General features: G+C 31.8%; 100 protein-coding genes and 1 tRNA gene (1 of these 101 cut by a window edge). 45 read left to right on the top strand and 56 right to left on the bottom strand.

Annotated features, from left to right (window positions below):
- Positions 1–50: 50 nt before the first annotated feature.
- Positions 51–812, bottom strand: coding sequence for a glutamate racemase (locus tag C6990_RS01865; protein WP_182128033.1), 762 nt, complete (start codon positions 810–812; stop codon positions 51–53).
- A gap of 107 nt (positions 813–919) precedes the next feature.
- Between C6990_RS01865 and C6990_RS01860 the strand changes: the two genes are divergently transcribed.
- Positions 920–1,570 carry a Snf7 family protein gene (locus C6990_RS01860; protein WP_182128032.1) on the top strand — a complete coding sequence of 217 codons (651 nt, stop codon included), beginning with the start codon at positions 920–922 and terminating at the stop codon, positions 1,568–1,570.
- A 35-nt stretch (positions 1,571–1,605) separates the two neighbouring features.
- On the opposite strand, the gene C6990_RS01855 is transcribed toward C6990_RS01860, so the two are convergent.
- From C6990_RS01855 to C6990_RS01845, 3 genes are all read right to left on the bottom strand, one after another.
- Positions 1,606–2,481, bottom strand: a complete 876-nt coding sequence (locus C6990_RS01855) for a hypothetical protein (RefSeq protein ID WP_182128031.1) — start codon at positions 2,479–2,481, stop codon at positions 1,606–1,608.
- Positions 2,472–3,641 (bottom strand): glycosyltransferase, encoded by a 1,170-nt coding sequence (locus tag C6990_RS01850; RefSeq protein ID WP_255465093.1) that lies wholly within the window; start codon positions 3,639–3,641, stop codon positions 2,472–2,474. Before C6990_RS01850 ends, C6990_RS01855 begins: the two co-directional genes overlap by 10 nt.
- An 88-nt stretch (positions 3,642–3,729) precedes the next feature.
- Positions 3,730–4,539, bottom strand: a complete 810-nt coding sequence (locus tag C6990_RS01845) for a hypothetical protein (protein ID WP_255465092.1) — start codon at positions 4,537–4,539, stop codon at positions 3,730–3,732.
- 72 nt (positions 4,540–4,611) lie between these two features.
- On the opposite strand from C6990_RS01845, the gene C6990_RS01840 reads away from it, so the two are divergent.
- Together C6990_RS01840 and C6990_RS01835 are read left to right on the top strand one after the other, a co-directional pair.
- Positions 4,612–4,791, top strand: coding sequence for a hypothetical protein (locus C6990_RS01840; protein WP_182128030.1), 180 nt, complete (start codon positions 4,612–4,614; stop codon positions 4,789–4,791).
- A gap of 85 nt (positions 4,792–4,876) precedes the next feature.
- Positions 4,877–5,542, top strand: coding sequence for a hypothetical protein (locus C6990_RS01835; protein WP_182128029.1), 666 nt, complete (start codon positions 4,877–4,879; stop codon positions 5,540–5,542).
- 17 nt (positions 5,543–5,559) lie between these two features.
- On the opposite strand, the gene cobM is transcribed toward C6990_RS01835, so the two are convergent.
- From cobM to C6990_RS01815, 4 genes are read right to left on the bottom strand one after another with little or no spacing between them, the layout of a single operon-like run.
- Positions 5,560–6,318 (bottom strand): precorrin-4 C(11)-methyltransferase, encoded by a 759-nt coding sequence (cobM, locus tag C6990_RS01830; protein WP_182128028.1) that lies wholly within the window; start codon positions 6,316–6,318, stop codon positions 5,560–5,562.
- Positions 6,311–7,033 (bottom strand): precorrin-2 C(20)-methyltransferase, encoded by a 723-nt coding sequence (gene cobI / locus C6990_RS01825; protein WP_182128027.1) that lies wholly within the window; start codon positions 7,031–7,033, stop codon positions 6,311–6,313. The genes cobM and cobI overlap by 8 nt, the downstream gene beginning before the upstream one ends.
- Positions 7,034–7,069: 36 nt before the next feature.
- Entirely contained in the window at positions 7,070–7,660 is a 591-nt protein-coding gene (cbiT, locus tag C6990_RS01820) for a precorrin-6Y C5,15-methyltransferase (decarboxylating) subunit CbiT (RefSeq protein ID WP_182128026.1), read from the bottom strand.
- 18 nt (positions 7,661–7,678) lie between these two features.
- Positions 7,679–8,158, bottom strand: coding sequence for a hypothetical protein (locus C6990_RS01815; RefSeq protein ID WP_182128025.1), 480 nt, complete (start codon positions 8,156–8,158; stop codon positions 7,679–7,681).
- Between the two features lie 104 nt (positions 8,159–8,262).
- Here C6990_RS01815 and rqcH point away from each other — a divergent pair, with 104 nt between their 5' ends.
- Complete coding sequence (gene rqcH / locus C6990_RS01810; RefSeq protein WP_182128024.1) at positions 8,263–10,209, top strand: ribosome rescue protein RqcH; 1,947 nt, start codon at positions 8,263–8,265, stop codon at positions 10,207–10,209.
- Here rqcH and C6990_RS01805 read toward each other — a convergent pair.
- Together C6990_RS01805 and C6990_RS01800 are read right to left on the bottom strand one after the other, a co-directional pair.
- On the bottom strand, positions 10,187–10,570 hold the full coding sequence (locus C6990_RS01805; RefSeq protein WP_182128023.1) for an aconitase X swivel domain-containing protein: 384 nt from the start codon (positions 10,568–10,570) through the stop codon (positions 10,187–10,189). The genes rqcH and C6990_RS01805 overlap by 23 nt on opposite strands.
- Positions 10,567–11,718: an aconitase X gene (locus C6990_RS01800; protein WP_182128022.1), complete on the bottom strand. Its 1,152-nt coding sequence runs from the start codon at positions 11,716–11,718 to the stop codon at positions 10,567–10,569. The genes C6990_RS01805 and C6990_RS01800 overlap by 4 nt, the downstream gene beginning before the upstream one ends.
- A gap of 54 nt (positions 11,719–11,772) precedes the next feature.
- Here C6990_RS01800 and nth point away from each other — a divergent pair, with 54 nt between their 5' ends.
- Positions 11,773–12,423 (top strand): endonuclease III domain-containing protein, encoded by a 651-nt coding sequence (nth, locus tag C6990_RS01795; protein ID WP_182128021.1) that lies wholly within the window; start codon positions 11,773–11,775, stop codon positions 12,421–12,423.
- On the opposite strand, the gene C6990_RS01790 is transcribed toward nth, so the two are convergent.
- Genes C6990_RS01790 through C6990_RS01780 form a run of 3 tightly spaced genes read right to left on the bottom strand, consistent with a single transcriptional unit; the run spans position 12,407 to position 14,971 of the window.
- Positions 12,407–13,072 carry a hypothetical protein gene (locus tag C6990_RS01790; protein WP_182128020.1) on the bottom strand — a complete coding sequence of 222 codons (666 nt, stop codon included), beginning with the start codon at positions 13,070–13,072 and terminating at the stop codon, positions 12,407–12,409. The two genes, nth and C6990_RS01790, sit on opposite strands and share 17 nt — an antisense overlap.
- A gap of 30 nt (positions 13,073–13,102) precedes the next feature.
- On the bottom strand, positions 13,103–14,245 hold the full coding sequence (sat, locus tag C6990_RS01785; RefSeq protein WP_182128019.1) for a sulfate adenylyltransferase: 1,143 nt from the start codon (positions 14,243–14,245) through the stop codon (positions 13,103–13,105).
- Positions 14,246–14,254: 9 nt separating this feature from the next.
- Positions 14,255–14,971 (bottom strand): phosphoadenylyl-sulfate reductase, encoded by a 717-nt coding sequence (locus tag C6990_RS01780; RefSeq protein ID WP_182128018.1) that lies wholly within the window; start codon positions 14,969–14,971, stop codon positions 14,255–14,257.
- A gap of 83 nt (positions 14,972–15,054) precedes the next feature.
- On the opposite strand from C6990_RS01780, the gene C6990_RS01775 reads away from it, so the two are divergent.
- The 4 genes from C6990_RS01775 to C6990_RS01760 all read left to right on the top strand — a co-directional run bounded on the left by C6990_RS01775 (position 15,055) and on the right by C6990_RS01760 (position 18,306).
- A complete protein-coding gene (locus C6990_RS01775) occupies positions 15,055–16,167 on the top strand; it encodes a THUMP domain-containing protein (RefSeq protein WP_182128017.1) in 1,113 nt (370 codons plus the stop codon).
- 30 nt (positions 16,168–16,197) lie between these two features.
- A complete protein-coding gene (locus C6990_RS01770) occupies positions 16,198–17,430 on the top strand; it encodes a glycosyltransferase (RefSeq protein WP_182128016.1) in 1,233 nt (410 codons plus the stop codon).
- A gap of 153 nt (positions 17,431–17,583) precedes the next feature.
- Positions 17,584–17,895 (top strand): hypothetical protein, encoded by a 312-nt coding sequence (locus C6990_RS01765; RefSeq protein WP_182128015.1) that lies wholly within the window; start codon positions 17,584–17,586, stop codon positions 17,893–17,895.
- Between the two features lie 12 nt (positions 17,896–17,907).
- Positions 17,908–18,306, top strand: coding sequence for a hypothetical protein (locus C6990_RS01760; protein WP_182128014.1), 399 nt, complete (start codon positions 17,908–17,910; stop codon positions 18,304–18,306).
- Between the two features lie 2 nt (positions 18,307–18,308).
- On the opposite strand, the gene C6990_RS01755 is transcribed toward C6990_RS01760, so the two are convergent.
- Entirely contained in the window at positions 18,309–19,109 is an 801-nt protein-coding gene (locus C6990_RS01755; protein WP_182128013.1) for an SDR family NAD(P)-dependent oxidoreductase, read from the bottom strand.
- Between the two features lie 34 nt (positions 19,110–19,143).
- Positions 19,144–20,160: a lysylphosphatidylglycerol synthase transmembrane domain-containing protein gene (locus C6990_RS01750; RefSeq protein ID WP_182128064.1), complete on the bottom strand. Its 1,017-nt coding sequence runs from the start codon at positions 20,158–20,160 to the stop codon at positions 19,144–19,146.
- A gap of 376 nt (positions 20,161–20,536) precedes the next feature.
- On the opposite strand from C6990_RS01750, the gene C6990_RS01745 reads away from it, so the two are divergent.
- From C6990_RS01745 to C6990_RS01735, 3 genes are read left to right on the top strand one after another with little or no spacing between them, the layout of a single operon-like run.
- Positions 20,537–21,295, top strand: a complete 759-nt coding sequence (locus tag C6990_RS01745; protein WP_182128012.1) for an ATP/GTP-binding protein — start codon at positions 20,537–20,539, stop codon at positions 21,293–21,295.
- A complete protein-coding gene (locus C6990_RS01740) occupies positions 21,295–22,215 on the top strand; it encodes a homoserine kinase (protein WP_182128011.1) in 921 nt (306 codons plus the stop codon). The genes C6990_RS01745 and C6990_RS01740 overlap by 1 nt, the downstream gene beginning before the upstream one ends.
- Positions 22,216–22,228: 13 nt before the next feature.
- On the top strand, positions 22,229–22,903 hold the full coding sequence (locus tag C6990_RS01735) for a 7-cyano-7-deazaguanine synthase (protein ID WP_182128010.1): 675 nt from the start codon (positions 22,229–22,231) through the stop codon (positions 22,901–22,903).
- Positions 22,904–22,905: 2 nt separating this feature from the next.
- Here the strand turns inward: C6990_RS01735 and C6990_RS01730 are convergent, their stop codons facing one another.
- The 7 genes from C6990_RS01730 to C6990_RS01700 form a co-directional block, all read right to left on the bottom strand.
- Positions 22,906–23,157, bottom strand: a complete 252-nt coding sequence (locus tag C6990_RS01730) for a hypothetical protein (protein ID WP_182128009.1) — start codon at positions 23,155–23,157, stop codon at positions 22,906–22,908.
- Positions 23,158–23,200: 43 nt separating this feature from the next.
- Positions 23,201–23,758 (bottom strand): GTP cyclohydrolase I FolE, encoded by a 558-nt coding sequence (gene folE, locus C6990_RS01725; RefSeq protein ID WP_182128008.1) that lies wholly within the window; start codon positions 23,756–23,758, stop codon positions 23,201–23,203.
- A 62-nt stretch (positions 23,759–23,820) separates the two neighbouring features.
- On the bottom strand, positions 23,821–24,534 hold the full coding sequence (locus tag C6990_RS01720; protein ID WP_182128007.1) for a 7-carboxy-7-deazaguanine synthase QueE: 714 nt from the start codon (positions 24,532–24,534) through the stop codon (positions 23,821–23,823).
- A 41-nt stretch (positions 24,535–24,575) separates the two neighbouring features.
- Positions 24,576–24,770 (bottom strand): hypothetical protein, encoded by a 195-nt coding sequence (locus C6990_RS01715; protein WP_182128006.1) that lies wholly within the window; start codon positions 24,768–24,770, stop codon positions 24,576–24,578.
- Positions 24,771–24,814: 44 nt separating this feature from the next.
- Positions 24,815–25,843 (bottom strand): V-type ATP synthase subunit I domain-containing protein, encoded by a 1,029-nt coding sequence (locus C6990_RS01710; RefSeq protein WP_182128005.1) that lies wholly within the window; start codon positions 25,841–25,843, stop codon positions 24,815–24,817.
- On the bottom strand, positions 25,840–26,868 hold the full coding sequence (locus C6990_RS01705; RefSeq protein ID WP_182128004.1) for a helix-turn-helix transcriptional regulator: 1,029 nt from the start codon (positions 26,866–26,868) through the stop codon (positions 25,840–25,842). The genes C6990_RS01710 and C6990_RS01705 overlap by 4 nt, the downstream gene beginning before the upstream one ends.
- A 4-nt stretch (positions 26,869–26,872) precedes the next feature.
- The gene (locus tag C6990_RS01700; protein WP_182128003.1) at positions 26,873–27,160 is read right to left on the bottom strand and encodes a winged helix-turn-helix domain-containing protein; all 288 of its coding nucleotides are present in this window, start codon (positions 27,158–27,160) and stop codon (positions 26,873–26,875) included.
- A 316-nt stretch (positions 27,161–27,476) separates the two neighbouring features.
- On the opposite strand from C6990_RS01700, the gene C6990_RS01695 reads away from it, so the two are divergent.
- On the top strand, positions 27,477–28,172 hold the full coding sequence (locus C6990_RS01695; RefSeq protein WP_182128002.1) for a hypothetical protein: 696 nt from the start codon (positions 27,477–27,479) through the stop codon (positions 28,170–28,172).
- Positions 28,173–28,251: 79 nt separating this feature from the next.
- Positions 28,252–28,719, top strand: a complete 468-nt coding sequence (locus tag C6990_RS01690) for a transcriptional regulator (protein WP_182128001.1) — start codon at positions 28,252–28,254, stop codon at positions 28,717–28,719.
- 10 nt (positions 28,720–28,729) lie between these two features.
- Here C6990_RS01690 and C6990_RS01685 read toward each other — a convergent pair whose 3' ends face one another.
- On the bottom strand, positions 28,730–29,377 hold the full coding sequence (locus C6990_RS01685) for a Snf7 family protein (RefSeq protein WP_182128000.1): 648 nt from the start codon (positions 29,375–29,377) through the stop codon (positions 28,730–28,732).
- Positions 29,378–29,588: 211 nt separating this feature from the next.
- Here C6990_RS01685 and C6990_RS01680 point away from each other — a divergent pair, with 211 nt between their 5' ends.
- The 4 genes from C6990_RS01680 to C6990_RS01665 all read left to right on the top strand — a co-directional run bounded on the left by C6990_RS01680 (position 29,589) and on the right by C6990_RS01665 (position 32,102).
- Positions 29,589–30,020: a hypothetical protein gene (locus C6990_RS01680; protein WP_182127999.1), complete on the top strand. Its 432-nt coding sequence runs from the start codon at positions 29,589–29,591 to the stop codon at positions 30,018–30,020.
- A gap of 266 nt (positions 30,021–30,286) precedes the next feature.
- Positions 30,287–31,030 carry an SDR family NAD(P)-dependent oxidoreductase gene (locus tag C6990_RS01675; RefSeq protein WP_182127998.1) on the top strand — a complete coding sequence of 248 codons (744 nt, stop codon included), beginning with the start codon at positions 30,287–30,289 and terminating at the stop codon, positions 31,028–31,030.
- 40 nt (positions 31,031–31,070) lie between these two features.
- On the top strand, positions 31,071–31,277 hold the full coding sequence (locus C6990_RS01670) for a hypothetical protein (protein ID WP_182127997.1): 207 nt from the start codon (positions 31,071–31,073) through the stop codon (positions 31,275–31,277).
- Positions 31,278–31,286: 9 nt separating this feature from the next.
- Positions 31,287–32,102 (top strand): 3'(2'),5'-bisphosphate nucleotidase CysQ family protein, encoded by an 816-nt coding sequence (locus tag C6990_RS01665; protein WP_182127996.1) that lies wholly within the window; start codon positions 31,287–31,289, stop codon positions 32,100–32,102.
- On the opposite strand, the gene cysC is transcribed toward C6990_RS01665, so the two are convergent.
- Both cysC and C6990_RS01655 read right to left on the bottom strand, forming a co-directional pair.
- Positions 32,094–32,609 carry an adenylyl-sulfate kinase gene (gene cysC / locus C6990_RS01660; RefSeq protein WP_182127995.1) on the bottom strand — a complete coding sequence of 172 codons (516 nt, stop codon included), beginning with the start codon at positions 32,607–32,609 and terminating at the stop codon, positions 32,094–32,096. The two genes, C6990_RS01665 and cysC, sit on opposite strands and share 9 nt — an antisense overlap.
- A 37-nt stretch (positions 32,610–32,646) precedes the next feature.
- Entirely contained in the window at positions 32,647–33,189 is a 543-nt protein-coding gene (locus C6990_RS01655) for a hemerythrin domain-containing protein (RefSeq protein ID WP_182127994.1), read from the bottom strand.
- Between the two features lie 116 nt (positions 33,190–33,305).
- Here C6990_RS01655 and C6990_RS01650 point away from each other — a divergent pair, with 116 nt between their 5' ends.
- A complete protein-coding gene (locus tag C6990_RS01650; RefSeq protein WP_182127993.1) occupies positions 33,306–34,679 on the top strand; it encodes a cation:proton antiporter in 1,374 nt (457 codons plus the stop codon).
- 38 nt (positions 34,680–34,717) lie between these two features.
- Here C6990_RS01650 and C6990_RS01645 read toward each other — a convergent pair whose 3' ends face one another.
- A complete protein-coding gene (locus tag C6990_RS01645) occupies positions 34,718–35,623 on the bottom strand; it encodes a transcription initiation factor IIB (protein WP_182127992.1) in 906 nt (301 codons plus the stop codon).
- 122 nt (positions 35,624–35,745) lie between these two features.
- Here C6990_RS01645 and C6990_RS01640 point away from each other — a divergent pair, with 122 nt between their 5' ends.
- Entirely contained in the window at positions 35,746–36,693 is a 948-nt protein-coding gene (locus tag C6990_RS01640) for a COG1361 family protein (RefSeq protein ID WP_182127991.1), read from the top strand.
- Here C6990_RS01640 and C6990_RS01635 read toward each other — a convergent pair.
- Entirely contained in the window at positions 36,690–36,989 is a 300-nt protein-coding gene (locus C6990_RS01635) for a hypothetical protein (RefSeq protein WP_182127990.1), read from the bottom strand. The two genes, C6990_RS01640 and C6990_RS01635, sit on opposite strands and share 4 nt — an antisense overlap.
- A gap of 108 nt (positions 36,990–37,097) precedes the next feature.
- On the opposite strand from C6990_RS01635, the gene C6990_RS01630 reads away from it, so the two are divergent.
- Positions 37,098–37,313, top strand: a complete 216-nt coding sequence (locus C6990_RS01630; RefSeq protein WP_182127989.1) for a hypothetical protein — start codon at positions 37,098–37,100, stop codon at positions 37,311–37,313.
- An 88-nt stretch (positions 37,314–37,401) separates the two neighbouring features.
- Complete coding sequence (locus tag C6990_RS01625) at positions 37,402–37,674, top strand: hypothetical protein (protein ID WP_182127988.1); 273 nt, start codon at positions 37,402–37,404, stop codon at positions 37,672–37,674.
- Here the strand turns inward: C6990_RS01625 and C6990_RS01620 are convergent, their stop codons facing one another.
- Both C6990_RS01620 and C6990_RS01615 read right to left on the bottom strand, forming a co-directional pair.
- The gene (locus C6990_RS01620) at positions 37,675–37,905 is read right to left on the bottom strand and encodes a hypothetical protein (RefSeq protein WP_182127987.1); all 231 of its coding nucleotides are present in this window, start codon (positions 37,903–37,905) and stop codon (positions 37,675–37,677) included.
- 5 nt (positions 37,906–37,910) lie between these two features.
- Positions 37,911–38,291 (bottom strand): fluoride efflux transporter FluC, encoded by a 381-nt coding sequence (locus tag C6990_RS01615; RefSeq protein ID WP_182127986.1) that lies wholly within the window; start codon positions 38,289–38,291, stop codon positions 37,911–37,913.
- Between the two features lie 130 nt (positions 38,292–38,421).
- Between C6990_RS01615 and C6990_RS01610 the strand changes: the two genes are divergently transcribed.
- Together C6990_RS01610 and C6990_RS01605 are read left to right on the top strand one after the other, a co-directional pair.
- Entirely contained in the window at positions 38,422–38,613 is a 192-nt protein-coding gene (locus tag C6990_RS01610) for a DUF1059 domain-containing protein (RefSeq protein WP_182127985.1), read from the top strand.
- Between the two features lie 176 nt (positions 38,614–38,789).
- Positions 38,790–39,710, top strand: coding sequence for a transcription initiation factor IIB (locus tag C6990_RS01605; protein WP_182127984.1), 921 nt, complete (start codon positions 38,790–38,792; stop codon positions 39,708–39,710).
- A 17-nt stretch (positions 39,711–39,727) separates the two neighbouring features.
- On the opposite strand, the gene C6990_RS01600 is transcribed toward C6990_RS01605, so the two are convergent.
- The 4 genes from C6990_RS01600 to hsp20 all read right to left on the bottom strand — a co-directional run bounded on the left by C6990_RS01600 (position 39,728) and on the right by hsp20 (position 43,146).
- Positions 39,728–40,156: a coiled-coil domain-containing protein gene (locus C6990_RS01600; protein ID WP_182127983.1), complete on the bottom strand. Its 429-nt coding sequence runs from the start codon at positions 40,154–40,156 to the stop codon at positions 39,728–39,730.
- Positions 40,157–40,228: 72 nt separating this feature from the next.
- Positions 40,229–40,447, bottom strand: coding sequence for a hypothetical protein (locus C6990_RS01595; RefSeq protein ID WP_048114480.1), 219 nt, complete (start codon positions 40,445–40,447; stop codon positions 40,229–40,231).
- 35 nt (positions 40,448–40,482) lie between these two features.
- Positions 40,483–42,618: a CDC48 family AAA ATPase gene (locus tag C6990_RS01590; RefSeq protein WP_182127982.1), complete on the bottom strand. Its 2,136-nt coding sequence runs from the start codon at positions 42,616–42,618 to the stop codon at positions 40,483–40,485.
- A gap of 27 nt (positions 42,619–42,645) precedes the next feature.
- Positions 42,646–43,146 carry an archaeal heat shock protein Hsp20 gene (gene hsp20, locus C6990_RS01585; RefSeq protein ID WP_182127981.1) on the bottom strand — a complete coding sequence of 167 codons (501 nt, stop codon included), beginning with the start codon at positions 43,144–43,146 and terminating at the stop codon, positions 42,646–42,648.
- Positions 43,147–43,265: 119 nt separating this feature from the next.
- Here hsp20 and C6990_RS01580 point away from each other — a divergent pair, with 119 nt between their 5' ends.
- Together C6990_RS01580 and C6990_RS01575 are read left to right on the top strand one after the other, a co-directional pair.
- Positions 43,266–43,916: an ACT domain-containing protein gene (locus tag C6990_RS01580; RefSeq protein WP_255465088.1), complete on the top strand. Its 651-nt coding sequence runs from the start codon at positions 43,266–43,268 to the stop codon at positions 43,914–43,916.
- A gap of 76 nt (positions 43,917–43,992) precedes the next feature.
- The gene (locus C6990_RS01575; protein ID WP_182127979.1) at positions 43,993–45,348 is read left to right on the top strand and encodes an NAD(P)/FAD-dependent oxidoreductase; all 1,356 of its coding nucleotides are present in this window, start codon (positions 43,993–43,995) and stop codon (positions 45,346–45,348) included.
- A gap of 41 nt (positions 45,349–45,389) precedes the next feature.
- On the opposite strand, the gene C6990_RS01570 is transcribed toward C6990_RS01575, so the two are convergent.
- The gene (locus tag C6990_RS01570; protein ID WP_182127978.1) at positions 45,390–46,946 is read right to left on the bottom strand and encodes a peptidylprolyl isomerase; all 1,557 of its coding nucleotides are present in this window, start codon (positions 46,944–46,946) and stop codon (positions 45,390–45,392) included.
- 73 nt (positions 46,947–47,019) lie between these two features.
- Here C6990_RS01570 and C6990_RS01565 point away from each other — a divergent pair, with 73 nt between their 5' ends.
- Together C6990_RS01565 and cbiE are read left to right on the top strand one after the other, a co-directional pair.
- Positions 47,020–47,511, top strand: a complete 492-nt coding sequence (locus C6990_RS01565) for a hypothetical protein (RefSeq protein ID WP_182127977.1) — start codon at positions 47,020–47,022, stop codon at positions 47,509–47,511.
- Between the two features lie 2 nt (positions 47,512–47,513).
- Entirely contained in the window at positions 47,514–48,230 is a 717-nt protein-coding gene (gene cbiE / locus C6990_RS01560; RefSeq protein ID WP_182127976.1) for a precorrin-6y C5,15-methyltransferase (decarboxylating) subunit CbiE, read from the top strand.
- Here the strand turns inward: cbiE and C6990_RS01555 are convergent.
- Together C6990_RS01555 and C6990_RS01550 are read right to left on the bottom strand one after the other, a co-directional pair.
- On the bottom strand, positions 48,227–49,123 hold the full coding sequence (locus C6990_RS01555) for a cupredoxin domain-containing protein (RefSeq protein WP_182127975.1): 897 nt from the start codon (positions 49,121–49,123) through the stop codon (positions 48,227–48,229). The two genes, cbiE and C6990_RS01555, sit on opposite strands and share 4 nt — an antisense overlap.
- A gap of 84 nt (positions 49,124–49,207) precedes the next feature.
- Positions 49,208–49,744: a stage II sporulation protein M gene (locus C6990_RS01550; protein WP_182127974.1), complete on the bottom strand. Its 537-nt coding sequence runs from the start codon at positions 49,742–49,744 to the stop codon at positions 49,208–49,210.
- Between the two features lie 76 nt (positions 49,745–49,820).
- Between C6990_RS01550 and C6990_RS01545 the strand changes: the two genes are divergently transcribed.
- Positions 49,821–51,266 carry a DNA-directed DNA polymerase II small subunit gene (locus tag C6990_RS01545; protein ID WP_182127973.1) on the top strand — a complete coding sequence of 482 codons (1,446 nt, stop codon included), beginning with the start codon at positions 49,821–49,823 and terminating at the stop codon, positions 51,264–51,266.
- Here the strand turns inward: C6990_RS01545 and C6990_RS01540 are convergent.
- Positions 51,243–52,448 carry a Cdc6/Cdc18 family protein gene (locus C6990_RS01540; RefSeq protein ID WP_182127972.1) on the bottom strand — a complete coding sequence of 402 codons (1,206 nt, stop codon included), beginning with the start codon at positions 52,446–52,448 and terminating at the stop codon, positions 51,243–51,245. The genes C6990_RS01545 and C6990_RS01540 overlap by 24 nt on opposite strands.
- Positions 52,449–52,936: 488 nt before the next feature.
- Here C6990_RS01540 and C6990_RS01535 point away from each other — a divergent pair, with 488 nt between their 5' ends.
- Positions 52,937–53,341: a hypothetical protein gene (locus C6990_RS01535; RefSeq protein ID WP_182127971.1), complete on the top strand. Its 405-nt coding sequence runs from the start codon at positions 52,937–52,939 to the stop codon at positions 53,339–53,341.
- On the opposite strand, the gene C6990_RS01530 is transcribed toward C6990_RS01535, so the two are convergent.
- The 3 genes from C6990_RS01530 to C6990_RS01520 form a co-directional block, all read right to left on the bottom strand.
- On the bottom strand, positions 53,331–53,492 hold the full coding sequence (locus C6990_RS01530; RefSeq protein ID WP_048114515.1) for an AbrB/MazE/SpoVT family DNA-binding domain-containing protein: 162 nt from the start codon (positions 53,490–53,492) through the stop codon (positions 53,331–53,333). The two genes, C6990_RS01535 and C6990_RS01530, sit on opposite strands and share 11 nt — an antisense overlap.
- A gap of 135 nt (positions 53,493–53,627) precedes the next feature.
- Positions 53,628–54,230: a winged helix DNA-binding protein gene (locus tag C6990_RS01525; protein WP_182127970.1), complete on the bottom strand. Its 603-nt coding sequence runs from the start codon at positions 54,228–54,230 to the stop codon at positions 53,628–53,630.
- 127 nt (positions 54,231–54,357) lie between these two features.
- Positions 54,358–54,720, bottom strand: coding sequence for a hypothetical protein (locus C6990_RS01520; protein WP_182127969.1), 363 nt, complete (start codon positions 54,718–54,720; stop codon positions 54,358–54,360).
- Between the two features lie 64 nt (positions 54,721–54,784).
- Here C6990_RS01520 and C6990_RS01515 point away from each other — a divergent pair, with 64 nt between their 5' ends.
- Both C6990_RS01515 and C6990_RS01510 read left to right on the top strand, forming a co-directional pair.
- Positions 54,785–55,537, top strand: coding sequence for a phosphoglycerol geranylgeranyltransferase (locus tag C6990_RS01515; RefSeq protein WP_182127968.1), 753 nt, complete (start codon positions 54,785–54,787; stop codon positions 55,535–55,537).
- A gap of 13 nt (positions 55,538–55,550) precedes the next feature.
- The gene (locus C6990_RS01510) at positions 55,551–58,922 is read left to right on the top strand and encodes a DNA polymerase II large subunit (protein ID WP_182127967.1); all 3,372 of its coding nucleotides are present in this window, start codon (positions 55,551–55,553) and stop codon (positions 58,920–58,922) included.
- Positions 58,923–58,925: 3 nt separating this feature from the next.
- Here C6990_RS01510 and C6990_RS01505 read toward each other — a convergent pair whose 3' ends face one another.
- Entirely contained in the window at positions 58,926–60,248 is a 1,323-nt protein-coding gene (locus C6990_RS01505; RefSeq protein ID WP_182127966.1) for a serine hydroxymethyltransferase, read from the bottom strand.
- A 104-nt stretch (positions 60,249–60,352) separates the two neighbouring features.
- On the opposite strand from C6990_RS01505, the gene thsB reads away from it, so the two are divergent.
- Positions 60,353–62,065 carry a thermosome subunit beta gene (gene thsB / locus C6990_RS01500; protein WP_182127965.1) on the top strand — a complete coding sequence of 571 codons (1,713 nt, stop codon included), beginning with the start codon at positions 60,353–60,355 and terminating at the stop codon, positions 62,063–62,065.
- A 55-nt stretch (positions 62,066–62,120) separates the two neighbouring features.
- The gene (locus tag C6990_RS01495) at positions 62,121–62,399 is read left to right on the top strand and encodes a hypothetical protein (RefSeq protein ID WP_182127964.1); all 279 of its coding nucleotides are present in this window, start codon (positions 62,121–62,123) and stop codon (positions 62,397–62,399) included.
- Here C6990_RS01495 and glnA read toward each other — a convergent pair.
- Entirely contained in the window at positions 62,396–63,856 is a 1,461-nt protein-coding gene (gene glnA, locus C6990_RS01490; RefSeq protein ID WP_182127963.1) for a type I glutamate--ammonia ligase, read from the bottom strand. The genes C6990_RS01495 and glnA overlap by 4 nt on opposite strands.
- 54 nt (positions 63,857–63,910) lie before the next feature.
- Between glnA and C6990_RS01485 the strand changes: the two genes are divergently transcribed.
- Together C6990_RS01485 and C6990_RS01480 are read left to right on the top strand one after the other, a co-directional pair.
- Positions 63,911–64,468, top strand: a complete 558-nt coding sequence (locus C6990_RS01485; protein ID WP_182127962.1) for a DNA replication complex GINS family protein — start codon at positions 63,911–63,913, stop codon at positions 64,466–64,468.
- Between the two features lie 32 nt (positions 64,469–64,500).
- Positions 64,501–64,785 carry a hypothetical protein gene (locus tag C6990_RS01480; protein ID WP_182127961.1) on the top strand — a complete coding sequence of 95 codons (285 nt, stop codon included), beginning with the start codon at positions 64,501–64,503 and terminating at the stop codon, positions 64,783–64,785.
- A gap of 2 nt (positions 64,786–64,787) precedes the next feature.
- On the opposite strand, the gene C6990_RS01475 is transcribed toward C6990_RS01480, so the two are convergent.
- On the bottom strand, positions 64,788–65,009 hold the full coding sequence (locus C6990_RS01475) for an AN1-type zinc finger domain-containing protein (protein WP_182127960.1): 222 nt from the start codon (positions 65,007–65,009) through the stop codon (positions 64,788–64,790).
- A 110-nt stretch (positions 65,010–65,119) separates the two neighbouring features.
- Here C6990_RS01475 and C6990_RS01470 point away from each other — a divergent pair, with 110 nt between their 5' ends.
- Together C6990_RS01470 and C6990_RS01465 are read left to right on the top strand one after the other, a co-directional pair.
- Complete coding sequence (locus C6990_RS01470) at positions 65,120–65,860, top strand: SDR family oxidoreductase (protein WP_182127959.1); 741 nt, start codon at positions 65,120–65,122, stop codon at positions 65,858–65,860.
- 1 nt (position 65,861) lies between these two features.
- A complete protein-coding gene (locus tag C6990_RS01465; protein WP_182127958.1) occupies positions 65,862–67,010 on the top strand; it encodes an NAD(P)/FAD-dependent oxidoreductase in 1,149 nt (382 codons plus the stop codon).
- On the opposite strand, the gene C6990_RS01460 is transcribed toward C6990_RS01465, so the two are convergent.
- A complete protein-coding gene (locus C6990_RS01460) occupies positions 67,005–67,220 on the bottom strand; it encodes a hypothetical protein (protein ID WP_182127957.1) in 216 nt (71 codons plus the stop codon). The genes C6990_RS01465 and C6990_RS01460 overlap by 6 nt on opposite strands.
- Before the next feature lie 56 nt (positions 67,221–67,276).
- On the opposite strand from C6990_RS01460, the gene C6990_RS01455 reads away from it, so the two are divergent.
- Positions 67,277–67,350: transfer RNA gene (locus C6990_RS01455), tRNA-Pro, on the top strand.
- On the opposite strand, the gene C6990_RS01450 is transcribed toward C6990_RS01455, so the two are convergent.
- The 3 genes from C6990_RS01450 to thpR are packed head-to-tail and all read right to left on the bottom strand — an operon-like array spanning position 67,351 to position 69,957.
- Positions 67,351–68,112, bottom strand: a complete 762-nt coding sequence (locus C6990_RS01450) for a serine/threonine protein kinase (RefSeq protein WP_182127956.1) — start codon at positions 68,110–68,112, stop codon at positions 67,351–67,353.
- On the bottom strand, positions 68,087–69,418 hold the full coding sequence (gene cca / locus C6990_RS01445) for a CCA tRNA nucleotidyltransferase (protein ID WP_182127955.1): 1,332 nt from the start codon (positions 69,416–69,418) through the stop codon (positions 68,087–68,089). Before cca ends, C6990_RS01450 begins: the two co-directional genes overlap by 26 nt.
- Complete coding sequence (gene thpR / locus C6990_RS01440) at positions 69,415–69,957, bottom strand: RNA 2',3'-cyclic phosphodiesterase (protein ID WP_182128063.1); 543 nt, start codon at positions 69,955–69,957, stop codon at positions 69,415–69,417. Before thpR ends, cca begins: the two co-directional genes overlap by 4 nt.
- A 72-nt stretch (positions 69,958–70,029) precedes the next feature.
- On the opposite strand from thpR, the gene C6990_RS01435 reads away from it, so the two are divergent.
- The 3 genes from C6990_RS01435 to C6990_RS01425 all read left to right on the top strand — a co-directional run bounded on the left by C6990_RS01435 (position 70,030) and on the right by C6990_RS01425 (position 71,801).
- Complete coding sequence (locus C6990_RS01435) at positions 70,030–70,578, top strand: AAA family ATPase (RefSeq protein ID WP_182127954.1); 549 nt, start codon at positions 70,030–70,032, stop codon at positions 70,576–70,578.
- Positions 70,575–70,973 carry an RNA-binding domain-containing protein gene (locus tag C6990_RS01430; RefSeq protein ID WP_182127953.1) on the top strand — a complete coding sequence of 133 codons (399 nt, stop codon included), beginning with the start codon at positions 70,575–70,577 and terminating at the stop codon, positions 70,971–70,973. Before C6990_RS01435 ends, C6990_RS01430 begins: the two co-directional genes overlap by 4 nt.
- Positions 70,974–71,057: 84 nt before the next feature.
- Positions 71,058–71,801, top strand: coding sequence for a hypothetical protein (locus C6990_RS01425; RefSeq protein ID WP_182127952.1), 744 nt, complete (start codon positions 71,058–71,060; stop codon positions 71,799–71,801).
- 1 nt (position 71,802) lies between these two features.
- Here the strand turns inward: C6990_RS01425 and C6990_RS01420 are convergent, their stop codons facing one another.
- The 5 genes from C6990_RS01420 to C6990_RS01400 are packed head-to-tail and all read right to left on the bottom strand — an operon-like array spanning position 71,803 to position 77,033.
- A complete protein-coding gene (locus C6990_RS01420; RefSeq protein WP_182127951.1) occupies positions 71,803–72,525 on the bottom strand; it encodes an SIR2 family NAD-dependent protein deacylase in 723 nt (240 codons plus the stop codon).
- A 1-nt stretch (position 72,526) separates the two neighbouring features.
- The gene (gene rnz, locus C6990_RS01415; RefSeq protein WP_182127950.1) at positions 72,527–73,426 is read right to left on the bottom strand and encodes a ribonuclease Z; all 900 of its coding nucleotides are present in this window, start codon (positions 73,424–73,426) and stop codon (positions 72,527–72,529) included.
- Positions 73,423–74,370, bottom strand: coding sequence for a TRM11 family SAM-dependent methyltransferase (locus C6990_RS01410; protein ID WP_182127949.1), 948 nt, complete (start codon positions 74,368–74,370; stop codon positions 73,423–73,425). The genes rnz and C6990_RS01410 overlap by 4 nt, the downstream gene beginning before the upstream one ends.
- Positions 74,370–75,245, bottom strand: a complete 876-nt coding sequence (locus tag C6990_RS01405; protein WP_182127948.1) for a ribose-phosphate diphosphokinase — start codon at positions 75,243–75,245, stop codon at positions 74,370–74,372. The genes C6990_RS01410 and C6990_RS01405 overlap by 1 nt, the downstream gene beginning before the upstream one ends.
- Before the next feature lie 42 nt (positions 75,246–75,287).
- Complete coding sequence (locus tag C6990_RS01400) at positions 75,288–77,033, bottom strand: mechanosensitive ion channel family protein (protein WP_182127947.1); 1,746 nt, start codon at positions 77,031–77,033, stop codon at positions 75,288–75,290.
- 145 nt (positions 77,034–77,178) lie between these two features.
- Here C6990_RS01400 and C6990_RS01395 point away from each other — a divergent pair, with 145 nt between their 5' ends.
- Together C6990_RS01395 and C6990_RS01390 are read left to right on the top strand one after the other, a co-directional pair.
- A complete protein-coding gene (locus C6990_RS01395; protein ID WP_182127946.1) occupies positions 77,179–78,543 on the top strand; it encodes a KamA family radical SAM protein in 1,365 nt (454 codons plus the stop codon).
- A 56-nt stretch (positions 78,544–78,599) separates the two neighbouring features.
- On the top strand, positions 78,600–79,238 hold the full coding sequence (locus C6990_RS01390; RefSeq protein WP_255465082.1) for a hypothetical protein: 639 nt from the start codon (positions 78,600–78,602) through the stop codon (positions 79,236–79,238).
- On the opposite strand, the gene C6990_RS01385 is transcribed toward C6990_RS01390, so the two are convergent.
- From C6990_RS01385 to C6990_RS01370, 4 genes are read right to left on the bottom strand one after another with little or no spacing between them, the layout of a single operon-like run.
- Entirely contained in the window at positions 79,235–80,464 is a 1,230-nt protein-coding gene (locus C6990_RS01385; RefSeq protein ID WP_182127945.1) for a cation:proton antiporter, read from the bottom strand. The two genes, C6990_RS01390 and C6990_RS01385, sit on opposite strands and share 4 nt — an antisense overlap.
- 45 nt (positions 80,465–80,509) lie before the next feature.
- Positions 80,510–81,814 (bottom strand): APC family permease, encoded by a 1,305-nt coding sequence (locus C6990_RS01380; RefSeq protein WP_182127944.1) that lies wholly within the window; start codon positions 81,812–81,814, stop codon positions 80,510–80,512.
- 12 nt (positions 81,815–81,826) lie between these two features.
- Entirely contained in the window at positions 81,827–82,510 is a 684-nt protein-coding gene (locus tag C6990_RS01375; protein WP_182127943.1) for a VIT1/CCC1 transporter family protein, read from the bottom strand.
- Positions 82,507–83,337 (bottom strand): CBS domain-containing protein, encoded by an 831-nt coding sequence (locus tag C6990_RS01370; protein ID WP_182127942.1) that lies wholly within the window; start codon positions 83,335–83,337, stop codon positions 82,507–82,509. The genes C6990_RS01375 and C6990_RS01370 overlap by 4 nt, the downstream gene beginning before the upstream one ends.
- Before the next feature lie 122 nt (positions 83,338–83,459).
- Here C6990_RS01370 and C6990_RS01365 point away from each other — a divergent pair, with 122 nt between their 5' ends.
- On the top strand, positions 83,460–83,486 hold the 5' end (the start) of the coding sequence (locus tag C6990_RS01365) for a universal stress protein (protein ID WP_182127941.1). It continues 396 nt past the right edge of the window; only the first 27 of its 423 coding nucleotides appear in the window; the start codon lies at positions 83,460–83,462; the stop codon falls past the right edge of the window.

The following is an 83,486-nucleotide window of genomic DNA, read 5'->3' as shown; positions in this document are numbered from 1 at the left end:
TAAACAGTGTAATGTTGTTTGTCAAGTTGTAAACAGTGTAATGTTGTTTGTCAAGTTGTAAATTTTGAAATTTTATTATTAATTTTTAAATAATTTAGCTTTTTTTCAAGTGATTTAATATCTCCAGAAGTAAATATTTGAAGTCTATTTCTTTTTTGACTATCAGAAATGTATTTTTGTTTTAATTTAATAGCTAGTGATTGACCAGGATCAAGAAAAGTTATGTTTGGAAATATTTTTTCTAGAAATTCCAAAAGAAATGGAATGTGTGTACTAGATAAAGTAGCCACATCTACATTATTTTCAATAAAGATTGAACTTAGAGTTTTTTTAATTTTGGTTATACAAAGATTGGGGTTTAAATAAAAATCACCATGTTCAACCAAGTCAACCAAGGATGATGCATTAATTTTAATGACTTTGAAATTATTCATGTTAAAAGTTTTAATGTAATTATCAAGCAATTTACTTTTTACAATAGATTCTGTTGCTAAAATTGCAATAGATTTTGATTTTGAAATTTTTTTTGTTTTATTTAGTGGTGGAAGAACAGTCAGAATATTTTTTGGATGTGAATCCAATGTTAATGATAATGTATTTGAGCCAATAATAATTAATTCAGGCTTAAAATATTTTTCAAGAGCTGAAATAGATTTTAATGTAATTCTTCTTAATTCTTTAATACTTTTTTTTCCATATGGAAAGTTTTTAGAATCTGCAAAGTAAACTATATTACATTTCATTTGTTTTTGAATTGGTTTAATAATAGATAATGAGCCCAGACCTGAATCAAACACAACAATTCTTACCATAAAATAATTCTAAATTGAATATGATTTAGATTTTGTTAGCTAAATTTAATCTAAAACTGATCTAAATTTACACTGTCCATTAAGACTAAATTTCTAAAACATCAACCATGCCAAACTTCGATAAAACTTGGGCTCGACAAGAGACTCAAAGTGTAACTGGCAAACTCCGAGAAGCAGTAAAGCCTCAAGGTGCATTAAAACCACGAATTCAAACTGCAGTAAACAAACTACAAGTCCAAATATCAAAAATGGACTCTATGTTAGGTAAGCTGCACGAAAGAGATGCGCAACTCTTTCAACGAGTGGTAACCGCAATGCAACAACATGATACTAGCACAAGTAGAGTTTTGTCCAACGAATTAGCTGAAATTCGTAAGGTTACAAAGATGCTCGGCAATGCAAGAATGTCATTAGAACAAGTCCAACTAAGACTGACAACTATTCATGATCTTGGTGATGCTATGGTAGCAATTGGACCAGCGATGTCTACAATGAAGGGATTGAAGTCATCACTAGGAAGATTCATGCCAGAAGCTGATTCAGAATTGAACAGTATGACCCAGACACTTAATGGATTAATGATGGACTCCCTGGCAGGAGATTCATTTAGTATGGAATCTGATGTTTCAAGTGAAGAAACTGACAAGATTCTACAAGAAGCATCTGCAGTAGCTGAGCAACAGATAGGAGATAAATTCCCATCTGTACCATCTTCAACTGGACTTTCGTCTCAAAGCTCTACAACAACGTTTGAGTAGAGTAGAAAAGACGAATGTTTCTTATTTTTAATTTTTTATAGTTCTTTAAGAGCTCTAAGCAATGAATCATCTTCGTAAAGTTGCCTTTCAGGAAAACAATTTAGCATTTTTCCATTAGGGATTTCGTAAAATTCCCAGTCATTACAATCTAAATCATACTCATATGGCTGTGTGTTATCAAATTCCCAGTCAAATCCATTATATTTGTCTGCATATCCATGTCCTCGAATCAAAGTTATTGTGTTAGAATCATAATCAACTTCAATTTCAGCATGTAATGCATTAGGATAAAGATAGATCACATTAGGATGAGAGGTAATCGCATCAAACTGTTTTTTTGTTACATACTCATTATGCAATAAAATTACTTTGTCAAATTTGGCTAAAATTTTGGGATTTTTGTCTATATCCACATCAGATAGAAAATTATAATTTAATAGCTTTAAAATTTGTGCGCCATTTCCTCCTATTTCAGTTCGTAGAATTGAAACGATTGGGACAGAAAGACATGTTTCATCACAAAGACCGTTATAGTAATTATAGAATCCAGGAGAATTGTATGCTGTGGCCGTAAATGTTGGAAAAATTACAATAGTTTTTTCATCAGTATTTTTTAGTTCTTTGTATAATGACTTATTATTTGGATCTAATTCAAAGAGGAGCCTACTGTATTTTTGATAATTTCCATCTATAATGTATTCATCTCGAACACCATAAATTTGAAAAATTGAATCAATAGGTAATTCGATTAAGTCAATATTTTTTGTGTCTATATTAAAATCAAAAAACATATCTGATTGTTTAGAATCACTCTCGTTAATAGAATCATCAGTTTTAATTTGAGTTAAAAAAAATAATCCAATTATAGATACTACACTTATTAATAAAATAATTTTGTAGTTTATTGCCAAAGTTTTTCTTTAAATGTCCATTTTTTATTTAAAATAAAATTACTAAAGGCTCCAGTTAAAACACCGACACCCAACGCAGTTGAATACACCCAATTATTATTATCAACTAGTGAAAACACGACACCAATTTGGATTAATGCACCTAAAGAGCTGAAAGTAATGAATTTTGAATATTGTGAAATAGTTTTTTTGAATGAAAAATTTCTATCACCAAACGTCCACCATTTGTTAAAAACAAAATTAGATGTCATTGATGTAATAATTCCTATAATGTTAGCATATAGATACCATATTTCTGTAATTCCTCCAGAGAGCATTAATGAAATAAGATAGTTGATTGCAAACCCGGATGCTCCAATTGTATAAAATCTACCTGCTTTGGAGAAAAATTTTACAGAATTTCTTTTTTCATTATTTTCCTCAAGTTTATTGGAGCGATATAACTTCCAAACTGATTTAATATAATCAAAGACTATTGAAGAATTTAATTTACTTGAGCCTAATTTTCTATCTTGGAATGTATAAGGAATTTCTTTTACATCTAGTCCTCTTTTTTTTACTAGAATTTCTAAAAGTATTTTGAACCCAATCGCATCAAAGCTTAATCCTTTCAATATTCCTTTTCTAAAAGCAAAAAATCCAGACATTGGATCATTTGTTTTAACATTTAATCCTCTTTTGGCAATCATTGTAGCTACTTTACTTAGAAACTTTCGTTTTGTATTCCAGCCGTTTATCTGTCCACCGGTAATATATCTAGAAGCTACAACCATATCACACTGATATTTTTTTAGTGTTTCAATCATTTTAGGAATTATTTGTGGAGGATGAGAAAGATCACTATCCATTACAATTATTGTATCACCTGCTGCTCGTTGAATTCCACTAAGTATGGCTGAGCTTAATCCATTTTTGGTTGTTCTATGAATGATATCTATTGTATATCCAGCGATTTTTTTGACGCTTTTTAGATAGTCCTCTACGATTTTGCCTGTTCCGTCAGGAGAGTTGTCATCAACAACAATTGCTTCTGTAAAAACATTTTTTGGAATAATATCCCCAATAGATTTTAGGATATTTAGAATATTTTGTGACTCGTTATATGTTGGAATAATAATTGAAATTTGAGGTCTGTTTTTATTCATATAATCAAGAGTCATTTGATTAAAATGGAAAAATTAGTGGTTATTAATTTTTAATTAAAAATAATAGATTCTAGGCATCATATTTTTGATATTATTAGTTGTTTTAGAGAGAAGAAAAATCATTTATTGCAAATTTGGATTTTATGAGAAAAGTAAAAGTTACCAATATTGGAATTATAAATAATAATAAAAATGAGAAATTAAATTCAGGAATAGATTTGTCAGGTGAAACTAAATCTCCCCATTGGCTAGGACTAGTAATTGAAATCAAACTTTGTTTTTTAATCTCATATGGCCATGAGTAATGAATTTGTTTGTCTGCATCAAAAACTGAAAGATAAAACCCATAATTATCAGAACGTCCCAAGACATCTAAAGGAATTTTAAATTCATAGCTTGCATGTGGGACTTTGTTGTATCTATCATATTTGTCAGATGATGATCCAACTGCAATGAAATTTTTATCATTAGTGATTTTGGTAAAGTGACCGTTTAGTGCAGGTATATTATTTCCTTGATATGTAAATGGAGTTTTTCCGTCAAGTGTTGTTGAAAAACAATAATCATCTGATTGTGGAACAGATGTTTTGTCATTTTTTGTATCAAAGCAAACAATAGCGCTATCTGAACCTTTGTTAATACTCATATCAGATGCCGCATTGATTTGAACATAAATAAAATTTTCTTGATGAGCTGTTCTCAAATGAATTTCAGTACCATCGTCAAATTTTAGCCAATTGTAACTTGATTTTTTCCATTCATAGGAATCTGTCCACTTTCCATCAAAGATTATTTCATCTAAATCGGATGAAATAGAAATTAAGATAGGATCTTCTGCAAATGCATTATCAAAGTATACGTGAAAGGAAAAAAATATGAATAAAATACCAAATATTATGATTTTGTTTTTCACTAATTTGATTTATTCATTTAACTAATAGAAAAATTTTTTATTCTTTTTATAGTACCAACAACTAAAAAAAATATGAATAAAGGAATTATTATTGGAGTTGCAATAGCAATTATTATTGGTGTGGGAGTTTTAGTAGCTTCAGGAAATTATTCAGAAGATATTAGTGAAATTTCTCTTGAGGAGGAAGTTAAAAATGAGCCTAAACAATTTACTATAGGGTTAGATGAATCAGTAGGGGTTTCAGGAGGATAATAATTTTAGAAATGATCCAATTTGGAACTATGATTTAGAAAAATTTACCATTATCCCTATAAATCAATTTACATAGAAAATTATAATGAAAAACGCTACAAGTTTCGGTATGTTTGCAGCAGTCGCATTTGCTATAGGAATGGCAGGAATTAACCTTTCAGATGGCACATTCGAGATGCAAAGTAATACAGCATCTTCTTATTCAGAAGGTGGAAGTATTCTAGGACATATGGAAATTATACACACTGATAATGAAGGAAATATTCTTTCTTATCAACAAACAGACAATGCAATTGTTAATGATGGAAGAAATTGTACTGCCATGTTACTGTTTGGACAAAACAGTGGCTGTACCGCTGGTACTGCATCTGCTTTGGGAAAATACACTGTTATTGGTATTAGTAATGGTTCCGCATTAGTAGATACAACTCTTAATACAGTACTTCCAGCTGAAATTACAGTTGGTGATGGATTGAATGCAGTAGCTGGTTCGTTGGGTACATTCACAAATTCAACTGCCGACTCTGATCCTGCAATACAAAGAATTACTAATCAATTCACGTATTCTTCATCTGCAACCCAAACTGGAAATACAATTAATGCAGCAGGCTTGTTTAATCAAACAGGTTTAGGTGCTGATAGAGGAGTTTTCGCATTGAAGAATTTCCCATCATCAGTCACAATGAATCCAGGTGATCAGTTAACTGTAAACTGGGACATTACAATTGATGGTTCAGACGACATATCTTAGACGTCTAAATCTATTTTTTATTTTTTATTTCTATAGCCATGGCTAAAATTCTTGTCGTATAATTTTGAATACTCATAAGTTTCTGGATCAATTACATCACTAATTATCACAATTGCAGTTCTAGTAATTTTTTCATCTTTAACTTTTTTTGCAATATCTTCTAAAGTTCCTTTGATAATTTTTTGATCTTCCCAGCTTGCTCTATATACTACTGCTACAGGAGTTGATTTTTTGTAACCGCCTGCAATCGCTTCTTTTACTAATTTAGATAATAAATGAACACTAAGATAAAAGATCAAGGTAGCTTTGTGTTTTGCAAGTTCAGAAATTCTTTCACGTTTTGGAACTTTGGTTCTTGATTCTGCTCTTGTAACTATGATGGTCTGAGTAACTCCAGGTAAAGTTAATTGGGTTCCAAGTGCAGCAGCTGAGGCTAAAAATGCAGTTACTCCAGGTATAACAGTAGACTTTATTCCTTTTTCCTCAAGGTTATCAATCTGTTCTTTGATTGCACCATAAATTGAAGGATCACCATCATGTAACCTCACCACAAGTTTGTCTTTTTTTGCATTTTTGTATAACAAATCAAAAATTTCTTCTCTAACTAGTTTTGCAGCATCAAAAAGTTTTCCCTTTTTGCATAGTTTCAAGATTGGTTCAGGAATTAAAGAACCTGAATACACTACAACATCAGCTTTCTGAATTAGTTTTTTGGCTTTTACAGTAATTAGTTCAGGATCTCCAGGGCCACAACCTACAAAGAAAACATCAGACACGCTTTACCACCAAAATTGAGAAGTATTTTGTAGTTAAAGTATCATCATTTACTTCACCTAATGTAAGTTTTCGAATAATTTCATGGTCTGTTCCAAGATCTTGTCCTATTGCAAAGATAGAATTATCTGGAAATCCAGATTCTTTAAGAACTTGAATCACTTGATCAAAGTATCTTCCATCTTTAAGAAATATCATTGATTCAGAATTTTTTGCAATCTCTTTAACACTAGATAGATCATAACATGATGGAATTATTGCAACTTTTTCTGCACCTTCTGCTACACTTACACCGACTTTTGCTGCAAATGTAAACAATGAAACAATTCCTGGAATTACGGTAATATCCATGTCAGGATAGTTTTCTTTGAGATCCTTGTGCATGTAAATCCAAGTACTATACAAGAAAGGATCACCTACTGTTAGGTATACAACATTTTTTCCTGACAAAACAGTTTCTGCCATTATCTTTGCATTCTTTTTCCAAGTCTCTTCAAGAATGTCTTTGTCTTTGGTCATTGGGAAAATTAATTTTATAATTTCTTGATTTTTTGATTTATCAATAATTGGTGAAACAACAGAAAGTGCAATACTAGGTCTTTCTTCATTGGAAGCTGGACACATAATGATGTCAGCATTCTGAATTGCCTTTACTGCCTTGACTGTTAGTAATTCAACATCTCCAGGACCTACTCCAATCCCAATTAATCCAGGCATAAAAAATCTGACTTTGTTCCCAATTAAATATCTAGATTAGACTCTAGTAGCAGAAATTACAGTAACAGGATTTCTTGCAAGCATCATAGTACCAGTACTGGTCTTTCTGCTTTTAGATATGGTAACTTGAGTAATATCTATTGATTCAAACTGTAATTTATCTAAAATTTGTAATACAGAATAAAGTGTCTCAATTAGAATAACTCCAATTACAATTCTCCCACCTGACTTTAGTTTATTCTCAGATAGTTCAACTATATCTCTAGTATCACCACCTGTTCCTCCAATTATTATAACATCAGCTGGTTCAAGATCTTGTATCTTTTCTTTGGCATCACCAAATATTACTGAAATATTTGAAAGGCCAAACTTTTGTATGTTCTTGTTTGTTAATTCTATTGCATTCTCATCATGATCAATAGCTAAAACTTTTCCTGATGATTCAACTTGAAGTCCAGCTTCAACAGAAATTGACCCACTTCCACAACCAACATCATAAACTGTTTGACCAGGTTTTAATCTAGCTTTGCTGATTTGAATGGTTCTTACCTCTTCTTTAGTGATTGGAACTTTTTCTGCTCTCTCAAAGTTTTCATCAGGAATTCCAGGTGTTTTAAAATCCCACATGTCTAATCGTTATTGTTTCTATAGATTAATCCCACTAGTGACTTTTCCAGAATGAACTAGGGTATAAGTTACAATCCAAGTAAACAAATACAAAAAGACATAGCTGCCAATTGCCTGAGTAACAATTTTTTTTCTATCTGATGATGGTAGTTGCATCTTCATCCCTTTTGCAACTATAATTGTTCCAAAGAATACTATAATCATAAATGCAATTGATGCCCATCTTCTATCTTCACCTTCAATATCTTCAAAGATAAAAGTCGCAGCAGTTCCTGCTATTATTGCCAAGGCAACACGCATCCAAAATAATTTATTTAATTTCCTATCTTTCTCACTTTTCTCAGCAACACTTACTGGTGGATCAGTTGATGAATTATCTGCAACAGGCTCAGATTTTTCTGTTTCAGGAGCATCAACTGGATTCTCTTTTACAGATTCTTTTTTAGAATCTTCAGGTCCAGTAGTAGGAGCAGATTTTTTCTTTTTAAATTTCGCCAAGGTAATTTTCTAGCGTGACTCAGGCAAACCATGTTTAATATCTTTGGTCAAAGATTGACCATATCATAGCAAGGGTATAATTTTAGATATAAAATATGATATTCATGGCATTATCTGGGATAGAACTACGATATTTGGTAAATCAAATTTCAGAGCAAGTTCAAGACTATTACATTAGTAATATTTACGGCATCACAAAAGATAGTATTCTCTTCAAGCTTCACCATACTGAGAAAAGTGATCTTTTCATGATGATATCAACATCAGGGGTTTGGTTAACCAAGGTAAAAATTGATCAAATAGAACCTAACAGACTACTCAAAAGACTACGTAGTGATTTACTACGATTAAAATTAAAAAAAATTGAACAGATTGGTGCAGAAAGAATTGCATACTTTACATTTGAAGGGTTTGGGAAAGAGTTTGTTCTAGTGGGAGAGTTTTTTGGAGATGGAAATATTTTACTCTGCAATAATGAAATGAAGATTCTTGCATTACAGCATTCAATAGAAGTAAGACATAGGAAGCTCAGTGTTGGATTAGAATATGTACAGCCACCAACTAGCGGACTAGATATCTTTAACCTATCAGAATCAGATTTTGATGGACTCAAAACAACTGAATTGATTTGTGCGAAATGGTTTGGAAGGACACTAGGTTTACCAAAAAAATATGTTGAAGGAGTATTTGAAATTGCAAATGTTGATGGTAAAAAAATTGGCAATCTATTAACAACTGAAGAGACAAACAGAGTTTTTGAAACTACAAAAAAGATTGTTTCAGATATAGTATCAGGAAATCACGAACCAATAATAGTCAGAAATGAAAAAGTGGAAGTTCTTCCAATAAGATTAGGAAAATTAGAAGGTGAAATAACAAAAGTTGATAGCTTCATTGAAGGATTAGATACTGTATTTACTGAAAAAATTGTTGATAAAGGCAAGTCAATTCAGTCAAGTGGATCTGATAAAAAAATAAAAGAACTACAAACACAGATCTCTGAACAAGAAAAAGCCATTGAGACAGTTAAAGAAAGATCAAAAAACATTACAAATGTAGCAAATTCCCTTTATCAAATGGTTTCACAGGGAATAATATCAATAGAGGAAAATTCTGCTCAAGAAATTTTATCAGAGAATAATGCAAAATTAATCACAGAAAAAGGAATTCCATTAATTGTAATCCAAGATGAAAAAATAAAGATCAATACAAAATCTCCACTTCAATCAATTGCTTCTGTATTATTTAATGAGGCAAAAAAGCAATCAGGTGCAATAAAATCAATTGAACTAATCAAAGAAAAAACTCTGAAAAAGCTAGAAAAATTACAAAACAAAACAGAAGCTGAAAAAGATATTACTATAATTTCAGAGATCAGAAAGAAAAACTGGTATGAAAGATACAGATGGTTCTTTACATCTGATGGCTTGCTTACAATTGGTGGAAGAGATGCTGCATCAAATTCTGCTGTAGTTAGAAAACATTTGGTAAAAAATGACAAAATTTTTCATGGGGATATTTTTGGTTCACCATTTTTTATTCTAAAAGAAGCTGAAAATGCACCAGATAGAAGTATGAATGAAGTTGCACATGCTACTGTTTGTTTTAGTCGTGCATGGAAAGAAGGAATGTATGGTGTTAGTGCTTTTTGGGTAAATCCAGAGCAAGTAAAAAAATCAGCTCCAAGCGGGGAATTTCTACCAAAGGGTTCCTTTACAATTGAAGGACAAAGGAATTTTATCAAATCAGATACTCTCAAACTTGCAGTTGGAATAATTCCTCAAGATGATGATTATGTCTTAACATGTGGTCCACCTGAGCCAATTAAAAAAAATTCTATTTGCTATGCAGTAATTGAACCACATGGATTAGAGATGGTAGAGGCTGCAAAAAAAATACGAATTGAATTTTTAAAAATGCATGAAGAGATTGCAAGAAAAATTAATCTTGATGATTTTGTTCGTGTTTTGCCTTCTGGCAAAAGCCAGATTAAAGAAGTATCTACAGGAGACTTGGATATCAAGAAATTTACTGATACTGAATTAGATTAGAGTCAGTATCAAGAGAAAATTTCATTCCATTTTTAATAGCATCAAATTCCTCATCACAAAGTGTAATTAATGGAATGTTTGCCAATGCGCAACCGGTAGCTACAGTAAGATCTGCCTTGTGACATATCATAGCAAGTGGTGCAGAATTATTTGATTTTATTGAATAAATTGTATATGCACCAACACTACTTCCTACTCCTGATGGAAATACAAGAATTACATCTTTGATTGATTTTTCATAAAGATCATGATTTCTATCACTAATTATTCCTGTTTTCTTATCAACAGTCCCAAGAAAGTTAATTGGTTTCTCAGATTTTAAAACAATACCTTGAGCTTTTCCTGCAACTAAAACTTTCATCGTGTCTCATCTTGAATAATTTGTGATAATGGTTTTAGATTTACATCTACACCGTTAGAATTTTTAAGATAAAACGCACCCTTGATACTATTTGTTGTAACTGCATCAACATTTTCTTTATTTATCAAAGGAGTCAAACACGTACAACAGTCAGAAAGAATTTCACATCCTGCTCTTTCAAGTTCTGTTGTATATCCAATTTTTTTTGCTTGCTCCTTTACAGTTCTAGGTAAAAACACCATACACCTTTTTTGAAAAGATCTACCCTTCAGCATGCTTGTAAGATCAGAAATCTCATCTAAGCCCAATTGTGGACTGCCAAGTGTAATTATATCACCTTTTTCTGCAGTGTTTAGCTCATCATGTACATTTTGCATTTCTTTTTCATCAAAATCTACTTTTTCACAGTCAGAATTATCATCAAAAATGAATTTAGCACAAGTTCCCGATGTCCCCATTCCGCCACACATAGCTTTGCATTGTCTTTTATCCATCTCTCCAAGTCCTGAAATATTTACAGAAGTATCTCCAACCTTTCCTGCAAAAAATCCCAGCATACCATATGTTAATTCATTTGGATTTTTTACTTTCATGTTAATTGTAATGTTTGGTGAATCATCTTTTCTTATTGATGAGTAAGGGCTTTTTCCAACAATTGCACTTGCAAGTGCACTAAATGCACTTTCTTTGTTTGTCTTTAGATTATCAAAAGAGTTTGCATGAATTGCAGCATTTGATTCTGCAAACGCAACTTGTGTTCCATCTTTTGGGATTTCAAAAATTTCATAAGGAATGCATGAGAATGAAGGAATTACACCCATTGTTTCATATGAATTTCTGATGGATAATTGTTTTGAAATAAAATTTTCATTTAATCCATAGTTTACAACATTATCAATATCAAAACCCATTGGATTAAGAGTAGTTTTTACTGAAACTCTCGCATCTTTGCTAATACTGGAGAGAAATTCTTCTCCTGCATCTCCAATTGTATTGTAATTTACACCAGAAAGATGAGCCCATTCAATTGGGATTAATTTATCAGCATCAGTTGCCTCACCTGTGGCAACCAAAATTCTATATGCCATCTGCAAAATCTCTCCTTGTTCTCCCTTGAGTGCAGATTCTTCTTCTCTAGTAAGATCCAATGGTAAAGCTTTGTTACTACAGTTATAATACTTGTACGTAATTTTTAATTCAAAATGGAAAAAATTCTTCGTGGAATGACTGATACGATGAATTCTGTAAAGCCACCAAGAATTACAGCATTACAGGATCTTCATGATGCAGAGACTGGTCCGTTTAGTATTTTAATTGGAACAATACTTTCGGCCAGGACTAAAGATGAAGCTACAACAAAAGCAGTAAAAGCATTATTCTTAAAATATAAAAATCCAAAAGAACTTGCAAAGGCCAAAATTAAAGATGTAGAGAAAATAATAAAATCAATTGGATTCTATCATGTAAAATCAAAAAGAATTATTGAAGTTGCAAAAATTATTGATAAAAAATACAAAGGTAAAGTTCCTGATGATCTGGATACTTTGGTGCAGTTGCCAGGGGTTGGAAGGAAAACAGCTAATTGTGTATTGGTTTATGCATTTGAAAAACCCGCAATTCCTGTAGATATCCATGTTCATAGAATATCAAATAGATTAGGATTAGTAGATACCAAAAATCCCGAAGAAACAGAGCAGGAATTGATGAAAAAAATTCAGAAAAAATATTGGATTGATATTAATGATACATTTGTAATGTATGGCCAAAATATTTGCAAACCAATTTCACCAATGTGTAATGTATGCAAGATTAAAAAAAGTTGTAAGTATTATAAAACTAAGAACGCTTCTTAGTTAGATATAGCACTCCTACAATTATTCCAATTCCTGCTGCCATGTAAAATGGAAACATTGCAAATGAGTTCTTTGCAGGATCGCCAGAAAGAAATTCTATAATCATACTTCCAGAGTTTACTGCAGGAGGATCAGCAGAGCCTTCCTTTCCATGTACTGAATACGAATCAATTGCAAATGTACCAATATCCAAATTGGTGACTACAATTCTTGCCCCATTATTCACTGTTAGTCCTGCTCTATCAGTATATGATATGATAGACTTTGCTTGTGGATACCAGCCTCTATCAAGATCTTTATGAACTATTATGTATCCTTCTTTTGGAGTTTGAACTGCCACCCAAAATTTGTTTTCTGGTTGAGGTCCCATACCGACTTCAATAAATTCATCATGAGTCTCTTGATCGTATAATCTAAGAACTGCATTTCCATTTGGATTTGCATATAGTAAATTATTATCAATAGTTACTTGCCAGCTAACTGCATGAACATCATCAAGAAATATCACTGGTGCTTCTCGCAATATTCGATTGAATTCATCTGAAGGAATATCTATTGTATCTATAAGTAATGATGGATTTGTTAATTCCTGTGCAAATGCAGGAGCTAGAGAAAATCCTAAAAACAAAATTAGAGTTAGATACTTCACAAGCTAGAACAAATTTGATTGAATAAAAAGCTAATCAACAAATGGTTTTGGATGTTCTAAGATCACTTTAGCAACTTCTGGTCGTAGAATAAATTCAGATGGTGCTTGTCCGTTTTGAATCATTTCTCGTAGTTTAGTTCCACTGATCTGCTCCTTATCATCATCTCCATGCGGACATGCTTTTGGAGTAGTATACGTTAGACACTTCCTACAGTAGAAGAATGGTGGGAAAAATACTGGTGAAATTTCTAATTCTGGATAATCATCAAAGATTTTTTGTGCTGCAAATGGATCATAGAATTTTCCAACGCCTGCATGATCTCGTCCAATAATGATATGTGTGCATCCATAGTTTTGTCTCATTATTGCATGGTGAATTGCCTCTTTTGGACCAGCGTATTTCATTTCAGTGTGAAGTGTTCCAAGCATGCATCGGTTTTCTGGATAGTATAATTTTATCATGGTTTCATAGCATTTTACAATTACTTCATCAACAAAGTCACCTGACTTTTTCTTTCCAATAATTGGATTAACAAATACCCCATCTCGAGTAGTAATGGATGTTTTTTGTAGCATTTCATGTGCTACATGTGGGGGATTTCTAGTTTGAAATGCACAGATTGTCTTCCAGCCTGCCTTGGCAAAGGCTTCTCTGGTTTGATTGGGTGTTAATCTATTGTTTCTAATTTCACTGTCATTTGGTCTTTGAATATAGTCAATCTTTCCACCTACCAATTTATCTTTCATTGACATTGTCTTTGCAACACCTGGATGAGAATTGTCATTTGTTCCATATACCCCCTGAACAGTTTTTTCCTTATCAAAGGAATAGATTTCATTAACATGTAAAACTGCAACTCCAACTCCGTCTGGATTTTTTAACAACACATCTTTTGCTTCTTTCATTTTAGAAGCAGTTTGTTCATCAACATCTAATATTATTGGAATAGTCCATGCTAAATCATTAGCAAGTCTTCCTCGTGATACAACGCTTTCAAAGTCTTGTTGCCCCAAAAATCCTTCAAGTGGACTAAATATTCCATCTGCAATATTTTCAACATCATTTGCAAGATCTTCTGTAATTGTAATTGAGAATAGCCCAGTAAGATCTACTTTTGTGATTCGATTAACTAGAATTCCTCCATGTGGTTTGATTGAGTTATTTTCTGACATGATATCCCTCTATTCAGGGTCTATATGAAGGCCACACTCTTTATTTCCACCTTGTTCCCACCACCATCTTCCTGCACGAATATCTTCTCCAGGCTTTATTGCTCTGGTACATGGTTCACATCCAATACTAGGATAGCCTTTGTCAAGAAGACTGTTGTATGGAAGATCATTTTTTTTGATATATTCTTGAATTTGATCCCAAGTCCAATCAATAATTGGATTTATTTTTAGAATTCCTCCATGTACATGATCTAGCTGAAACATGGTAACATTTTTTCGATTTTTTGTCTGCTCTCGTCTTAGTCCTGTAATCCAGCCATCCAAAGTCTGTAACATTTTATTCATTGGATGAACTTTACGAATTTCACAACATAGTTTCCTGTTCTCAATACTTTCGTAGAATAGATTCATTCCTTTTTCTTTAACCATTTCTTCAACTTCTTTTGTATCAGGAAAAAGAACTTCGATTGAAATGTTGTATTTTTTGCTTACAATATCTATAATGTCATAAGTTTCTTGGGGCAATCGTCCTGTATCTAATGTAAAGAATCGAAATTTTGGATTAATTTTTAGCATAATATCCATTACTACTGCATCCTCAGCACCAAAGCTGGAGGCTTTTGCAACCTTTGGATGAAGATTTTCAGAAACCCACTCAAGTGCATCCTCGGTTGTGTGAATTTTAGAGTTTAAATCATCTACTTGTTCTTGTGTGAATTGCACCACATTTTCACATAAAGTATTTGTTTTATATTGATTACCCAAATTTTATCCTAAATTATAAACAAGTAGATTTCAACTTAAAAAATATGAAAGAAATATCATATGTTGTAGTCTTTCCAAATATTTTTTCAAAAAATAAAATTCCATTATTAATTACAAATATTAAAAAAATTTTAAAGATTAAAAAACAAAAATTCAAATCAGTCAAAAGAGATAATGATGTAATTTTAGTTGATGCAAATGATCCTGTTTTTGCATCATCTGCAATCAACCTATTATTTGGAATTCAAAAAATAGCAATTGCAAGACAGACAAAAAATGAGTTTCAAAATATTGTTTCAGAGATTACATCTATTGGTGGAAATCTACTCCTAAAAGGGGAAAAGTTTCTAGTTAAAGTTGAAGGAGCATCTAAAGGATTTCTTACTAAAGATGTTGAGATTGCAACAACATCAAGTATTATTGAAAAGAAACAAAATCTCGGAGCTTTTCCTGGAACTGATGAAAATTATGATAAGTTATTGTATACATATTTAACAAAAAATAATGCATATGTCTGTATTTTTTCAGATAAAGGGAATGGAGGCATTCCCAATGAAATACAAAAGGAGAAAACAATCTGTGCAGTATATGATGAATTATCTGCTGTTTCATGTTTTGAAACCATTAAACAAGGAAATGATGTAAAGATAATAGTTTGCTATAGACAAAAATCTGAATTAATGAATCTAGCAAAAATGATTAATCAAATTTTACCAAGACTTGTACAAGATAATGTGGAATTAGAATTTTTTGAGATAAAAATCAAACCAACTGGAATTAAAAATTATTTGATTTATGTAAATTCAATTTTACAAATAATGCTACAATATTCAAACATCCGCATATCAATAGCATTATCACCATTGATATTTTCTTCAAAATTTATTGATAATTCACTAAAACAGATATTTGAAAAAAAGAAAATTCCAATAATGCCGCTTGCTGGAGTAGATTCTAATTTATTTAATGATGCAAAAGAGATTGGACTAGAAAGAAATCTCAAAAAACTAGAAAATTTAGTCTCTATGAGTACTAATGAAGTTCCAATTCATGTAAAAAAAGTAGAATCCTCCTTTAAAACAAAGAAAACGATTTCAATTATTGTAGGACCAAACAATGTTCATGATATTTTAGATTCATTTGAAGAGAATCACTGAGAATTTAAACGGCATAATTGGTTTTATGATATGCTCAAAATAGGAGAATTCATCTATCCTTGGGGAAGTGGGCACTATTCTAGAATGATGAGACTTAATCAAGTACTAGAAGATCATATAAAAGAAAAATTTGAAGTTCATTTCTCAAGTAAGGATCATGTTTATGAAAAATTATTAAAGAAATTTCCAGATCAAAAGGAGAAAATTCATGAGATATTAATGCCAACTCCAATTGATGGAAAGTTTGGACCAAGTGTAACAATGTCTTTAATGAATCTGCTATTACCAATTTCTAAAAATCCACCACTTGTAAGGCAAATTGCAAATTATTTGAGAGAAGAAAGAAAACTCTACAATAAAGAAAAATTTGATTTGGTAATTAATGATGGGGATATGGGTTCAAATATTTTAGCAAAAAATCGAAATATCCCCAGTTTATTTGTAACAAACCAATTTAGGCCAAAACTATACAATTCAAGAGCATATCTTTATCCATCATTAATTTTTGTTGCAAAACAAATTGCAAAAGCTACAAAAATCCTAGTTGCAGATTCCCCACCACCATATACAATGTGTGAATATAATCTAAATTTCATAAATGAGGTTAAAGAGAAAGTTATCTATGTAGGACATTTTACTAGTAATAAAATTCAAAATGAAGAAAAAACAGATCTTGAAAAGCTGGTTGAAAATAATGAATTTGGGTATTGGATGAGAACTGGAAATAAATCTACAAACGATGGAACTGGCCAGAGATATGAAAAAGTTTTTCATCAAAAAGAGATGCTAAATGAAAAAAGAATTATTTCACATGCAAGAGATGAATCAAACCTAGATTCTGTAACAGACAAAAATGGTAAAAAATATTCTATTACAGAAGCACTAGATAAAAAAATAGATTGGATACAAATTGATATTGGTTTTCTATCTGAGAATCAAAAGGATACAATATTGAATTTATGCAAATATGCAGTAGTCAATGGCTCACATACTGTCATGGGTGAAATAATGGGTGGGAAATCAAAACCAATTATTGGAATTCCAGTTTATGATGAGCATACAAATAACATCTTATGGGCACAAGAAAAGAATTTAGGAGTACTAGCTACTAAAACTTCACAAGTAATTGATGCAATTTCCAAAATTAAGAAAGATTATGAAGTATTTGAGGGAAATTTACATGAATTTTCAAAAAATTTTGTTCCAAATGGAGCAGAAAATTCAGCAAGAATTGCAGCCCAAATTTTAGAAGAAAAGAGATAATAGATTATTTTAAGAATTTTTCTCATCTGGCACGCGGGATTTCGATGGGCGAACGGACCGCAAGGGATGATGAAAAAATCCGCGTGTCAGATTAATAACGATCACTACATTATGTGGGAACGCTTTTATGGAAAAAATTAAGCAAAATCAGCAGTGCCTAACTGTCCAGAATGTACATCAAGAGAGAAAAAGAAAATAGAAGCCAAGTATATAGAAGATTTTCCAGAAGAAGACAGAAGCAGAGATGCATTATTCAAATTATTTGATGAAATTGATATTCCAATGAAGATGGATGAAAAAAATAGAAGGCATTTCATTTGTAAGAGATGTGGACTATATGCAACAAGAGAAGAAATTTCCGATATTCGATTTAAATTAAATCAAAGAGAAAGAACACGTGATGATAAGCATGATGATTATCTTGAATGGTGGTCAAAAAGTAAAAAAGAAAAAGCAGAAAACTAGAGAGGGTTTAGTATGGTAAAAAAGAAAGAAGACGATATTCCTGATTGGGTTACAGATGAAATTCAAAATGCAAAATTTAAGAAACCTAAAGAAATGAAAAAATCAGGATATATTTTAGAATTTTATTATGAAGATAACAAAATTGACGTACAGTTGTATGATCCTGTAGAGGATGGACGACATATTGTTACCATGGATGTTTCAAAAAAAATTAAGATTGACGATTTACTAAAGGGCGAAGTTTATGAATTCGTTTTTGACCAACATAAAGCACCATTAAGCAAAAAAGTTTCAGATTACCTAGAAAAGGAAAAAGAGATTGATATGAAAGCAATTTATCAATTTGATTTAAAATCATTAGAGTTGTTAGATGTAGGCTCTAGTGAGGCTTCAGATGATTTGGAAGAATAAACTTAATTCTTCTTTGTTGAATCTAATTGTTTTTTGAATGATTTTCCTATTATTGGATTTATGAAAAAAGGAAATGAACTTTTCATCCATATAGCTCCACGTACCACTGAGGGCACAACAATTTCTAATCTTGATGAATTTGCAGCTTTAATAATTGATTTTGCCACAGTTTTAGGATTAAGTGACGTGGGTGAGTATTTTGGCATTTTTTCAAATGATGAATGATCAAAAAAGTTGGTTCTTACCATTATTGGACTTACAACAGTAATTCCCACGCCAGTATCTTTTAATTCATGTTTAAGACCTTCAGAAAATCCTAACATTGCAAATTTAGATGCACAGTACGAAGCAATTCCAGGCAAACCAAAACTTGCAGCAACAGATGCAACATTAACTATATGGCCAGATTTTTTCTTTAACATCGATGGGAGAAATTCTTTGATACAGTATACCATACCAAAATAATTTGTCTCCATTTGAGATTCTATATCTTGAATTGAAAGATCAGAAACAGAGCCGTAGATGGCAAATCCAGCATTATTTACCAAGATATCAATAGAATCAAATTTTTCAAAGACTGATTGTGTCATTTCTTTTACTTGATCTTTTTTTGAAACATCACACTGGCAAATCAATGTTAATACATGGAATTTTTTTAATTCATTTGCAATTTGTTCTAGTTTATCTTTTCTTCGTGCAACTAAAATTATGTTAGCTCCCATTTTTGCAAACTCTATTGCAGATTCTTTGCCAATTCCAGATGATGCACCAGTAATAAGAACGACCTTATTTTTGAAATTCATAAATTAAAAAAATTGTTTAAAAATAAAGTGGTTTCTATGATTCAGATGGTTTTGATATTTTACTCAAGGCTAATTTAACTAAAAGTAACCAGGTTATCACAATGGGTACATAATAAGTTGCGATTCTCCATCCAATGACTGCATCCCATGCAACTATTCCTTCAGGAATTTTAAAAGCAAAAGGGTCTAAGTTATTCAAATAAGCAACAATTCCAAATTCAGCTAAACCAGATCCTCCTATAGTGATTGGCAAGTTTCCAATTGCGTTTGCCCCCATAACTGCCATTATAGAATTAAATGCACTAATAACATAACCAGTTCCCATAGCAATAATCATAAATGAAATTCCATAAAATGCCCATGATGCTATTGAAAAGAAAAATGAAATTGTAAAGATTTTTTTAGATTCAGGAGTTTTTAGATTTTCTCGACTCATCGTACATACTTCGTCCATCCAGAGATTTGTTTTATCAATAGCTTTTTTGCCCTTGTCTTTTCCAAACTTTTTTACAAGATTTTCTAAAATTTTTGGAACTTGGAATGTATGTTTAGATGAAAGAAAGAACATGACCATCCATAAAGATGTAATAATAATACTAGTAGCTAAAATTACAGCTCCGACAACATATGCACCATTAAGTAATGCAATGATTCCTGCCATTATAGATAACAAACCTGCTGCAAACACTTCAGTAACAATATCCATAATTGCAATCCACGCAGATTTTGCAGGATTGACTCCTTTCTTGTGCAAATAATAGATTACAACGAATTCTGCTCCAACAAACATAGGGGTTGTAAATTTGATAAATTCACTTCCTACTCTAACACCCACTAATTTTAAAAATGAATCAAAATTTCCAAGGTATTTTCTTGTGATATATGCAAATTTAATTCCCTGTAATCCTAATTTGATCAACATAGCTGTAACTGCACCAACAAATGGAAGAATTCCAATTGCCAAGACATCATCTATTTGAATATCAAATTGAATGGCAATAATGAAAATAGGAATTAAGGTAACAGGAATGGCAACTAGTCTCCAGTTCATTTGATAATTTTTTTGAGGAATCAAATATGAAAGTTGAGTAAATTCCCAGTCATCAAAAAATGTACATCCCAAATTAGGCACAAAAAATGGTTCAATTAGTGTTTTTTTGTTGATTTTCGAGTTCATGCTTTAGTTCTGTAAACAATGAATCTAGCATGTCAAAATTGGATAGATTTCTTTCTCGGAGGAGTTTAATCACTAAATCTTTAAGATAATTTTCTTTTTCAGAAATACTATCAATCACAAACAAGATGAAATAGAATATGATAAAGATAAAGTGGAATTTTATTAAAATTTTTAATACCAATTTGGAATTTTGATAAAAATAGATTTTCAAGTTAGTTTGAAATATAAGCAAATAAAGAATCAGACAGGTTTGAAAACTATTTTCGTTTCTGGTACTGCTGGTTCTGGAAAATCATTACTTACATCAAAATTATTGGATTATTATACAAAAAATGGTTCTTTTGCAGCTGTATTAAATTTGGATCCAGGAGTAGAAAATATGCCATATACTTGTGACGTTGATGTTAGAGATTATGTAGATATTGTATCAATAATGAATCAATATGAACTTGGACCAAATGGTGCAATGATTATGGCAAATGATTTGATCGCATCTAAAATTGATGATATTCAAAATGAAGTAAATAGAATAAATCCAGATTATCTTATTGTTGATACTCCTGGTCAAATAGAACTATTTGCTTATCGTTCTAGTGGCCGTTTTCTTGTAGAAAATATTTCATCAGATGAAAAAACAAATATTTTTCTTTTTGATGGTGCATTGATCACTACTCCTATTAATTTTGTGTCAATTGCACTTCTTGCAACATCAATAAGGTTACGTTTGAATTTACCTACAATTAATGTAGTAACAAAAACAGATCTTATTGAAGATAGATTAAAACAAATTCTGCAATGGTCTACAAATTTGAATACTTTAGAGAATGCAATTTCTAAAGAGGCAGATGGCGATACATACACATTAACAACAAGCATTTTACGAGGATTAAATTTAGGTGGGTTTGCGCAGGGCTTAATTCCAATTTCTAATGTAACAGGGGATGGTTTAGTAAATCTTGAAGGTGCTTTGAGCAGAATTCTTAATTTGGGCGAAGAGGTAGAAGACTAATGCAATCAATTTCAGTAAAAGCGCCATCATCAACTGCCAATCTAGGACCAGGATTTGATGTGTTTGGATTGGCAATAGACGCATTTTATGACGAAATTACATTAACGAAAACTAAAAGTGGGATTACAATAAGCACTGCAGATAATATTCCAACAAATCCTGAAAACAATACTGCAGGATTAGTAGTAAAAAATATGAAAAAAAAATTTAAAATAAAAAAAGGAATAGAAATTAAAATAAAAAAAGGAGTCCCTCCAGGATTTGGTATGGGTAGCAGTGCTGCATCAGCAGCTGCAACTGCAATTGCATTTGATAAATTATTTGGACTAAAACTTGATGGAAACACTTTGGTAGAATTTGCCGGTTCTGGTGAAAAAGCTAGTGCAGGAACAATCCATTATGATAATGTTGCAGCATCAGTTTTGGGAGGATTTGTGATAGTAAAGACTGATCCTTTGGATGTTATTCGGATTGATCCGCCAATAAATCTTAGAATGTGTGTGGCTGTTCCAAAACTTGTTGTACCAAAAAAGAAAACAAAGGTCTCAAGAGGTGTAATTCCAAATAAAGTGAAATTAACTGATAGTGTTTTGAATATTTCAAATGCATCTGCAATTGTTGCAGGGTTTATGAAAAAAGATCCAAAGTTGATAGGCAATTCAATAAAAGATGTAATAGTTGAGCCAGCTAGACAGCATATGATTCCAGGATATACCAAAGTAAAACAAAATGCTCTAAGAGCAGGTGCATTAGGTGTCACAATTAGTGGCGCAGGACCATCAGTTATCGCATTTACAGAAAAATCTGCTAATTTGAAAAAGATTAGTTTGGCAATGTCTAAAGGATTTGCGTCTGCGAACATTAAATGTCAAACAATAATCTGTAAACCAAGCAAAGGTGCAATTGTTAAGAAAAAATGATTTTTGAAATAGTATGAAAAAGGCAATAGTAGTATTTAGTGGAGGAATAGATTCTGTTTGTGCAGTTTCATTTTTGAAGTCAAAATATGAATTATATGGAATTACTTTTTCATATGGACAAAAGGCAAATAATGAAATTACAGCTGCTAAATCTTTTGCAAAAAAACTAGGATTAAAGCAACATAAAATAATCGATATAGGATTTATGAAAGAATTGTATGGTGATTCTAATGTATTGACTAGTTCAAAAAAGAAAATCCCAAATAAATTTGAGTATTCAATAGTAGTTCCAATTAGAAATGCAGTATTTCTATCAATTGCGTCTGCTTGGGCTTTTACATTAAATGCACAGCTTGTAGTATATGGTGCACATACAGGAGATCAGCATTATCCTGATTGCAGACCAATTTTTGCAAAAAAACTTGAAGCTGCATTTAACGAAGGTGAAATAGATGGAATTAAATCAAAAATACGAAAGAACATAGAAATTTGGTCTCCTTATCGTAAAGGATTATCAAAAAGTGATTTATTAAAATCGGGAATGAAAGTATTGGGAGATTCAATTTTTAAAACTTGGAGTTGTTATTCAAATAAAAAATATCATTGTGGAATTTGTGAATCTTGTAATAATAGGAAAATTGCATTTGAAAAAGCTGTAATTAATGATAAAACAAAATATCTTAAATAATTTTAGTATCTGTTTCTAAGAATTTTCTTTTTTAGAATAAAACCTCTTATACCAATATACCAAGCTAAGAAGATCAATCCCATTATTCCCATAAACATGTAGTTTTGTGTTTGTGGATCAAGCCCTTCAAAGGAATCAGTAATTTTGCTTGATGCTACCAAAGAAATTGCTAAAACAATTATGCATTCAATTGCATACCATGTCCAACTAGGCCAAGATTCTTTTGGAATATGGATATATGGATTTGCTCCCATGTTGATGATCAAATATGTTGATTATTTAATTTTTCACTATATGTTAGAAAGAAGAGTCTGAGGCACGTTTTCTAATGAGTGTCATTATTCCTGCTTTTTCTTCTTTCTTTTCATAGATTCCTCTAAAGGCTGATGAAGAGAGTGTTGCATCATTTCTAACACCACGCATTTTCATACAGAGGTGTTCTGCATCAGCTAAAACAACTACACCTTTAACACCTTGAGCGAACAATTCATCTGCAATATTCTTTGTTAATCGTTCCTGAATTTGTAGTCTCTTTGAGTATTTTTCTACTAATCTAACAAGTTTTGAAATTCCAAAAACTCTTCCATTTGGAGAATAAGCAATGTGGATTTTTCCAAAAAATGGCAACATATGGTGTTCACACATTGAATAAAATTGAATATCACGAGCAATTACCACATCAGAATCTTCTGAAAATTGTACGGACAATTCTGAATCAGAATCATATCCTCCAAAGATTTCTTTGTACATATTTGCAATTCTGTCTGGAGTTTCTCGTAAGCCTTCTCTTGTAGGATCCTCACCAATTTCAATAATTAGTTCTCTAACTAGTTTTTCTACACGCTCTTTGTCCATGTTATTCTCACAGAATTTTTCTAGTATTTGAACCTAATTAGATTTTTAGTCAGGTGCTAATGTTATGGAGCTCCAATAAATTTGTGTAATTGAGGAACAACCTTTACTTCAATATAATCTGGATATACAATATCATACAAATTCAATAATAGTTCTAATGATGGTTCAGAAATGCCATATGTTGGTTGAATGATGAATCCATCTATATCATCTTTAGAAACAATTTTGAAAATTTGATTTGTCAGTTCTTTAAATTCATCTAGCTTTGTTTTAGAGCTAACAACAATTTTGATATACGTTGTTTTTTTTGCTTGTATTGATGATTTTAGACATTTCATTGTATGCTCAATTAATTTTTCATAGTGTTGAGAATCTACAAAATCAGAATCTTTTGTTTTAAATTCAATTTTTACTATATCAATAAATGGTAATACATGATTGAATCTATCAATATCAAAACATGAAGATTCAAGATATGTTGGAATTTTTTTGTCTTGGATGTGTTTTGCAAGTAAAGCTACTGCTTGATGCTGAATTAATGGGTCACCTCCAGTAAAATTTACTTTGTAAGTTTGGTTTTTAAGATTAGTATCAATTAGTTGATTCGCTTCTTCAATTGAATATTCCGTTCCAGAGTCAAGTGGAAGAGATTCTTTAGTATCACAATAAAAACAGGTAAATGGACAACCTGCAAGTCTAACAAACAGAGTTTTTGTTCCATAAAGAATTCCTTCTCCTTCAACGGATGTAAATATCTCAAATAATCTTACTTTCAAGTAATAACCGTAATTTTTTTCATTATTTATTCAATGATGTTTTAATGCATGACTGGTTCTTTTCTATAAAATAATCCAGAGATGAAAAATATTACTCCTAAAATTCCAATAGTACTTCCAACAAGTTCTACTTGATTTTGATATATTACTTCTAATGGAGCCCATAACCAAGCCATCAAAGCACCTACAATAATCATAGGGATACCTACTCCAACAACTATTGCTTTAGAAGCCATGCTCAATGCTGCTTAGAAAATGTATATGAAGTTTATGATGAGTATTAGCTAGAATTTTTAATTTCTTGTAATTGTTTTGCCAAATCTCTCAAAAGTTGATTCGCAGCATCAAATTCTCCATCATACAAATGACGTTTAATACTTTGGAGTGTAGCTCTGGCATCCATCAAATCATTGTCATCTACTCCATCCATTTGAGATAATCTAGATATGGTTTTTTCAACTTGTAATACTCTTGATTCAAGTCTATCATTTTTTGTTAATTCAAACTGTTTTTTTATTGACAGAATTTCTCTAATTTCTTTGATAATATCATTTGGATTATCTGCTGAAGAGAGTTTTTCTCTAGCATTTTCTAATTTTTTGATTATTTCATCAGAAAGGTCTTGTTTTTTGGCATTTTCAATTAATCTATCTAGTTGTTCTAGATATTTTTGAGCATATTCTTTAGCACGCTGAGATTCTTGTTTTGATGCTTCATCTCTAATTTCTTTATTAACTTCTACAATGATTTTTTTGATTTTCTGTAATGTTTCTAATGCCAAAGAAAATTGATTATCACTGATTTGTTGTTTGGATAATCTAAATAATTCATCAAGTTCAGAGAAGTCAATTGGCGCATCATATTTTTTAGCAATTGTTTTTAGGCTATTTACATAAATTTGTAATCTTTGAAGATCATTTGATGGATCTTTAACAGTTGATCTTACAGAGTCCGATGTTGTTTTCGCTGTAACTTCTGATGATGATTCTTTTGTAGAGGTATCTGATGACTCTCTAGAAATTTGAGTAAAAATCTTCATTGCTGCAAGAAAATGTTTTTTTGCAGAATCGACATCATTATTTCTAATTGCCTTTTCAAGTGAATTAACATTTTGGACTCCTTCATCAAATAATCTTTTTATTTGATCTGGAGATTCAGAAGAAATTTGATTTTGGACTTGGTTTTGTGCACGTTTTGCAAGCTTTAGGAGAATTTTTGAGTCATCTTGGGCATAAGCATTACTCATGGGGCCACCAAAAACCATACTAACAACTAAAATTAGTAATACAGAAGTAACAATAACTTTCATTCTTCTTCCTCCAATTCTGTTTTTAGTTTAACCAAGTTTTGTAAATCTTTTTTAGAAATTTCAATTACTCCTTGTCTTTCTAGTCGTTTAACTGCTCTCCACATAGTAGTTCTTGGTTGAAGGAATTTTTTTCTTAAGTCACTTTCCAAAACCTGACCACCATTTTCAGAAATAAATTTAATAATTTCTTTATCATCCTCACGCATTTCAGGTCTTAGTTTAAAGATGGTTTCAGGATCATTAGAATTAGATTTTGTTTGGGATTCTGTTATTTGGTTTTGAATAACAGGAATTGATTTTGTTTGGTTTCTTTTAACCATAAAAATTACTCCAACTACAGCTGCAGTAATCGATATGCCAACAATTGAAAGTGTAAAAATATCAATAGTAGATTCAGTATTTGTTACTGGTGGGTTTGTTACTGGTGGGTTTGCGGTACCGAGAATATAATTAATTTCTGATAATCCAGTACTTAGTTCCAACTGTGTTTGATCATTTAATATAACCATATTTGATGGCAATGCAGTCATTCCAACAATTATTGAGTTTGCAGGCATTAATAATGAATAATCAGTAGGTGAATTAAGAGTAAAAGTCCAAACTCTGCCTTCTTTGGAAATTAAATCATGAATATCATAATCAATTGTAATAGAAGATGTTCCAAAAGTATCAATTGTTACTTTATTATCAATTATTTCACTAGATAGTAAAAATCCGTTTTCGCCAACTGCGACAAAATTATCAATGGAGGGACCAAATAGATTAACCTCAAAATCTGGATCTAAAGGATCCACCTCTATTTGTGATGATACATGTGCAGAACCATCTGAATAAACTGTAATATCTAAAGATCGAGTAGAGCTGAATGAGGTCTGAATTGGCATCGCTAAAGCGACAACGATTAAGCTAGCAATTATCAAAGGTGCTTTAACCATTGTTTCGAGGATACCCTCAGTCCTTACAAAAAGCATTCCATCTTCTCGAAGAAACTCTTTCCTATGAATTGGTACGATTTCGGGATTCATTTGATCAATACCTTAGATTCATGCTCTCTACTAATCCCTGAAACCTCTTAAATTCCTGGAAAAATTCAAGTCCTTTTTCAGTAATCAAAAAGACTCTATTCCTATCATTTTTGACGGATTCGACCAAGCCTGCTTCTACCAGTTTCTCACATTTGTCTAGTACTGCGTAGTGAGATAGGTTGGCTTTGCGAGATATTGCAGATACAATGATTCCATTACGACCGCCATCGGCGGTAACGTCTAAGATATCACCCATTATGCCCATTTCGGACCTGTATTGTTGTTTTGACATGTTCTAGTATAGAACTAATTGGTTTATGAGGAACATTTTGAAACTTCATAGCGGAACGCAAAGCGGAACGCTCATCTCAGTAAAAAAAACTCTGATTTTTTGTGAAAATGAGGATGGGGAGATAATTTCTTGGGAAATCTATGCCTAAAAAATTTGTTACAAAAAGATGGTTTTCTTTGAAAAAAACTTAATTTTTCATATTTTACTAAAATTGGGAAAATTTTGCTATTTTTTGGGCATTTTGCTAAAATTTTCTATATAAGGAACAGGATGTTTCGTAGCCGTCCCTAATCCATTACATTTACAATCTATTCTCATGTTAAAATCACAAAAAAGATCCATAGAAGGAATTCTAATTCTTTTGATGCTTTTTAGTTCAACATTATCAGTAAACTACTCGTTTGCAGAATCCGATGAAATCCAAGAAGAAAATAAGTTAGGAAATTCTGAAAATATAAGAAAAGAGAGACTTTGGACGATTTTAACTGAAAAAGTAGTAAATGGAAAGTTAGAAGTTCAACGTTATGCTTTACCAACTGACCTTTCTGAAGAGGATATACATAGAGAAATGTCTTTTGATGGAAAAACAACAGGATGGGCATATGTAAATTATAAGGCATATCACTCAGGAATTGTACTTTTTGATGGAAAAGCTTCAAAAGTTGGAGAAAATTTGTGGAAAATTTCTTCAAATAATATTTTAAATTTTAGAGAAAGTCAATTTGACTTGGAATTTAATGGAAAATTCAATGATTCAGATAAAGAAATCCAAGAAACAGCCTTAGATGAGGAACTTAGTTTCAAAATAATATTTACCGGAAAATTAGCAGAAACAAACCAAGAAGATGTATTATACCTATCTTTTACAATTTTAGGATTAAAAAATACAACTATGCTTCAAAATGGGAATTATTTGCCTACTGGAATAATAAGTGATATTTCAGAAAATGGGATTGAATCTAACCAAGGATTTGGAAATTCAGGATTGAATAGTCTCCATTATTTTCTTTAATTGAATAAAAATCATTCACAAGGTCAGCTTTGAGATTCATAATAACTTTTTATTCCCATTTTAAAAAGAAAATCATAAAATGTTTGATAAGTTCAAAAATGATGAGGGAGGAGAAATGGTAAAAGATAGGGTAGATTCAGATGAATCTGCAGAATCCAAGTTAACAGTTGAATCTACAAGTGAAATTGGAATTGGCGAGTTAATGGGGAAACGTGCAAAGTTAGAAGAAGCAATAGATTATGTTGGTTTAATGATTAAAAATCTTAAAGACAAAAGAACATTACTTGAAAAAGACATTGAAGAAGAATCTGTAGATATTAAGAATCTTAAAGAAAAACTGCAAAAAGTTAGTGAGTATATTGATGAGGAAAATAGAGGAATTAAAGAACTTGCTGAAAAGAGACAGCAGGTAGAAAATGAAGCAGATGAGGTAGGTACAATCATTAATTCGTTAAGGGAAAAACTATCAAATGTAGATAAAGTAATTGAGGATGAAGGTAGTAGAGTAAAAAGAATTAAAGAATCTAGAGAATCACTATCTGATTAAAACTTTAGAATTAATAGAATTTTGAACTAGTTGTAGTTGCTTCTTGAGTTCCAGTAGGAACTGAAGGGAACATTTGGCCTGTAGAACTTTCAGCAACTGCAGCAGCTTCTTTTAGAATGCTCTCAGATTCTGCACTCGTAGTTGCATCTATTCCAAATGCTGAATCTCCTGAGAAACTATCTGTCATGAATCCACCAAGCATTTCTGCCATTTGACCAATTTCTTGTTCAGCACCTGGCATGATTTTTCCAAGTGATGATTTTAGATTTTTCATAAGACCCATTGTTGGCATTATTGCAACAACTGTATCTCCAAGATCACTACACGTAGTTAGTCTTAATTCAATTTGCTCTAATGCTATTCTAGCACCGCTTAAAATTTTGGTAACCTTTCTGACCTCAGCCAACTCATTTCCTAGAACTTTGGTTGTTTGGGTATCATGTTTTTGTGTTGCATCTACAATTCTTTGAAATAGTTTTGCATCACGTTCTTGTAAATTTGTTAACATTGTATCTAATTTTTTAATTTGAATTTGAATTTTTTTTATACCATCTTGAACTCTTGGTTTTAATGCACCTTTAGGCTTGATCGTATCATTAATTTTTTCAGATATAGTAGGCTTTGGTTGCTTTGACCAATCTTTTGATAAATTAGGCATTGAGATAGATTTTAGAATATGTACTTAATCTCAGGTGTAAATAATGGTTAACAGTACATTAAATTTTACTAACTAAAGATAAACGTTAGAAATCGTCATTTTTTGAGGCTAATTTTTGATTTTATTGTAAAGGTTAAAAATAAAAACTAACATTTCAAATCCCACATTATTACTCTAAAATCTTTAAGATGGATAAGTGGAGCTCTTTTTTATGAACAAAAAAATTCTCATAATTCTAATAGCAGTTCTAAGTGGCATTTTTCTAATAAATTTTGGTTCAAATCAAACTTTGAATGAGAATAACATTGTATTTCATGTAACTCTTGCAGATCCAAGTCTATATTCTGATGGGGTCTATAGTAATTCATTTTTTATTAATGAAGGTCATTATTCATTTAGATTTGTTCCAAATGGAAGTAGTCCAGAGGTTTTATCAATTAAATTGAATGGGGAAAATTTTGATTTTTCTGAAGATTTTATACTTGAGGGTACATCGCACCAAACAGGAATTTCTGAATATTTTACATGGAAATATGTTGGCAAAGAAAATATTTTGATTTCAGAGAAACAAGAAATTATGATTATTATTAATCCAAATGGCAATACAATGGGTTCTGTGTCTGTGGATATTTTACAAAATTAAAAGAGGCGTAAACCCCTTCATTGCAGAACTTTGAGAGATTTCCTCTCCTTCTCAGATGCTAAATGTCTGATTACCTTTTACGTTCTGCGGGGTTACGCAGTTTTAGTCGATAGAAATTATATCTATTGACATTAACTACTATAGTAACTTTAAGTATTTATAATTTTATGAAAAATATTATAAAAAATACTTAATTTTTTTATAATATTTTATACCTAATTATGAGTTAATTGAGGTATAAATTACGATTTTCTATCTAAAAACTATTGAAATTATCTGGAAAAGTTGCACTGGTAACAGGAGGAAGTCGTGGAATCGGTTTTGCCACTGCTAAAATTTTAGCAGAAAATGGAGCAACGGTAATAATTACTTCAAAAAATCAAGAAAGATTAGAGAAAGCATCATCAGTGATTCCAAATTCAATCGGAATCGTAGCTGACATTAGAAACAAAGAAGAAGTAAAAAACGTAGTAAATAAAACAATTGAGAAATTTGGCAAGATAGACATTCTAGTAAACAATGCGGGAATTTTTCCAAAAATAAAGGAACTACACAATATTGATGAGGATGAATGGAATGAGGTTTTGGATGTAAATCTTACTGGACAGTTTAGGTTTACCAAGGAGACAATTCCGTATCTACAAAAAACATCAGGTTCAATAATTAATATTTCATCAGACGCAGGGTTAAAGGCATATCAAGGGTTTAATGCTGATGCGTACTCAGCATCAAAAGCTGCATTAATTTTGCTAACAAAATGTTGGGCACTAGAATATGCTAAAGATAAGATTCGTGTAAATTGTATTTGTCCAGGTGTGGTAGATACAGATATGACAAAACCATTTTTGAAAACTCAAAAAGACAAAGAATTCATGAATGCTGATCACCCAATAGGTAGAATTGGCCAACCAGAAGAAGTTGGAAAAGCAGTGTTATATTTTGCATCAGATGATGCATCATGGACTACAGGGGCAATTCTTGCTGTGGATGGGGGAGAATCAATTAAATGAATTCACATGAATTTAATACAACACAAGAGTATGAAAAATGATGAAAGATAGAAAATCAAAAGCTAAATTGTTTATACTTTTAGGAATTATTTGGATAATAGTTACATTGCCACTTCCATGGATTGTGAATAATCCAGAAGTTTCAGAATCACAATTTAATACTATTCTTGGAATTATTGGAATCATGTCAATTCCGTTTATTGTACTTGGAGTTGCTTGGACATTAAAGCCAGAACTAACAACTTAGGTTTTTCAATTGAAAGGTATTCCAATTACTGATAAAATTCCTGAATTAGAGATTGCTCTCAAGGCTGTTGAAATGGCAAGTAAAGCAATTTTAGAAATTTATCAAGGAGATTTTGAGTCGTTTACAAAGAGTGATGATTCTCCAATTACTGAGGCAGATATTAAAAGTAATAATATCATTAAAGAGATTCTCTCACAAACAGATCACCCAATATTGTCTGAAGAAGATAAGGATGATCTTAATAGATTATCAGAGGATACTATTTGGATAGTAGATCCACTTGATGGAACTTCTGATTTTATTGATAAAACTGGTGAATTTACGGTTATGATTGGATTAATTAAAAATAAAAAACCAATTCTTGGTGTGATTGGTTGGCCTACAGAAAAAACATTCTTTGTTGCACAAAAAGGAAGTGGTGCATTCAAATATTCTAATGATGAATGGGAGAAAATTTCTGTGACCAAAGTTTCAGATCTTTCTAAATGTAGAACAGTTGGATCAAGACATCATTTGTCAGAAAAGGAAAAATTATTTATCAAAAAATTAGGTATTGAAGATTTCACTAGTATTGGTAGTTCATTAAAAGTAGGGAAAATTAGCTCAGGTGAAGCTGAAGCATACATTACTACTACAAATAAAATGAAAGAGTGGGATTCTGCAGCATCGTATTGTATAATTGCAGAAGCTGGAGGAAGAATGACAGATATGTTAGGAAATGATATCACATACAACAACAAAGAGGTTTGTCACCAAAATGGAATTTTGGTGACAAATGGATTAGTTCATGATAAAATTATTGAAGAATTTAAAAAATTAGAGTAGGTTTCTTTCTTTAAGAAAGTCCTTTACTTTATTTGCACTATCAGAAAGAGGTTCATTTTCTGTATCAACTATCAAATCAGCATTTTCAGGTGCCTCATAAGGATCATCAATTCCTGTAAAACCCTTGATTTCTCCTTTTCTTGCTTTGGCATACATACCTTTGACATCTCTTTCTTCACATTTTGCAAGTGAACATTTCACATAAACTTCTGCAAATTGATTGCCAGCATCAATAATCTCTCTAGCATTTTTTCTATTTTCAGAATACGGAGAAACTAGAGATACTACACTTGGAACGCCATGATTAAGCAAAAGCTTTGCCAAATGAGCAACTTTTTTGTTATGCTCATCACGTCCTGCTTTTGAAAAATCTTTTGGAGAGAACCATTCTCGTAGTTCATCTCCATCAAGCATTGCTAAGTTTGGAATATCATTTTGCAAGTCTTTTACGATGGTAGTCTTTCCTGAACAAGGAAGACCAGTCATCCAAAGAACAAAAGGTTTCATAAACAAAAATATCAAAACAACCCATAAAGAGCTTACGTTAATTTTTAGCCCAAGGTTGTTTTTCTAAATAATCAATCTCTGCAATCATTTCATCGACTTTTTTAACTATTGCAAATACCGATTTGTACTGTTCATACATTTCAATTTCTTCTTCTTTAGACAAGACATTGGCTTCTGCGTCATCAAAAAATTTATTTTCTTTGTTTAGATGATCATTTAGGAAAATAGCATAAGTTCTCAAATATCTTGATACTGGTTCTTGTGCATCTTCACCATTTTTCCATCTTTTTAGATGGTGCGATATTTGTCTGGCAATATTCCTTCCAAATTCATGTTCTATCATAAATTTTCGTATTTCTTCCTTTAGAGTATCATAGCTTGCAACACATGGAAAATACGAATCTTCCTCTCTAGAGTGATGAATAGTATCAATAAATTCTGAAATGACTATAGTGATTTTTGTCAGGTCTGAAAATGGGATTTTTGTGCCTTTATACAGTTCATCAGAACATTTGAATACTAATTTTTCTAAACGACGAACTTGATCATGATCAGCACGGAGTTGATTTGTAGCACTCAAGTAAGAAATCTATTTTCATTGTTGATTTAATGTGTATCTAAAATCAATCAAGGAGCTAAAATTATCAAATAAATCTGATTTAATTTCCTTTTCTAAAAGAATATTTTTAGTCATAAATGAATCCAATAATTTTATCAGTATTGCAGTTGTTTAGAGGGCAAATAGAAGATTTTATTCCATTATCAAATTTTGATTCAAGTTCAATTTTAGACAAATTAATTGAAATACAAAATTCTATAGGCACATTATCCATTCAAGAGGGGCCAATTGCTTCAGCTCATGTTATTTTACTTGCAGCAGGCGTTGTAATTTTTCTTGGAGTTGCTGGTGAAGCATTTTTCAAAAAAACTGGAATTCCTGATGTAGCATTTTTAATGATTCTTGGAGTAATTATTGGACCAGTTTTCGGATTAATTCAACCTGAAGCTGTAATTCAAGTGGTACCATACTTTGCAGCACTTGCACTAATAATTATCATGTTTGATGGAGGGTTGAATCTAGATATCAAACACGTAATTAGAACTGCACATTTTTCAGTAACATTAGCAGTTTTAGGTTTCATTCTATCTGTTGCTATGATTACATTTGCAGCTCATTATGCTTTAGGATGGTTATGGCTTGAGAGTATTTTGTTAGGATCAATTGTTGGTGGAAGTAGTTCTGCAATTGTTTTTGGTCTTGTGAGAAATATCAAAATTTCAGAAGAGACCAAATCCATGCTAAGTTTTGAATCTGCACTAACTGATATTTTAGCGACAATTATTGCATTCATATTATTTGAAGCAGTACTTGCAGGACATTTTGATCTACAAACATTAGAGCATACTCTTGGAAGAGCAATTATTGTTGGTTTAGTTCTTGGATTTGGCGTAGGAATTCCTTGGATGTATGTCTCAACAAAGCTTGGAAATGCTCAGCACGCGTATATGTTAACATTAGGAGTTCTATTTGTTTTATTTTTCTTGGCAAATTCATTTGGAGAATCCGGGGCTTTGACAGCTCTAGTGTTTGGTTTAATGGTTGGAAATAAAAAACATCTCTCAAAAATACTCAGATTTAAGCTGCCAAAAATTGAGATGGATGATCCTACACATAATCAATTAACATTTTTGGTAAGATCTTTCTTTTTTGTATTTGTAGGATTAATGGCAAGTTTTGGACAGGTAGAGTATCTCATATTTGGAGTTTTAATTACAGTCGCAGTTTATTTTGGAAGAATATTTGTTGGCAAAGTAACACTGACAAAAAGATTTTCTCTCTTAGATAGGGCAGTAACAAATGCTATGATTCCAAGAGGATTAGCAGCTGCAGTGCTTGCTACTTATCCAATAACTATGGGAATATCAAATGCAGAAGCATATCCGCAACTTGTTTTCTTTATAATATTATCATCAGTAATAATCACAACAATAGGATTAGGAAAATCAAAAAAGATTCCTCCTCCTGAATCAGTTGAAGGTGGTTTTGTTAAACCGACTGAAGATTCTTAAAAATAGATTGTTCTAAACTATGTTTTTTAAAATGGAAATTATAGATCTAATGATTCTTTGAGGCCTTTGTACCTATTTCGAATGGTTACTTCAGTAACATTTGCTGCTTCTGCAATATCTCGCTGAGTCTTATCCTCACCGTTTTTCACACAAGATAGATACAATGCTGCTGCTGCCAAACCCATAGGATCTTTTCCAGCTGATACCTCATTGTCTTGAGCCATTTTTAGAACCTTTGTTGCATGTCTTTTTGTTTTCTCTGCAATTCCAATTCTACTTGCAATTCTTGCAACACATTGAATTGAATCAGTTACTGGCATCTTCAAATCAAGTTCTTTGACTAGTAATCTGTAACATCTTGCAATATCTTTTCTTTTGATGTTAGCTGCTTGCTCTACATCTTTGAGATTTCTTGGAGTTTCAGTATCTCTGCATGCAGCATAAAGAGCTGATGCCATAAGAGCAGAAATGGAACGACCTCGAACTAGACCTTTCTCTAGTGCTTTTCTGTAAATGTATGCAGCTTTTTCAATTACTGCATCAGATATTGCTAGTTTGTCTTTTAGTCTGTTTAATTCACTAAATGCCTGCCTAAAATTTCTATCAACTGGTTCATGAACTTGGCTTCTGCTATCCCAAGTCCTTAGTCTTTCAATAGTGCTTTTCATAGACGATGTTAGTGGTCTGCCAGATGCATCTTTGTTTACAGGGTTGATAATTGTTGCAAGACCCATATCATGCATTGTCAATGATGTTGGTGCACCAGCTCTTGCCTTGCTTCCACCCTCATCTTGGGTAAAGGATCTCCATTCAGGTCCTGCCTCTTGTAGTTTTTCAGTAATTACAAATCCACACTTTGAGCAAAACATTTCTCCTGATTCATTATCAGTAACTAGTTTTCCTTGTGCACATCTTGGACATAGATCCTTTCCTTTACTTACCATGATTATTTCTAGAATCCTAGAAATTATGGTATTTATGAATCAACAAGTTTTTTTCTTAAAAGTCCATTGAAAATTTGAGGCTGATAATAATACTGAATAGTCATTATTGAGTAATTCAGAGTATGAAGTTTTGGTTTGTTCCCCTGCTAATTGGAATAATTGTTTTGATTCCACCTATTCATGCAGAAACTCTAACACAGAATCTCGATGGAGGAGTGGATATTCAAATTACATATCCTGAGGAGATAGTATCTGGTAGAGAGGGAGTCATCTCAATTTTAATTAAAAATAATGGGTGGGAAAATAAAGAGAACATTTCATTAGAGTTTTTCTTTTCAGTAATTCCTGGACTAATCATAGAACCATCAGATAGTATTTCTTTGGAAAAACTTTCTCAGGGAGGATCATATGGTGAAAATATCAGCCTACAAATCCCTGTTGATGCAAGTTTGGGAGTACATTTTCTAAATTTAAAATATTCTCACGTTCTTGTTGCAAATAATGAAACACCACAACTACCATTTTTTCATGATATTGCAATTCCAATTACAATAAAACAAGACCCAAGCATAACAATTCGCACAAAAATGCCTGAATCAATTTTTTCAAATGCAGAATTCCCAATAGAGGTAGAAGTCTTATCAAAAGACATTGACATTACAGATGTTAGAATAAAGATAATTCCTCCAAAAGACATAGAATTTAGAGGAGAGACGCTTCATTCTTTCTCGAAAATAGAGAAAAATACGCCTATAGGAATTACATCTCAAATTACTACACCAATTAATGAAGTAAATACAGAATACAAACTTCCATTTCAAATCATTGTTACATATACTGATGATGTAGGGGCAGACAAAGAAGATTCACAGACAGTTTCAGTAGTATTGAGACCTAGAACATTTATGGAATTAACTACAGATGGAGGAATTTGGATTGGAAGTTTCTTTATTGCTCCATATGTAAGTCTTGGAACAGTTATAGGAATTCCTGCAGGTGCTATCATTACATTACTAATTAGAAAGAAACAAAATTTTAGCAAAAAACGCCCAAAAAAGAAAACACGCTAAGCTTTCAGTTTTTCTTGAATTCTTTGAGTGTATTTTTCACTATATTCATTGAATAGTTTAATTTTGTTTTGAGCCAAAGCCATCGCACCAGGTCTAGTGTTAATGTGATCTTGAGCAATTTTTTGTTCTTTTAATAATTTTTCAAGACTCTCTTTTGAAGATGATTCTAATTCCTCAAGTAAAATAGTAAATTCTTTTTCAAGATTATTTTTTGTGTCAGGGATTTCAGGGGGTTCAGCACCAATTATCTCTTTAGTAGTTATTTTTCCAAATACTTTCTTATCTAATTCAAGCAATAATTGAAAATTAAATAAGCGGTATAAATTTTATTTTATAATATTTCATCAAAGTGAGTGCAGTGCAATCAAACGTTTTATCTTTCTGATAGTTTTTAGTAAATAATCATGGCCTATTGTGTAGGTGAATGCAAGAAATACAAGGCTCTCAAGCCAATACAGATTGGAAGATATGCTGCAGGACAAAAGAGATGTAATTATTGTGAAATATTTGTACAAGTTGATGGTATTGTTTGTCCTTGCTGTAAAAGTCAGCTTAGATGTTTACCTAGAAGTAGAAAAGGAAAGGAAAAGTATCTAGCTCAAATTGAAGGGCAGATATGATTAGATTTTTTTAAAAATTACAAATTTGGGAATTTATCACGCCTAAGAAATAAAGTTCTATTTATAAGAAATCAGTTCAAGTAAGAATATGGCAATTCCGGCAGATATTGAAGAGTATGTTGAAAAACATATCAAGTTAATGATTTCTCAGACTGAGACATACTTACCATTTATCAAAGTTGCATTTCCATATTCAAATAATGTAGCTGATGGAGTTTACAGTCTGATAATTGGAAGTGCACTATCTGTATTTGTAAATCAATATGGAATGAAAATGAAATATCCAACTGCAGAAGATTTTGCAGACTTTGGGAAGGTTGCTCTAAAATACAGAGATCAAGTAGACAAATTTTTTACATAATCAAGCCAGTTCACCCAGGAAATGAACAGTTTCATTTGTTACAACAACTGTTCTATCTTTTGGAACATGGTATAGCTTTTTTGAACCAGTATATGATTGGACTATAATCTTTGAGAATGGATCTTTGAGTGATTTGTACAAAATACCTTTTTCACCAACTGATTGGGACCAATGAGTTCCTTGAACAAAAGATATTGTTTGAAATTTTACAACTTGGTAAGAATAGACCATTTTCATTAATTATTAATTATTGCACTCATTAAGGATTTTCCTCCAATTAATGCTGTAATTGATAAACCAATATTTGCAACAACATTGATTGCAAGTGCTCCATAGTGATTATTCTCAAGAAGATTACTAGAATCAAGTGCAAATGATGACATTGTAGTTAGTGATCCACAAAACCCTACAGCTGCAAAAAGAGAGTACCTACCATCAAGATTCCATTGTTCTGAAAACACTACAAATGCACCAAGGATAAATGCTCCAGCAACATTGACTATCAAAACATTGACTGGTAATGTATTGAAAAGTAAAGGGGATTCAGATATTTTGTATCTTAGAAATGCTCCAAGTACTGAACCTACTGCAAGAAAAACAAATTCTAAACCTTTCATCTACACCATACAGATTAACTATCATTATTAGTGCTATTTGGAAGATTCTGAGGCTAATTTGTGCCTAATCAAGTTTGAATTTGATATACAAGTCTATAGTTTTTATAGGTTCAATATTTTTTCAGACTAAATGACCCTTAAACTAAGATGTGACGACTATGGTTTTGAGTGTGAATTTATCCTAGATGGAGAAAAAACTGTAGGACTGATCGAGAAACTAAGAAATCATTTTGAAGAAGAACATGGAATTGATTACACAATGGAAGCAGTAACTCAAATGATTACAAACCGTGGACATTCTTTAGAATCAATTAAAAAATAGTTTTTTTAAAATATTATTTTTCATTTTTAACATTTATTACAATGTGCATCGTTATACAATTAACTAGTTAGTTTCAAATAAATTCTAGGAATTTTTAGTTTGCAAATTCATGATCTTAATACAAAATTACCTGAAACAAACTCCTTTTATTTTATAATCACCCATAGTAACTAATAGTGTTAGAAAATTATTCAAATGATTATGATGTCAAGTGTGAACTAGATACTTGCAAAACCTATCCTGCAATAACAGATTCTGAAAGAGGAGAAATTGTTTGTGGGGGTTGCGGTCTTATTCTAGTGCAAAACATGTCTGACGCATCATATGAAAGCAACGGTTACACTCAGGAAGACTTTATGAAGTTAGCAAGAACAGGTCCTGCAACATCATTAACAATGAATGATAAAGGATTATCAACTGTAATTGGTACCAATAAAGATTCTACTGGAAAAACATTATCCAACAAAACAAAATACGAATTCAACAGACTACGAACATGGGATCAAAGAAGTAAATCAAGAAAGACTGCTGCATTAAGCAAGGCTTTTACATTACTTCATGGAATGAAGACAAAGTTAGGAATACCAGATAATGTTGTTGAAAATGCTGCCTACATCTACAGAAAAGCAGTAAATGCAAAATTAACTAGAGGAAGAACAATGGTTTCATTGGTTTCAGCCTCGTTGTATGCAGCATGTAGAGAAAATAACATCCCCAGAACATTAGATGATGTTGCTGAGGCTGGAAATGTTGAAAGGAGAATACTTTCCCGAGATTTGAGAACCATAATCAAAAAGCTTGAATTGAATCTTAATCAATATGACACTTCATCGTTTATCTCAAAAATTTCAAACAATATGAATTTGAAAGAGAAAACCAAACGAGATGCATTTGATATACTAAAACGATGTGAGAAAGAAGACATAACTGCTGGAAAACACCCCGTAGCACAAGCTGCTGCTTCATTATACTTAGCATGTATAATGAATGGTGAAAAAATTAGTCAAAAGAAATTTTCAGTAGAATCTGGAGTAAGCGATGTTACAATAAGAAACAGAGCCGTCTTGATTAAGAAAACATTAAAGCTTAATGAGTAGAAAATTCAAAAAAAATCCTACAAGTTAATTGTAGGAGAAAATATTTTTTCAAAGATTACATCTTTTAGTCTATTTGCCAAATCTATTATTACACGTAGTTGTTCCATTGTAATTTCTTTAAGACTTGAAATTGTATCGTTTAATTCTGTTATCTGTTCTTGTAATCTATTCTTTTCATTTTTTAGACTAGATATCTCTCCTTGAAGATTGGTGTTTTGTTGTTTTAGTTTGTCATTTTCTTCAGTTAGGCGTTTTATTTTTTCTGATTCAGATTCTTCTGGGAATGGTGCCGGTGCTGGAGATGGCTCTGGCATACGAATGGGTTCTGGTTCCGGAGATGGCTCTGGCATTTCTGGTGGTTCTGGTTCTTGTTCTGTTTCAATTGCCAATGCAAATGGAATACTAGTAAACAGAATCATCAGACTTAAAACTAGACTAGATTTCATTTTTTTCTCATACAAACTAGAATAATTTTGTATTTGAATATGATTACTAATTTCTAATAATGAAAAAGAGAGTTATTTGTAGAAATCAGGCTCTTGATCTTTCTTTTGTTTAGGAAGATCTTCCATTACTGCTTGAACTACTTCATTGTGGTTGTATGTTAGGTGTCGAAGAAACTTTGCTGATTCATCTGCTCTAGTTTTTTCATCAGCAAATAACATCTCAGGACTACTCAATTCTGCCATCATGGTATTGCACTCTTGGCATGGATTAAAGTCAAGATACAGTTTCATTGATTTGTCTCATCACCCTTAGTATTTAGACTATTTTATGGATTGGGGATAGGAGCCTCCTTTTTTTGAGGCTTTACCTTATCTATTGAATCAATCAAATCTTTTTGGGTGATCTTGATTTCTTTAACATTTTGAGATTTTCCACTAACATACCTCTTCAAAGCAGTTATTGCTGCTATGTTTGCAACGGCTGCAATTTCTGCACCGCTAAAGCCATCAGTTAGTTCAACTAGTTTTGTAATGTTGACATCACTGGCAAGTGGTTTCTTTTTTGTATGAATCTCAAAGATATGTTGTCTTCCCTTTGTATCAGGATTTGGAACTTCAATGATTCTATCAAATCTACCTGGTCTTAGAAGTGCTTCATCAACAATATCTAATCGATTTGTAGCACCAATGATTAACACATTGTGTAGTTCTTCGAGTCCATCAATTTCAGTTAATATTTGTGAGACTACATTTTCTGTGACATGAGAACCTGAATCTCCACTACCTCTTCGAGGTACAAGTGCATCTACTTCATCTAAGAAAATAATACATGGTGCTGCTTGTCGTGCTTTTCTGAAAATTTCTCTTACTCCTTTTTCAGATTCACCTACCCATTTTGAAAGTAATTCAGGGCCTTTGATGCTGATAAAGTTGGACTCTGTCATTTTTGCAAGTGCTTTTGCAATCAATGTTTTTCCAGTTCCAGGTGGACCATGAAGTAGAATTCCTTTTGGAGATTCTATGTCAACATAATCGTATGCATCTTTGTATTTCATAGGCCATTCAACTGCCTCTAAGAGTTCTTCTTTTAGTTTATCTAAACCTCCAACATCATCCCAACTAACATCTGGTATTTGGACTTGGACTTCTCTTAGTGCACTTGGTCTTACTTCTTTTAGTGCATCTCTAAAGTCTTCACTTGTGATTTGGATCTTTTGCAGAATCTCTGATGAGATTTTTTCTTCATCAAGATCAATCTCAGGTAGAATTCTACGAAGAGATCTCATTGCAGCCTCTTTGGATAAAACTTCCAAATCAGCTCCTACAAATCCATGTGTTATTTTTGAGATTTGTTTAAGATCTACTTTTTCATCAATTGGCATTCCACGTGTGTGAATTGAGAGAATATCAAATCTCCCCTCAGTATCAGGAATTCCAATTTCTATTTCTCTATCAAATCTACCGGGTCTTCTAAGTGCGGGATCAATTGAGTCTGGTCTATTTGTTGCTGCAATAACTACAACTTTTCCTCTAGACTTCATTCCATCCATTAGTGTCAATAGTTGTGATACTATTCTCTTCTCAACTTCTCCAGATACCTCATCTCTCTTTGGAGCAATAGAATCAATTTCATCTATGAAAATAATACTTGGTGAGTTTTCTTCTGCCTGTGAGAATATTTCTCTAATTTTCTCCTCACTTTCTCCATAATATTTTCCCATAATTTCTGGACCACTAAGTGAAATGAAATGGGCATTAGTTTCTCCAGCTACTGCTTTTGCAAGTAGAGTTTTACCCGTTCCAGGTGGGCCATATAATAAAACACCTTTTGGTGCCTCAACACCTATTTTTTCAAATAATTCTGGATGCCTCATTGGTAATTCTACCATCTCACGAATTTTTAGTACCTCATGTTTTAGGCCTCCAAGTTCATCATATGTAATTCTTGGAACGGATGTATCAACTGCTTTAGTCATTGAACCTAGTTTGAATATGGTGTTTTCAGTAACAATTACTGGTTTTGATGGTTTGGTACTAGTTACAACAAACTGAACTCGTCCTCCCATTTGGGTATTCAAAGATACAGAATCTCCTGTTGTAAATACATGATTTAGATAATTGTAAATCATGTATTCTTGTAATCCATCAGCTGAGATTTTTTCAGTTGGAGATAAAACGATCTGTTCTGCATTTTCAGCTTCGACTGATTTTAATGAAATTTTATCGCCAATTGCTGCACCAATATTTTGTCTTGTCATTCCATCTATTTTGATTATTCCTGTACCATATTCTTCAGGTGCACCTGGCCATAGTTTTACATGTGTTTTTTTGTTATACGCTAATTCTAATATTTGTCCAGTATTCCATTTTTGATCCTCGATAATTTTAGGATCAACAATTGCTCTACCTTTTCCAACATGTTGTTGTGGAATTTCATCTATTTTTAAAATAATTTCACTCATATCATTACCTCAAAAATTAAGGGGGGTTTATTCAACCTCCACCGTTTTGCCTTTTGGTTTTTCCTCTTCAATTAACTTGAAGAGAATTTCTAAAACTCCATTTTTGTAAGAAGCCTTTGCAGAGTTCTCATCAATTTTTTGTTGAACTGGAACTTTTACATGGTATTTCTTTTGACCATGTTCTGCAGAAAGATCTACAGTTTTGTTTTCAACTACAATTTTGACATCAGTCTTTTCTACTCCTGGCATCTCAGCTATGAGTTTTACTACTTTTTCCTTTTCATCGACTATGGTGTCAACTACTGGTTCTCTTGTATCAGAAGTTGGGAGAAGGCCTGGTTTGACATTTCCGTACTCTTTTACAACGGGTTTTCCATCTGGACCAACGGTCATTGTATATCCATAATAAAATGGACCAGAGGTAGAACCATTACCCTTGAATTCCTCAAAAATGTCATCTATATCAAAAAAAGAGTTTGACATTCTCTTGAAGATTCTATCAAATTCACTATCAAAGAACATTGTCATATTCACCTATAATATGTAATGTATATGACATTATATAAAGATTATTGTAATTTCCTTGATTTCTTACATAATCCTATTATAATTGACATATTATAATAATTTTAATGAGAGTTGCAAGCATGTCAATTCCTGAAGTTGTAAGAGAGATCATTACTAGAAATCGTTCAATTTATGATTGCATGAAAATGGATTTGATTAACTATACAGCATTGGCTGTAAAAATTCAACCAGAAATTGAAAAAATTCTTGGAAATCCAGTTAATCTCAATACAGTAGTTGTTGCAATAAAACGATATGCAGATTCATTTGACATTAAAGAAGAGATCAGAGAGGAATCAGTTTTGAAAAATGCTAGATTGGCGCTAACTGATGGGATAATGGACATTAAATTTTCAGTGAAGGAATCAGATGAGATGGATCCTATGGCTATACTAGATAAATTCTCAAAGGTTACAAACAATTATGAGTTTTTTAGATTATCTGATTCTTTTAGATTTCTAACTGAAGATTTAGAGGATATAAGGCAAATTTTCAATAATGTACCAAGCAGGGAGGATATGTTTAGTACCGGTCTTGCAAAGATTAGAATTTCAATACCTATTACACAAAACCAGTCAGACGTAGTCTCTTATGTTGCCGAAGTATTACATGCAAATGGTATAGAGCTTGTAAATGCATTTTTCAGTCAAGATAGTATCATAATTATCCTAAATGAAAAGGATGCCTCAAGGGCTTATGATATCTTACATTCAGATATTATGAGAGCCTGAAAATTTTATGAATAATAATATCATTTTAGATATTAATCTCATAGGATATATTCAGTAATTTTGTGGGTAGAGGTAAATGGCTCGAAATAGGAAAAAAATTGTTGTTTTAGGAGGAGGTTTTGCAGGTCTAGAATGTACTAGGAAATTAGAGAGTTATTTTAAAAATGATTCAGAAATCGAGATTGTGTTAGTAAGTGAAGATAATTTCTTGCTTTTTACGCCAATGTTACCTCAAGTAGCATCAGGAATGATTGAGACAAGACATATTGTAATGCCAATTAGAACAATTACAAAAAAGGCAGTTTTTTACGAGGGAAGAGTCAAAAACATTGATCCATATGGAAAGATTGTTAATTTATGGGGAAGTAGAGACAAGAGAGGAATTTCAATTCATTATGATTTTCTAGTTGTTGCATTAGGTAGTGAAACTAACTTTTTTGGAATGATTGATCTTGAAAAAAATGCATTCCAAATGAAGACACTCAATGATGCAGTTCTTGTAAGAAATAGAATTATTGATATGCTTGAGCAGGCTGAAAATGAGACTAATCCAATTTTAAAGAAAAGTCTTCTAACTTTTGTTATTGTAGGAGGGGGTTTTGCAGGAATAGAGACAGCAGGAGAATTAATAGATCTTCTTTTAGATGTAAGAAAATATTATCCAAATATCAAAAAAGAAGATATTCGTGTAATTGTTTTAGAAGCATTACCAAATATTTTACCTGGGTTTAGTGAAAGTCTAGCAAAGTTTGCACAAGAGAAATTAATTGGACATGGAGTTGAGATAAAGCTTCAGACAGCTGTTACAAGTTTTAATGGAGATGAAGTTATGATAAAAAGATTAGATGTTGATAAAGATGCAATTGATGAAACAGTAGTAAGTTCCATACAATCTAAAACTGTAGTTTGGACTGCTGGTGTTACACCAGTTAATACAATTAAAAGATCATTATTCAAAACAGATAAGGGGAAAATTATTGTTGATGATAATTTAGAAGTAGTTGATTTTCCAGGGGTTTTTGCAATTGGAGACTGTGCATTATTTCTAGATCCTAAAACTCAAAGACCCTTTGCACCTACTGCTCAAATTGCAGAAGCGCAGGCAAAGGTTGCAGCTAAAAATCTTTATTCATTAATTAAAAATCAAGAAAAAACAAAATTTGTTTATGAATCAAAAGGTCAAATGGCAATAATTGGAAAAAGAACAGGAATTGCTACATTTTTGGGTATGAATATTCACGGTATTGTAGCATGGCTACTTTGGAGAAATGTTTATTTGTCAAAAATACCCACATGGGATAAGCGTTTTAGAGTATTTCTTGATTGGGCAGCAGACATTTTCTTTGATAGAGATATTTCCAGATTAAAATTCATGAGACGTGAGCCTGAAAAAGAATACAAAGTACTTGATGAAGTAGATGATGTTTGGTAAAAAGAGAATTTATTTTTAATTATTAAGAAATAGAACTGGATTTATAGAAATTTTCTTTTCAAGCTATATACAATAATTACCGGAGCAATAAAGTACATTCCCATATTCATTACGATTATTCCAATACCATATCCTAACATCTCTTCTTCAGAATCAATTTCTACATAATTTAGAATTGATAAAGAAGACAACATAGGAGTAATTGAGAATTTTACTATTTCTTTGAAAATAGAATTTTCCCTTTCATAATCAGCTATTATTGGAGAAAATGAATAGTAAAATTGGTTGAATGTACTCATAAATGCCATTCCGGATTCTGTGGATAAAATGGTATTATCTCTAAGCTCTCTTAGTTGCTGAACTTGTGGGGCAAGTTCAGAACCATATGTTGCAGTTGCAATTAAACAACCACCACCTTCTTCTTGATTTTCATTTGATTCAGTGGTGAGATTATTGTTTTCATTTGATTCAGATATAATTTTAAAAGAATCAACAGTTTCCTCAAATCTTGGGAGTTGGGAATCAAATTCATTTATTCCATTGCTATAAGAAAGAGAGTAAAATTTTTCAGAGCCATAAACCATAATTTCTCTAAATTTAACATTGTAATTTTGACCATTTGATGAAAAAGTTCCTTCTGCATCAATTGCAAAAGCTTGATTTCCATGAACAGTTATTTTTTCTTGAGAAATGATATTCAGTTCTCCAGATTCAACTACAGGTTTTATTGTTTCCATTTTTTCAGAGATTAGATCATCAAGACTTCTTTGATTTGTTTGTTGTACTGTTAAGGAGATAACTGGGTTGATCTCTCCTATTTTAGGTCCAACTGCAACCACATCAGGGGAGTTTGGTTGAGTTTTGTCAGGCTGTTGCAATAACCAACCTGCAGGTGCACTAAATGCAATACCATGTTCAGGACTTTCATATTTTTGATTTCCAGTTGATGGGGTTTCAATGGATCGTGTTCGTTCTGGTTCAGATAACAGTAATAGATTTGGAATGTCAGATTCGTTTACAATTGTAACTTTAGTAATTTTTACTTCTTCAGGAATAATTGGTCTGTCATTATCATCTGTTTGAACTCCAGCTATTTTATCAAGCGTTTCAAAACTTTCTTCAGTCACCAATCTACCAAATACTGTATATTGTTCATCAAGAAAGTTAGAATCTTTGTGAACTATAAAAAATTGAGAACCACCACTATTAGGATCAGCAGATCTTGCCATTGAAACAATTCCACGGTTGTGTTTTATTGTATTAAATTCTGCATTTACTCTTTCATCAGGACCTCCCATTCCCCAAGTGTTAGGATCACCATTTACAGTATTAGGATCACCTCCCTGAATCATAAAACCTGGAATAATTCTATGAAAGAGAGTTCCATCATAATATCCGCTTAAAGATAATTTGATAAAATTTTCAACATGTTTTGGTGCGTCATCATAGAAAAATCCAATAGCGATTTTTCCTAAATTAGTTTCTAAAATAACTACGGGATTAGTTAGATTATTGTAATTTACAACTTGAGCAAATGCCAAATTTCCGAAACTGACTAATATTATAGACAAAGTCATTATCAGAAATATTTTATTCAATATTTTTTTTCAAAACGGCTTACATAAAAGCTAATTGTATTAGTTTTTAACAACCTCAAACAAAATAATCAATATGCATCCTGATGAGAAAATTCAGGCTCATTTAGTTTCAGTCTGGAGAGAATCTAAAAAATTCTTTTCTATTGGAGGAAAAGAAGGAATGTTGATTTTGACTGATAAGCATTTGATGTTTATTCATAAAACAGAGTCAAAAATGAATTGGTGGAAGGCAATTACTCAAAGACAAGTAGTGAATTTTATCAAATCAAAAAATACAATGATTCGTCATGATGGATATGACGAAAAAGAGTTAATGAATGATGTAGAAGATGAAAGAAATGTAGAATTATCATTTGATGATATTTCCAGTATTAATTATGAAGAAAAAGAATGGGGAAGTCCATTGTTAATAGAATATGAAAAAGATGGAAAACGAGAGAAATTTCAGTATTCAATTGCTCAAGATTGGGTAAAATATCCTGTTAAAGAACCCATGAAATACATGAAGGTTGACTGGGAGCCATTTGTGCAATATATTAAAGACAGGCAAAAATTTACAAAGTAAAATTGGGAAAAATTTTTGCTGTTGGTGTTGGGCCTGGTTCTCCAAAATATGTAACTGAGATTGTTAAGGAGATAATTCAGAATTGTGATGTAATAATCGGGTACAAATACACGTTAAAAACAATAGAGCATCTAATTGAAGGAAAAGAAGTTTATGAAATTACTATGAATGATCAAGAAAAATCTTATCAAGAAATTCTTCCAAAATTAGAGGATAGAACATTAGTGATTCCATTTACAGGTGATGTGAATTTTTCTGAATCAGAAGTGGTAGACAGATTAATTGAAATTTTTGGCAAAGTAGAAATCATTCCAGGAATTAGTTCAATTCAAGTTGCTGCATCAAGAGCTCAAGTTCCTCTTGACAAATCTAAAGTAATTACGATGCATGTGACTACTCCTATTGAAGATAAAAAATTAGAGTTACAAAAAGCTTTGATTGATGGTTTTAGTGTAATTTTAGTTCCAAGGCCTTGGCCCAAACAACCAGACAAACACTTTATGCCATCAGAAATTGCAATTTATCTTAGAAAAAATAATTTTGATACTAGTAAAATTAAAGTTCATGTTTATGAGGCTATAACAACTGAAAATGAAACAAGTTTTGAAGGAACAGTAAAAGATTTGGAAGGAAAAGAATTTTCAGACTTGTCAGTAATGGTTTTCAATCAAACGAGTTTAGATTCATATATGAATTATCGATGGCAGTGGGAAAATTAATTTCCCAAGTTTTGACCTTTACCTAAAACTAAATTATCTGATGTTGGAAAGACATATGCTACAATCTTCATCCAAGTGTAATTAGGATCATACAATCTGTAAAATCCTGCATTCTCAAATGTAATGTTTATTGATTCACCTGGCTCTATTATACCAGTAGAAATTCTTCCATCAGGTTCAAAAGGATTGTATCGGTCACCATAGTTTTCTTTTCCACTAAGAATACTATGAGATACTACATCATCATTTACAATAGTTATAGTTGCACCTGGTGTCACTGAAATTCTATCATTAGAAAAGAATCTTAAATTAATTGCAGAGTTAACTCCTGGAGTAATATCATCAGTTGTTTTTAATCCTGATGAGCCTTTAAGAATATGAATAGTTAGATTTTCGGATTGTTTTGTATCTGTAGAAACTGGGGAAATTTTAGAGAGTTTAGATAATTTAGTAGTGTAAAGAATTTTGTAACTATCATCTATAGTTGTAATTCTTCCAGTAAATCCATAAACTGATGCATCTTTGCTTTCTTCAACTAATCTTCCAAAGAAGCTAATTGAAGTATCAAATCCATTTGAACTTTCTATATTTCCATTAATTCTAACATATTGACCTTCACGTAAGAATTTTCCATTTAGTTTAGAGATTGTAAATTCTTCGTTATCTAATGTTACAAATCCATCTTCAATAATAAAATTAATTGTACTTCCACTTTGTTTTTGAGAAGATAGTCCCAAATCAATTTCAGATGTTCTAATTGATTCTTCAGTAACAGCAAATCCAGATCCTTCTAAAAGGAATGCTTGATTTTCAGAAATTTCAGCAAATGATTCATTTATGAAATATCCTGATGAAAATGCAATTAATGCTATTAGAAATACAAGTGCTTTCATGATTAATTTCTCTTTTAATTTGGTTTATAATTTGCTACTAAATTATTTTAGACATACTAGGCAAAACCAAATTTGTATGAAAAATTAGAATCCAGGCATCTGGAAACCTTCTTGTTGAGCTAATTCTAACATATAAAATTCAAGATATCCTCCTGCTAAAAGAAGTCCAATTACAACTCCAATTTCTATTATTGTTGGTTTGATAAATGAAACTAGATTGACTTTTTTAGAAATTGCTCTAATCAAAATGAAACTTCTAGAAATTCCTAAGGAGTATGCTACAAGCTCCATCAATCCAAATGGTGATAAAAAAAGAATGGCTAGAGGAGGAACATCTGCTAGAATTGGAGTAGTAGTAGCTATTGCTGCAAAAGCATATCCCGTCGACCAAGCAGCGAAAAGTCCCCACGCTACTCCAAAACCAGGAATAAACATTGGTAATGCAATTGTAGTGTTGTGTGTAAAGATTCCAAATGCATCAATATCTAATACTAATTCCTCAAATTCAGACATGAATATTTTAGCCTCTTCATCACTTACAGTTGAAATGGAACCTATCTGATAAGCAGAAGCAAAAATTATTAGAAATATAAAAAATGTAATTATTCGAATTTTATTCATATTGGCATTGATTACGAATGATATTTGAGGGTTAGTGTGGGCGCAGATTTAATTAAACCAGATAATATTTTTGTGTATGAAAAAGGAATTGTCCTTTGCATTAAACTATGCATTAAACAAAGGATTCCAAATTCATCCAGATGCCTTTAAAATATTAGAAAATGTAGATGTTAAAAAATTAGAGAAAATTATTAAAGAAATTGTAAGAGAGAAAACCAAACAAAAATTATTTCAGATTAATCAAGATGATTTGGAGACATATTTAGGAATCAAAGAGGATCTTACATTACAAAGTAAAATCAAGATACTATCTGAGCCTACTAGTAAAATAACATCAGGTGAAGGGGTAAAAGGTTACAATGCTTTGTTTTCTAGTCGTTTTAACAAGTTAAAAAGAATTATTTCAGATAGACCAGAATCTAAAATGCTCAAATCTGCAGCTTCTGTAAAAACAGCAAAATCTGAAGAGGATGTCTATGTTTGTGGTCTTCTAACCACAAGAAATGTTGAAAGAAATATCACTAAATTGATTTTAGAAGATCCATCAGGGACTTTTGAGGGTATAATTTTTGATAATGAATTACAAAAAACAGCCAATACTCTATTAATGGATCAGTTTGTTATGGCTAGAATTAGTGTTGGAAAGAATTCAGGATATATTATAAAAGATTTGATTTTACCAGATATTCCAGATCAGGCTAAAAATAAATCCGAATCTGAAACATATGCAGTTTTTCTATCGGATCTTCATATTGGAAGTAAGTACTTTATGGAAGAGGAGTTTTCCGAGTTTGTTTCTTGGTTATCAAGCCCTGATCCTGTTGCAAGAAAAATTCGTTTTGTTCTAATTGGTGGAGATGTAGTAGATGGTGTTGGAATTTATCCAAATCAGGACAAAGAATTAGTCTGTCAAACAATTCAAGAGCAATTAAAAAAAGCAGAAGATTTGATTGATAAAATTCCAAAAAATGTGAAAATTATCATAATGCCTGGCAATCACGACCCTGGAAGAAGAGCACTTCCTCAACCTGCTATTCCAAAAAAATACAATTCAGGTTTATGGGAAAGGGAAAATGTGGTAATGGTTGGAAATCCAGCTTTAGTATCATTGAATGGAGTTAAAATTATGATGTTTCATGGCCAAAGTATTGATGATATTGTCAAGACTACACCAGGTCTAAGTTATGACAAACCAACCAATGTTATGCGACATCTTCTTCGGGCAAGACATCTTAGTCCTATTTATGGTAGTCAAACACCAATAGCACCTGAAATGGAAGATCTTTTAGTTATAGAGGACATTCCGGATATTTTTCATGTAGGTCATGTTCATAGGGCAGAATTAGATATGTACAAAGGAATTTTGTTAGTAAATTCTGGCTCTTGGCAAAAACAGACACCATTTCAAGCTAGTGTAGGTATGACTCCAAATCCAGGAATTGCTATAATGGTGAATCTAAAAACTTTTCAAGTCTTCCATGAAAACTATAGTTCAAATTCAAACAATATCTTGCAAAGTTAAATCATCTTTGAAAGTCTTTTTGATCATTTCTGATGAAATTGTAAGTTTGTATTTTTTTGTCCTTCCATGAATTCCTTGATGAATTAATCTTCCAGAGATTAAACCAGATAATTCAATTTCACTTAACATTTGTGTGATTCTTCTTTGGGTTAATTCGTCTTTTCCAACTACCTTACATAGATTTTTGTATGATGAGTAAATTTCTCCAGTAGAAGAGCCGTTTGCCTTCATTATGGCTATAAGGACCAATTTTTCGTGTAGTGGGAATGATTTGAGAGATTTTTCTTCTTTGTTTTCCTCAATTTTTTGGGAGGCTTCTCTAACATGCTCTATTGTGACTTTATCAGATTGTTGTCGCTCAGCAAGTTCTCCTGCCACACGAAGCAAATCGATGGCCCTACGTGCATCACCATGTTCTCCCCCTGCCAGAGCAGCAATTAGGTTTAGTGCAGGTATATCTACAGAATTTTCAATAAATGATTCATTGATTCTTTCTTGAAGAATTTTTTTTATTTGTTCAACATCATAATTTGTAAAAACTACCTCCTCTTCTCCGAGGCTGCTAATAACTCTGGGATCTAATTTTTCTTTAAAAGTAAGATCATTTGAAATTCCTACCAAAGTCAGTGAGCCTCCTTCTTCAAGTCGTTCATTTGCTCTGGTAAGTTGATAGAGAATATCTTTTCCTGTTTTTGCCACTAATTGGGCAAGATAGTCAATTTCATCGATTACAAAAATAGCATTAAGTTTTCCATTTCTTATTTTGTTTAGTAGTCTTTTGAATACTTCACTGATTGCAAGGCCAGTGTTTGGTAATTCGTCCTCTTCTAAGCCTAATTGCCTGCCTAGACTGACTAATAATCCGTATAATGTTGTCTCTTCTTTTGAATTGGTGTAGATTAATTTAATTGGAAAATCTGATTTCTCTACTCTTTCTTGAATTTTATCAATTACCCTTCTTACTACGAGTGTTTTGCCTGTTCCAGGTTTTCCATAAACTAAAAGATTTGATGGTCTTGATTGTTTTAAAATTGGTAATAATGATTGGGTGACTTGTTCTAATTCAGATTCCCTATGCAAGATAATTGGTGGTTTGTAGGAAAAGTGAAGGCTTTCTCGATTTTTTATAATTGATTTTCCAGTTTCAGCTGCATCAAGCATTCTATCTATCGGATCAGACATACTCACACACCTTCATTTCCAATGCATCTATCATATTCATATCTAAATTAATAGAGTATAGAATAGAACAGTAATTGTAGTTTAGTTTGTAATTAATTATTTTTAGTTAGTTTTAGATTTTCTTAAAAAAATAATTAAAAAAAGATAGAGTGGAAATATTGGTGTGTGGGTTAACTCCCAAAATTATTTGAAATTAACAATTTTGTTATTGGTTTGTTAAGAAAATCTAAAAAACCCCCATTTTACCCCCTTTATTTCCATTCCAGGCGTTAAGATGGATGTTAACACTGTGAATATCAATAAAACACCCCTTTATTTCCACTCCAGGCATGAAAATACTCTAAAAATAGACTGATTATGAAGAATGATTGTTAATAACAAAAACAAGGTTAGGCGTGGCCTAGGCAGTCAACGTTAACAAACTAGTTAGTTAACAAAGATTCTGGGATCAATTGAACTGTTAATGACTGATCCATTAGATCTCTAAGATGGCAAACAAACGCATTCGTATAGGTATGGAAGACTCAGATGGAGCCAAATATGATATTAAATTAGAAGGAAACGTAACTAGAGAAAAGGTTCTCAAAATATTCGAAATGATGGACTTAATGAATATTGAAGAAGAGCAACCTGAAACCACTAATATGGATTCAATAGGCTCAAAAATCTGGTTTATTGTAGATAAATTCTTCCCAATGGGCAAATTTACCTCTACAAACATACTTGAAAAATATGAAGATGAATTTAATGAGCCAATAAAACTTAGTATAATCTCCACTTATTTGTCAAGATTCTCGTCAAAAGGTAGGGTGGATAGGTCAAGAACTGGTCGAGAATGGACATATCAAACTATTAAAATCGGACAAAAACAAGAATTATCAACTAAGAAATAGTGACTTTTCTAACCAATAACCTATCTTTTCCAAGAATCACTTTAACATATTCACCTTTTTGGATATCCATATACTTTCTAAATTGTTTAGGGATAGAAATTGTTCCTGCAGAAGTAATTTTTACTAAAACTTCATTTTCTTGTACTGACATAATCATGTTATAATTTAATATTATATATAATTTATTAAAATATCTAATTATTAAATAATAATAAAATAGGACTAATTTACAGTATAATTTTTAAAATTATTAGAAATTTAATAGGAAATATTTTTTAAAATTATTTTATGCAATTGAAGGATTTGTTTGAACCTCTTCAACCTTTGCTAATCCTTTTTCAGTAATTGAATATGTGTATGGTTTTGATTCTGTATTTCTTTCAACATAACCATCATCAAATAGTTTTTTCATTAGTCTTGAAGTATGCTCTCGACTTCTCTTTAATGTGATTTGGATATCACGTGATGTCATAGCTTTGTTTGTGATTAATTGCAACACATGATTTGTTGGGTTTGTATGATCAATATTTGTAATATTAGGCATGGAAACAGGTTTTTCCTGTTTGATTTCAGGAACAACTACTTTCTCAATTGGTTTTTCTTCACTTTTATTCTCAGTTAATTTCTCTAAGATTTGTTTTAATTCTAAGTTTGGTTCATCTGCTTTTTGCTCAATTCCTTGAATTTCTAATGCATCTAGGCGTATTTTCATATCAATTAACTGTCTTTCATAGTACTCTAAACGCTCAGATTGTGAGGCATCAAACACTTCATTTTTAGTTTTAACAAAAGGACGTATTTTGTAGTATAGATACAATCCTCCTAACCCAACAATAAATGCTAAAATCACACCTAAAATCACTTCAGGATCAGGAATCTCTATTAACATCACAACTTTTACGCCTAATTCGTGATTTATCGTGATTGAACAATATTATTTCACACTTTAGATTAACTAACTCACACATTTTATCACAGAGAAGTCAAATTGAGATGAATAAGCATAATCACACATATCACATATTGCATGCCTGTCGAATGAGCCTATCTATCACACTAATCACTTCATCTTCTCTTTCAGGAAATATATCACTCTCATTAATCACACTAATCTGTTCTGAGAGTTTTGATATCACATCTATATCATCAGGCAAAAGTATGCCTAATCCTCGTAAAAGTATGATTGAATAGAATAAACCAATTAATTTGTCTCTAGATTGACCAACTTGCCTGTAATACGCACCTTTACTGATAGAAAAACTAGATTCAAGAAGATCTTTCTGATTTAAAATAATTTCAATTTGTCTCTCTGTAAACAAAGATTTTTTGATGATTTTACGTATAATATTGTTAAAATTAGATTCTTCTAACTCCTTCATAGCTATACAAATCTGTATACTGCATTCCAATTAAACTTTAAAGAGTCATCTACAAACCCATTTTATGACTGAAAATAAAGTTGAAGAATTCCTAAAATTAGAATTAAAAAAGAAAAATGCATTACTATTTGTGTTAATTGATTCAGAAGTTTCTAATTTAGAGGCATCATCTAAACTTGCAAAAGATGTAGAAAAAATTGGTGCCTCAGCAATTTTAGTAGGTGGATCTTCTGCAACTGATCAAATTGAGATGGCACAAGTTGTTAAAGGAATAAAACAAGGAATTAAGATTCCAATTATCTTATTTCCTGGTAATGTTACAGGTGTTGTGCCTGATGCAGATGCAATTCTGTTTAGTTCCTTAATGAACTCAGAAAATCCTTATTTTATCACTCAAGCACAAGCCTTAGGCGCTCCAAGTGTTCTCAAATTTGGTTTAGAACCTCTCCCAACTGCATATTTAGTAATAGGTGAAGGAACATCTGCCTGGTTTGTAGGAGCTGCTAGGGGAATTCCCTTTGAAAAACCAAAAATTGCAGCAGCATATGCCTTAGCCGCTCAATTTCTAGGGATGAGATTTGTATATCTAGAGGCTGGCTCTGGAGCAAAATCCAACGTTACTCCTGAAATGGTGCAAACAGTAAGACATGCATTTAATGGATTTTTAATTGTTGGAGGCGGTATCAAAGATGTGAAAACCGCAGAAAGCTTGGTTAAAGCAGGAGCAGATGCCTTAGTTATTGGAACATTTCTTGAAAAAGGAGGAAGTATTTCAAAACTAGAAGAAATAGCAAAAGCAATTCAAAGAAGCAAGTAATAGAACACATACCATGTCTGAAAACGACGCAATTTCTCGTATTAGTGGAATTAAAATGCCAAATTATTATCTTGATTATTACACAAATCTTTCAACTGATACATATTCAATTTTTGAGCATGCTGCAAAGGCAAAATCCAGTCTAGTAGATTCTTCAGGAATAATAGAGCCAAAAATTGCATTTGATCTGGCTGATCGAGTTGCAAAGATGCACGAAATTGATATTGCAGATCCTTTAAGAGAACTTCTAAAAATTAATGGAAAAGAACTATCTGCATTAATCCTTTCAAAAGAAATTGCATTAGGAAAATACTCTCTCCCAGATGCAACATTAGAAGAAAAACTTGATCTTGCAGTACGAGTGGGTCTTGCAATTGTCACTGAAGGAGTAACTATTGCACCATTACAAGGAATCAGCGAAGTTAAAATTAAGAAAAACAAAGATGGTACTGATTATCTCTCAGTTTCAATAGCAGGTCCAATGCGTTCAGCTGGTGGAACAGAATCTGCTGTAACAATGTTAATTGCAGACCATGTGAGAAAGGCATCTGGACTATCTAAATATCAAGCAAACTCATTTGATGATGAAACAGGTAGATTTGTTGAAGAATTAAGAATCTATGAAAGAGAAGCTAGTAGCTTCCAATTTCATATCCTAGATGAAGATATTGAACATGTAATTTCTAATCTTCCTGTGGAGCTAGATGGTGTAGATACAGATCCTTATGAAGTTGTAAATCACAAATCTATGACACGAATCAAAACTGATAGAGTTAGAGGTGGAGCATTACGAGTTTTAAATGATGGATTAATTGGAAGATCAAAAAAACTTCTAAAAAGAATTGAATTATACAATTTAGATGGTTGGGAATGGCTCAATGATCTTAAAGGAGCAGTTCAAACTGGCGATAATCAAGAGGATGCAGCTGCAAAGAGAATGCGAGAGGTAATTACTGGAAGATCAGTATTATCCATGCCTAACAAACTAGGTGGATTTCGATTAAGATATGGAAGAGCATGTAATACAGGATTTGCGGCAGTTGGAATTCATCCTGTAATAGCTGAAATTCTTGATCATACAGTAGCAGTAGGTACACAAATCAAAATTGACATTCCTGGAAAAGGAGCAACAGTTGCCTTTGTTGATTCAATAGATACACCAACTGTTCGTCTCAATAATGGTGATGTAGTAAAAATTATGGATGTAAAACATGCATTACAAATAAAAAATGAAATTGAAAAAATTTTACATCTGGGAGATATTCTAATTTCATTTGGAGATTTTCTTGAAAATAATGCACAATTAACTCCATCTGGATATGTTGAAGAATTTTGGATTGAAGAATTAAAACAAAAAATTCAAAATCTTGACTCTGAATTTTTAAAACAATTCATAAATAAAACACCTTCAGTTGATGAAGCAATAAAAATTTCACTTGATTTTAAAATTCCACTTCATCCTCGTTATCTCTATTTTTGGGATAAAATTTCATCTGAAGATCTTTCTATTCTCTTAGAGCCAATCAATGCAAATGAGACATCAATTGAGTATCCAATTAAAATTAAAAAAATTCTTGAAAATCTTGGCACTCCTCATAAAATCGACAATCAAAAATTAATTCTAGAAAACCAAGAAGCAAAAATATTCTTTAATTTATTATTTAGAGAAAAACCAACAATAAATGATTTTTCAGTTCCTGAAATAATTTCAAAAGCATCTGGTATTAAAATTAAAAATAAATTTTCAACTTCAGTCGGTGTTCGAATAGGAAGACCCGAAAAAGCAGCAGCAAGACAAATGAAACCTCCAACCCACGTCTTATTCCCAGTAAGTGACAAAGGAGGGCCTACTAGAGATCTTTTAAAGGCATCTAGGAATGAACACTTTTTTGCAAATATCTTTAACAGAATTTGCAATCAATGCAATGAGCCTTCAATTGGGATAAAATGTTCAAACTGTGGTGTTAAAACATCAATAACCTATCGATGCACTAATTGCAGAGATACTCTCAATGAACCATTTTGTGAAAAATGTAAGCGCAAAGCTCCTGCACATTCTCACAAAGAATTTCCGCTAAAAACAAGATTACTTTTGGCACAAGAAAAAATGGGACTTCGTGCAAAAGAACCATTCAAAGGTGTTAAAGAATTAATCAATCAAGACAAAATTGCAGAACCTCTAGAGAAAGGACTTACACGACAAAATTTTGGATTAACAACTTTCAAAGATGGAACTGTTAGATTTGATGCAACAAATTCACCATTAACTCATTTTAAACCATCTTGGATTGGAACATCAATTGAAAAACTAAAACAACTTGGATATTTTCATGATGCAGATGGTAATCCACTTGAAAACTCAGATCAAATCATTGAACTTCGTATGCAAGATGTCATAATTCCGTACGAAAGTGGAAAATATCTTGTCTCAACTTGTAAATACATTGATGCCCTTTTACAGAAATTTTACGGCACATCTGCATTTTATAATGTAAACAATTCAAAAGAACTAATCGGACATCTAATAATTGGTTTAGCACCTCACACTTCTGTTGGAATTGTAGGAAGAATTATTGGATACACTGAAACCCATGTTTGTTTTGCAACTCCAAACTGGCATTCTGCAAAAAGAAGAGATGCAGATGGTGATGCTGATTCAATAATGCTTCTAATGGATAGCCTACTTAATTTTTCAAGACAATTCCTATCTGATAGAATAGGTGGATTAATGGATGCACCATTACTTGTACAACCTTTAGTTTTACCCCATGAGTCTCAACCACAGGCACATAATCTTGAAGTTACAAAATTCCTTCCTTTGGAATTCTTTGAATCAACATTTAAAGAAAATAAAGCATCTGACATAGCATCTGTTGATATCATAAAATCAAGACTTGAAACTGAAAGGCAATTTTATGATTATTTCTTTACACATTCAACATCATCTTTAACCACATCAAAATCTCGAAGCGCATACTCTACACTTGGTTCAATGCTAGACAAATTTGATATGCAAGTTAAAAATGCAGATTTAATTGATGCAGTAAATACTTCAGAAATTGTATCTAATGTAATTTCAACACATCTAGTTCCAGACATCATGGGCAATCTTAGAGCATATGCTAGACAAAATTTTAGGTGTACTGCTTGTGGTAAATCATATCGTAGAATGCCTTTGATTCAGACATGTATTTGTGGCCATAAACTAATTGCTACAATCACAAGAGGGTCTGTAGAAAAATATCTTAAACTTGCAAAAAGATTAGTTGAAAAATACGATGTAAGTGAATATCAACGTGGAAGAATACATGCACTATCAGATGAAATTGAACTTGTATTTGGTAAAAATAAAGGAGATCAATCTCTCCTTACAGATTATGCCTAAAGATTATCTGAGTTTAACGTATTCGTAAGCACCTAACTTATTGTCAAAACAGAATTTGACTTTCTGGAAATCCTTTCTAAAAGATTTAACTTTCGAAAGAATTTTCTTTGGATCTTTTTTCTCAATTACAATATTTTTGATAAAAGATGCAATCTCTTCCATCTCATCTTCTTTCATTCCAAGTCGTGTGATTTCAGAAACACCTAACCTAATTCCACCTGGATGGAAATAATTTCTTCCAGCTTTAATATCACCTGGAATCAGTTGTCTATTTACTATGATGTTTGCTTTTTCTAAATCAGCTTCCACTTTACCACCATCAGAATAATCTAAAACATTCACAGCTATTTGATGAGACTGTGTAAATCCTTTACTTTCTCCCAAGACTTTGAACCCAACATCACTTAGAGCATCTGCTAATGACTTTGCATTTTTAATTACTTTGGTAGCATAATCCTTTCCAAACTCTAAAGCTTCTGCAAAAGTAACTGCCTTACCAGCCATGTGATGAATATGATGACTACTTGTAAGACCAGGAAATGTTGCTTTTTTAATCACTTCTTCATGTTCCTCTGAACCTAACACAAGTCCCCCTTGAGGTCCAAACAAAGTCTTGTGTGTACTCATAGTCATAGTATCAGCACCTTCACGCAAAGGATCTTGGAATTTTCCTCCTGCAATTAAACCTGCAACATGTGCTGCATCATAATTAATATGAATATCATAACTCTTTAGAAAATCTGATAATTCTTTGACAGGATGAGGAAACAAAAATAATGAACCACCAAACATTGCCATTTTTGGAAGACGTTTGGATTTTTCTAAATCCTTTAATTTTTGCTTAGTCTTATCAACATCAATTGTCATCTCTTCTGCATCAAATGGATAGAACTCAATTTCTAATCCATGAACTAAACCAGCAGTTCCTGAATGTTCTTTTTTTCCATGAGAAATATGTCCACCAGCTGGAATAGAAGGTGCTAACATTACATCTCCAGGATTAGTAAAAGCTGAATAAATTGCTAGATTTGCAACAACTCCTGAAATTGGTCTTACATCAGCAAATTTTGCTTTAAATAATTTTTTAGCGAGTTTCATACATTCAAACTCTACATCATCAATGTATGCACAACCTGCATAGACCCTATCCCCAGGCCATCCTTCTGCATATCTATTTCCAAAATCAGAAATTATTGCTTCACGAACAGCTGGACTCGGAATATTTTCACTTGCAATCAATGGAATTGAATTTTCAAACCATTTGTGATGTTCCTTTAATTTTGCAAAAATTTTATTGTAAGATTGCCTATTCTGAGATTTGGCCATATTTTGCAACCTTATTTTCCCAATTTAAAAACACCGATAACGATCAACTTTTTTCGCATCTTGATCTGGAAGGTATAAAAGGGGAATCTGAAGTTTTTGCATCTATGGGTATGCAAGCCACTTCAAAGGGAAATATGCCAGTAGTATTGCTAAAAGAAGGCGGTTCAGAAACCAAAGGGCGAGAAGCACAAAAGAACAATATCGCTGCATCTAAAATTATTGCTGAAATTGTACATACCAGCCTAGGTCCTAGAGGAATGGATAAAATGCTAGTTGATTCCTTAGGCGATGTTACTATTACAAATGATGGGGCAACCATTCTTAAAGAAATTGACGTTCAACATCCAGCAGCAAAAATGCTTGTTGAAATTTCCAAAACTACAGACAATGAAGTTGGAGATGGTACAACATCAGCTGTTGTCTTAGCAGGTGCATTGCTAGAACACGCAGAATCTCTAATCGATCAAGATGTTCATCCAACAATTATTGTTGATGGCTATAGAAAAGCAGCAAAGAAAGCTAAAGAATTTCTTGAAAGTATCGCAGATAAAATTTCTTCAAATGATAAATCAATTTTAACTAAAATTGCAAAAACATCAATGCAAACTAAACTTGTTAGAAAAGACGCTGATCAACTAGCAGATATTATTGTAAAATCTGTACTTGCAGTGGCAGAAAAGAATGGCGAAAACTATGATGTTGATATTGATGATATTAAAGTAGAAAAGAAAGCAGGTGGATCTGTAAAAGATTCAATGATAATTCAAGGTATAGTACTTGACAAAGAAGTAGTTCATGGAGGAATGCCAAGAAAAATAACTGATGCTAAAATTGCATTAATTAACACTGCATTGGAGATTAGCAAAACTGAAACTGATGCTAAAATTAACATTTCAAACCCTCAACAACTAAAATCATTTCTGGATGAAGAAAACAGAATGTTAAAGACAATGGTTGACAAAGTTATTGGCTCTGGAGCAAATGTAGTTCTATGTCAAAAAGGACTTGATGATATGGCTCAACATTATTTTGCAAAAGCAGGAATAATTGCAGTAAGAAGAATCAAAGAAAGTGATCTTACAAAACTTGCCAAAGCAACTGGTGCAAGAATAGTTACAAATCTCGATGATCTCTTTGAAAAAGATTTAGGAATTGCAGAAATTGTTGAAGAAAGAAAAATTGAAGAAGACAAATGGGTATTTATCGAAGGATGTAAACATCCAAAATCTGTAACCTTACTTCTTCGTGGTGGTTCACAAAGAGTAGTAGATGAGGTTGAACGTTCTGTTCATGATGCTCTTATGGTTGTCAAAGATGTTATCCTAAAACCTGAAATTGTTGCAGGTGGCGGCGCTCCTGAAACATTTGCTGCAACCAAACTCAGAAGTTGGGCAAAATCATTAGAAGGAAGAGAACAACTAGCTGCAGAAAAATTTGCTGATGCTTTAGAATCAATCCCATTAGCCCTTTCAGAAAATGCTGGAATGGATCCAATTGATACACTTACGCTTCTTCGTTCAAAACAACAGAAAGGTGAAAAATGGACTGGAATTGATGTAATGAAAGGAAAAGTCGGTAATATGAAATCAAGTGATATCATTGAACCGCTAGCAGTCAAACTTCAGATAGTCTCAGCAGCAGCAGAAGCAGCATGTATGATTCTTAGAATTGATGATGTAATTGCTACTCAAAAATCTGCAGGAGGTCCACCTGGAGGAGAAGGAGGAATGCCACCTGGAATGGGTGGAATGCCACCTGGAATGGGTGGAATGCCACCTGGAATGGGTGGAATGCCTGACATGGGCGGAATGATGTAAATTATTTTTAAAAATTTTTCAAAAGTTTATTTGATTACCATATTTACAAACTCCATTGAACAAAACATCTTCAAAAATTCTTGCAGGTTTTAAGTACATTTACCTTGTTGCATTCTTTGCATTGCTTGCTGGGTTTTTTCATCCATTAATTACCAACACAAGTTTTGATAGTGTAATTATTGGAGTTTTGATATTGTTTGTAGGTCTTGCAGGTGGAGTTTTACTGTATAAAGCTGCTACATCTGAAAAGAAACGAGAAATATTTCTTGGAGGAGGATTTGCCTTAATGGCAATTTCATTATACTATATTATTGCACTTACCGGAAGAATCTAAACATCAAAGTATAGATAAAATTCGTGTGGATGTGGCCTAATTGCTATTTCACGTTGGTCACGTCTTTCTAATTCTATAATTTTATCAATAACATCATTTGGAAAAATTGAATTTAGGAATTTTCTGTCACTTTCTAACTCATCTAATGCTTCTCCAAGACTTTTTGGAAGAACGCCTATGCCTCTTCTAGATCTATCTGATTTAGTCATCTTGAAAATATCATCACGTACCTCGTCACCAGGATCCATTTTCTTTTTTATTCCATCCATTCCAGCTGCAGTAACAGCAGCAAATACTAGATATGGATTTGATGAAGGATCAGGTGCTCTAAACTCTAGTCTTTTTAGATGAGCATAACTTCTTCCTGTTAGATGTTTTGGAACTCTTACAATAGCAGAACGGTTTCCTGAACTCCATGCAACATATGCTGGAGCTTCATAACCTGGTACTAATCTATGATATGAATTAGTAGTAGGATTACAAATTGCAGATAATGCTTTTGCATGATTAATAATTCCACCACAAAAATATCTCCCAGTTTGACTTAGTTCAATCTCATCATCTGGATCAAAGAATGCATTCTCCTTTCCTTTCCATAAACTAACATTAACATGCATTCCAGAACCTGAATCCATGGCAATTGGTTTTGGCATCATCGTTGCAACTTTTCCATATTTTTGTGCGACATTTCTAATTACATACTTGTATGACTGAGCAGCATCTGCAGCATTTGTCATGTAATCATATTTTATGTCAATTTCACACTGTCCAGCAGTTGCGACTTCATGATGATGATTATCACATAAAATTCCAAAATTATTTTTTAGAATATTTACACATTCATTTCTATATGGTGTAAGAGTGTCTGATGGTGTACTAGGATAGTATCCTTCTTGTAATCCCATTGGATATCCATCTCCTGATTGACTCCAAGGAGCTTCTTTTGATTCAATTGAATAAGATTGGCCCTTATAGGGTGTTAGAACATCCCAATGAACTTTATCAAAAACAAAAAATTCTACTTCTGGACCCCATGTACTAAAATCAAATCCTTGAGATTTGATATACTCTTCAGCTTTTTGAGAAAGCCCTCTTGGATCTCGTGATAATCGTCCTCGATTTTCTCCCCAGTAAATATCACAAAGAAGTCTGGCAGTTTTATTTTCAGTCATCCATGGAATAATTGCAAAAGTATTTGGATCTGGTTTTAAAAGCAGATCTGAATCATTAATACTAGCAAACCCAACTATGGACGAACCATCTAATTTTGGCAATCCATCTCTCATTTGTTCAGGTGTAAAAGTATCAGCTGAAATTGTGGTATGATGGAAATGACCTGTTAAACCGGTAAATTGTAAATCGATAAATTGGATACCTTCATGTTGAATTCTGGAGAAAACTTCATCGGGTGAATATGTTACTTGTATTGCTTTACCATGACTCACTTTATAGGGCAATTTTTTACTTCAATCAAACACAAATACATCCAGCATTTAAGGATTAGGTAAGAAATGTCTGAATCAAATCCAATTGATATCAATTCGTTGCATCATATTGTTTTGCGAGAAGTTGAAAATGATTCTCTTTTAGAAATAGATTCAAATTTTTATCGGGATCTTGCTGATTTTATTGGAAATTTAAGAAAACAAGAATTTGATGGAGTAGAAAGTAAAATTAAAGATACAATGATAGAAATGGCAACTGAATTATCATCATTATTAATAAATCTAAGATTAGATAAAATTTTGAAATCTTCTGAAACAGAAATTGGATTTCTTTTAGATGAAGAAAAATTCATTCTGGATTCAAAAGAAGAAGAAAAAGAAAGAATTGAAATGATTATATCAGCAACAATTCATGGAAAATCAAAATTTCTTGAATCATTAGCTCAAAATCACAAGACGAAAAAAATTGTCATTAGATTTCTTAATGAAGTAGATGAAATCGTTGGAGCAGATCTTGAAAAATATGGCCCTTTCAAACCTGAGGATATTGCAACTATTCCCTATGAGAATGCCCAAGCCTTAATTTCCAAGAATATTGCAACCAAAGTACGCTGGGAAGATTAGATAGAAATTATACCTATTTCTTTTGATGATAAATGTCTCATACAGGTGTTGACGTAATTGATTTTTTATTCTATACAATTTATCCTGTAATTGGAATTTTTGTAGTGGAAGCAATTAGTAGAATAATCAAGGCCCCAAAATGGATAAAATTATGGGTTCAAGCAATTGTATCAATTGGTTTTGGTGTGTACTATTGGTTTATTTTGCCTGCCCCACAGAATTTTCCACTAACTGCAATGGTAATGTTTGCACTCGCTATTGCACTTATTTATCAAGGAAGACGTGCAAAAATATCACCTGACAAAAGTCCGTATTGATTTTAAAATCGTCCAAAAATCCGTTTGAAGATATTTGGCTTATTTGGACCTCCGTCTCGAATTACTTTTTTTTCCCCAAATCTTTTTGCTCTAATCTGACTGAGTTTTACACATCTATGCTCTTCAGGAAGTCTATGTTCTGAACAAAAAGGATCTTTACAATAATTACATTGAAAAGGTAAATCTGTCAAATCACCACAATATGCGCAATTTTCAGATTTCATAAATTAACTTACATCTTTTCTTTTAATAAAGGTGCCACAACTTTATATCCAATTTACATTTTCAAAACTTCTAAACATTTTTACAATGATAATTTGTTTAGGAAATTTAGATGATTAAAGATAAAGTTGCTATTATTACAGGCGCAAGTAGTGGCATTGGTTTTGCTACTGCATTGACATTATCAAAAGCAGGTGCTAAAGTAGCTATAGGAGCTAGAAGAGTTGACAGATTAGAAGAACTTGCAAAAAAAATTTCTGCCAATGGTGGGGAAGTATTTTTCCAAAAATTAGATGTGACCCAAAAAACTGAATGTGATAATTTTGCTAATGCAGTTTTAGACAAATGGGGTTCTATTGATATTTTAGTAAATAACGCAGGCTTGATGCCTTTGAGCTTTTTCAAAAGTCTAAAAATAGATGAATGGGATAAAATGATTGATGTAAATATTAAAGGGGTATTGTATTCTACTGCTGCAGTAATTTCTCATATGAAAGATAAAAAATCGGGTCATATTGTAAATCTCTCTTCTGTAGCTGGAAGAATTGTTTTCCCTGCAGGAAGTGTTTATTGTGCAACAAAGCATGCAGTTGCTGCATTTAGTGAGGGATTACGACAAGAATTTAGTGTACGATCTAAAATTAGAGTTACTAGTATAGAACCTGGTGTTGTTGCAACAGAACTCAATGATACAATTACTGATGAATCCTTGAAAGGATTTGTTGAAAATGCAAAGAAGATGGAAGCATTACAAGCAGAAGACATTGCAAATGCAATTTTGTATGCAGTTAAATCTCCGCCCCATGTTAATGTAAATGAAATTTTGATAAGACCCACAACACAAGAACGTTAAGTTGACTGATATCCCACATATTGTTATTTTAGGGGGAGGCTTTGGTGGACTATCCTCCGCAAATGAATTAAGAAATTCTCTATCTTCATCGCAAGTAAAAATTACTGTAATTGATAAAAAAGATTGGTTTATGGTAGGATTTGCAAAATTATGGATAATTAATGGAACACGAACTTTTGAAAATTCAATTGGATCATTAAATGAATTATCAAAAAAAGATATCAATTTCATTAAAGATGAAATTGTAAAAATCGATATACAAAATAAAAATGTAAAAACTGTTTCGCATAATTTACAATATGATTACCTAATAATCTCAATGGGTGCTGTATTGGCTCCTGAAAAAATTCCTGGATTAGTTGAAAATGGATTAAACCTATATGATCACAATGATCTTTCAGAAATTCATAACAAACTACAAAAAATAGAATCTGGAATAATTGCAATTTCAATTATGGGGATGCCTTACAAGTGTCCTCCTGCCCCATTTGAGGCTAGTCTACTAATAGATTCTATGCTTAGAAAACGTGGAATACGTGATTCTGTAGAAATTAATTTTTACAGTCCTGCCCCAATAACTTTACCTGCAGCGGGTCCTGAAGTAAGTAAACAAATTCTTGAACTTGTAAATTCTGAAAAAATCATTTTCCATAATTCAAGCAAAATTAAATCAGTGGAACCAAAAAAACTAATTTTTGAAAATAGTCAAGCTAATTTTGATTTACTTTTAGCTATACCACCACATATAGCTCCAAAAATCATTTATGATTCTGGATTAGCTGTAGAATCTGGATTTATTTCGATAGATAGAGATTGTAAAACATCTTTTGAGAATGTTTTTGCAATTGGTGATGTTACCAGTTTAGCAGTTGGAGAAACAATGGCAGTACCTAAAGCGGGGGTTTTTGCGGAGGGTGAAGGAATTACAGTTGCAAAAAACATTATTTCAAAAATTCAATCTAAAGAAGAATCTGCACTTTTTGATGGGAAGGGTGGTTGTTTTATTGAATCTGGTAAAGGCACTGCATCAATTATCGAAGTGGATATGTTTTCAAATTCAAAACCCTCAACAAATATCACAGAATCAACTACAGATAATCTTTCTAAGAAAATAGAATTTGAAAAAGAAAGATTAGAAAAATGGTTATAACTCATCTTTTTCATCTTTAGTTTTGGAAAGATGTTCTAGGATAGCTTTTACTTCAATACCTAAATTTTCAGTATTATTTGATAGACTCAGTTTTTCTGGAATACTATTTTTAAAATCTTCATCTTGTAATTCAATACTTCTTTTTTGAATACAATCCAGATGATCTTGATCAGTTGCTGATACTTTGTGACAAATATTACAAATCTTCATGTATTTACTTAATCAATACGACGATTTAATAATTTCATTTTGTGCCTCTGAGACAAGGGATTGTAGTCTAGCTTGGTATGATACTAGTCTGGGGGACTAGTGGTCGCAGGTTCAAATCCTGCCAATCCCATTATAATTTTAGAATTTTCAATAATTCATCAAAACTCTCTCGTGTTTTTTCTTGTTTGTACTGTTTTAATGATTCAATAATTTTTTCTTTAGAAGAATTTTTGTATATTTTTTGAGCTTTTTTTGCAATTCCTGAACCAATAAAAAACGCTTGAGTAATAGATGTAACATTTGATGGTCTTCTATTAGTACTAGAGCTTTCAAAATCGATTAAAGTAGATTTTGTTTTTCCTACTATAACATGTTTAGAAATATTACTTAATTCACCATGATCAAAACCCAATTGGTCTAATCTATAACAGTCCTCTAAAATTTTTTTGATTGTTAATTTTAATTTTTTTGCGCTTCCCACTCCTTTTAACTGATCAACCCATTCAGTAATTTTAATTCCATCTAAATATTCCATCACCAAAAAATTTTTGCTTGCAATGATCATCTTTGGACCTACATTTACAGAATTGACTAATTTCAGTAAGAGTGATTCTTTTTTCATATCTTTTCTTTGTGAATCAGTTCTTCTAATTTTTAATGCTACTAGTTTATTATTTTTTTTTGCAAGAACTACAACTCCAACATATCCCTTTCCCAAAATTGCTATATTGCCAATTGTTGTAGGACCAGAAAATGAAATTGATTTAATTTTTAATTTTTCTAATTCAGAAATCCTTGATTTTATTTGACGTGTCGTAGCTTTTGGATATCCAAGAATTTTTGAGTATGGCTCATCAGATAATTTGTTAATTGAAATAAATGAGTGCGCCATCTGTTGAAATCAACTCATTTGCTACCTCTTTAATTGATTTGCTTAAATTTTTCTTTCCAGTTGAAATCTTAAAACCTTGCTTGAAATCATTTTGAAGTCCTTTTGGTATGCCTGTTTGAAGATTCTTTTTCAAAAATTCTGACATAAACTTCGCTGCATCTGTATGTTTTCTTTTTTCTATTGAAATAATTTTTCCATTATTTCCAATCCACATTAATTCTGTATTTTTAAGATTTTTCGAAATGAAACTCTTAGAATTATCTTCTCTGAAAAAATCTGGTCCATTTTTTGAATAAATTTGATTAATCTTTGGTGATTCTAGGAAGAAAAATAACCAAGCACTCTTTTTCTGATCCGTATACGAACTATTTCTTAATACATGAAATCCGCCTAATTCTAATTGAGTTGACAGCGATGAAGTAGCTCTTTTAATCTGCCCCCATATTATATCTGGACTCCTAATTTTAAAATTGAATTTTATTACTAACAAATTTTCCCAATATTTTTTTGAAATTTGCAATTTTTTATTCTTAAAGAAATGCAGAGTGCTTTTATTTTTGAAAGCTCTACAAATTAGAATAAATTTACCAATATTTTCATTTGATATTGCAGCAGCCAAGTTTCTATTATTATCAATAGGATCAATTATGGTAATTGGCGTCTCAAATTTCTTTGATGCTTTTCCAACAACCTGAAATTCTTTAATTTCTGAAATTGAGTTTACAATATTTTCAAAATTTCCATAGTGTAACACTAAAACTTCTGATACATATCCACTAAACCCTTGTTTTGCAATTTCTGCACCATAAATCCCATTTGATTTTAGAAAAGTTTTAAGAATTCTAACATTATTTTTCATTTTTAATGTTAATGATTTCTGCATAAATTTTGTATGAAATGTTGATCTATCTGCTGCACTTTTCCATTCTCCAATTTTAACATCATAAAATGGTACTACATTGATCTTAGTATTTTTTATTTTAGCCTCAACATATGGATGCTCAGAATATCTTACATATGGAGAATATTTTTTTAATGAATCAAAACCTATTTTTTTTGAAATTTTTTCAAATTTATCTTCTTTTGTCGATTTTTTAAATCTTACAAAAATATCTATATCTGCATCTATAGCTAACCAAGTACCTTTTGCATATGATCCACCAAATTCTAATCCTATAACTTCAGGATATTTTTTAATTTCCTTTTCTACTAATTCGAATGCTAAATTGGCAATTTCCTTTTTTGACTTCTCAATTGTTTTTGATGGAATTACATTTTTTGATACTTTACTAATAATTTGATTCATTTTCTTAATTTGATCTCCTCTAAATCAGAGTAAATTGGTCCAGTAGAAGTAAGTTTACTTTTTTTCAATTTGAAACTAACAACTTCTTGAATTCCAAAATCTGTCATTTTTTGTTCATTCAATTCTTTGGTTATATCTCCTACCTTCTTTTTAATTCTAAATATCGTGATATGAGGTTTAAATCGTTTATCCGGAAAAAATCCTAATGGTTCTAAGACTTTTTCAATTTTTTTAGCTAGTTGAATTAGCATTTGACCCCCATTTTCATCAGTACCGATCCAAATCACCCTTGGAAATTTAGGCTTGGGGAATGCAGCAACTCCTTTTAGATTAATCCTAAAACTTGAAAATTCAATGTTATTTAGAGATTCAATAACTTTCTTAGATTTTTCATCTGTTATTTCTCCTAAGAACTGTAATGTAAAATGTAAATTTTCTAAATTAACTGGTTTTGCATCGATATTAATTTTATTCTGAATTTTTTTTATCGAATCAAGAACGTCAACATTTGAAATTTCTATTGCTACAAAAGTTCGCATCATAACATTTTTTGATGTATCTTTATAATAATTTCCGGTAACTTCATAGACGAGTCTTTTTTTTGCTATATATTGACAAAACTAATTGTATGCTTAACAGGTATGCCTGGTGCTGGAAAATCTACCATTGCTGAAGGTTTGGAATCAAAAGGATACAAAATTATCAATATGGGAAATGCTGTCAGGGAAGAAGCAAAAAAAAGAAATTTAGAATTAACAAGATCAAATTTAGGTAAATTAATGCTAGAACTAAGAAAACAAAATGGTCCTGGCGCAATAGCGGAATTAGTAAAACCACAGATTGAATCTTCTACAGCTCAAGTGATATTATTAGATGGAGTTAGATCAAATGATGAAATAAAAGTATTAAAAAAATATGGAACTGTAAAACTATTAGCAATTCATGCTTCAACAGATACAAGATTTGATTTTCTTCAAAAAAGAGGCAGAACAGATGATCCACAAACAAAAGAGCATTTTGAAGAAAGAGATAATCGTGAATTAGGAGTTGGAATTAGCAATTCAATTGCATTATCTGATTATGCAATATCAAATATTGACTTAACAAAAGATGAATTAATCAATAAAGCCTATGAAATCATACAAAGTTGGATAGAATGAAAATTCCAAGTATTAACTGCACACTGGAAATGAATTGTGCATTACACCCTTCTGAAGATCCTGAAAAAGTTAAAACGTCTATCTCAAATATTTTTCCATATTCAACAATTAGAACTGAAGATTTTTCAGTAGTAGCACAATCAAAAGAATTAAGATCTTTTGAAAAAATCTATGAAACAGTTCATTCAAAAAAAACTCAAAACACCTACCGACGTTATCTTGAAAAGAATTTAGATAATGATACAACCTGGTTTTATCTTAACAAGCAGGCGGCATTTGTTGAAAAAATAGCAATTTGTGAACAACCAGAAGAATCTCCTTTAGGACCAATCAAAGTAATTCTTTCTTCACCAAATATTGATGGAATCATTGATTGGATTGTTTTAGGTAATTAGGAAAACTTAGTTAAGAAAATTCACTCTTTTTTGACTATTTTTTTTAGTATGAATCTAAAATGATTTTTTTTAAATTATTATCAAATGTTCATAAAATTAGGCGTAATAGCTGGCATTTTGATCTTAGGAGGCATGATATTCTCTACTGAGATAGATACACTATTTCCTTCAACTTCTGCAAGCGTAATTAATTCTTTAAAAAGCGATGTATCAGATTTTGGATCTAAAGCTTCAGATTCAGTAGAAGAAAGAATTGATGGATCTATTGATAAAATTATAGACAAAACTGGAAATACTATATCTAATGAAATAACTCAGACTGGAAATAAAATTTCCAATGAAATTTCTGAAGTAAAAGAATCATCACAAAAAGTAATTTCTGAAGGAATTTCTAATTTTAATCCAATTGAATCTGTTAAGAATGTCTTTGAAACAAATTCAACATCACAAAATTCAAAATCATTAGGATCACCTCCTAGTTCATCACCATCTCCTGTTACATCTACAACTCAAACTACTCCAATTACATATGAAACACTATCTTTATCTACCAAACAACAATCTGATGATAATATTGTTCTTCAATATTCAGATACAAGTGGAAAAACAAATAGCGTTAACGTTGTAATTAGAACTACAGATAAAGAAATTTTTTCTGGTACATATTTTACTTCAATGTTTGAAACTACTGTAAATGATGCAACAGGAATTCCATACTATGTGGATATGGTAATTGATCATCAAGATTACGGTACAGTAGCTTCATCAGTATTCAATCCTGGAGATTCTTCTGATTCAAACATCAATGGTATCTTTTCACAAAAATGATTTAATTTTGTTTAAACAGAGATACTAATTCAGGTAATGAATTTGAACCTGTATTCCTAATCACTAAATCCATTTCAGATGACATTTCAGTATTTTCTGGATTGATCTCAATCAAAATTGCATCACTTTGTTTTGCATACATAGGTAATGTATTTGCAGGTGACACAACTAAAGATGTTCCAACAATTATCATCAAATCGCATTGACTTGCAAGTATCATAGATTTTTGCCAAACATCTTGAGGCAAAGATTCTCCAAACCATACAACATCTGGTCGTAAAATATTTCCACATTTACAAATAGGTGGAATTTCTGAAAACTCTGATTTTATTTCTTCTTTATAATCACAAACTGAACATTTGATTTTAATGATGCTTCCATGCAACTCTAATACTTCTGAACTACCTGCTTTTTGATGAAGCCCATCAATATTTTGGGTTAAAATTGATACATGAACATATTTTTCCAGTTCAGCGATGGCTTTATGGCCTGGATTTGGTTTAGCTGCAAAAATATTTACTCTTCTTTCATTATACCACGCCCAAACTAATTCAGGATTATCATAAAATGCATCAATTGTAGCTAGTTTCATAGCGTCATGGTTTCTCCATAATCCATCTTTTCCTCTAAATGTTGGAATTCCACTTTCTTGAGATACTCCAGCTCCTGTTACAACTACAATTTTTTTAATATTTTGAATTTTATCTTTGATTATTTCAAACATTTTATTTTATTTCTATTTCTAAAAGATCTCTTGCAGTAATTACTGAATCATGAATTTTTTTGGCTTCGTGCAAATGTCCAATTTCATCTTTATATCTTGCTGAAAAATGTGTTAAAACTAAATTCTTTACTTTTGCATTTTTTGCAATTGTTGCAGCTTGTTTTGCAGTAGAATGACATGTTTCTTGTGCTCTTTGTTTTTCTTCATCTAAAAATGTAGAATCAAATACAAGATAGTCACAACCTACAAAAAATTTTTCCAGTTCTTTAGTAGGCATTGTGTCACCTGAAATACCAATTTTTTTCCCAGACCGTTTTTCTCCTAATACCTGATCTGGCCGTACTATTTTTCCATTAATTTCTATTTCATTTCCATTTTGTAATTTATTCCACAACTCTCCTTCTGGTATTCCTAATTTCTTAGCTTCATCAATATTGAATCTTCCTGGTTTGTCTTTTTCTACAAATAAATATGAAAATGCAGTTACTGAATGATTTGCTTTACAAACATATATTGAAAATTTTTTATCTTCATAGGCTTTTCCTTCTTTAATGATATTAATTAAAACAGGAAATGATAATCCAAAATTTAATACTTTGATGTTAGCAGCAATAAATTCTTCAATCCCATTTGGTCCAAAAATTTCTAAAGGTTCTGTTCTATTTTGCATAGACATTGTTTGTAATAATCCTAAAATTCCTACACAATGATCTCCATGAAGGTGCGTTACAAACAATTTCATTTTTTTATTCCATCCCAAACCTGACTTCATATACGATATTTGTGCTGCCTCTCCTGCATCAAACATTAGAATTTCACCATCTTTTTCTAAGCAAATACATGACAGTCCTCTCCTTTCAGTTGGCTGCGCTGCTGAAGTTCCTAAAAATACAAGTTTCATTTTATCAAAATTGTCCTTGTTAAGCTTTTATGCCTATAGATTTCATATTTTTTAATTCCCTTTAATCTCAATTTACTATCTAATTCTTTTTTGTACATTATTGCACCTCTTTTACGTTTAGGCAGAATTGAGAAAAATTCCTTGAGGATTTTCTCTGGTTTTTCTGATGTTTTTGATGACTTTCCATAGGGTAAATCTGTGACAATACCGATAATTTTTTCAGAAATCTTTGATAATTCATGATAATCCGAGTTGACAACTTTTGATTTGTAGCCATTTACCAAAAGATTTTCTTTTGAAATCTTACACATTTTTTCATCAAAATCTAATCCAATTGCATGAATACCCATTGATTCGGCTTCTAAGAGAGTTGTACCTGTGCCACAAAATGGATCACAAACAGTTTCACCCTCTTTAATTCCTAGCAAATTTATCATAACTCTAGTTAATTTCCAATCTAATTCATGGGGATATTTAGTAATTTTTTTCGGTCTTTTGACCTCTTTCATTCTCTTTGAAAAGCCAAAAAAGTTTTCTTCATCTGTAAATATTAGATATACCGTAATATCAGGATCTTCTAACTTTACTTTTGCATGAGAAAACTTTGATATCATATCTCCCATAGAACTCTCTAATTCAGGAACATTGAATTGGTTAGATGATAAATTAATTATTCTACAAGCAAAAGTTTTAGCATTTTTTAAAACTCCAATGTTTCCTTCATCTAAAAATAACCCTGACATCTTTCTTAAAATCTGACCAGAAATTTTTACAAATGATGCACGTTTTGTAATTTTCTCCCAATTTGTTTTTGATTGAATTATTACCAAATTCGAAATGATTTTAACCTTAGAAAATCTATCATACATTTTTGATAATGCAACTATTTCATCAGTTGCAAGTTCAAGATAATCTTTAGATAAAATAAAAAAACTTTCTGGCATTATATTATTGCCTTTGCAATTGTATTTGAAACATCTACCACAGATGTTTTACCTGGTATTGTATTTGCACTAACAATTTTTGTCACCCCTGCTTTCTTAATTTTCTTTTCTGCGTCATTCATTAAAAGAGCATGTGTACATGCAACAAACACTCGACCACATTTTTGTTTTTTAAGAAATTGTGTAGCCTTGACAATACTGCCACCAGTACTTATCATATCGTCGACTAAAATAAGATCTCTTCCACTAACTTCTACATTTTTTGTTTGAATCTGTACTTTACCTGTTTTCCTATCTCTCTTCTTTACTAAAGCAATATACTCTGTTCCAAATTTATTAGCAAATTCCTCTGCTCTTTCTTTTCCGCCCTGATCAGGTGATACAATTAGAGGGTTTTTTAGCCTCAATTTCTTAAAATACTCAACAAGATCTGGAATTGCAGTTACATTTTTTGTCTTTATGGTAAAGTGATTAAATCCTAACAAACTATGAATATCTACAGCAATAACTTTTGATGCACCTGCCCCTTTGAATAATTTCCCAAGAACTTTCATCGTTACAATTTCTCCAGGCAAAAACTCTCTATCTTGTCTTGCATATCCCATATATGGAATTACAGCAATAACCTGTGATGAAATTTCTTTAGCTTTTGATATCAATGACAATGCTTGTATCAAATTGGTATCAACTGGTGGATAAATTGACTGTACTACAACTGATTTTTTCTTAGACACTTTACCATTAAGCGTAACTTTACTTTCACCATCAGCAAAAACTCTAATTTCTGATTTTACTAGATTTGCCTTTAATTTGTTCGACAGTCTTTTTGCTAAAGCTTCAGATGATTTTCCTGAAATTACTGATAAACTACTCAACAAAGAATTGTGATTTGATGGGATTCTTAAGTTTTGAGAAGATCAATCTTCTCCAGCTCCACGACCTAAGTCACCAGTACCAAATTCATCTAAAACTTGATTTCTTTCTTCATCAAGCTTTCTAATTTCTTCATCCTCCCGTTTTTCATCTCCTTGATACACTGTTCTAATTGGCCATGGAATTCTAATGTCGTATTTCTTAAATTCTTCATACATGATTATTCTGATATCTGTTTTAGTTTTGAATTGTGCACCATAATCTCTAACATATACCCATAATGAAAAGTCTAATGATGAATCATTAAATTTGTTAAATCTAACAACAGGTTGATTTATGTCAACATGAATATCCTTATCACACCCACAGCTAGGTTTGTTGTCATCCAAGTAAGGACATCTATGTTGTCTAATTAGGTGTCTACCTCTTTCATCAATAACTTCTTTCATTGCACGTTTTCCGATTTTAACTAGGATTGAGGCTACTTGCTTTGGATTATTTAGATAAGACACTCCTACTTCAACAATTGCAGGCACCATTTTGATTTCTTTTGAATAATTAATAATTTGAGAATTAACAAGCTGTCTTGTTGGAATCACTGCATATGATTCATTTAATGCATCACGAATGAAAGTAACTCTGGGAGTAATTTTATGCACATATCCGTTATAGCCAGTATCTAACTGTACTCGCTCACCTTCTGCAAAAATCTTATCTTTTCTAATCAATATGTAAGCAAAATAGTTCTGCATGGTTTCTTGTAATGCTAATCCAATACCTATAGCCAGCCCTCCTGTTGCAGTTGCAAGTATTATCAAATCTATTCCCCACCAACTAATTACTCCAAGTATTACTGCAACAAATATTCCAAGTGGTAAAATCTGAGAAATTGATTTTGGAAGATCTTTTCTTTTTCTTTTAGCATAACCTGGTGGTTTTGATCCAGAAATTATTGGATCAAACCCATTAAATCTTTTTTCTTCTCTCCATGTATCTATAGGGAAAATCTCTTCAACATCTTGTCCAGTCTTTAGTTTTTTCCCAGATTCATTATTTCCAGAAACACAAGCATCAAAATATTGTTCATATTTTTTTCTTTCAGAAATTTTCCATTCTTCAAATGGATCTTTAACTAATTGTTCAAAACTTCCTATTGGTAGTCCTTTTGTTGTTCTAAATTCTTCCAGAAATTTTTTTCCCTCTTCGGTCTTTAACTTTTCTTTAAATTCCTCATCTGTTAATTCATCTGGTGTATGTTTTGGAGGTACCCATTTGTAGAATTTATGAAACAGATCACCATCATCATCAGGAAATCCACGTAATTCCTTCCATGATTCAAAATCTTCTTTCTCCAAATTTGATTTTTCTTTTTTACGAAGTATTATTGGAATTAAATGAGCAACAGAATACCCTATTACGAGAATGTTTATTGTATTGAGAATCTTTGCAAACGTTTCACTAGGCGACATTTTTTCTTCTGGATTTACAAAGGTATCATCTTCAAACAACGCAAATGATTGTATGTAAAAATTCACTGAAGTAATTAGTATGATTGCAAAAACTGGTAAAACTACTACTCTAACAAATCTTGAAAGATGCGGTCTTACATAATTCAATTTTTGCTTCTTTACCCATTTTGAAAATGTGCGATAAATTACTGTAATTCCAATAATGCCTACAATTAATACAATAAATGCTGCCTGAAGAGATTCTGATGAGGCTAGAAGCTGAGATATGCCTTGAAACTGGTCTACTTGGCCTGATACAGCCTCGATTATTTCTTCAGCCATTTGGATCTCCTTTTCTCCTTTTTCCTATCATACAAAGGTTAACTCCGTTTATGCTAGAATTTTTAATATAACTATTATAAAATTTAAAATTTTTAGGCATAAAAAGCGTGTAACCTTTAACAATGGTATTTGTACTAATAACTAAGTGACCTATCAAGAGACAGTTTGGGATTCTTCACCATCACTAAAATCCTACACCCTATCGAATTTTAGAACTCTTCCACAAATTCAGAAACTTGGGGAAGACATTCAATTCGAAATGGAAGTTGTTGGAAATGTATTGCCATTTAAAGCAAATAACTACGTTGTTGAGCAATTAATTGATTGGAATAATATTCCAAATGATCCTATGTACGTACTAACTTTTCCACAAAAAGGAATGCTAAAACCTGAACACTATGAAAAAATGGAGACTGCGTTAAAAAATAATTTGGATAAAAAAGAAATTACAGCCATTGCAAATGAGATTCGTTTACAGCTAAATCCACATCCTGCAGGACAGATGGAACTAAATGTCCCTACACTAAAAGATGGAACAAAATTATATGGAATGCAGCACAAATACAAAGAAACCTGTCTTTTCTTTCCAAGCCAAAGCCAAACATGTCATGCATACTGTAGCTTTTGTTTTAGATGGCCACAATTTGTTGGAATGGATGAAATGAAGTTTGCAATGCAGGAAGGACAACAACTAGTACAATATGTTAAAGAGCATCCAGAAATTAGTGATGTCTTATTTACAGGTGGAGATCCAATGATCATGAAAGCAAAAATTTTCTCAAAATATGTTGATTCTCTACTTGATGCTAAACTTCCTAATCTCAAAACAATTAGAATTGGAACAAAAGCTTTGTCATATTGGCCTTACAAATTTTTAACTGATTCAGATTCTCAAGAAATGTTAGATGTATTTAGAAAAATAGTTGATAGCGGTATTCATCTAGCAATTATGGGTCACTTTAATCACCTAAATGAATTAAAAACTGATGCAGTAAAAGAGGCAATTAAAGTAATTAGATCTACTGGCGCTGTTATTAGAACACAATCTCCACTTTTAGCTCACATAAATGATGATGCTGAAATGTGGGCAAAAATGTGGACTAAACAAGTTCAATTGGGATGTATTCCATATTACATGTTTGTTGTAAGAGATACTGGTGCTCAGCATTACTTTGGTGTTCCTTTAGTAAAGGCTTATCAAATTTTCAAAAAAGCATATTCATCAGTTAGTGGATTGGCAAGAACTGTTCGTGGACCTAGCATGTCAGCAACACCAGGAAAAGTACATGTTATTGGTACTGCAGATCTGCACGATCAAAAAGTAATTGTTTTACGATTCTTACAAGGTAGAAATCCTGACTGGGTTCAAGTTCCATTTTTTGCAAAGTACGATGAAAATGCAATATGGTTAGATGACTTGAAGCCTGCATTGACTGAAAAATTCTTTTTTGATGAAGAGATGAAAAATTTCAAAAAATCAAACCCCCTTGATGACTATCCTGAATCCTAAAATTATTTGTGAAAATCAGTCAAAGGTTTTTAAAATCAATTAAAGTTTTTTTAGTATTGAAAACAAAACTCTTGTTTTTATTTTTATTATTTGCTTCAGGTTTAGCAGGTACTGCATATGGGCATACAGTTGATTCTGTCGGAGAATATAGAGTAGAAATAGGTTGGATGAATGAACCAGTTGTTTCTGGTGAAACTAACGCAATTGAATTTTTTGTTAGTCCACTTGAGCCTGGATTAGAACTTGAAGACCAAGTTTTTAAAAATGGAATTGTAGGATTAAAAAAAACAGTTAAGATAAAATTAATCTATAAAGATGAAAGTATAACACTTCCTTTATCACCAGATCATAATATTCCAGGAAAATATTATGCATTCATTAATCCAACTATCTCTGGATTTTATCAAGCAAATATTTTGGGAACAATTGAAGATACCCCAATTAGTTTATCAATGCATCCACCAAAAGTTGAAGAACGTGCTTACATTGAATTCCCTGAACCTTCTGATCTTACTTTGAATCAAATAATTGATGGACATACTGCACTAATTAGTGATGTAAATGATTTGAAAGAATCTGTTATTTCTCTTGAAGAATCTAAACAGCAAATGGATATAGGATATATTGGAATTGGAGTTGGAATTATTGGAATTGGCATTGCAATAACTGCACTTGTAAAATCTAAAAAGAACTAAGTAGAATTTGAAATTTTATCTTGATTTTTAAATGAATGTTTTAATAATATAGGTCCAATAATAATAGTTCCCAATATTACAAAAATTAATGTAGAGAAAATATTTTCTGAAATAATTCCATAACCTAAACCTAACCCTGCAGTGATAAATGCAATTTCTCCTCTTACAACCATTCCATATCCTATTCGTAAGCCTTTGTTCTTATTTTTGAGTAATATGATAGCTGGAACACCCGCACCCAAAATTTTACCAAGAATGGCAATAACCAAAATTACTAAAAATAAAGATAGATCCACACTTAGGATATTTGTAATATCAATCTGTGCACCTATAACTGCAAAGAAAAATGGCGCAAAAATTATTTGTAATTCCCCAACAAACTCTTTTACTTGCCGCACTAACTTTGAACCTGCAATTCCCATTCCTGCTGCAAATGCTCCTACTATAGGATTAAGTCCAATACTTGCAGCAATAGCTGCTATACCAAAAGCTGAACCTAATGCAGTTGCTTGCTTTGTACCTCGTGATTCAAGGGAGGTTGGTCTCATAGTTGCAACAACATGAACTATCTTGGGAAGTAAAAATATAGAAGCTAATAGAAGCACAATCCACAAAATTAATGATTCTGAGATCTCAAATAACACCAATTCCAAAGATGGTAATGCATTTCCAATCACAATTGAAATAATTGATGATAAAATTGCTAATCCTAATACATCATCAAGAACTGCTGCATTAACTAAGATATTCCCTTCTTGTGTTTTCTCTTTATCTAATTCCTCTAGAATTGTTACAGCTGCTGCAATACTTGTTGCACTTAGAGTTGCAGCAATGATGAGTGCAACCATCCACTCAATTCCAAATAAAATAGAAATACCATATCCAAGTGCTAATGGGACAATCACTCCTGTGATACCGACAATGATAGCTTTAACCCCCGCATTCTTTAAACTAGAAAAAGGAAAATGAAGACCAGCTGAAAATAGAATTATAATTCCAGCAATTTGCCAAAACGATAAGATTAATTCATTTAATTCTATAATTGGCCTATCAAAGAATTGTATCCATCCACCAAATGCAAATGGGCTTAATATTATTCCACCAATCACAAAACCAATTATTTCAGAAATTCCAAAATGTTTGCAAATTCGACCTAATAGCATTGAAGGAATAACTAAAACCAAAATACCAATCAATGAAGGAATTGCATCAAATTCTAGAACCATTGATCATTAAGATTAAACTAAATTATTAAAACTAATTTTTAAAAATCAACTTTGAGATGTGCTTTTAGATTTATTCATAGAATTTTTTGAAATCTTGTAGAATATTGCTCCAACTCCAATAATCACTAATCCTACAAGCACAACTTCAATTTCAAATTGGAATCCCATATAGATTGAAATCCCTAACCCAAATAATGGAAGAATTGGAAATTTACCAATATTTATCGGAACTCTAAACTTTCTTTCAATATCAGGCTCGGTGTAACGTAATACAATTACTGCTAAATTTACTGCACCAAAGGTTATCACAATTGCAAAGACTGTAATGTTTGCAACAATTACAATATCTCCAATTAATGTAAAAATCAATGAAATGACTAAAATCAAAATGACTGCTATCCAAGGAGTTTTTGTTTTAAAATGAATTTTCGATAATATGGAAGGAAATACTTTTTCTTTTGCCATTCCATAAAACATTCTAGAACCTGCAACAAGTGTAATCAAAACTGTATTGGTAATAGCAAAAAGAGCAATTGATGAAAGTAAGATATGAGCTTGTGCACCTAATCCTCTTTCAGCTACTAATGCTATTGGTGCAGCCGAAGTTGCTAATTCTTCCCAATTTACAACTCGTACAACAGCTAAAGAAACTAAAATGTAAATTGTTCCAGATATTAAAACTGACAAAATTATTGCTCTTGGAATTGTTTTCCTTGGTTTTCTTACCTCTTCAGCAATATTTGCCATATCTTCAAATCCAATAAATGCAAAAAATATCAAAACAAACGCAATAGCAATTCCAGTAAATCCAGATGGACTTTCAAGATAATTTACAGGTTCTGGACTAGTAAATGTAAAACCAATAATAATTATCAGTATTAGTCCTGCAGCTTCAATTATTGTAAAAACAGTATTTGTCCATGATGATTGTCTAATTCCCACAAAATTTACAATTGAAAGAATAACTAACAATCCCATAGCAGAAATAATTATTGGAATGTCTACAAATTCAGCAAAATACCCGCCAAACCCTAATGAAACTGTTGCAGCAGTAATAATTGATGTGATGGCAGTTAGCCATCCTATGATAAATGCAAAAAAATTATTTTTAAAAGCATTTTTAATGAAAACATATTCTGCAGCAGCTTTTGGAAATACTGATGATAACTCCGCATAACTAAATCCTGCAAATAACGCAACAACAGATCCTAACGCAAATGAAATCCATACAGTATCTCCTGCAATACCTGTGGCTTCTCCAATTAAGACATAGATTCCAGCACCTAAAATCAAACCTACCCCATACATGGTAAGATGAAAAAGACCCATGTGACGCTTTAATTCAGACATTTACTACAAATCCTAAGACACCAGAAAATTTAATCCGTATCCTACAATGTAAGCAACCATTGCTGCCACACCCCCAATGATTAGTGTAATTATTCCAGCACGAATCATGGAACTTTTAACAATTTTTCCTTTTATCATTCCTACCAGAAAAAATGCAGAAAGAACAGAAATTGTAGAATAGATAAATGCATTTGAATTTGATTCAAACCCCAACACCATGAAAATCATGAATGGAACTAAAGGAATCACTCCAATCAAATTAAAACCAACAAAAGTACTAACAGAACTATCTAGTGGTTTCTTTTCGTCTTCAATTAAGCCTAATTCTTCTTTCATCATCGTATCTACCCAAACTTTTCTTTTAGATGTGATAATTCGTACAACATCCTCTAGTAATTCATCCTTGAATCCTTTCTCTCTGTAAATTTCTCTGATCTCATCAATTTCTTGTTCTTCTAAATTATCAATCTCCCACTCTTCTTGCCTTCTTTTCATTTGAACAAATTCATTTCGTGCCTTTGATGCTTGATAATTGGCAGCTGCCATTGAAAATCCATCTGCAAATAAATTTGCAAATCCCAAAATCAAAATAATACTAGGAGATAATGATGCTCCAACTACTCCGGCTACTATAGCAAAAGTTGTTACAGCACCATCAATTGAGCCATAAATAAAATCATCAAAATGCCATTTCATATTGATCCAAGAGCTCTCATGATATCAGTTTTACTAAAAATTCCAGAAATACCATCATTACCATCAAGAACTATTAATCCACTAACATTATTTTCTAAGAGGATTTTACATGCAACAGCTAAATCTTCATTGAATTTTACAGTGATTAATCCTTTGGTCATCACATCTCTTGCTAATGAAATATTCCCAAATCCTTCTTCAGATAGAAATCCTCTTCTAATGTTCTGTGAAAGATTAAATCCAGAATAATCTTCTTCACTACCAAGTTCAATTGAAATTCTAAATAAATCCCTAAATGAAATAATTCCAACTGCTTCTTCATTTTGATTTTTTACAATGATTCTTGAGATCTTCTTCTCCAACATTTTTCTTACAACTTTATACAATGGAGCTGCAGTATGAGTAAATTCATAATCATGAGTCATAAAATCAACTACTTTCTTTTTTCCTGAAAAGTTTTCTGCAACAAATGTAACTAGATCGCTTTTTGTAATAATTCCTTTAACTTCTTCATCTTTCCCAATTGCTAATGAGCTAATTCCTTTCTCAATCATAATTTTTGCTGAATCTTTATGATTTAATCCCTTATCTACAAACTCAATTGGTTTCATAATTTTACTGATAGGAATATCATCTAGTCCCTGCATTGTATTTTCTGAAAATAAAAACAATCCTATGTCTTTCTCAGTAATTATTCCAACATGTCTTCCATTATCTACAACAACTAGCCTACTAATTTTTGTATTCAATAGCATTCTAATTGCATCAGAAATTGTTGAATTTTTAATAATTGAAATTGGATTATTTGCTATTTCTTCTATTGACAATTCTTTTTTTATTGATTTTTTGTATAAAAACTAAAGTATAATTTCCAAATTTGATTACATTTTACCATTTCAACATTGGAAATAATGAATTTGTTTATATTGGAAGATTCTAAATTTTTAGTATGGCTAAATTCAATAAAATTTTAGTG

Origin of the sequence: Nitrosopumilus sp. b3 (assembly GCF_014078525.1) — an archaeon.
Classification (GTDB): Archaea; Thermoproteota; Nitrososphaeria; order Nitrososphaerales; family Nitrosopumilaceae; genus Nitrosopumilus.
Note: the sequence above shows the minus strand (reverse complement) of the source record. Positions and strands in the feature narration are given on the sequence as shown.

Excerpts from the sequence above, each read along its gene's own strand:
- C6990_RS01865 (WP_182128033.1), bottom strand. The coding sequence starts at position 812 with ATGGTAAGAATTGTTGTGTTTGATTCAGGTCTGGGCTCATTATCTATT.
- C6990_RS01860 (WP_182128032.1), top strand. The coding sequence starts at position 920 with ATGCCAAACTTCGATAAAACTTGGGCTCGACAAGAGACTCAAAGTGTA.
- C6990_RS01850 (WP_255465093.1), bottom strand. The coding sequence starts at position 3,641 with ATGACTCTTGATTATATGAATAAAAACAGACCTCAAATTTCAATTATT.
- C6990_RS01840 (WP_182128030.1), top strand. The coding sequence starts at position 4,612 with ATGAATAAAGGAATTATTATTGGAGTTGCAATAGCAATTATTATTGGT.
- C6990_RS01835 (WP_182128029.1), top strand. The coding sequence starts at position 4,877 with ATGAAAAACGCTACAAGTTTCGGTATGTTTGCAGCAGTCGCATTTGCT.
- cobI (WP_182128027.1), bottom strand. The coding sequence starts at position 7,033 with ATGCCTGGATTAATTGGGATTGGAGTAGGTCCTGGAGATGTTGAATTA.
- cbiT (WP_182128026.1), bottom strand. The coding sequence starts at position 7,660 with ATGTGGGATTTTAAAACACCTGGAATTCCTGATGAAAACTTTGAGAGA.
- rqcH (WP_182128024.1), top strand. The coding sequence starts at position 8,263 with ATGGCATTATCTGGGATAGAACTACGATATTTGGTAAATCAAATTTCA.
- C6990_RS01805 (WP_182128023.1), bottom strand. The coding sequence starts at position 10,570 with ATGAAAGTTTTAGTTGCAGGAAAAGCTCAAGGTATTGTTTTAAAATCT.
- nth (WP_182128021.1), top strand. The coding sequence starts at position 11,773 with ATGGAAAAAATTCTTCGTGGAATGACTGATACGATGAATTCTGTAAAG.
- sat (WP_182128019.1), bottom strand. The coding sequence starts at position 14,245 with ATGTCAGAAAATAACTCAATCAAACCACATGGAGGAATTCTAGTTAAT.
- C6990_RS01775 (WP_182128017.1), top strand. The coding sequence starts at position 15,055 with ATGAAAGAAATATCATATGTTGTAGTCTTTCCAAATATTTTTTCAAAA.
- C6990_RS01770 (WP_182128016.1), top strand. The coding sequence starts at position 16,198 with ATGCTCAAAATAGGAGAATTCATCTATCCTTGGGGAAGTGGGCACTAT.
- C6990_RS01760 (WP_182128014.1), top strand. The coding sequence starts at position 17,908 with ATGGTAAAAAAGAAAGAAGACGATATTCCTGATTGGGTTACAGATGAA.
- C6990_RS01755 (WP_182128013.1), bottom strand. The coding sequence starts at position 19,109 with ATGAATTTCAAAAATAAGGTCGTTCTTATTACTGGTGCATCATCTGGA.
- C6990_RS01750 (WP_182128064.1), bottom strand. The coding sequence starts at position 20,160 with ATGAACTGGAGACTAGTTGCCATTCCTGTTACCTTAATTCCTATTTTC.
- C6990_RS01740 (WP_182128011.1), top strand. The coding sequence starts at position 21,295 with ATGCAATCAATTTCAGTAAAAGCGCCATCATCAACTGCCAATCTAGGA.
- C6990_RS01735 (WP_182128010.1), top strand. The coding sequence starts at position 22,229 with ATGAAAAAGGCAATAGTAGTATTTAGTGGAGGAATAGATTCTGTTTGT.
- C6990_RS01730 (WP_182128009.1), bottom strand. The coding sequence starts at position 23,157 with ATGGGAGCAAATCCATATATCCATATTCCAAAAGAATCTTGGCCTAGT.
- folE (WP_182128008.1), bottom strand. The coding sequence starts at position 23,758 with ATGGACAAAGAGCGTGTAGAAAAACTAGTTAGAGAACTAATTATTGAA.
- C6990_RS01715 (WP_182128006.1), bottom strand. The coding sequence starts at position 24,770 with ATGGCTTCTAAAGCAATAGTTGTTGGAGTAGGTATCCCTATGATTATT.
- C6990_RS01710 (WP_182128005.1), bottom strand. The coding sequence starts at position 25,843 with ATGAAAGTTATTGTTACTTCTGTATTACTAATTTTAGTTGTTAGTATG.
- C6990_RS01705 (WP_182128004.1), bottom strand. The coding sequence starts at position 26,868 with ATGAATCCCGAAATCGTACCAATTCATAGGAAAGAGTTTCTTCGAGAA.
- C6990_RS01700 (WP_182128003.1), bottom strand. The coding sequence starts at position 27,160 with ATGTCAAAACAACAATACAGGTCCGAAATGGGCATAATGGGTGATATC.
- C6990_RS01695 (WP_182128002.1), top strand. The coding sequence starts at position 27,477 with ATGTTAAAATCACAAAAAAGATCCATAGAAGGAATTCTAATTCTTTTG.
- C6990_RS01690 (WP_182128001.1), top strand. The coding sequence starts at position 28,252 with ATGTTTGATAAGTTCAAAAATGATGAGGGAGGAGAAATGGTAAAAGAT.
- C6990_RS01685 (WP_182128000.1), bottom strand. The coding sequence starts at position 29,377 with ATGCCTAATTTATCAAAAGATTGGTCAAAGCAACCAAAGCCTACTATA.
- C6990_RS01680 (WP_182127999.1), top strand. The coding sequence starts at position 29,589 with ATGAACAAAAAAATTCTCATAATTCTAATAGCAGTTCTAAGTGGCATT.
- C6990_RS01670 (WP_182127997.1), top strand. The coding sequence starts at position 31,071 with ATGAAAGATAGAAAATCAAAAGCTAAATTGTTTATACTTTTAGGAATT.
- cysC (WP_182127995.1), bottom strand. The coding sequence starts at position 32,609 with ATGAAACCTTTTGTTCTTTGGATGACTGGTCTTCCTTGTTCAGGAAAG.
- C6990_RS01650 (WP_182127993.1), top strand. The coding sequence starts at position 33,306 with ATGAATCCAATAATTTTATCAGTATTGCAGTTGTTTAGAGGGCAAATA.
- C6990_RS01645 (WP_182127992.1), bottom strand. The coding sequence starts at position 35,623 with ATGGTAAGTAAAGGAAAGGATCTATGTCCAAGATGTGCACAAGGAAAA.
- C6990_RS01640 (WP_182127991.1), top strand. The coding sequence starts at position 35,746 with ATGAAGTTTTGGTTTGTTCCCCTGCTAATTGGAATAATTGTTTTGATT.
- C6990_RS01630 (WP_182127989.1), top strand. The coding sequence starts at position 37,098 with ATGGCCTATTGTGTAGGTGAATGCAAGAAATACAAGGCTCTCAAGCCA.
- C6990_RS01625 (WP_182127988.1), top strand. The coding sequence starts at position 37,402 with ATGGCAATTCCGGCAGATATTGAAGAGTATGTTGAAAAACATATCAAG.
- C6990_RS01620 (WP_182127987.1), bottom strand. The coding sequence starts at position 37,905 with ATGGTCTATTCTTACCAAGTTGTAAAATTTCAAACAATATCTTTTGTT.
- C6990_RS01615 (WP_182127986.1), bottom strand. The coding sequence starts at position 38,291 with ATGAAAGGTTTAGAATTTGTTTTTCTTGCAGTAGGTTCAGTACTTGGA.
- C6990_RS01610 (WP_182127985.1), top strand. The coding sequence starts at position 38,422 with ATGACCCTTAAACTAAGATGTGACGACTATGGTTTTGAGTGTGAATTT.
- C6990_RS01600 (WP_182127983.1), bottom strand. The coding sequence starts at position 40,156 with ATGAAATCTAGTCTAGTTTTAAGTCTGATGATTCTGTTTACTAGTATT.
- C6990_RS01595 (WP_048114480.1), bottom strand. The coding sequence starts at position 40,447 with ATGAAACTGTATCTTGACTTTAATCCATGCCAAGAGTGCAATACCATG.
- C6990_RS01590 (WP_182127982.1), bottom strand. The coding sequence starts at position 42,618 with ATGAGTGAAATTATTTTAAAAATAGATGAAATTCCACAACAACATGTT.
- hsp20 (WP_182127981.1), bottom strand. The coding sequence starts at position 43,146 with ATGACAATGTTCTTTGATAGTGAATTTGATAGAATCTTCAAGAGAATG.
- C6990_RS01580 (WP_255465088.1), top strand. The coding sequence starts at position 43,266 with ATGTCAATTCCTGAAGTTGTAAGAGAGATCATTACTAGAAATCGTTCA.
- C6990_RS01575 (WP_182127979.1), top strand. The coding sequence starts at position 43,993 with ATGGCTCGAAATAGGAAAAAAATTGTTGTTTTAGGAGGAGGTTTTGCA.
- C6990_RS01565 (WP_182127977.1), top strand. The coding sequence starts at position 47,020 with ATGCATCCTGATGAGAAAATTCAGGCTCATTTAGTTTCAGTCTGGAGA.
- C6990_RS01555 (WP_182127975.1), bottom strand. The coding sequence starts at position 49,123 with ATGAAAGCACTTGTATTTCTAATAGCATTAATTGCATTTTCATCAGGA.
- C6990_RS01550 (WP_182127974.1), bottom strand. The coding sequence starts at position 49,744 with ATGAATAAAATTCGAATAATTACATTTTTTATATTTCTAATAATTTTT.
- C6990_RS01545 (WP_182127973.1), top strand. The coding sequence starts at position 49,821 with ATGAAAAAGGAATTGTCCTTTGCATTAAACTATGCATTAAACAAAGGA.
- C6990_RS01540 (WP_182127972.1), bottom strand. The coding sequence starts at position 52,448 with ATGTCTGATCCGATAGATAGAATGCTTGATGCAGCTGAAACTGGAAAA.
- C6990_RS01535 (WP_182127971.1), top strand. The coding sequence starts at position 52,937 with ATGGCAAACAAACGCATTCGTATAGGTATGGAAGACTCAGATGGAGCC.
- C6990_RS01530 (WP_048114515.1), bottom strand. The coding sequence starts at position 53,492 with ATGTCAGTACAAGAAAATGAAGTTTTAGTAAAAATTACTTCTGCAGGA.
- C6990_RS01525 (WP_182127970.1), bottom strand. The coding sequence starts at position 54,230 with ATGTTAATAGAGATTCCTGATCCTGAAGTGATTTTAGGTGTGATTTTA.
- C6990_RS01520 (WP_182127969.1), bottom strand. The coding sequence starts at position 54,720 with ATGAAGGAGTTAGAAGAATCTAATTTTAACAATATTATACGTAAAATC.
- C6990_RS01515 (WP_182127968.1), top strand. The coding sequence starts at position 54,785 with ATGACTGAAAATAAAGTTGAAGAATTCCTAAAATTAGAATTAAAAAAG.
- C6990_RS01510 (WP_182127967.1), top strand. The coding sequence starts at position 55,551 with ATGTCTGAAAACGACGCAATTTCTCGTATTAGTGGAATTAAAATGCCA.
- C6990_RS01505 (WP_182127966.1), bottom strand. The coding sequence starts at position 60,248 with ATGGCCAAATCTCAGAATAGGCAATCTTACAATAAAATTTTTGCAAAA.
- thsB (WP_182127965.1), top strand. The coding sequence starts at position 60,353 with ATGGGTATGCAAGCCACTTCAAAGGGAAATATGCCAGTAGTATTGCTA.
- C6990_RS01485 (WP_182127962.1), top strand. The coding sequence starts at position 63,911 with ATGTCTGAATCAAATCCAATTGATATCAATTCGTTGCATCATATTGTT.
- C6990_RS01480 (WP_182127961.1), top strand. The coding sequence starts at position 64,501 with ATGTCTCATACAGGTGTTGACGTAATTGATTTTTTATTCTATACAATT.
- C6990_RS01475 (WP_182127960.1), bottom strand. The coding sequence starts at position 65,009 with ATGAAATCTGAAAATTGCGCATATTGTGGTGATTTGACAGATTTACCT.
- C6990_RS01470 (WP_182127959.1), top strand. The coding sequence starts at position 65,120 with ATGATTAAAGATAAAGTTGCTATTATTACAGGCGCAAGTAGTGGCATT.
- C6990_RS01460 (WP_182127957.1), bottom strand. The coding sequence starts at position 67,220 with ATGAAGATTTGTAATATTTGTCACAAAGTATCAGCAACTGATCAAGAT.
- C6990_RS01450 (WP_182127956.1), bottom strand. The coding sequence starts at position 68,112 with ATGGCGCACTCATTTATTTCAATTAACAAATTATCTGATGAGCCATAC.
- cca (WP_182127955.1), bottom strand. The coding sequence starts at position 69,418 with ATGAATCAAATTATTAGTAAAGTATCAAAAAATGTAATTCCATCAAAA.
- thpR (WP_182128063.1), bottom strand. The coding sequence starts at position 69,957 with ATGCGAACTTTTGTAGCAATAGAAATTTCAAATGTTGACGTTCTTGAT.
- C6990_RS01430 (WP_182127953.1), top strand. The coding sequence starts at position 70,575 with ATGAAAATTCCAAGTATTAACTGCACACTGGAAATGAATTGTGCATTA.
- C6990_RS01425 (WP_182127952.1), top strand. The coding sequence starts at position 71,058 with ATGTTCATAAAATTAGGCGTAATAGCTGGCATTTTGATCTTAGGAGGC.
- C6990_RS01420 (WP_182127951.1), bottom strand. The coding sequence starts at position 72,525 with ATGTTTGAAATAATCAAAGATAAAATTCAAAATATTAAAAAAATTGTA.
- rnz (WP_182127950.1), bottom strand. The coding sequence starts at position 73,426 with ATGAAACTTGTATTTTTAGGAACTTCAGCAGCGCAGCCAACTGAAAGG.
- C6990_RS01410 (WP_182127949.1), bottom strand. The coding sequence starts at position 74,370 with ATGCCAGAAAGTTTTTTTATTTTATCTAAAGATTATCTTGAACTTGCA.
- C6990_RS01400 (WP_182127947.1), bottom strand. The coding sequence starts at position 77,033 with ATGGCTGAAGAAATAATCGAGGCTGTATCAGGCCAAGTAGACCAGTTT.
- C6990_RS01385 (WP_182127945.1), bottom strand. The coding sequence starts at position 80,464 with ATGGTTCTAGAATTTGATGCAATTCCTTCATTGATTGGTATTTTGGTT.
- C6990_RS01380 (WP_182127944.1), bottom strand. The coding sequence starts at position 81,814 with ATGTCTGAATTAAAGCGTCACATGGGTCTTTTTCATCTTACCATGTAT.
- C6990_RS01375 (WP_182127943.1), bottom strand. The coding sequence starts at position 82,510 with ATGAAATGGCATTTTGATGATTTTATTTATGGCTCAATTGATGGTGCT.